Genomic DNA, 115,343 nt, shown 5'->3' on the forward strand with positions numbered 1-115,343 from the left:
AACAGACCAACCTGCTGGCGCTCAACGCGGCGATCGAGGCGGCCCGTGCCGGGGAACAGGGTCGCGGCTTTGCCGTGGTGGCCGACGAGGTCCGCAACCTCGCCCAGAAGACCCAGCAGGCGACCGAAGAAATCCAGTCGATGATCCAGCAGTTGCAGCAAGGCACCCGCGAAGTGGTCAAGGTCATGGAGGACAGCCAGAACAAGACCGATGAAAGCGTGCAACACGCGGCCAAGGCCGCCCAGGCCCTGGAAACCATTACCCAGGCGGTGTCGGTGATCAACGACATGAACACCCAGATCGCCAGCGCTGCCGAGGAACAGAGCGCGGTGGCCGACGATATCAACCGCAACGTGATCAATATCGGCCAGGTGGCCAATGAAGTGGCGGGCGGTGCCGATGAGTCCAGCGCAGCCAGTGCGCAACTGACCAAGCTGGCGGAACAGCAGCGACGCCTGATCAATCAGTTCAAGGTGTAGTTGCAGGGGCTGGATGCGTTACCCGCACTCAGCCTGGCGTCAGGCACTCCGGCGCATTGAGCTTCGGATCATTCACCAGGTTGGCCAGCAGCCGTTCGCGCAACGGCGCCTGGGGGCTGGCCAGCAAGGCCTGCAGATCGTGCAACGGCGTGTCCGGCGCCAGCCACGCTGCCTGCCCCTCGGCATCGAGAATCAGCGGTCGCCGCTGGCTCGCCGCCGGCTGTGTCACCACCGCGGTGCTCAGCCAGACCTGCTCCTGCACCGGGTAGGCCTCCCAGATCGCCGCAAAGAACAGGCTCGAACCTTCCGCCGGCGTCAGCCAGTAGGGGCGCTTGCGCTGTGTTCCACGCCACTCATAGAAGCCATTGGCCGGCAACAGGCAACGGCGCTCGCGAAACGCCTGGCGAAACATCGGTTGTTCGGCCACGGTTTCGGCCCGGGCGTGGGCCGGCGTGCGCGACAGGTCGGTCAGCCACGGCGGTGTCAGGCCCCAGCGCGCGCGCGCCAGTTCACGCTGGCCGGTCGGCGCCCGCAGGATCAGCACCGAATCGTTGGGCGAAATGTTCCACTGCGCCTGCTGGTCGGCGGGGAAGCCGGGCAAGGCCGCGAAGGCGGGGTTCCAGCGAAACAGGGCAAAACGTCCACACATGGGGCAAAACGACTCTTCATGGAAAGACGCGACTAGCAAAGCAGCACGTCGGGAAAACTCTCCGGTTCATCGCCGGGCAGCGGCAGAGCGGCATTGTACGCGGCGATCAGCTCGCGTGCGTATTGTGCCTGATCATTCTCCACCGCCAGGGCCAGCAAGCCGAATACCGGCAACTCCCCGGCTCCGCCCAGCAGGTCGCGCCCCACCAGATGCGCCTGTACCCCTTCGCTGGCGAGCATGCCTTGCAGCAGCTCGCCCTCCATCAGGTTTTCCGGCTCGTAGATTCGTTGCATCCGGGCGCCCTCATCACTCGTTCTCACTGTGAACGTCGAGCATCCATTCCTGACCGTCGGTCTGCAGGTTGAAAACGATCGGCCGGCAGCACACCGGGCAATCCTCGATGTAGGTCTGGTCCCCGCCGGACAAATCCAGCACGGCCTCGGCCTCTTCACCACAGTAGGGGCATGAGTAGTACTCAGTTTCCAGCATCGCGGCCTCCGAAGTGACTTGTGCGTATAATCGCCGGTCTATTTGCAGGGCTAATTTTTTGTCTGGGCTTTATTTTTCAGATCGGGCTTTGTTATTTATCACTCAAACCTCTACTTACCCTAGCCGTTTCTAACAAGAGAGCATGATGGGCGAATTCGATGCCATCCGACCTTACGACGACTCCGAGGTGCCAGCCGTGCTGGCCCGGTTGCTCGGCGACAAGGCGTTTCTAGATATTCTCACGCACTTCCGCTTCCCACGCCTGGCCGAGGCCTTCGGCTGGCTGCTCAGGCCCCTGATCGCCTATCGGCTGCGTCGTGAGTTCGCCGACGTGAAATGCGTGGCGACCCTGCAGGACAAGATCGAGGTCTACGTCGACAACACCATCGAACGGGCCACCGACGGGGTGACCTATACCGGGGTCGAGCAGTTCAAGTCCGGCAGCGCCTACCTGTTCCTGGCCAATCACCGCGACATCGTGATGGATCCGGCCTTCGTCAACTATGCCGTGTACCACGCCGGCCTGCCGACACCGCGTATCGCCATCGGTGACAACCTGCTGCAGAAGCCGTTCGTCAGCGACCTGATGCGTCTGAACAAGAGTTTTATCGTGCACCGCTCGATCACCGGGCGACGCGAGAAGATGGCGGCCTATCAACTGCTGTCGGCCTATATCAATCATTCGATCCGCAACGACTGCCAGTCGATCTGGATCGCCCAGGCCGAAGGTCGCGCCAAGGATGGTGACGACCGCACCGAGTCGGCGATCCTGAAAATGTTCCATATGAGTCGCAAGGACGAGCCCTTCGCCGAAGTCATCCGCTCGCTGAACCTGACACCGGTCTCGATCAGCTACGAATACGACCCTTGCGACCAGGCCAAGGCCCGCGAGCTGTATATCCGCGCCACTACCGGCACCTACAGCAAGGCACCGGGCGAGGATGACGTGAGCATTGCCAAGGGCATCACCGGCTACAAGGGCCGGGTGCATGTGAACTTCGCCGCACCGCTGACCGGGACGTTCGAGGACACCAAGGTGCTGGCCCAGGAAATGGACCGGCAGATCCTCGGTGGCTATCGGTTGTTCCCGGTGCATTACCTGGCGTATGCCCAATGGAACGATGCCGACCCGCAATTGCAGGTACCCGCGGCCGCTGCGCTGTTTCCCGCCGAGGAGTTGGCCAAGGCCCAGGCGGAGTGGCAAAGCCGCCTGGATGCCTGTCCGGCGGAACATCGTCCGTACCTGGTGCAACAGTACGCGACGCCGGTGCGCAATCAGTACCGGGTAAAGGCCGGACTGGCACTCTGACCGGCAGCCAGGCCCTCAGAGCCGGGTGCTGAGCCAGGACAGCAGCAGCGCCACGCCCAGGCAGGCAAAGCCGAACCGATAGAAAAACCGGTTCGCCCGCAGCACCCGGGCATCGAGCAGCAGCATCGGCTGCTCGATCGACCGCCCCTCGCTCTGCATCTCCAGGTTTTCCAGGGCCCGTTGCTCACGGCGGCGGGTAATCTGCAACAACCACGCCCCCGGACAGGCCAGCAACAAGGCAAACAGATTGAGCCACTTGCCCGGATGACCTGCAAAACCGCTCAAGATCAAATGCAGCGACATCATGAACCCTCGGATAACCAGCGCCTTTCGGACCACGAAGCAAGCGGCGGATGGCCGTTCGCGACACGCCCGGGTATCGAATCACCCACGCATGACAATTTATTGTGTCCGGTACCGTACAATTTACGGGTTAATCGCCACTGTCACCTGAACGTCACCTTAACAAGCCAGTCTGTCGCACCTCGATACCGCCACGGAGCTTGTCATGCTGCACGCAGAGAACCAGGATCGCCTTTACCTGATCGCCCCCAGCGATGAGCAGGAAGCCCTGGTGGACGCCATGTCGTTCAACGTCCAGGACCGTCACTGGCTGGTGTATTGCGCCCTCGGCGGCCACCAGCACGCCGACCTGCCCGAAACCGACCTGACGACCGGCGTGAGCCTGCTGGACTTCTACGTCGAAGCCGCGTGACTTCAGGCGGGCATAAAAAAACCCGGCCATGCAGGCCGGGTTTTTCGTTTGTCGGATTCGGACCGGGAATTACTGGCCCAGCAAGCGACCGATGCTCGGGTCCTTGAAGACCCGGGTCAGTGCATCGCTGAGCACGTCGCTGATCAGCTTGGTGTTGGTTTCTTCATTGGGCGCCATGCCGAAACGCTGGTTCAGCGACGCACCGTACTGGCCGCTGTAGCGCTGGTTGGCGTTGGTCACGTCGGAGCGGAAGTTGGCACCGATGGTCGCCTCGGTCACATAGGTGGAGTCCTTGGGCGACTGATAAGTCAGGTCCGACAGGGTCACGGTCAGGCTCGGGGCGTTTACCGCGTTGGGCGTCGGGGTATAGCCCAGCAGGCGCACGGCGGCTTCGGCCTGGGCCTGGAGCTTGGGCACGATATCGGCGCCCTGGACGGTGATGGCGCTGGTTTCAGGGTACAGGCCACCGCGGGTTCCCAGTACCGGCGAACGACGGCCATCGACGACCCTCACCACCACCTGCTGACCATGGCCCACCGGCGCCAGCTGGGTGGTGAGCTTGGGTTGCGGGCTGAGCTGCTGGGGGCTGTTGGCACAGCCGACCAAGGTCAGACTGGTCACAGTGATCAAACCGAACAACAGGCGTTGCAACATGCTCATCTCTCCAAGGACTAGGCACAATCAGGTCAGCAGTATAGCCGTGCGCCCGGCCCAGCCACCAGACACCCCACCGACTTGCCCTTCGTTCAGGAAGCGTTCATGTCACAAGGTATTCATATGAACTACATTTGCACGTAATGCTTGCGTATCAAGCTTGTGACAATTCTCCATCAAAGGCTCTCCGCCATGGAATTTCTCTGGTATCTGTTCTTCCCGCGCAAGCCCCATCGCAGTTTCGCCCTGCTGGGAGCCGACGGTCGCTGCCAGGCCTTCAAGCAGTGCGAGCTGCCGCCGATGGGCGACGGCTGGGTGGAAATCGAGGAAATCCGCCTGGTCTGGCTGCACCAGCCATTGCCCGCCAGTGCCCGTGTCAGCCCGCGCGTACGACACTCGCGCCGCCCCCAGCCGTTGACCATCTGACCGGACGGCTAATAAAAGTCATTTAACAGGATCATTTCTGCGCGATTCTTAGTTACAATCTCCCCCCGATTATAAGGACGTCTCCTGATCGGGCCTCGCAGCATCGTTAATGCCCCGGCATTAGCTCCCCCGCACCGCCCACAGAGAGCCGCCCACACAGATCGAGTGAAGTCGGCGGGCTTGCTGTCACACCTGCAAACCACCGTTTTTACCGAATCTGCCAGAGCTGCCCTTGCGCTCGTTCACTGAGCTGTTTGCCCGTACGCCAGCCTCGTTTCCCGGCCGGCATTTGCTTCGCGGGTCCGGTGACAGGCTGCGGCAGCCCTTTTTTGAGGTTCACGTCTTCAAAAGAGCGTGAAAAAACGGGTATTCACTACTTCACGAGAGTGTGGCGAGCAAATGAAAAGTTTTGCGTCTGGAAATGCACCATCAGCGTCCTCAACGACTCAATCACACAGGACCCGATATTCCCGGACAGGTGCCTGAAGCCTGTCCGCTCACGGATTTGGTTGCACGATCGGATGCTCTCGACCATAAGTCGAATTGCCGGAGGTCGCCTGAAATGCGTTCATACGCACCTCAAGCCCACCGACAGCGTCCGCTGAAGTTGCAAAAAATTGCGAAGAATCGGACATGGCGAACCTGGCCATGAGTGACCTCGGGCTGCTTGAGCCCGGTCAATTCCTGGCGGCCATGCCGTCAATGTGGTGCTGCAGATTTTGGAGACGCGTTAATGGCGCATAACGAAGCAGTCGATGTGGTCCTGGTTGGGGCCGGCATCATGAGTGCCACCCTTGCGGTGCTGCTCAAAGAGCTCGACCCCGGTATCAAGCTGGAAGTCGTTGAGCTGATGGATTCGGGTGCCGCGGAGAGTTCCAACCCGTGGAACAACGCCGGGACCGGCCACGCCGGGCTGTGCGAGTTGAACTACACGCCACAGGCCGCCGACGGTTCCGTCGACATCAAGAAAGCCGTGCACATCAACACCCAGTTCGAGGTGTCGAAGCAGTTCTGGGCCTACCTGGCGCAGAAAGGCACCTTCGGTTCGTGCAAGTCGTTCATCAGCCCGGTGCCGCACCTGAGCTTCGTCCAGGGCGACAAGGGCATTGCCTTCCTGAAGAAGCGCTTCGAAGTGCTGCACCAGCACCATGCCTTCGCCGAGATGGAGTACACCGAAGACCGCGCGAAGATGGCCGAGTGGATGCCGCTGATGATGCCGGGCCGCCCGGCCGACGAGCCGATCGCCGCGACCCGCGTGATGAAAGGCACCGACGTCAACTTCGGTGCCCTGACCAACCAGTTGCTCAAGCACCTGACCAGCGCTCCGGATGCCCAGGTCAAGTACTGCAAGCGCGTGACCGGTCTCAAGCGCAACGGCGCCGGCTGGACCGTGAGCATCAAGGACGTGAACAGCGGCAACAGCCGTGAAGTCGACGCGAAGTTCGTCTTCCTCGGCGCCGGCGGTGCCGCCCTGCCCCTGCTGCAGGCTTCGGGCATCGAGGAAAGCAAGGGCTTCGGCGGTTTCCCGGTCAGCGGCCAGTGGCTGCGTTGCGACAACCCGGAAGTGGTCAAGCACCACCAGGCCAAGGTCTACAGCCAGGCCGCCGTGGGTTCGCCGCCGATGTCCGTGCCGCACCTGGACACCCGGGTGGTGGATGGCAAGAAATCCCTGCTGTTCGGCCCCTATGCCGGTTTCACCACCAAGTTCCTCAAGCACGGCTCGCTGATGGACCTGCCGTTGTCGGTACGCGCCGGCAACATCGGCCCGATGCTGGCCGTGGCCCGCGACAACATGGACCTGACCAAGTACCTGATCAGCGAAGTGATGCAGTCGATGGAGCAGCGCCTGGAATCCCTGCGTCGCTTCTACCCGGAAGCCAAAGCCGAGGACTGGCGTCTGGAAGTGGCCGGCCAACGGGTGCAGATCATCAAGAAAGACCCGAAGAAAGGCGGCGTGCTGCAGTTCGGCACCGAACTGGTCGCGGCCAAGGACGGCTCGCTGGCTGCCCTGCTCGGCGCCTCGCCGGGTGCTTCGGTCACCGTGTCGATCATGCTGGAACTGATCGAGCGCTGCTTCCCGGAAAAAGCCAGGGGTGAATGGGCTGCCAAGCTCCAGGAAATCTTCCCGGCCCGGGAAAAGGTCCTCGAAACCGACGCGGCGCTGTATCGCCAGATCAACAGCCGGAACAACATCAGCCTCGAGCTGGTGGAGCCAAGCAGCGAGACCGAAAGCTACGCCTGAGGTCATCGCCCATGAAAAACGCCCCGCTCTTCGATTGAAGAGCGGGGCGTTTTTTTGGCTGGACACTATTCTGCGAACGCGCCTGTAAGAGCCTGGCTTGCCAGCGAAGGGGACCGCAAGATCGCCAGAAGCTTCGCTGGCAAGCCAGGCTCCCACAGATTGCGTGGCGCCTGGAGAACAGCTATCAGCCGCGGGCGTTGTTGATCAGCTCGATGTAGTCAGGGGCGTTGCGCTGGTCCTGGATCAGGGCGACGAAGTCCTGGCCATGCTCATCCTTGCCGTCGAGGTCATAACCGGCCTCCTTGAAGAACACCAGGAAACGCTCGAAATCGTCGATCCGCAGGCCACGATAGGCCTTGATCAGCTTGTGCAGGGACGGCGAAGTCGCATCGACCGGCTCGAAGTCGAGGAACAACTTGATCTGCGCGTCGCCGATCTCGTCACCAATCACCTGTTTCTTATCTTTGCGCATTACCGGCTCCAGCCACAGACATTACACGGGGCGGGCAGTTTACCCCCGCATCTGCTCCGCTCTCAACGAGTACGAACTGATCCGGTATGCAGGTCGGCCCAGATATGCCCGTTGGCGTAGGTGAGGAACTGGCAATACACCGTGTCGTTGCGCAGCAGGTCCATGACCACCCGGTACTGGGTCAGCGGGTAATACAGGTTGAGGGTCTTGCTCTGCTCGTCGAACATCGGTTTTTTCAGGCTTTTGCTTTCGCCGTCGAAGCTGATCAGCACCTGGCTGATGGTGGCCCCCTTGCTCAGGGGCTTGCCCTTGAGGCGCAACAGCAATGGCGAGGTGACCGGAATCGGCTGCTGGTTGGACTGGCGCTGGTTGCCGACCACCACCGAATACTCGGTGACTTGCAGCAGTTGCTGTTGCTCGGGCTCCTCGCCACGCAGCGACAGGTCGTCCGGCGGCAGATACTGCCCGTGCATGGGCGCGCCCGGCGCGGCTTCGGCCGCCAGGGGCAGGCCGGCGAGCATCAACAAGGTCACGGCGCTACGCATCGAAAGGGTCATGACAGGCTCCAGAACGCATGGCCGGGCACTCTAGCACAGAGACCCGCGACGCTTCTTCGACAACAAAAACTGTGCTCCCGATCCGCTGCCCGGCGTCTAGCAGCATGTAGTCCTGCGACCCCGCGGGAAGTGACTGCGAGCCCGAGCATGCAAGCGCTGTTGAACGAGATCCTCGATGAAGTCCGGCCCCTGATCGGCCAGGGCAAGGTGGCCAATTACATCCCGGCGCTGGCCGATGTGCCGGGCAATCAACTGGGTGTTGCCGTGTACAGCAACGACGGCGAGGTGTTCTACGCCGGCGACGCGCAGACGCCCTTTTCGATCCAGAGTATTTCCAAGGTGTTCAGCCTGGTCCAGGCGATCAACCATTCCGGCGAGGCCATCTGGGAACGCCTGGGCCACGAGCCCTCGGGGCAGCCGTTCAACTCGCTGGTGCAGCTGGAATTCGAACGCGGACGGCCACGCAATCCGTTCATCAACGCCGGCGCGCTGGTGATCTGCGACATCAACCAGTCGCGTTTCGCCGCCCCGGCGCTGTCGATGCGCGACTTCGTCCGGCGGCTGTCCGGCAATATGCAGGTGATGGTCGACGGCAAGGTGGCCGAGTCGGAATACCAGCACCGCGCGCGCAACGCGGCCATGGCCTACCTGATGCAGTCGTTCGGCAACTTTCACAACGATGTGGAAGCGGTGCTGCGCAGCTATTTCAGCCACTGCGCGCTGCGCATGAACTGCATCGACCTGGCCCGGGCCTTCTGCTTCCTGGCCAACGATGGCTTCTGCAAGCACAGCGGCGAGCAGATCCTGACACCACGCCAGACCCAGCAGGTCAATTCGATCATGGCCACCAGCGGACTGTACGACGAGGCCGGCAACTTCGCCTACCGGGTCGGTTTGCCGGGCAAGAGCGGAGTGGGTGGCGGGATTGTCGCGGTAGTGCCGGGGCGCTTTACCGTGTGCGTCTGGGCGCCGGAACTGAACGCCGCCGGTAATTCGCTGGTGGGCATGGCGGCGCTGGAACTGCTGAGCCAGCGCATTGGTTGGTCGGTGTTCTGAAACGCGCAAGCCCTGGTTGTTTTACACACCCCCTGTAGGAGCCGGCTTGCTGGCGATTGCGATCGGGCAGTCGACATTGTTGTCGCCTGATACACCGCTATCGCCAGCAAGCCGGCTCCCACAGGATGATCGTTCCCACGCGGAGCGTGGGAACGATCAATCGAAGACTCAGGTAATCGGCGCGGGGTTGAACAACGTAATGTCGTTATGCAGCTTGTGCCGCTCGGCCCAGGTCTGCTGCTTGCCGCTGGCGACATCCAGGTAGTAATGGAACAACTCCCAGCCCAGTTCCTCGATGGTCGCCCGTCCGGTGGCGATACGCCCGGCATCGATATCGATCAGGTCCGGCCAGCGTTGTGCCAGCTCGGTCCGGGTCGAGACCTTGACCACCGGCGCCATCGCCAGCCCATACGGCGTACCGCGCCCGGTCGTGAACACATGCAGGTTCATCCCGGCCGCCAGCTGCAAGGTGCCACAGACAAAGTCGCTGGCCGGTGTCGCGCAGAAGATCAGGCCCTTGCGGGTAAAGCGCTCGCCCGGGCCCAGCACGCCATTGATCGCGCTGCTGCCGGACTTGACGATCGACCCCAGGGACTTCTCGACGATATTCGACAGGCCACCCTTCTTGTTGCCCGGCGTGGTGTTGGCGCTGCGATCGGCCTCGCCCTTGGCCAGGTAACGGTCGTACCAGTCCATCTCGCGCACCAGCGCCTCGGCCACCGGCAGGCTCTCTGCTCGTGAGGTCAGCAGGTAGATGGCATCACGGACTTCGGTGACTTCGGAAAACATCACCGTCGCCCCGGCCCGCAGCAGCAGGTCGGACGCATAGCCCAATGCCGGGTTGGCGGTGATCCCGGAAAACGCATCGCTGCCGCCGCACTGCATGCCCAGGATCAGCTCCGACGCCGGCACGGTTTCCCGGCGACGCTGGTCGAGCTTCTTCAGGCGGGTTTCGGCCAGTTCCATGATCTGCTCGATCATCTCGGTGAACCCATGGCTCGAATCCTGGAGGCGATAGAGCCAGGGCTCGCTCAGGTCCACCGAACTGTCGCCTTCATGCATCACCTGCCCGGCCTGCAGCTTCTCGCAGCCCAGGCTGATCACCAGGGCTTCACCGCCCAGGTTCGGATTGCGCGCCAGGTTACGCACGGTACGGATCGGGATATAGGCATCGGTCGCCGTGATCGCCACGCCGCAGCCGTAGCTGTGGGTCAGCGCCACCACATCATCGACATGGGGGTACTTGGGCAGCAGTTCATCCTTGATGCGCTTGACCGCATGGTCCAGTACACCGGTCACGCACTGCACGGTCGTGGTGATGCCGAGGATATTGCGCGTGCCGACCGTACCGTCCGCGTTGCGATAACCCTCGAAGGTAAAGCCCTCCAGGGGGGCCTGGGCCGGCGGCACGTCGGTGGACAAGGGCAGGCTGTCCAGTGGCGGCGCGGTCGGCATGCGCAACTGGTCTTCCTTGACCCAACTGCCGCGCGGGATCGCTTGCAGGGCATAGCCGATGGTCTGGCCGTAGCGAATCACTTCGCCGCCTTCGGCGATATCCACCAGGGTCACCTTGTGACTCTGGGGAATGTGCTCGACGGTCACCAGGCCGTCCGCAAAAGCGGTGCCGGCCGGTACGCCCTGGTCGTTGACCACGATCACCACGTTATCCCGCGGGTGCAGGCGGATAGAGCGCGGCGAGTCGGAATGTTCAATCAACTGCATGAAGCCGCTCCTCAGGAATGCGCTTGGGACAGGTGCTGGGGTTGCGCATCATGCTTCGGGCCGGCGGGCGGCTCGCGCAATTCGACACGCTTGATTTCACCGACGATCACCAGGTAGCTGATCACCGCCACCAGCGCATTGGCGCCGACGAACACCAGTGCCCATTTGAAGGAACCGGTGGAGCTGATGATGTAGCCGATCACGATCGGCGTGGTGATGGAGGCAATGTTACCGAACATATTGAACAGGCCACCGCTGAGACCGGCGATCTGTTTCGGTGAAGTATCGGACACCACCGCCCAGCCCAGCGCGCCGACCCCCTTGCCAAAGAACGCCAGGGCCATGAAGCCCACGACCATCCATTCGATGTCGACATAGTTGCAGGCGACGATCGTGGTCGACAGCAGCAACCCGCCGATGATCGGGGCCTTGCGGGCGAAGGTCAGGGAGTGGCCCTTGCGCAACAGGTAGTCGGAGATGATCCCGCCGAGCACGCCGCCGATAAAGCCGCAGATCGCCGGCAACGAGGCGATGAAGCCGGCCTTGAGGATGGTCATGCCACGCTCCTGTACCAGGTACACCGGGAACCAGGTCAGGAAGAAGTAGGTGATGCCGTTGATGCAGTACTGGCCCAGGTAGACACCGAGCATCATGCGGTTGGTCAGCAACTGGCGGACGTAGTCCCATTTCGGACCATTGCCGGCGCCCTTGCCCTTGTCCTGGTCCATGTCGACCATGCCGCCGTTTTCAGCGATGTGGTCGAACTCGGCCTGGTTGATCAGCGGGTGCTGGCGCGGGCTGTGGATAACTTTCAGCCAGATCAGCGAGAACACGATACCGACACCGCCCATCACCACGAACACGTGCTGCCAGCCGAAGGTGTAGACGATCCAGCCCATCAGCGGTGCGAACAACACCGTGGCGAAGTATTGCGCCGAGTTGAAGATGGCCGAGGCCGTGCCGCGTTCGGCGGTCGGGAACCAGGCGGCGACGATGCGCGCGTTGCCGGGAAAGGACGGCGCCTCGGCCAGGCCCACCAGGAAACGCAGCATGAACAGCGCAACCACGGCGGTGGAGACGCCGAATTCGCCGACATAACCTTGCAGCACGGTGAACAGTGACCAGGTGAAGATGCTCAGGGCATAGACCTTCTTCGAGCCGAAGCGGTCGAGCAGCCAGCCGCCGGGGATCTGCCCGAGCACGTAGGCCCAGCCGAAGGCGGAGAAGATATAACCTAGGGTGACGGCGTCGATGCCGAGGCTTTTCTGCAGGCTGGAGCCGGCAATGGCGATGGTGGCCCGGTCGGCGTAGTTGATCGTGGTCACCAGAAACAGCATGAGCAGGATCAAATAGCGGACGTGAGTCTGCTTGGTCGCTTGCATGTAGATGTACTCCCACTCTTTATTTTTTTACGCGGGTAAAACATTCAGGGATGTACCGCACGGAGCCTCAGGCAAGAGCTCCGTGCGGGTAAAGCGCGTTACGAACCGATGTAGCTGGTCTTCACGACCGTGTAGAACTCCTGCGCGTAGCGGCCCTGCTCGCGAGAACCATAGGACGATCCCTTGCGGCCGCCGAACGGCACGTGATAATCCACGCCCGCCGTCGGCAGGTTGACCATCACCATCCCGGCCTGGGAGTGGCGCTTGAAGTGGTTGGCATACTTCAACGAGGTGGTGGCGATACCGGCGGACAGCCCGAACTCGGTATCGTTGGCCATCGCCAGCGCCGCTTCGTAATCCGCCACGCGGACGATATTGGCCACCGGGCCGAAGATCTCTTCGCGGCTGATGCGCATCGAGGCTTCGCTGTCGGCGAACAGGGTCGGCGCCAGGAAGTAGCCTTCGGTATCGCAGGTCACCAGTTCACCACCAGCTACCAGCCGCGCCCCTTCGGACTGGCCGATACCGATGTAGCTCAGATCCTGCTCCAGTTGTGCCTGGGACACCACCGGACCAATGTCGGTACCGCTCTTGAGGGCGTGACCGACCTTGATCGAACGCATGCGCTCGGCCATGGCTTCGACGAATCTGTCGTGGATCCCGGCAGTGACGATCAGGCGGCTGGACGCCGTGCAGCGCTGGCCGGTGGAGTAGAACGCGCTCTGCACCGCCAGCTCGACGGCCTGCTTGAGGTCGGCGTCATCCAGGATGATCTGCGGGTTCTTGCCGCCCATCTCCAGCTGCACCTTGGCCTGGCGCGACACACAGTTGACGGCGATCTGACGGCCAACGCCGACGGAGCCGGTGAAGCTGATGCCATCGACCTTCGGGCTGTTGACCATGGCATCGCCGACCAGGCGGCCGCTGCCCATCACCAGGTTGAAGACACCGGCCGGGAAGCCGGCGCGGGAAATGATTTCCGCCAGGGCCCAGGCACAACCCGGCACCAGTTCGGCGGGCTTGAGCACCACGCAGTTGCCGTAGGCCAGGGCCGGGGCGATCTTCCACGCCGGAATCGCGATCGGAAAGTTCCACGGTGTGATCAGGCCGACCACGCCCAGGGCTTCGCGGGTCACTTCGACATTCACGCCGGGGCGTACCGACGGCAGGTAATCGCCCGACAGGCGCAGGCATTCGCCGGCGAAGAACTTGAAGATATTACCGGCACGGGACACTTCGCCGATGGCTTCCGGCAGGGTCTTGCCCTCCTCCCGGGCCAGCAGGTTGCCGAGCTCTTCGCGACGGGCGAGGATCTCCGAACCGACCTTGTCCAGGGCATCGCTGCGCGCCTGGATACCCGAGGTGGACCAGGCGGGAAACGCCGCGCGCGCGGCATCGATCGCCGCCTGGACCTGGGCCAGGTCGGCCTTGGCGTACTCGCCGATGACATCGGACAGATCGGACGGGTTGATATTGGCCGAATACTCGGCACCGGCGACCCATTCACCGCCGATGTAATTATCGAAACGCTTTGCTTGTGCCACGGAAAACCTCCAGAACCGAAAAAGCCGCTGATCGCTCAGCGGCCTGGTGCATGTGTCGTTATTGCGCGCCTTGCTTGTCGATCAGCGCGGCCAGGGCTTCGTACTCGTCCGGCAGCAGGTCGGTCAGCGGGGTGCGCACAGGGCCGGCGTCGTAGCCGACGATCTTCGCCCCGGCCTTGACGATGCTCACGGCGTAGCCGGCGCGACGGTTGCGGATATCCAGGTACGGCAGGAAGAAGTCATCGATGATCTTGCCGACGGTGGCGTGGTCTTCACGGGCGATGGCGTTGTAGAAGTCCATCGCGGTTTTCGGGATGAAGTTGAACACCGCCGAGGAGTAGACCGGCACACCCAGGGCCTTGTAGGCCGCGGCATAGACTTCGGCGGTCGGCAGGCCGCCCAGGTAGCTGAAACGATCGCCGAGGCGGCGACGAATCGACACCATCAGCTCGATATCGCCCAGGCCGTCCTTGTAGCCGATCAGGTTCGGGCAACGCTCGGCCAGACGCTCCAGCAACGGAGCGGTCAGGCGGCAGACATTGCGGTTGTAGACGACGACGCCGATCTTCACCGACTTACACACGGCTTCAACGTGGGCCGCAACCCCTTCCTGGCTCGCTTCGGTCAGGTAGTGCGGCAGCAGCAGCAGGCCCTTGGCCCCCAGGCGTTCGGCTTCCTGGGCGTATTCGATGGCCTGGCGGGTGGCGCCGCCGACACCGGCGAGGATCGGCACGCTACCGGCACAGGTATCGACGGCGGTCTTGACCACTTCGGAATATTCACTGGCGGCCAGGGAGAAGAACTCACCGGTGCCACCGGCGGCGAACAGCGCCGTGGCGCCGTATGGGGCCAGCCACTCCAGGCGTTTGACATAACCAGCGCGGTGGAAATCGCCCTGGGAATTGAAATCGGTCACCGGAAAGGACAGCAGGCCGGAAGAGAGGATGGACTTCAGTTCTTGTGGATTCATTATTCGAACACCCTGGAAAGCACGTTGTGATGAAAGAGACGGGTCAGCCTTGCTGATGTCGTACGTCATCGTACAACTTAAATAACAAAGGTCAACAGGTATCGCTCAAGAGAGCCCTCAGACATTTCCATCCTTGACGTAGGAAAGTTTTCATCTATGCTCGAATTAACTGTATATGCATACAGTTATATTGATGAAATATCCGACATATCAAGGAGCTAGAAATGTCAGGAATTGAACGTACGCCGCAGGAAATCCTGCTGCACGACGGCAAGCTCATTGCCGGGCTGGACAGTCTTTTTACCGAACAGGGCATCGCGATTCCGGGCGATGGCACGGCCATCGTGCTGCTCGCCGAGGGACATCACACCCTCAAGTACCATCGCCCTGAGCATCTGCCGACGGCCCCGGGAGCCGCAGCCAAAGGATCGCCGCAGGCGCGCTTCGAAGGCGGCGAACACACTGCCATCGGCGACAGCACCCTGCTGCGTTTTGCCAGGGACGCACCGGCCATTCCGGCCTGGCAGGTCGAACTGCACCTGAGCAACGGCCTGGCCCTGACCTACGGCCAGGTCATCGCCCTGGGCGGCGATTTCTACGGCATCGCCGATCGCCCGATCGCCGATGGCGGCACCCCGGCGGAACGCCAGGCACGCTTTACCGCGGCCTTCAACTCATTGGCGGTACTGCCCGCCTCGCGAGAAGAGGCACAGAAGATCCTGCAGGTCATGAAGAGCGAAATCACCGCGGCCAACCAGGCGATCCGGGATGGCCGGCAGCCGCACGAAGCCTACGACGAACTGGGCGATACCCTCTCGGGCGAATGGAACAAGATCACCGGCGGCGGCAGTTTTGCCTCCCCCCTGTTTCCCCTGGGGCGCTACCTGAAACTGGCCGCCGGCAACTGGGACCATTTTGGCGAATGGGCCCTGCTGGCCTACCAGGCCGGTCATGCCGTGGCCCTGCAACAGGCTGTTGTCGCCCGTCAGAGCGGCAGCGACCAGGACCTGGAACTGGCCTATGCGATGAATGCCTTCGCCGACCACTTCCTCACCGACCTGTTTTCCGCCGGTCATTTGCGTGTACCGCGCAAGCAACTGGCCGACAGCGTCACCCCCAGCGACGTGGGCTCGTTGATTTCCCGCTTCATGCACGACGAGGACAGCAAGTACGGCCTGAAAGTCAGCAACGCCAAGGGCGAGCGCTGGAACTGCTATGGCGACAAACGTTATTTCGACACCCTCGACAACAGCAACCGACTACAGGTCAAACAGGCGGTGCAGCAATCGGTGGACGAAGTGTTCGCGACGTTTCTCAGCGGTGTCGTCGTACCACCGCAAGCCTACGCCGCCCTGCGTTCGGTCCCGGACCTGGCGAAGGTGGAGAACAGCCAGGACAGCCTGAACTTCGCCCCGCTGTTCGCCCTCAAGGGCAAGGCGGTGATGCGCCGCAACGACGTCAACAACCTCAACGACCGCAGCCAGAGCGATAGCTGGTGGGGCTGGAGCACCTACCTGCTGCTCCAGGACTACAAGCCGAACAAACCCGCCGGCTACCTCAACCCTCCGGGCGGGGCACCGACGATCAAGGCCGACGGCTGGCAGAGCCGCACACCCAGCGAACCCAACTGGCTGCCGGGTCATGCCGTGCGTTATGCCTTCAGCTACACCAATGGACTGGACGAATCCTATATCGGCCCGTGGACGGCCTATGCCGAACTGACCGACCGCTTCCAGCCGACCCTGACGGTGCCGCTGGATGCGTCGGCGGGAGCCGGGGGACGCAATGTGTTCCGGCAGTTCCGTGGCGGCTCGCCGGAATTGATCGGTACGCTGGACAGCCAGGCCACGACCTTTATCGACAACCACCAGTGACAGGGAAAGCAACCATGACCTTTACCGTAAAACTCGAACTGGCGTCCGGTCAGTCACTCAAGGATATGCCGCTGGAACTGCTCGCCGACGGTGTGGCGATTGCCCGCGCGACGGCGGATGCCGAGGGGAAAGTGATCTTCGATGTGCAGGCACAAGCCGCGAAATGGGCGGTGCGTGTGGATCGCACGATCCTGCAAGATGCATAGAACACCTGTGGCGAGCAGGCTGGCCCGCTCGCCACAGAAGATCGTGCAAACTCATCTCAACCGCGCTGCGCCTCGGCTTCCTCATGGGCCTGGCGCAAGCGCTCGCGGCTGTTGGTCAGGTGCAGGCGCATCGCCGCCCGCGCCGCATCGGAATCCTGGCGGGCGATCGCCTCATAGATCTCTTCGTGCTCGCGTCCCAGCCGGTTCATGTAGTGCTGCTGGTCATCATGGGCCAGGCGCGCCGAATTCAGCCGCGTACGCGGAATGATGCTGGTGCCCAGGTGGGTCATGATATCGGTGAAATAGCGGTTGCCGGTGGACAAGGCAATCTGCAGGTGGAACTGGAAATCGGAAGCCACCGCATCACTGGCATGGGCCGCGCTTTCATTCAGGGCATCCAGCGCCGCCCGCATCGCCGCCAATTGTTCGGCCGTACGCCGCTGCGCCGCCAACCCGGCCGACTCGACTTCCAGGCTGATGCGCAACTCGAGGATCGCCAGCACATCGCGCAAGGTCACCACGGTGGCCGGGTCGATACGGAAACCGCTCGGGCTCGGCGTATCCAGCACAAAGGTGCCGATCCCGTGGCGGGTTTCCACCTGCCCCGCCGCCTGCAGGCGGGAAATCGCCTCACGGACCACCGTGCGGCTGACCCCGTGGGCATCCATGATCGCCGACTCGGTAGGCAGCTTGTCGCCGCGCTTGAGTTGACCGTCACGGATCTGCTCGGTCAGGACCGTGACCAATTCCTGGGCAAGACTGCGGCGCTTGCGAGGTGCGCGGAGCGCGGCGCTCTGGTTTTCCATACGAACATCTATCTCGGCTGAACGGCTGAGCCTGCATCATAGCTCAACCGGGTTGTACGATCACAGTTGACTATGCGCTGACCGGTTCCTGGGGCACCAGGTGTCCGCGTTCTATGCGCAGATGCCGGGTATGGAATTTGTTCAGGCTGCTGCGATGGCCGACGCTGACGATCCCGATGCCCGGGACCTGCCTGATCAGGGCCTCGTAGAGGTCCGCTTCGTCTTCCTCGTCCATGGCCGAGGTCGCTTCATCCATGAACAACCATTGCGGCGCATACAACAGGGCACGGGCGAAAGCCAGGCGCTGCTGCTCCCCCGGAGACAACATGCGCTGCCAGTGATTGCTCTCGTCCAGCCGCGGGATCAGGTGTTGCAGGCGGCAGGTCTCCAGCACATGGGCATAGCGCTCTTGCGCATAGGTATCGCCCGCCTGTGGATAACTCAGCGCCTCACGCAGGCTGCCGATGGGCAGGTAGGGTTTCTGCGGCAAGAACAGGTAGCGCCGCGCGGGTAAGCGAATGCTCCCGTGGCCGTCGAGCCAGAGATTGCCCATGGCGCGGAACAGGGTACTTTTACCGCTGCCGGAGCGACCGGCCAGCATCACGCGCTCGCCCGCCGCGACGGTCATCTCGGCACCGCTCAGGAGATGGCGGTCATTGTTCAGGTCCAGGTTGAGGTTCTGTACCTTCAGTTCCTCGCCCACGCTTTGAACATCGATGGTGCGGACATGATCCTCGTTGTCGCTCATGGCCTGGCGGAAGCTCAACAGACGATCGCAAGTCGCGCGCCACGCCGCCAGATCCGAATAGGCGGTGATGAACCAGCTGAAGTTCTCCTGCACATTGCCAAAGGCAGAGTTGATCTGCATCAGCTCGCCCAACTGGATCTTGCCGGCGAAGTAGCGTGGGGCGGCCACGATAAAGGGAAAGATAATGGCGATCTGGCCATAGCCCGCGGTGAAAAACGTCAGCCGCTTGGAAACCCGCATGATGTCCCAGAAGTTGTGCCAGACCTTGCCGAAACGGGCGCTCAAGCGTTGATTCTCGTTCGGCTCGCCATTGAACAAGGCAATGCTTTCGGCGTTCTCGCGAACCCGGATCATGGAGAAACGCAGATCGGCTTCGAAACGTTGTTGCTGGTTGTTCAGGCCGATCAGGCGATGCCCGATCAGATGGGTCAACCAGCTGCCCACCGCGGCATAGAGCAAGGCACACCAGAACATGTAGCCGGGAATGGTGATGCCAAAGACTTCGATACTGCCTGAGACGCCCCACAGGATGATCGAGAACGAAACCAGGCTGACCACGGTACGGATCAGGCCCAGTCCCAGGCTCAAGGTGTTGGAGGTGAAGGTATTGAGGTCTTCGGAAATCCGCTGGTCAGGGTTGTCGGTGTAGCCGCCCTGCTCCAGCTGGTAGTAGTTCTTGTGGCCGAGCCAGCGCTTGAAATGTTGTTCGGTCAGCCAGTTACGCCAACGGATCGTCAGCATCTGGGTCAGGTACAGCCGGTAGACCGCGCCGAGAATCGCCACGGCGGCAATGCCACCGAAGTACAGGATCAGCCGCCAGAAGGCCGTCTCGTCCTTCTGCTGCAAGGCGTCGTAGAAGTCCTTGTACCAACTGTTGATCCAGACCGAAATCGCCACGCTGAACAGCGAAAGGCCGATCACCGCCAGCAGCAAAAGCCAGGCCTTGCCCTTCTCTTCACTGCGCCAGTAGGGCGTCGTCATTTGCCAGACCCGGCGGAAAAACTGTCCCTGCACGGCATCGTTGACCGCGGAATACTCGGCGTTCTTCTCAGTCATTCTTCAGGCTCGGTTAGCGTAAGAAAATTCACCAACCGATCATAGATGATTCGCACGCGCGAAAGCGCAGCCTGAGAAGGATTCGTTCAGCGCCGGTTCAGCGCCGCACCGGCCGCTTCTGCAATTTGCGCTGCAAGGTGCGTCGATGCATGCCCAGGGCGCGGGCCGTGGCGGAGATATTGCCCTCGTGCTCGGTCAGCACCCGCTGGATATGCTCCCACTGCAGGCGATCCACCGACATCGGGTTCTCCGGCACCAGGGTATCGAGGTCGGCGTGCTCGGAGAGCAAGGCGGCCAGCACATCGTCGGCGTCCGCCGGCTTGCACAGATAGTTGCAGGCGCCACGCTTGATCGCCTCCACCGCCGTGGCGATGCTGGAGTAGCCCGTGAGGATCAGCACGCGCATCTCCGGATCGAGCTCCAGCAGCTTGGGCAGCAGCACCAGGCCGGAATCGCCGTCCATCTTCAGGTCCAGCGCGGCGTAGTCCGGCAGGTCCTGCTGGGCCAGGATCAGGCCCTCTTCGGCGGAACCGGCGGTGCTGACGCGAAAACCGCGCCGGCTCATGGCCCGCGCCATCACGCGGGTAAAGGTGGCGTCGTCGTCCACCAGCAACAGATGCGGCAGTTCTTCGCCTTCGACCTGGATCTCGTCATTCATGCTTCGTCTCCTCGGGCGACACGGGGCAGGCGCAGCTCGGTGAGCGTGCCACCTTCCTCATGACTGTAGAGTTTCACCGAGCCGCCGGCGCGTGTCACGCTGGCCTTGCTCAAGAACAGGCCCAGGCCGAAACCTTTGCCCTTGGTGGTAAAAAAGGGTTTGCCGATCTGCTCGGCGATGGCCAGCGGTACACCGGCACCGTGGTCGCGGATACTGATGGTGAGGTTTTCCTCATCCCAATCGAGCCTTACTTCCAGGCCCTCCGGGCAGGCATCGGCAGCGTTGTTGAGCAGGTTGAGCAGGGCCTGGGTCAGGTCCGGCGGCGGCGCCAGGCGCGGTACTTCGCCCTGCCCCAGGCGCTGGAAGCGATAACTGGCCTCGGGACGCATCAGGTGCCAGCGGTTCAGCGCTTCGTCGAGCCAGAGGGTGACATCCTGCATCTCCACCGCCAGCCGGCGATTGGCCTCGGCCGCCCGCACCAGTTGCTGCAGGGTTTCCTTGCACAGCTTGACCTGGTCCTGGAGCACGCTCAGGTCGTCCTGGAGCAAGGGGTCCGGATGGTCCTGGCGCATTTCCTTGAGCAGCACGCTCATGGTCGCCAGGGGCGTGCCCAGTTCGTGGGCGGCACCGGCGGCCTGGGTCGCCACGGCCAGCAGCTGCTGGTCGCGCAGGCCTTCTTCACGCCGCAGCGCGCGCAACTCTTCCTGGCGGCGCAGCTCCTCGGCCATCTTCGCGGCGAAGAAGGTGATGACTGCGGCGGCCAGGGCAAAGCTCAGCCACATGCCATAGATCTGCAGCTTTTCCCGGGAGATCGGAAAGGTTTCCAGCGGGTAGAACTGCACCAGCAGCAAGGTGTACAGGACCAGCGCCACACCGGAGAGGACCACCGAAAAACGCCAGGGCAAGGTCACCGCGGCAATGGTCAGCGGCACCAGGTAGTAGGAAACGAACGGGTTGGTCGAGCCACCGGAGAAATACAGCAGGGCGCTGTGGATAAACAGATCGCAGGCCAGCTGTACCGCGTATTCGAGCTCGGTGACCGGCCAGGTGGTCCGTAGCCGCACCACCGTGAAGGCGCAGAGCACCATGGAGCAACCCAGCGTGACCCACAGTTGCAGCCAGGGCAGCGGCAGCAGTTCGAACCAGTAGGCGATACCGACCGAACCGGCTTGGGCGGCCAGCACCAGGATACGGATAAAGGTCAGGCGCCACAGGTTCTGGCGAGTCGCGGACAACAATTGAAAGGGGGCGAGCATGAGCTCTCCTGATGAGCGCTCCAGGCGGATCGCCACGAGTATAACCAAGCTGGACGCCCGACAGGCAGAACTGCGGCAAACAGCCACAGCTCGTGACAGATGTATAGAAGTTGTAACTGGGTGAACTGCCCGATAACAGCTAGAGTCTGATGGTTTCACGCGGTATCGCCCGACGATAAGCGCGTCCCGTATCCCAAGGAGTTTTTATGCAACGGTTCACTCGCAGCGCCACCCTGCTCGCCCTCAGCATCGCCACCCTGGCCAGCCTGCCGGCAATGGCTGCCGACGAGCTTCATTACAACCAGATTTCCCTGCGCGCCGAAGTCAGCCAGGAAGTGGCGCGGGATCTGATGATCGTCACCCTCTATACCGAGGCGCAGAACAGCGATCCGGCCAAGCTGGCCGCCGAGATCACCACCACCATGAACAAGGCCCTCGGCGAGGCCCGTGAAGTGAAGGCCGTGACCCTGCGCCAGGGCAGCCGCAACAGCTATCCGATCTACGACAACAAGACCCAGAAGATCACCGGCTGGCGTGAGCGCGCCGAGCTGCGCCTGGAAAGCGGCGACTTTGCCGCCCTCTCCAAGCTGACCGGCGACCTGATGCAGACGCTGAAAATGGAAGGCATGGACTTCTCCATCTCCACGGCGACCCGCAAGGCCAGCGAAGATGCCTTGCTCAAGGAGGCGGTGAACGCCTTCAAGGCCCGCGCCCAGCTGGCCACCGACGCCCTCGGCGGCAAAGGCTACAAGATCATCAACCTGAACCTCAACGGCAACGGTTATCCACAGCCCTACGCCCGTGGCGCGATGATGATGAAGGCCGCGGCCATGGACTCCGCCCCGACACCGGAAGTGGAAGCCGGCACCAGCCAGGTCAGCATGAACGCCGACGGTGTGATCGAAGTCCTGCAATAAAGGCCCGGACCAGAGCTTTCTAAGCAGGCCGGAACGGCGGTAACCTCGGTGACCGCCGTTTTTTTTGCTGCCGAAAAAGCACTCTCAGGGGATTCCATGGAAAGAACCGTGTTCAAACCGCTGCTCCTTGCCGCCAGCCTGCTGGCCTGTGCACCGCTGGCCCAGGCCGCGAGTACCCTGGTCTACTGCTCCGAAGCCAGCCCCGCAGGCTTCGACCCGAGCCAGTACACCAGCGGCACCGATTTCGACGCGTCGGCCGAAACCGTGTTCAACCGCCTGACCCAGTTCAAGCGCGGCGGCACCGAGGTCGAACCCGGCCTGGCGACGAGTTGGGAAGTCTCCGCCGATGGCCTCGTCTACACCTTCCACCTGCGTCCCGGCGTGAAATTCCACACCACCGACTATTTCACCCCGAGCCGCGACTTCAACGCCGACGATGTGCTGTTCACCTTCAACCGGCTGCTCGACCCGAACCAGCCGTTCCGCAAGGCTTACCCCTCGGAATCGCCGTACTTCACCGACATGGGCCTCAATACCACCATCAGGAACGTCGAGAAGCTCGACGAGCACACGGTGCGTTTCAACCTGAACACGGTGGATGCGGCCTTTATCCAGAACCTGGCCATGAGCTTCGCTTCCATCCAGTCCGCCGAGTACGCCGACAAGCTGCTCAAGGAAGGCAAGGCCGAGGAACTCAACCAGAAGCCGGTGGGAACCGGGCCCTTCGTGTTCAAGCGCTACCAGAAGGACTCGCAGATCCGCTACGCGGCCAACAAGGCGTACTGGAAACCCGAGGACGTGAAGCTCGACAACCTGGTCTTCGCCATCACCCCGGATGCCGCCGCGCGCCTGCAGAAGCTCAAGGCCGGCGAATGCCAGGTCAGTGGCTACCCGCGTCCGGCGGACATCGAGATCATGAAGCAGGACCCGAACCTGCGGGTGCTCCAGCAGGCCGGCTTCAACCTCGGCTTCCTGGCCTACAACGTGACCCACAAGCCGCTGGACCAACTCAAGGTACGCCAGGCGCTGGACATGGCCATCGACAAGCCGGCGATCATCAAGGCGGTCTACCAGGGCGCCGGACAGCTTGCGCAAAACGCCCTGCCGCCGGCGCAATGGTCGTTCGACCCGAACATCAAGGACGCGCCCTACGATCCGACCAAAGCCAAGGCGCTACTGAAGGAGGCAGGCGTCGCTCCCGGTACCAGCATCGACCTGTGGGCCATGACCGTGCAGCGCGCCTCGAACCCCAATGCGCGGATGTCGGCGCAGATGATCCAGCAGGACTGGGCCAAGGTCGGGATCAAGGCCAATATCGTCAGCTACGAATGGGGCGAGTACATCAAGCGCGCCAAGAATGGCGAACATGACGCCATGATCTATGGCTGGACCGGAGACAATGGCGATCCGGACAACTGGCTGGGCGTGCTGTACAGCTGCGGCGCGGTAAAAGGCAGCAACTACGCCAAGTGGTGCGATCCGGATTATGACCGGCTGGTGCAGAAGGCCAAGCTCGCGAGCAACCGCGACGAGCGGGTGAAACTCTATCAACAGGCGCAGAAAATCCTCAAGGAACAGGTACCCATCACCCCTATCGCGAACTCCACGGTATTCCAGCCGCTGCGCAAGGAAGTCCGTGACTTCAAGATCAGTCCTTTCGGCCTGACGCCCTTCTACGGCGTGAGTCTCGATAAGTAACACGCACGCCCCAACCGGGTGCGCCAGACGCCCCGGTTGCCTGCTTGCAGTGCGCTGTATGCACCGGAAAAACCGGGCGCAAACGGTTAAATGCGTCAGAATTTACACAATTGCGACATTCGTGTACGTTCGTGCCACAGTTTAAGGCTTGCGGCGCCTCTGCATCTTGCATTGGGTATGGGGCCTGCATAAGTATCCGCAGGTCGACTCACGAGGTCGTCCTCACAACCAAAAATGACAACAAATCATGAGGCCACCATGCTTAAAAAAGCAGTCATTCCGTTTTTAGTTGGCGCAGGCCTCCTGGCATCTGCACCGTTCGCCCTCGCAGCGACAAACCTGGTGTATTGCTCCGAAGGGAGCCCGGCCGGTTTCGACCCAGGCCAATACACCGCCGGAACCGACTTCGACGCCTCCGCGGAAACCGTCTTCAACCGTCTCAGCCAGTTTGAACGCGGCGGCACCGCCGTGATTCCTGGCCTGGCGACCAGCTGGGATATTTCGCCGGACGGCCTGACCTACACCTTCCATCTGCGCGATGGGGTGAAGTTCCACACCACCGACTACTTCAAGCCGACCCGCAACTTCAACGCCGACGACGTGCTGTTCACCTTCAACCGCATGCTCGACAAGGACATGCCGTTCCGCAAGGCGTACCCGACCGAATTCCCGTACTTCACCGACATGGGCATGGACAGCAACATCACCAAGGTGGAGAAGGTCGACGAGCATACCGTCAAGTTCACCCTGAAGACCGTTGACGCCGCGTTCATCCAGAACCTGGCAATGAGCTTCGCCTCGATCCAATCCGCCGAGTACGCCGACAAGCTGCTCAAGGAAGGCAAGGCCAGCGACATCAACCAGAAGCCGATCGGCACCGGCCCGTTCGTGTTCAAGAGCTACCAGAAAGACTCCAACATCCGCTACACCGGGAACAAGGACTACTGGAAGCCTGAAGACGTCAAGATCGACAACCTGATCTTCGCCATCACCACCGACGCCTCGGTGCGGATGCAGAAGCTGAAGAAAAACGAATGCCAGGTCAGCGTCTACCCGCGTCCGGCCGACCTTGCACCGCTCAAGGCCGACCCGAAACTGCAGATGCCGAGCCAGGCCGGTTTCAACCTGGGCTATATCGCCTATAACGTCATGCCGGTGCTCAAGGGCGAAACCGCCGCCAACCCGCTGGCCGACCTGCGTGTTCGCCAGGCGCTGGACATGGCCGTGAACAAGCCGCAGATCATCGAATCGGTGTACCAGGGCGCCGGCCAGCTGGCCGTCAACGCCATGCCGCCGACCCAGTGGTCCTATGACACCACCATCAAGGATGCCAAGTACGACCCTGAGAAAGCCAAACAGCTGCTCAAGGAAGCCGGCATCAAGGAAGGTACGGAAATCAAGCTGTGGGCCATGCCTGTCCAGCGTCCGTACAACCCCAACGCCAAGCTGATGGCCGAAATGCTCCAGTCCGACTGGAAGAACATCGGCCTGAACGTGAAGATCGTCAGCTACGAGTGGGGTGAATACCTCAAGCGTGCCAAGGGTGGCGAGCAACAAGCCATGATCATTGGCTGGAGCGGTGACAACGGTGACCCGGACAACTGGCTGAACGTACTGTTCGGTTGTGATGCCCTCAACGGCAACAACTTCTCGAAGTACTGCACACCGAAGTACGACGCCCTGATGAAAGAAGCCAAGTCGACTGCCGACCAGGCCAAGCGCACCGAGCTGTACAAGCAGGCCCAGCACATCCTCAAGGATGACGTCCCCTATACACCTATCGCGCACTCGACGGTGTACCAACCCATGAGCGCCACCGTGAAGGACTTCAAGATCAGCCCGTTCGGCTTGAACTCCTTCTACGGCGTCAGCGTCAGCAAGTAAGGTTTCGCAAGGGCGGCGTCGCAGGACGTCGCCTTTGCGCTGCCCCGCCAGAATTGCAGGAATTGCCCATTACCTGACCGCTCCCGGTTCCAGCAGAACGAGTCAGAAGCGCAGTTTTTTCCTACAACTCTCTAAGGCTCTACGCATTTACGGCAAGGACTTGGCGTCATAACGTCGAGACATCGCTGATAGGCGTTTGAGCGGCATTGCTGTACCTACTGACTCAGTCGGTGATGTTTCCATGTTTCAACACATGGCAATTGCTCATCGATGACAATAAAAATGGATTGGGATCGTCATGCGCCATACCTTCGTTTTATCCGCTTTTATCAGCACGGCCCTGCTGGCCGGTGCCTCTTTTGCCCAGGCTGCCGGTAGCCTGGTGTTCTGCTCCGAGGGCAGCCCGGCCGGGTTCGACACTGCGCAGTACACCGCCGCCACCGACAACGACGCCGCCGAGCCGATCTACAACCGGCTGGTGGAATTCGTCCGGGGCGAGACCACCGTCGCACCGGCGCTGGCCAAGAGCTGGGATATCTCGCCGGATGGCCTGGTGTATACCTTCCACCTGCGTGAAGGGGTGAAGTTCCACACCACCAAGTACTTCACGCCGAGTCGCGATTTCAACGCCGACGATGTGCTGTTCACCTTCAATCGCATGCTCGATCCCGAGCAGCCGTTTCGCAAGGCGTATCCCACGGAGTTCCCCTACTTCAACGGGATGAGCCTGAACAAGAATATCGCCAAGGTCGAAAAGACCGGGCCGCTGACCGTGGTCATGACCCTCAACAGCGTCGACGCCGCGTTCATCCAGAATATCGCCATGAGCTTCGCCGCCATCCTGTCCGCCGAGTATGCCGACCAGTTGCTCAAGGAAGGCAAGCCCAGCGACATCAACCAGAAACCGATCGGCACCGGCCCCTACGTGCTCCAGCGTTACCAGAAAGATACGCAGATCCGTTACGCCGCCAACAAGCACTACTGGGACCCGGCCAAGGTCAAGCTCGACCAGTTGATCTTCGCGATCAACACCGATGCCTCGGTACGGGTGCAGAAGCTCAAGCGCAATGAATGCCAGGTCACCCTGCACCCACGCCCCGCCGATGTCGATGCGCTCAAGAGCGACCCGAAGCTGCAGGTGATCGAAAAGCCCGGTTTCAACCTCGGCTACATCGCCTACAACGTGCGCCACAAGCCTTTCGACCAACTGCAGGTGCGCCAGGCCCTGGACATGGCGGTGAACAAGTCGAGCATCCTCAATGCGGTCTACCAGGGCGCCGGCCAACTGGCGGTCAACGCCATGCCACCGACCCAGTGGTCCTACGACGAAACCATCAGGGACACCGCCTACAATCCGGAAAAAGCCAGGGAATTGCTCAAGGCCGCTGGAGTCAGGGAAGGCACCGAGATCACCCTCTGGGCCATGCCCGTCCAGCGCCCTTACAACCCCAACGCCAAGCTGATGGCCGAAATGCTCCAGGCCGACTGGGCGAAGATCGGCCTCAAGGTGAAGATCGTCAGCTACGAATGGGGCGAGTACCTCAAGCGCACCAAGAACGGCGAGCATGACGTCAGCCTGATTGGCTGGACCGGCGACAACGGCGATCCGGACAACTGGCTCGGCACCCTCTACAGTTGCGACGCCATCGGCGGCAACAACTACTCCATGTGGTGCGACCCACAGTACGACAAGCTGATCAAGCAGGCCAAGGTCGTCACCGATCGCGACGAGCGGACGGTGCTCTACAAACAGGCCCAGCAGTTGCTCAAGCAACAGGTGCCCATTACCCCTATCGCCCATTCGACGGTCAACCAGCCGTTGAGCGCCAAAGTCCAGGACTTCAAAGTCAGCCCGTTTGGCCGCAATTCGTTCTCGGGCGTCAGTATCGAACAATAAAACCGTGACCCGCGCGTTGGGGACGAATTTCGTCCTCACGCAATCTTGCAGCCGAAATTCGGCGAACCACTGCCAAGCAAACGTTTGCGAAACAAAAAAACAGAGTTCACCACAATAGCCGGATCACCCAAAAAGACCGGCATTTCAAAAAGAAAGAAAAAGGAGCGGTACGTTGAAACTCTCTCAAAAAGCGTTGTTAGCCTTAGCAATCAGTAGCACCACCCTGATGGCCCATGCGGAATCCCAGAGCCAGGATTTCATTCCGACCGGCATCAATACCGGCAATGCCCAGAGTGAAGCCAAGGGCTTTATCGATGGCCAGAGCCTGAGCGGCACCACCCGCAACTGGTACGCCAACGAACTGAAGCGCCGTGATGACCGCTTCTCCTACAAAAAAGGCGGCACCACCCCGACGCCGACTCCGCGCCGCATCAACTGGGCCCAGGGCACCATCCTCAACTACAGCTCGGGTTTCACCCAGGGCACCGTGGGTTTCAAGACCGAAGTGGCGGCCTACAACGCCATCGCCCTGGACCGTGACCGCAAGGACATGGCTGGCGGCTCCAACCGTACCCTGACCCACAGCGACGGCGATGCCGTCGGCCAGTGGAGCAAGCTGGGCCTGGCCAACGTCCAGGCCCGCGTCTCCAACACCACCCTGACCGCCGGTCGCCAGAACTTCAGCACGCCGATCGTCGATAACATCGGCAACCGTGCCCTGCCTTCCAGCTTCGAAGGTGTGAGCATCCACAGTGAAGAACTGAGCAACATGGCCTTCGACCTGGGCACCTTCGACCGTGTCTCGCCACGGACCGAGCAGAGCCTGTCGAAATTCCGCAGCGAATACGGCAACGGCCAGGAAACCGACCACGTCAACACCGCCGGCATGACCTACCAGCCGTTCAAGAGCCTGAAGACCAGCCTCTACGCCGCCAAGGTCGAAGACTTCTGGAACCAGTACTACGCGGGCTTCACCCATGACCTGGGCGACACTTCGGTACTGGGCCTGACCACCGGCTTCAACTACTACAAAACCGTCGACACCGGCAAAAAGAAGATGGGTGAAATCGACAACGACACCTACTCGCTGTCCCTCGGCCTGACTCACCAGGCCCACAGCCTGACCTTCTCCTACCAGCAGGTGAACGGTAACGAGTACTTCGACTACCTGCACGAAACCAACGGCATCTACCTGGCCAACTCCCTGCTCTCGGACTTCAACGGACCGAACGAGAAGTCCTTCCAGATCGCCTATGGCATCAACATGGCCGAATACGGCGTGCCGGGCCTCAAGTTCAACGTCTACAGCTCCCGCGGCTGGGGCATCGACGGCACCCACTACACCGGCACCGCCTATGGCGAAGCGGGCGTCAAACGCAGCGACCTGCGCCTGATGGACGGCGAGAAGCACCAGGAATACGGCATCGGCGCGTCCTACGCGGTGCAAAGCGGTCCGCTGAAGGCCACCGCCATCCGTGCGACCTACACCACTCACCGCGCCAGCGCACAACAGGCTGACGGCAACCTCAACGAGTTCCGCCTGGTCACCACCATTCCATTCAAGATTCTTTAAGACGTAACGATGCCAGGGTCGATTCGACGAATCGGCCCTGGCGACTAATCTGGCTCATTTGATTACGGAGGGTTTATATGAAGATGCTTCCCTTGCGAGCGGCTATCGCAGCCACCTTGCTGACTGCTGCCATCGGCGTTTCGGCAAAACCCTTGGTGGTCTGCACCGAAGCCAGTCCGGAAGGTTTCGATCCGGTTCTGTACACCACCGCCGTCACTTCCGACGCCGCGGCTGAAACCCTGTTCAACCGCCTGGTGGACTTCAAGCCGGGCACGGCCGAGATCCAGCCGGCCCTGGCCGAAAGCTGGGAGATCAGTCCCGACGGCCTGCAGTACACGTTCCACCTGCGCAAAGGCGTCAAGTTCCACAGCACCGATTACTTCAAACCGACCCGTGAGCTGAATGCCGACGACGTGCTCTGGAGCTTCCAGCGCCAGCTGGACCCGAATCACCCCTGGCACAAGCAATCCACCGTCGGCTTCCCATATTTTGAAAGCATGGACTTCCAGAACCTGCTCAAGAGCGTCGAAAAAGTCGACGACCTGACCGTGCGGTTCACCCTGTCCCGGCCCGAAGCACCGTTCCTGCTCGACCTGGGCATGGCGTTCACCTCGATCCACTCCGCCGAATACGCCAACCAGTTGCTCAAGGCCGGCAAGATGGATGACCTCAACGCCAAGCCGATCGGCACCGGCCCGTTCATCTTCCAGCGCTATGCCAAGGATGCGCAGGTCCGCTACAAGGCCAACCCGGACTACTTCCGTGGCAAGCCACCGGCCGAAGCGCTGATATTCGCCATCACCCCGGACAACAACACCCGCCTGCAGAAGCTCAAGGCCAACGAGTGCCAGGTGGCGCTGTACCCGAAACCGGATGACGTCCCGAGCATCCAGGCCGACCCGAACCTGCAGGTCGTCAGCATGGCGGCCATGTCCACCGGCTACACCGCCATCAATACCGAGCACAAATACCTGAGCGATGTGCGGGTGCGCCAGGCCATCGAACTGGCCCTGGACAAGCAGACCTACGTCGACACCCTGTACGGCAAGGGCAACGCCATCGCGGCGGTCAACCCCTACCCGCCGACCCTGCTGGGCTACAACGACAAGCTGAAGAACCCGGCGCAGAACCTGGACAAGGCCCGCGCCCTGCTCAAGGAAGCCGGCGTGCCTGAAGGCACGGTCTTCACCCTGTACACTCGCAACGGCGGTGGCCCGACCAACCCGAACCCGCAACTCGGCGCACAGTTGATCCAGTCGGACCTGGCCAAGGTCGGCATCAAGATCGATATCCGCGTCATGGAGTGGGCCGAGATGCTCAAGCGGGCGAAAAAAGGCGAACATGACCTGGTTTCGGCCGGCTGGAGTGGCGACAACGGCGACCCGGATAACTTCCTGACCCCGCTAATGAGTTGCGAAGCCGCCAAAAACGGCGAAAACTACAGCCGCTGGTGCAACCAGCAGTTCCAGACGCTGATCGAGCAGGCCCGTGCCAAGACTGATCCTGCCGAGCGCGCCGCACTCTATGAGAAAGCCCTGGAAATCCTGCACGACCAAGTGGTGTGGGTCGAACAGGCTCATCCCAAGATGTTTACCGCCATGCGCAAGAACGTAGAGGGTTATCACATTAACCCGCTGTCCACCAATAACTTCGCCACGACCCAGGTGAAGTAGAAAAATACGCCGGTCGCCGCCCGCACCCCGGGCAGCGACCGGCACGCCTAACCGGCTGATGAGGTACACAACAAGATGTTTAGTTTTATTGCCCGCCGACTGGGGTTGCTGATCCCCACGTTTTTCGGCATCACACTGTTGACCTTCGCGTTGATTCGCATGATCCCTGGCGACCCCGTGGAAGTCATGATGGGCGAGCGCCGGGTCGACCCGGAAATGCATGCCCAGGCGATGGAACGCCTCGGTCTGAACAAGCCGCTTTACGCGCAATACATCGACTACGTGGGCAAACTCGCCCATGGCGACCTCGGTGAATCCCTGCGCACACGCACCAGCGTGTGGACCGAATTCTCCGCCCTCTTCCCGGCGACCCTGGAACTGTCCATGGCCGCCCTGCTGTTCGCCGGCGTCTTCGGCCTGCTGGCCGGCGTGATCGCGGCCCTCAAACGGGGATCGCTGTTCGACCATGGGGTCATGGGTGTCTCCCTGGCGGGGTACTCGATGCCGATCTTCTGGTGGGGCCTGATCCTGATCATGTTCTTCTCCGTCAGCCTGGGCTGGACCCCGGTTTCCGGACGCATCGACCTGCTCTACGACATTGAGCCGAAAACCGGCTTCATGCTGATCGACACCCTGCTCAGCGACCAGCCGGACGCGTTCTGGGATGCGTTGCACCACATGATCCTGCCGTCCATCGTGCTGGGCACCATCCCGCTGGCGGTGATCGCCCGGATGACCCGCTCCTCGATGCTCGAAGTCCTGCGCGAAGACTATATCCGTACCGCCCGCGCCAAGGGCCTGTCACCGACCCGCGTGGTCTTCGTGCACGGCCTGCGCAACGCACTGATCCCGGTGCTGACGGTCATGGGCCTGCAGGTCGGCACACTGCTGGCCGGCGCGGTCCTCACCGAGACCATTTTCTCCTGGCCCGGCATCGGCAAATGGCTGATCGAAGCCATCGGCGCCCGGGACTATCCGGTGGTGCAGAACGGCATCCTGTTGATTGCCTGCATCGTGATCCTGGTCAACTTCGTGGTGGATATCCTCTACGGCTTTGCCAACCCACGTATCCGTCACCAGCGCTGAGATCCTATACATGAGCACTCCAACTTCCTCTGTAGCAGTCGATCAAAGCCTGCTGTATCCATCGCCGTACAAAGAATTCTGGCAGGCCTTCGCCAAGAACAAGGGCGCCGTCGCCGGCCTGCTGTTCATGCTGCTGGTGATCTTCTGCGCGATTTTCGCCCCGTGGGTTTCGCCGCACGATCCGAGCGAACAGTTCCGTGACTTCCTGCTCACCCCGCCGTCCTGGCTTGAAGGCGGCCAGACCCAGTTCCTGCTGGGCACCGATGAGCTGGGCCGCGACCTGCTGTCGCGACTGATCCAGGGCTCGCGCCTGTCGCTGCTGATCGGCCTGTCCTCGGTGGTGATGTCGCTGATTCCCGGAATCCTGATGGGCCTGCTGGCCGGCTTCTTCCCGCGGATCCTCGGGCCGACCATCATGCGCCTGATGGACATCATGCTCGCCCTGCCTTCGCTGCTGCTGGCCGTGGCGATCGTCGCCATCCTCGGCCCTGGCCTGATCAACACCGTGATCGCCATTGCCATCGTCTCGCTGCCGTCCTATGTGCGCCTGACCCGCGCCGCGGTCATGGGCGAACTGAACCGCGACTACGTGACTGCCGCCCGCCTCGCCGGTGCCGGCCTGCCACGCCTGATGTTCATCACCGTGTTGCCCAACTGCATGGCACCGCTGATCGTCCAGGCCACCCTGAGCTTCTCCTCGGCGATCCTCGATGCCGCCGCCCTGGGCTTCCTCGGCCTCGGCGTCCAGCCGCCAACCCCCGAGTGGGGCACCATGCTGGCCTCGGCCCGTGACTACATCGAACGCGCCTGGTGGGTCGTCAGCCTGCCCGGCCTGACCATTTTGCTCAGCGTGCTGGCAATCAACCTGATGGGCGACGGCCTGCGCGATGCGCTGGACCCGAAACTCAAGAATGCCGCCTGAGGAGATTCCCATGTCACTGCTAGAAATCAAGAATCTCAATGTCCGCTTCGGCGACAAGACCGCCGTCCCGGTGGTCGACGGCCTCGACCTGGCCGTGGACAAGGGCGAAGTCCTGGCCATCGTTGGCGAGTCGGGTTCGGGTAAATCCGTGACCATGATGGCGCTGATGGGCCTGATCGAGCATCCCGGCATCGTCACCGCCGATGCCCTGCGCTTCGACGGCAAGGACATGCTCAAGCTCAACGCCCGCCAGCGCCGGCAGATCGTCGGCAAGGACCTGGCGATGGTGTTCCAGGACCCGATGACCGCGCTGAACCCCAGCTACACCGTGGGTTTCCAGATCGAGGAAGTCCTGCGCCTGCACCTGAAGATGTCCGGCAAACAAGCCCGCAAGCGTGCCATCGAGCTGCTGGAAAAGGTCGAGATCCCGGGCGCGGCCAGTCGGATGGATGCCTATCCGCACCAGCTGTCCGGCGGCATGAGCCAGCGCGTGGCAATTGCCATGGCGATTGCCGGCGAGCCGAAACTGCTGATCGCCGATGAGCCGACCACCGCCCTGGACGTGACCATCCAGGCGCAGATCATGGAGTTGCTGCTCAACCTGCAACAAGAGCAGAACATGGGCCTGGTGCTGATCACCCACGACCTCGCGGTCGTCGCCGAAACCGCCCAGCGGGTCTGCGTGATGTACGCCGGCCAGGCCGTGGAAGTCGGCCAGGTCCCGGGCCTGTTCGAGGTCCCGGCGCACCCCTACAGCGAAGCGCTGCTCAAGGCGATTCCGGAACACAGCCTGGGCGCCGCGCGCCTGTCGACCCTGCCGGGCATCGTTCCCGGCCGCTATGACCGCCCGCAGGGTTGCCTGCTGTCGCCGCGCTGCCCGTACGTGCAAGAGAGCTGCCGCCAGCAGCGTCCGGGCCTGGACCCGAAAACCAATAGTCTCGCCCGTTGCTTCTACCCGCTGAACCAGGAGGTGGCGTAATGGCCGTCGTTCTCACCGCCCGCGACCTCACCCGTCACTACGAAGTCTCCCGCGGCCTGTTCAAGGGCCATGCGCTGGTGCGCGCCCTCAACGGCGTGTCGTTCGAACTGGAAGCCGGCAAGACCCTGGCCGTGGTGGGCGAATCCGGGTGTGGCAAGTCCACCCTGGCCCGTGCCCTGACCCTGATCGAGGAGCCGTCTTCCGGCTCGCTGAAGATTGCCGGCCAGGAAGTCAACGGCGCCAACAAGGCCGAGCGCAAGCAACTGCGCAAAGACGTGCAGATGGTGTTCCAGAGCCCCTACGCGTCGCTCAATCCACGGCAGAAGATCGGTGACCAGCTCGGCGAGCCGCTGCTGATCAACACCAACCTGTCGGCTGCCGAGCGCCGCGAGAAAGTGCAGGCCATGATGCGCCAGGTCGGCTTGCGCCCTGAGCATTACCAGCGTTACCCGCACATGTTCTCCGGCGGCCAGCGCCAGCGGATCGCCCTGGCCCGGGCGATGATGCTGCAGCCCAAGGTATTGGTGGCGGACGAGCCGACCTCGGCCCTCGACGTCTCGATCCAGGCCCAGGTACTGAACCTGTTCATGGACCTGCAGCAGGAGTTCAACACCGCCTACGTGTTCATCTCCCACAACCTGGCGGTCGTGCGCCATGTGGCGGACCAGGTGCTGGTGATGTACCTCGGCCGGCCCGCGGAAATGGGCCCGAAGGAGGACATCTACACCCGTCCCCTGCACCCGTACACCCAGGCACTGCTGTCGGCGACCCCGACCATTCACCCGGACCCGCTGAAGCCGAAGATCAAGATCGTCGGCGAGCTGCCCAACCCGCTGAACCCGCCAAGCGGCTGCGCGTTCCACAAGCGCTGCCCGTACGCGACCGAGCGTTGCAGCACGGAACTGCCGGAGTTGCGCCAGGTGGATACCCGCCAGGTTGCCTGCCACTACGCCGAACAGTTCCTCTGACCGGCAACAAAAAAGCGCCCTCCTGAAGAAGCGAGGGCGCTGGAAACCCAGCCCTTTCTGTCAGGTTGCGCATCGACCCGACAGAAGGGGCTTTTTCATTTCTGGTCCTGATCGATCAAGTATCGTTGTCACCATCTTCATCGTCGTCGCTATCAGGTTCCTTGGTGGTGGAGTCATCGTCGCCCTTGCTGCCACCCTGATCTTCGTCACCGGGTTCGGCATCAGACTTGGCGACCATCAAACCACTGCCCTGGACACTGTTCGCTCCCCACAAGCCATGGGCCTGGGGCGGGCTCGTGCTGGCCCAGGCTGCCGTCGTGCCGAGTGACAGCATCACCAGCACCTTGAGCAGCAACACAATGCGTTGAAAGATTTTCATCGTCGATCCAGTCCTTCTGTAGGTAAGTCGCGAGTGCCTGAGCGCCGGCTCGCAGAACCTGCGCCAGCTTTGTCTGAACCTAGCCCCGTCGACGATTTTTTTCCATGCTGGCTACATGAAACTTTCCGGCGCCTCTTAGAACGATTCCGACTATTGAGCAGAACTGAAAAACCTATGGCACGTTTCAACCGCCCATAAAAAACCCCGCTGCCGAGCAGCGGGGTTTTCGGTGGAGCCCGTTGTTCGTCCGTGACGAATCAGTGGTGCTCACGGGTGGCGCGGAATTTCACATCCGGCCAGCGCTCTTCCATCAGCGCCAGGTTGACCCGGGTCGGCGCCAGGTAGGTCAGGTGACCGCCGCCGTCCAGCGCCAGGTTTTCCACGGCCTTGACGCGGAATTCCTCCAGCTTCTTCTTGTCGCCGCACTCGATCCAGCGCGCGGACCAGACGGTGATCGGCTCGTAGGAACATTCGACCTTGTATTCCTCTTTCAGGCGGCTGGCGACCACATCGAACTGCAGCACACCGACGGCGCCGAGGATGATGTCGTTGCTGCGCTCCGGGAAGAACACCTGGGTCGCGCCCTCTTCCGCCAACTGCTGCAGGCCCTGGCGCAGTTGCTTGGACTTGAGCGGATCGCGCAGGCGTACGCGGCGGAACAGTTCCGGGGCGAAGTGCGGGATACCGGTGAAACCCAGGGCCTCGCCCTCGGTGAAGGTGTCACCGATCTGGATGGTGCCGTGGTTGTGCAGGCCGATGATGTCGCCGGCGTAGGCCTCTTCCAACTGCTCACGCTCGGAGGAGAAGAAGGTCAGCGCATCGCCGATCCGCACGTCCTTGCCAGTACGTACATGGCGCATTTTCATGCCCTTGTCGTACTTGCCGGAGCAGATGCGCATGAAGGCGATACGGTCGCGGTGCTTGGGATCCATGTTCGCCTGGATCTTGAACACGAAGCCGGAGAACTTCTCTTCCACCGGCTCGACCGTACGCTCGTTGGCCACCCGGGCCAACGGCTTGGGCGCCCAGTCGACCACGGCGTCGAGCACATGGTCGACACCGAAGTTGCCCAGTGCGGTACCGAAGAACACCGGGGTCAGCTGGCCGTCGAGGAACTCCTGCTGGTTGAATTCGTGGCAGGCGCCCTGCACCAGTTCCAGCTGCTCGATAAACCGCTCGTACTCGTCACCCAGGTGGGCGCGGGCTTCGTCCGAGTCGAGCTTCTCGATGATCTTCACCTCGGTGCGCTCGTGACCATGACCGGCGGTGTAGACAATGATGTAGTCGTCGGCGAGGTGGTAGACGCCCTTGAAGTCGCGGTAGCAGCCGATCGGCCAGGTGATCGGCGCGGCCTTGATCTTCAACACCGCCTCGATTTCGTCGAGCAGTTCGATCGGGTCGCGGATATCGCGGTCGAGCTTGTTGATAAAGCTGACGATCGGCGTGTCACGCAGGCGGCAGACATCCATCAGGGCGATGGTCCGTGGCTCGACGCCCTTGCCGCCGTCGAGCACCATCAACGCCGAGTCCACGGCGGTCAGGGTCCGATAGGTGTCTTCGGAGAAGTCTTCGTGACCCGGGGTATCGAGCAGGTTGACCATGTGGTCCCGGTAGGGGAACTGCATGACCGAGGTGGTAATGGAGATACCACGCTGCTTCTCCATCTCCATCCAGTCGGAGGTGGCATGGCGATCGGACTTGCGAGATTTCACCGTGCCCGCCACCGCAATCGCCTTGCCCATCAGCAACAGCTTTTCGGTGATGGTGGTCTTACCCGCATCCGGGTGGGAAATAATGGCGAAGGTGCGGCGTTTCGCGACTTCGGCGGCCTGGTTGGTCATGGGAAATCGCCTGACAGGTGATTCAAAAAAGGGCGCAGATTATAGACCAAAGCCGACCCCAGCGGCCACCGCTGCCCTGCCGCCCGGCAGGCCACGAGATGGCCAAATGCAATTAATTGGGGAACCTTTTAAAGCGCACAGGCGTCCATTCCCCTGCCATGACCTTTCGTCAGGTGTAGAAAAATCAGCAAGTTAGCCTGACGAAGGCGGCGCTTATGGCTTTCCCATGTTGTGTTTCCGGCATGGCGACAGCTGCTTTTCGCGAACACTTTTCCAGAAGCCGGGCATGGCCTCGCCTCACGGAAAACTGTCTGCCGACTAAAAAAAAGGAGTCCATCTGTGGCTAATCGCTATGGCCAAGGGCTTATCGGAGGAGCGGTCGTCATCGTCCTCCTGGCCCTGCTGATCCACTGGATCGGCATCAGCACTATCGAGCACTACCGAGACGACTTGTGGTTCTACCTGCAAGCTCACCTTTACCTGGTACTGGCGTCGATGTTCGCCGCCCTTGTCGTCGGGATTCCCGCCGGCATCTTCCTCAGCCGACCGACCATGGTGGGCCGCGCCGAACGCTTCATGCAGGTGTTCAATATCGGTAACACCGTTCCCCCCCTGGCAGTACTGGCGATTGCCCTGGGGATCCTCGGCATCGGCGCGGGTCCGGCGATCCTGGCCCTGTTCCTCGCTTCCCTGCTGCCCATCGTGCGCAACACCTACGAAGGCCTGAAAAACGTCGAGGGATCCCTCAAGGAAGCCGCCGTCGGCATCGGCATGACCCCGCACCAGGTGCTCTGGCGGGTCGAGCTGCCCAATGCCGTGCCGATCATCGTCGGTGGTGTGCGGGTGGCCCTGGCGATCAACGTCGGTACCGCGCCGCTGGCCTTCCTGATCGGCGCCAACAGCCTGGGCAGCCTGATTTTCCCCGGCATCGCCCTGAACAATCAGCCGCAATTGATCCTCGGCGCGGCGTGTACCGCCCTGCTGGCGCTGCTGCTCGATGGCCTGGTGACACTGGCCAGCCGCCTCTGGCTGGAACGCGGCCTGCGGCCCGCCTGAGCAAAGGAAAAACCATGAAAAGATTCTGCTTGTTTCTAGGCTGTGCCCTGCTGTTCGCAGGATGGGCCCAGGCCGCCGAAAAGCCCGTGATCCGCATCGGCGCCCGGGTGTTCACCGAACAAACCCTGCTCGCGGAAATCACCTCGCAGTACCTGCGGACCAAGGGCTATGACACCCGGGTCACCGGCGGCCTGGGCAGCAACCTGGCCCGTAGCGCCCACGAAAGCGGGCAACTGGACATGCTCTGGGAATACACCGGGGTGTCGCTGGTGGCCTACAACCATGTGACGGAAAAACTCGACAGCGAACAGTCCTACGCACGGGTCAAGGAACTCGATGCGAAAAAGGGCCTGGTCTGGCTCACGCCGTCGAAGTTCAGCAACACCTACGCCCTGGCCCTGCCGCAGAAGGTCGCGCAACAGTACCCGCAGATCAACACCATCAGCCAGTTGACCACGGTACTCGCCGCCGAGGCGAAAGAGCGGCACCTGGTAGCCCTCGACACCGAGTTCGCCAACCGCTCCGACGGCCTGGAAGGCATGGTGAAACTGTATGGCATGAACCTGACGCGCCAGAACATTCGCCAGATGGATGCCGGCCTGGTCTATACCGCGCTGCGCAATGGCCAGGTGTTCGCGGGGCTGGTCTACACCACCGACGGTCGCCTGAACGCCTTCAAGCTCAAGCTGCTGGAGGATGACCGCCACTACTTCCCGGACTACACCGCCGCCCCCGTGGTGCGTCAGGCCTACCTCGACGCCCATCCGCAACTGGCCGCCGACCTCAAGCCGCTCGCCGAACTGTTCGACGACGACACCATGCGCCAGCTCAATGCCCGGGTCGACGTCGATCACCAAAGCCCGTCCGCCGTGGCCGCCGACTTCCTGCGCCAACACCCCATCCACTGAGGAGAAGACATGGAATTCCTGAACGCCTTTTCCCATCTGGACTGGCCACTGGTCCTGCACCTGACCGGGCAACACATCACTTTAGTCGGCATTGCCGTGACCCTGGCGATTGTCGTCGGCGTGCCCCTGGGCGTACTGATGACCCGTTTCCCGGCGCTGGCCGGTCCCCTGCAAGCCAGTGCCACGGTGCTGCTGACCGTGCCGTCGATTGCCCTGTTCGGCCTGCTGCTGCCGTTCTACTCGAAATTCGGCCAGGGCCTCGGACCGCTGCCGGCGATCACCGCCGTGTTCCTCTACTCGTTGCTGCCGATCATGCGCAACACCTACCTGGCCCTGACCGGCGTCGAGCCGGGCATCCGTGAAGCCGCCCGCGGCATCGGCATGACCTTCGGCCAGCGCCTGCGCATGGTCGAACTGCCGATCGCGGTGCCGGTGATCCTCGCCGGCGTGCGCACCGCCGTGGTGATGAACATCGGCGTCATGACCATCGCCGCCACCATCGGTGCCGGCGGCCTGGGCGTACTCATCCTCGCGGCCATCAGCCGCAGCGACATGTCGATGCTGATCGTCGGTGCCGTGCTGGTCAGTGTCCTGGCCATCGCCGCCGACCTGCTCCTGCAATGGCTGCAACGCTCGCTGACTCCCAAAGGACTCCTGAAATGATCGAACTACAGAATCTGAGCAAGACCTTCCAAAGCAACGGCAAGGCCGTCAAGGCCGTCGACTCGGTGAGCCTGACCGTCAACGAAGGCGAGATCTGCGTCTTTCTCGGCCCTTCGGGGTGCGGCAAGAGCACCACGCTGAAGATGATCAACCGGCTGATCGTGCCGACCTCGGGCCAGGTCCTGATCAACGGCGAAGACACCACCCAGCTCGACGAAGTGACGCTACGCCGCAATATCGGCTACGTCATCCAGCAGATCGGCCTGTTCCCGAACATGACCATCGAGGAAAACATCACCGTGGTGCCGCGCCTGCTCGGCTGGGACAAACAGAAATGCCATGACCGGGCCCGCGAGTTGATGAGCATGATCAAGCTCGAACCCAAGCAGTACCTGCACCGTTATCCACGGGAACTGTCCGGCGGCCAGCAGCAGCGCATCGGCGTGATCCGTGCCCTGGCGGCGGATGCTCCGCTGCTGCTGATGGACGAGCCGTTCGGCGCGGTCGACCCGATCAACCGGGAGATGATCCAGAACGAGTTCTTCGAGATGCAGCGGGCACTGAACAAGACCGTGATCATGGTCAGCCATGACATCGACGAAGCCCTCAAGCTGGGCGACAAGATCGCCATCTTCCGCGGCGGCAAGCTGATCCAGATCGACCATCCGGACACGCTGCTGGCGCATCCGGCGGATGATTTCGTCAGCAACTTCGTCGGCCAGGACAGCACCCTCAAGCGCCTGTTGCTGGTCAAGGCCGAGGACGCGGCAGACAACGCCCCGTCGGTGAGCCCGGAAACGCCGGTGGCCGACGCCCTGGAGCTGATGGACGAGCACGACCGCCGCTATGTGGTGGTGACCGATGCCGCGAACAAGGCGCTGGGTTATGTCCGCCGCCGCGACCTGCATCGCCAGGCGGGCAACTGTGGGCAGTACCTGCGCGAGTTCAATGCGACCGCAGCCTACGACGAGAATCTGCGCATTCTGTTGTCGCGGATGTACGAGTTCAACCGCTCGTGGCTGCCGGTGATGGACGCAGAGCGGGTGTTCCTCGGCGAAGTGACCCAGGAGTCGATTGCCGCCTACCTGAGTTCCGGGCGCTCCCGAGGGGCCAAGACCAGCATCGTGTCACCAGCCGAGATGGCCGCGGTCTGACAGGCCGCCATCGCCGGCAAGCCGGCTCCCACAGGGGATCGTGCCCAGCGCCGATCCCGTATTCGGCATGGAGCCCCCTGTAGGAGCCTGGCTTGCCAGCGATGAGGCCCCTGAAGCCGCCAACAGCTTCGCGGGCAAGCCCGCTCCCACAACAGCCTGCTCCCAGACCCGCCCCTCCGACACAGGCAGCGCCAACGGGGATTGGCATAAAACCCGCAAAAATCCCCTTCCCGAGGGAACATCAGACTGTCATCCGGGTCGGTTAAATAAGTGACTGATCCGGGTTACGCGACGAGCGCGTGCAAAAACGCGACATTTTTAGTTGATCTCAAGCCCCTCAAGTCCTAAAGTTCGCGCCGAACGTCCATGCTGGAAACGATCCATCCGGCTCAAGTACTGACGACGAGACAGCAAGGCCAAGGGAAGCGGTTGATCCCATGGCCTTTTTGCTTTCGGCGACATGCCTTGGGAAGTAGGCGAACCAAAGTGGGGATACGGAGGACGTTCATTTGCACCCATTGATAACTCACGTTTGCCACTAGGAGTCCCCCCGCATGTCGATCCAGGTCGAAGACTATTTCGCGCGCGATACCTTTGAGAAAATGAAGGCGTTCGCCGACAAGCAAGAAACCCCTTTCGTGGTCATCGATACCCAGATGATCTCCCAGGCCTACGATGACCTGCGTGCAGGTTTCGAATTCGCCAAGGTCTACTACGCCGTCAAGGCCAACCCGGCCGTCGAAATCATCGACCTGCTGAACAAGAAAGGCTCGAGCTTCGACATCGCCTCGATCTACGAGCTGGATAAAGTGCTGAACCAGGGCGTCAGCCCGGATCGCATCAGCTACGGCAACACCATCAAGAAATCCAAGGACATCCGCTACTTCTACGAGAAGGGCGTGCGCCTGTACTCCACCGACTCCGAAGCCGACCTGCGCAACATCGCCAAGGCCGCACCGGGCTCGAAAGTCTACGTACGCATCCTCACCGAAGGCTCGACCACCGCCGACTGGCCGTTGTCGCGCAAGTTCGGCTGCCAGACCGACATGGCCATGGACCTGCTGATCCTCGCCCGCGACCTGGGCCTGGTGCCTTACGGCGTGTCCTTCCACGTCGGCTCGCAACAGCGCGATATCAGCGTCTGGGACGCGGCTATCGCCAAGGTCAAGGTGATCTTCGAGCGCCTGAAAGAAGAAGACGACATCCACCTCAAGCTGATCAACATGGGCGGCGGCTTCCCAGCCAACTACATCACCCGCACCAACAGCCTGGAAACCTACGCCGAGGAAATCATCCGCTTCCTCAAGGAAGACTTCGGCGACGACCTGCCGGAAATCATCCTCGAGCCAGGCCGTTCGCTGATCGCCAACGCCGGTATCCTGGTCAGCGAAGTGGTGCTGGTGGCGCGTAAATCGCGAACCGCCGTCGAACGTTGGGTATACACCGACGTGGGCAAGTTCTCCGGCCTGATCGAAACCATGGACGAAGCCATCAAGTTCCCGATCTGGACCGAGAAGAAAGGCGAGATGGAAGAAGTGGTCATCGCCGGGCCCACCTGCGACAGCGCCGACATCATGTACGAAAACTACAAGTACGGCCTGCCCCTGAACCTGGCCATCGGCGACCGCCTCTACTGGCTGTCCACCGGCGCCTACACCACCAGCTACAGCGCGGTTGAATTCAATGGCTTCCCGCCGCTGAAGTCGTTCTACGTGTAAGCCTCCACGCCTGCGCTGCAGCCGAAAGGCCCGTGATTGCTCACGGGCCTTTTTTATTGTCACTTTGCCGGGCTATCCGCTGACACCCATCGATGCCCGGGTCCGCAGAAGGTACTCCAGGGCGCTTGAAGGCTCAGCCCAACAACCTGTGCAGTGCCGCGCGATCCTGCTCGTCGCCCAGGGCGGCCGCCTGCTGGTGGTAGGCCAGCGCCATGGCATGGATTCGCGGATCCCTGGCAGCCAACAGGGTCTGGCGGCTGATCCGCAGGAATTTCAGATTGCCGCCAGCCAGCGCCTTGCGCAGCCACTCCAGCGCCTGGTCGACCCTGCCCAGGTCGGCCAGCACCGTCGCGTAACTGAACTGCCCGCGAAAATCCCCTGCCTCGGCGGACCGGCGATACCACTCGCAGGCGGCAACAAGGTCAGCGGGACAGAAACGCCCATCTTCCAGGTAGCGCCCCAGCAGGTTCATCGATCTGGCATGGCCCATCCCGGCGGCGCGCCGGTAGTGCGCCAGCGCCTGGGCCTGATCCTCCCGCACCCCGCGTCCGGTCGCCAGCAGGTTGGCGTAGTTGTACAACCCCCAGTCCAGCCCGCCCTGCGCCGCCAGGCCGTAGTGCCGCGCCGCCAGCCGCTCATCGGGCACGCAACCCCAGCCGTGCTCATGGCAACGCCCGAGCATGTTGCGCGCCATCAGGTGACCGTCATTCGCGGCGATTTCAAACCAGCGCAGTGCCAGGGCCTGGTCGCGTTCGATGCCCTTCCCGTCCAGCAGGATCTGCCCCAGCAACGCCTGGGCCTCGACGACCCCTTCCGCCGCCGCCAGCAGGATCGCCTGGGCTGCGCGGGCCGGGTTCTCTTCCAGCATGACCTTGAGCGAATCGCCGTCCAGCACCTCTTCGCGCCTGTACAACAGCATGACGCCGACACCTTAAAGAGAAATAATCGCAATAGTATCTGATTCCCATTGATGCGGTAAGATACGCACCGATAAGCGCCTTACATCTGCGTTTCCGACCGCCCTGGCGCCTGTAGCGTTATGTAGCGGTCTGTTTGTAAAAAGCTAACAAATATGAATTCGTCGCATTCGCACACACGGCATAATGCGCGCCGTGAAGCATGACTTTGATTGAGCAAGGCGGTCGCCGTGTTGAAGAAAACACTGTTCCAGTTGCATTGGCTGTTCGGCATCAGTGCCGGGCTGGTGCTGGCGTTCATGGGCATCACCGGGGCCACGGTGTCCTTTCAGGACGAACTGCTGCGTCTGCTCAATCCCTCGGTGCTGCAAGTCGAGGCACCGAACCACGAGGCCCTGCCGCCCGCCGAGCTGGTGCGCAGGCTCGAAGCCAGAGAAGGCCAGACCGTCGCGATGCTGTGGGTCGAGCCCCACGGCGACAGCGCCGGCCGGGTGTTCTTCACCGCGCCGCCAGGTGAACGACGCGGGCAGCTGCGCTATTTCGATCCCTACACCGGTGACTACCAGGGCGATGTCGTCGGCCTGGACTTCTTCAACCTGATGCTGCAACTGCACCGGTACCTGGCCATGGGCGACACCGGTCGCCAGATCACCGGCGCCTGCACCCTGATGCTGGTGTTCTTCTGCCTCTCCGGCCTGTACCTGCGCTGGCCGCGCAAGGCCCTCGACTGGCGTGCCTGGCTGACCCTCGACTGGGCGAAAAAAGGCCGCGCCTTCAACTGGGACCTGCACTCCGTGGCCGGAACCTGGTGCCTGGTGTTCTACCTGCTGTCGGCCCTGACCGGTTTGTCCTGGTCCTATGAGTGGTACAGCAACGGCCTGAACAAGCTGTTCGCCGACTCCGTGGCCCAGCAGCGCAAGGTCGGACGTGGCCCCGCCCCGACCGGCCCGACGCCCACCGCCGACTACGACGCGATCTGGACCAGCATCAAGAGTGCCGCGGGCCCCGAGCTCAGCGCCTATAACATCCGCATGCCACCCGTGGCCGGCCAGCCGGCAACCGTGTATTACCTGCTCGAGGATTCACCCCATGATCGCGCCCTCAACCAGATCATGCTGGATCCGGCCACAGGCGCCATCCGCGAGCACTTCCGCTATGCCGACAAAAGCCTCAAGGGACAGTTGCTGACCAGTATTTATGCGCTGCATGTCGGCAGCTACTTCGGCCTTACCGGGCGCATCCTGCTGACGATTTCCAGCCTGACCATGCCGCTGTTCTTCATTACCGGCTGGCTGCTGTACCTCGATCGCCGCCGCAAGAAACGAGCGGTGAAAAAAGCCCGCGGCGGGCTCGGCCAGAACAGCAGCAACGCTCCCGCCTGGCTGGTGGGTTTCGCCAGCCAGAGCGGTTTCGCCGAGCAACTGGCCTGGCAGACCGCCGGCCAGTTGCAGGCCGCCGGTCTGCCGGTGCGGGTCCAGCCCCTGGCCGAGGTCGGCGAACGGGAGCTGCGCGAATCGCAGCATGCCCTGTTTGTCGTCAGCACCTTTGGTGACGGCGAAGCACCCGACAGCGCCCGTGGCTTCGAGCGCAAGGTGCTGGGTCAGGCATTGGCCCTCGATGGCCTGAACTATTCGGTGCTGGCCCTCGGTGATCGCCAGTACCCGCACTTCTGCGGCTTTGCCCGACGCCTGCATCACTGGCTCGAAGCCCGCGGCGGCAACGTCCTGTTCGCGCCGATCGAAGTCGACAGCGGCGATCCCTATGCCCTGCGCTACTGGCAGCAGCAGCTCAGCCAGATTACCGGGAGTGCGCCCCTGGTGGCATGGCAGGCGCCACGGTTCGACAACTGGACCCTGGCTCGACGCGTGTTGCTCAACCCGGGCAGCAGCGGTTCCGGCGTCTACCTGATCGGCCTGGATGCTCCGACGCCAACCCCATGGCAAGCAGGTGACCTGGTGGAAATCATGCCGCGTCACCACGGCGCGACAGTCGAACATTTCCTCGCCGGGCTCGGCCTGCAAGCCACTACCCCGGTGCAACTCGACGGCCTGCAGGAAACCCTGGCCCAGGCGTTGGCCGGTCGCCAGTTACCGGATAATCGCGGGCACCTGGTGGGCCTGCATGCCCAGGCCCTGGTCGATGCGCTGGTGCCCCTCGCCCTGCGTGAATACTCCATTGCCTCCATCGCCAGCGACGGCCAGCTGGAACTGCTGGTCCGCCAGGAACGGCACGCGGACGGCAGCCTCGGGCTCGGCTCCGGCTGGCTGACCGAACATGCGCCGGTGGGTGCGGCCATCAGCCTGCGCCTGCGGCGCAACAGCGGTTTCCATCTGCCCGGCGAACCGCGTCCGCTGATCCTGTTGGGCAACGGTACCGGGCTGGCCGGATTGCGCAGCCTGCTCAAGGCACGTATCGCCGATGGCCAGACACGCAACTGGCTGCTGTTCGGCGAACGCAACATCGCCCACGACTTCTACTGTCGGGAAGAGTTGCAGGGCTGGTTGGCGACGGGCGATCTCGCCCGGCTGGACCTGGCATTCTCCAGGGACCAGCAGGACAAGATCTACGTGCAGGACCGCTTGCGGGAGACGGCGGATGAGCTGCACCGCTGGCTCGCCGAAGGTGCCGCGATCTATATCTGCGGCAGCCTGCAGGGCATGGCATCGGGTGTCGACCAGGTCCTGGTGGAACTGCTCGGGGCCGAGTCCGTGGAGCGCCTGATCGAGCAAGGGCGCTATCGGCGGGACGTCTACTGACCTGCCCTCACCGCTCACTCACCGATCGTTCCCACGCTCCGCGTGGGAATGCAGCCCGTGACGCTCCGCGTCACAAAGCGGACGCAGAGCGTCCAGAGAGGCATTCCCACGCGGAGCGTGGGAACGATCATTGCGCCTGGGCCGGCTCCACGGTCAACTCGACTGCTTCCGGTCGCTTGAGCACGGCATAGGTCACCGCCGTCAGCAAGCTGCCGGCGATGATCGCCAGCAGATACGGCAGCGTGTGGTTGATCGCATTCGGAATCAGCATCACGAACAGCCCGCCATGGGGCGCCATCAGCTTGCAGCCGAAGTACATCGACAGGGCACCGGTCAGCGCGCCACCGGCGATGCTCGCCGGAATCACCCGCAACGGGTCCTTGGCGGCAAAGGGAATCGCCCCTTCCGAGATAAAGCACAGGCCCAGCACGAAGGCAGCCTTGCCCGCCTCCCGCTCGCTCCGGGCAAATTTGCGTCGGGCAATCAGGGTGGCGATGCCCAGGCCGATTGGCGGCACCATGCCGGCGGCCATGGTCGCGGCCATCGGCGCATAGCTCTGCGACGCCAGCAGCCCGACCGAGAAGGCATACGCCGCCTTGTTGATGGGCCCGCCAAGGTCGACGCACATCATCCCGCCGAGCAGCACACCCAGCAGGATCGCGTTGGTGGTGCCCATGCTGTCGAGGAAATGCGTCAGCCCCTCCAGCATCCCCGCCACCGGTTTGCCGACCACATAGATCATCACCAGGCCGGTGAACAGGCTCGCCAGCAACGGAATGATCAGGATTGGCTTCAGGGCTTCCAGACTGGCTGGCAACCGCGCATGACGATTGATCGCCCTGGCACTGTAGCCGGCGAGAAAACCGGCAACGATCCCGCCGATAAACCCGGCGCCAAGGGTGCTCGCCAGCAGGCCACCGATCATCCCCGGGGCCAGCCCGGGACGGTCGGCAATCGAGTAGGCGATATAGCCGGCCAACAGCGGCACCATCAGCTTGAAGGCGCTTTCCCCGCCGATCTGCATCAGCGCCGCGGCCAGCGTGCCCGGCTCCTTGAACGCGGTGATACCGAAGACGAAGGACAGCGCGATCAACAGGCCGCCCGCCACCACCATCGGCAACATGAATGAAACCCCCGTCAGCAGGTGCTTGTAGACACCGGCCTTTTCCTCCCTGGCCGGCGCCGCGCCAGCGCCTGTCGCGGCACTCTCCGGCGTGCCTTCGGCCAGGGCCTTGCGCAAGGTCGCGTCCGGTTGTTTCAGGGCCACGCCGGTGCCACACCGGTAGATGTTCTTGCCGGCGAAACGCTCGGTGGCGACTTCGATATCGGCCGCCAGCAAGACCACGTCGGCTTCGGCAATCGCCGCCGCGCTCAACGGGTTGCGCGCACCGACCGAGCCCTGGGTTTCCACCTGCAGCTCGTAGCCCAGGCGCCTGGCCGACTGTTGCAAGGCTTCGGCGGCCATGAAGGTATGAGCGACGCCGGTCGGACAGGCCGTCACCGCCACCAGGCGCGGTGCGCGCTGGGCCACCACCGGCGCCGCAACCGCGGCCTCGGGGGCGATGTAGACACTCGCTTCTTCGGCACCGCGTCGCAGTACCGCTTCGACGTCCTGCAACGCCTGGGCCGGGGTGGTCTGGAACACCCGCTTGCCGACAAAGCGCAACATATCCACAGGCGCGCTGCTGACCACCAGCACCCATTCCGCCGCCGAGAGGGTCGCCGCCGACAACTGGCGCTCCGGGTGCCGGCTGTCGTGTACTTCGACACTGGTGCTCCAGCCCTGGCGCTGGGCCGCCGCTTCCAGCAGGCGAGCGCACAACACGCTGGTGACCATGCCGTTCGGGCAGGCGGTAACAATGGCTAACTTCATCACAATCCCTCTTATTGTTCTGTCAGGGCGTGCACGCTGACGCCGCGTTCAAGCTGCGCCAGTCGTTCCCTGTCACCGATGCCGAAACCGATCTGGGTCACGGCCAGGGCGGCAATCGCCGTGGCCGTGCGCAGGGTCTGCTCCGCGCCGTGCCCGCTGAGCAGGCCATGAAGCATGCCGGCCAGCAACGCGTCGCCGGCACCGACGGTGCTCGCCACGCTGACGGTCGGCGGCAGCCCGTGCAATGCCGGTGCGGCGCAGAACCAGTTGACCCCTTCGGCACCGTGGGAAACCACCACGTGCTCGATGCCCTGGGCACGCAACCGGGTCGCTGCCGCGGATTGCGCGAGCAATGAGGTCACGGGGCTGTCCAGCGCTTCGGCCAATTCATCGGTATTGGGCTTGATCAACCAGGGCCCCGCCGCCAGTCCGGCCTGCAAGGCTGCGCCACTGGTGTCCAGGGCGACTTTCAGGCCCAGCTGTTTCAACCGCCGCAACAGCGCTTGCAGCCATTGTGGACTGACACCCCGGGGCAGACTGCCCGCGACCACCACGGCATCATGACCGGGGGCGATCTGTTCCAGCCGGTCCAGCAAGGCTTGCTGGGCCTCGGCACTGACCAGCGGACCGGGACCGTTGAGGTCGGTGATGCGGCCGTCGTGCTCGGCCAGCTTGATATTGCTGCGGGTCTCCCCCGGCACGCGGACAAAGGCATCGACAAATCCACGGCGGGCAAACAGGGTCTCGAAGGCTTGTTGATTGTCCTCGCCGAGAAAACCACTCACGGTCAGTTGATGCCCGAGGTCCGCCAGCACCTGGGCGACGTTCACGCCCTTGCCGGCCGCGTGGGTCTGCATGGCCTCGCTGCGATTGACCTGGCCCGGCTCCAGCCGTGCCAGTTGCACGGTCAGGTCCAGCGCCGGGTTCAGGGTCAGCGTCAGAATCCGCGCCATTACACCGCCTCCACGAGGGCGCGCACTTCATCGGCGCTGCCCACGGCCAGGGCCGCACGGGCCAGGGCCTGTGCGGCCGGCAGGGTCAGTTCGCGCACCCGCGCCTTGACCTCGGGAATGCTGCGGGCCGCAACGCTCAATTCGTCCACCCCCAGCCCGACGAGCACCGGTACCGCCAACGGATCGCCCGCCAGTTCGCCGCAGACACCGACCCACTTGCCATGGGCATGAGCCGCGCGCACAGTGATGTCGATCAGTTGCAGCACGGCCGGGTGCAGGCCATCGGCCTGGGCCGAAAGTGTCGGGTGACCACGGTCGATGGCAAGGGTGTATTGCGTCAGGTCGTTGGTGCCAACACTGAAGAAGTCCACTTCTCGGGCCAGCACCGGCGCCAGCAGGGCCGCCGACGGCACTTCGATCATGATTCCCAGTTGCAGGTCGGCCACCGGAATTTCCAGGCGCAGGCGCTCGGTCATTTCCCGGGCCTGGCGCCACTCCGACACGCTACCGACCATCGGGAACATGATCCGCAGGGGACGGTTGTCGGCGGCCCGCAACAGGGCGCGCAACTGGCTTTCCATGATCTGCGGCCGTTGCAGGGTCAGGCGGATACCGCGCACGCCGAGGAACGGGTTTTCTTCCTTGGCGATCGGCCAGTAAGGCAGCGGCTTGTCGCCGCCGACATCCAGGGTCCGGACCACCAGCGGTCGCCCGCCCAGGCCGTCGAGCACCCGCCGGTATTCGGCTTCCTGGGTGGCTTCGTCCGGCGCCTGTGGATGCGCCATGAAGATCAGTTCGGTGCGCAACAGGCCGATGCCTTCGGCGCCCTGTTCCACCGCGCCGGCGACTCCGGCGCTTTCACCGATATTGGCAAAGACTTCCACCGCATGCCCGTCACGGGTCAGCGCCGCCTGGTGACGTTGTTCGGCAGCCTGGCGCAGGCGCTGTTCGCGGCTGTCGCGCTCCTCGGTGGCACGCTGCAAGGCGACGGCATCCGGCGAGACATGCAGCCGGCCACGCTGGCCATCGAGCAGCAAGGTCGTGCCCGGCGCCAGCAACAGCACCGCCGCGCCCGCCCCGACCAGTGCCGGGATGCCCAGGGCACGGGCGACGATCGCACTGTGCGCCGTGGCTCCGCCGCGGGCGGTGAGAATCCCCGCCACCCGCGCCGGATCCAGGCGCGCCACATCGGACGGGCCGACTTCGTCCATCACCAGTACATAGGGCTGCTCGGGCTCGGCCAGGGTTTCGACACCACACAACTGCGCCAGCACGCGCCGGCCGATATCCCGCAGGTCCGCCGCCCGCTCGGCCAGCAATGCATCCTGCAGGGACTCCTGCTGCCGGGCGGCCGCCTCGATCACTGCCATCCAGCCGGCTTCGGCGCTTTCACCCTGCTTGAGCCGGGTGTCGACCTCGTCGCTCAGTTCCGGGTCGTCGAGCATTTCCTGGTGGGTGATGAAAATCTCGCGAATGGCCTTGGCTTTGCTGCGCTGGATCAGACCATCGATATCCTTGCGCACCTCACTCAAGGCGCTGTGCAGGCGCTGGCGCTCGAGCGCGGCCGACTGGCCACGCAACGGGTAGTCGAATGTCTGCGGGACCTGGATATGCGCGGGGCCGATGGCGATCCCCGGCGCGGCGGCAATCGCCTGGACCTGGCTGCCGGCAACCGGGGCCGTCAAGGCTACGACCACCTCGTCCACGACCACGCTGGCGGCGCTCACCGCCGGCAAGGGTTCGACTTCCTCGCCGAGGCCTTCTGCCACCGCCGCCAGCAAGGCCGGCAAGGCATCGGCGGCGATCCCCGGTTCGGCAATGAACTCCAGCACCTGGGCCCGGCGCGCGCCGAGGCTGAGCAGCTTGCTCAGGCTTTTCACCGACACTGCGCTGCCCAGGGCGTCGACTATGCGCACACGAATATCGCCGTCGAAACGCTTCGCCAGTTGCGCGAGAACCTTCGCCGGCCGGGCATGCAGGCCATGGGCATTGGCCAGGGCGATGCGCGCGCTCGGCCAGTCGGCCGGCAATTCGCCGCCCAGTACCTCCAGTACCGCCCGGCTGCTGGTGGCGCGCCCCAGTTCATGGCCACGGCCTTCGATCAGCAGCGCACACAGGCGTTCGAGCAGGGCCTGATGAGCTTCGCCGAGACTGGCGAGACAGAACAGCCCACTCAAGGGTTGGCCGAGGTAGCGCAGCGGCTTTTCCGGTGTGACAAACGCCAACCCCGGCCGCTTGACCGTCTGCTCACTGTGCAGCCACCACAGGCCATCGCCCAGCGGCAACGCTTCGACCTGCTGCAGGACCGCGGCAAAACCGTTACTCACACAGTCGGCCTGGCGCAGCAGGCGGGCGCCACGCCAGACCAGTTCTTCGAAATCGTCGGCCGCCACGCCGAGGCCGATCATCTGGGCATCCAGCGCCAGTTCCTGCGGCGCGCCTTGCAGCAGTTTCAGCAAGGCTTCGGCGGAGCTTGCACGGCGCAGGGCCTGGCCCAGGTCCGTCTCGCCGAGGGCACGGGTGAGCAGTTGCAGCAGGCGCAGGTGCTCGTCGGATTTCGCCGCGATACCGATGGCCAGGTAAACGATCTGGCCATCGCCCCAATCCACGCCTTCGGGAAACTGCAGCAGGCGCACACCCGTGGCGAATACCTGGTCGCGGGTCTGCGGGGTGCCATGGGGAATCGCGATGCCCTGGCCGAGAAAGGTCGAGCCTTGCGCCTCACGGTCCTGCAAGCCGGCCAGGTAGCCCTCGGCCACCAGGCCGTCGGTCACCAGCTTGTCCGCAAGCAGTTGCAGGGCAGCAGACTTGTCCACGGCCGACTGGCCCATGGAAATCTGCTCTACGGTGAGCTCGAGCATGCCTTTCTCCTATTCAGCGCCCACAACGGGACGCTAGGTATTGTTTTGAATGAATCAGCCTGGGCTTGCGTGCCAGAACATAGCGAAATGGTCTTTCGGCAGGACCGTGACACCGGACGCAATCCCCGGAAAATACGCTTGCTGAAACGTTTAATCTAGCGTGTAGGACACGTTACTCGATTATTGTTCCGGGTTGAAGCCCTGCTGGTCGACAACTGGCTGTCGGCGAATCTGCTGGAAGAGCCGCGCATTTTTCAGTGATCTGGCGGGCCTGTTCGCGGGCAAGGCCGCTCCCACACGAGCCCGCTTCCCCACAAGTGGGCTCCCCTACCCGTCCGGTGCCCACACCCGCCCGCTTCCACAGTCGACTGCCGGAATAGGATACGATCAGAGAAAATGCAGCCGTGAGCTACAGCAAACAAGGAATCATCCGCTTGAAACTCAGTGATATTGCCCAACTGGCCGGTGTGTCCGTCACCACTGCCAGCTATGTCATCAACGGCAAGGCCGAGCAACAGCGTATCAGCAGCAGCACCGTGGAGCGGGTCCGGGCCGTGGTCGAGCAGCATGGCTTCACCCCCAATCCCCAGGCCGCCGGCCTGCGCAGCCGCAAGACGCGCACCCTCGGGTTTATCCTGCCGGACCTGGAAAACCCCAGTTACGCACGTATCGCCAAGCTGCTGGAGCAAGGCGCCCGCGCCCGCGGTTATCAGTTGCTGATCGCCAGTTCCGACGATGACCCGGACAGCGAACGCCAGTTGCTGCAACTGTTCCGCGCCCGTCGCTGCGACGCCCTGTTTGTCGCCAGTTGCCTGCCGGCCGACGATGACAGCTATCGCCAGTTGCAGGACCTGGGAATGCCGGTCATCGCCATCGACCGGGAAATGGAGCCGACGCATTTCTGCTCGGTGGTCAGTGACGACCATCAGGCCAGCCTGCAACTGACCCGCAGCCTGCTGCAACCGATGCCACGCCATATCGCCCTGATCGGCGCCCGCGCCGAGCTGAGCATCAGCCGGCAGCGGGCCGCCGGTTTCCAGGACGCGCTGGACGGTTTCAAGGGCGAGGTGCTGATCGAACACGGCGAAGCGTTCAGCCGTGATTGCGGCCGGCAACTGATGGATGCGCTGGTCAAGCGCCTCGGCCATCTGCCCGACGCGCTGGTCACCACCTCCTATGTACTCCTGCAGGGCGTATTCGATGCCTTGCACGACCATCCGCTCAAGCCACAGCCGCTGCGCCTGGGCACCTTCGGTGATACCCAACTGCTGGACTTCCTGCCCCTGCCCGTCAACGCCATGGCCCAGCAGCACCCGTTGATCGCCGACAAGGCCCTGCAACTGGCCCTGGCCGCCATCGAGGACAAGGACTACCGACCCGGCGTCCAGGCGATAGCGCGGACCTTCAAGCAGCGTATCCGCGAGTCCTGAGCATGGAGTTGATCGATACCCATACCCACCTCGACTTTCCGGATTTCGACGCAGATCGCGACGCGCTGCTCGGTCGCAGTCGCGCCCTGGGGGTTGGCCGGATGGTGGTGCTGGGGGTCTATCGACAGAACTGGCAGCGGGTCTGGGACCTGGTGCTGGGCGATCCGCAACTGCATGCGGCGTTCGGCCTGCACCCGGTGTACCTGGAAGATCATCGCCCGGCCGACCTGGACGAACTGGGCGCCTGGCTCAGTCGCCTGGCCCACCATCCACAACTGTGCGCGGTGGGTGAATTCGGCCTGGACTACTTTCTGCCGCAGCTCGATCGCGAGCGCCAGCAGGTGCTGTTCGAGGCCCAGTTGCAACTCGCCGCGGACTTCGACCTGCCGGCACTGCTGCATGTGCGTCGCAGCCATGCGGCGACCATCGCGACACTCAAGCGCTTTCGCCTGGGCCGTGGCGGAATCATCCACGCCTTTGCCGGCAGTCGCGAAGAGGCCCGGGAATACCTCAAGCTCGGTTTCAAGCTCGGCCTGGGCGGCGCCGGCACCTGGCCCCAGGCCTTGCGCCTGAGCAAGGTCATTGCCGGCCTGCCCCTGGACGCCGTGGTGCTGGAAACCGATTCGCCGGACATGGCACCGGTCATGTATCCCGGCATGCGCAACAGTCCGGAGCACCTGCCGGCCATCTGCGCCGCCCTCGCCGGACTCATGGCCGTCAGCCCGCAGGCATTGGCCGCCGCCAGCAGCGCCAACGCGTGCGCGCTGTTCAACTGGCCAGCGAATCCGGCCTGACCGCGACCTGCAGGACCAACGTCATCTGCTGCCGGTGGCGGGCGTAACGCAAGGTGGCGAAGTACAGCAGCAGCGCCAGCAGGGAAAAGTTGAGCTGCTCGACCACGCTGATCAGGCCGACCCATTCGCAGACCAGCGCAACCAGCAACGAGGAGCCGATCAACAACATCATGCTGGCCTTGAGCGGCGACCATGCGTCCAGCGACCTGAAGCGCTTCAGTTGCCTCGGGCAATTGAGCTGCAGCGCCTTGTCGCAGCAGCGACAGGCGAAGCTTTCGTTGATGGCAATCGCGTTCAAATGCCAGGCGCTGAGGGGAAATGTGCCGCGGCAGTGCGCGCACATCCCCTTGACGCCCATGAGCGTATCCTTCAAACCTGTTCCTCCCGAGCGATAACGGCTCACCGATGAGTCCGGTATAGATGGGTTTTCACCCATCGTAAGCCGAAAGATCGGCCCGCAAAGAAAACAGGATCTGGCCTACACGCCAAGATTTTAAGTACTACAGACTATTCCAAGGCCCAAGACCCGCGTCACACCCGGAACGCGCCGATCAACTGCTTGAGTTCAACCACCTGCGCCGACAGTTGCCGGCTGGCACTCTCGGTCTGGTGCGCACCATCGGCCGTGCGCTCTCCGGCCCGGTTGATCTCGACGATATTCTGGTCGATATCATGGGCGACCGCGGTCTGCTGTTCGACGGCCGCCGCGATCTGCTGGTTCTGGTCGACGATCATGCCGACCGCGCCAAGGATGTTTTCCAGGGCCTGCTGGACCTTTTCCGACTGGCTCACGGTACCGTCGGCCATCTGATGACTGACGCCCATGGCCTTGACCGCCGCCCCGACACCGCCGTGCAACTTGCCGATCATCTGCTCGATCTCTTCGGTCGATTGCTGGGTGCGCTTGGCCAGGGTGCGGACCTCATCGGCCACCACCGCGAAGCCGCGCCCCTGCTCCCCGGCACGCGCCGCTTCGATGGCGGCGTTCAACGCCAGCAGGTTGGTCTGTTCGGCGATGCTCTTGATCACATCCAGGACCCGGCTGATGGACTGGCTGTCGATGGCCAACTGGTTGATCACCTGTACCGACTGGTCGATCTCTCCGGCCAACTGGGCAATGCTGCCCTGCTGCGACTCGACCAGGGCCCGGCCGCTGAGGGTTTCATCATTGACGCTATGGGCACTGCTGACCGCCGCCGCCGCGCTGCGCGCCACTTCCTGGGCGGTGGCCGACATCTGGTTCATCGCCGTCGCCACCTGTTCGATCTGACTGCGCTGGCCGGCCACCGCCTGGTTGCTCCGGGCCGATACCGACTCCACCTGCCCGGCCTGACGCTCGACTTCGCCGACGGTCTGCCCGACCCGCTCGATCAGGTCATGGATCTTGGCCACCGTGCCATTGAACACCGCGCCCAGCTCACCCAGTTCATCGCGGCTGTGGGCAATGAAACTGACAGTCATGTCCCCGGCGGCGACCTTGTTCATCATTTCGCCCAGGCGACGCAAGGTGGTGCGGGTCGACGCGTAGAAACCGCCATACAGGTAGACGATGGAGAGAAACACCACCGCCAGCGCCACCACCAGCAACAGCATATGCAGGCGATTCTGCGCCAGGCGCTGTTGCAGTTCCTGATCGATATATCCCAGGGTCGCGTCATTGAGCTTGTAGGTCTGGGCCATTAAGCCACTGACCTGATCGTAGAAGGCCGGCCAGGGCGCTTCTAGGGTCTCGGCCATCACCACCTGCTCCTCGAACACCTCGCTGGCCTTTTTCAGCGAGGCCTGGCTGGTCGCGGTCAACGAATCCAGCGCCTGATGGGCGTTGCGACTGCTGCCCAGGGCGTCCTGCAACTTGAGGGCATATTCGGCCTGCAGCTTCTCGATCTGCTGCAACAACTCGTCAAAGCGGGTGCTGGACGATGAATTGAGAAACCCCTGACCAAGGGAATAAGCGCCCATGGAGCGGCCTTCGCCGAGGGTCTGGGTGACTTGCGGTGTGACGCTGGTGATCAGCTCGCTCAACTGGCGCAGGTCGCTCTGGCCGTCGCGACTGAGCCCGGACTGGCTGGCGATGATCTTGCTGAAAATCTGTGCCTTGCCCAGCAGCTTCTCGATCAGCGCGCTTTTGCTCTGCAGGGAGCTTTCGACTTGCTGGGCCTTGAATGCACTGACCATTTCGTCGCGCTTGGCGGTGAATACCGCCATCTGCTCAGGGTCGCCGGTCACCGCGGTCAGGCCCTGGAGCCGGTCCAGGACGCTCTGCTCCAACTGGCTGATCCGGCTTTCCAGGTCACCGGCCTTGCCGGATTGTCCCAGCACCGCGTTGATCTGCACCTGATTGTTCAGGGTCTCCAGGTCACGTCGCAGGGTCAGGCTGCTGCCGAGCAGATCCAGGCTCTGCAGCTCGACCTGGGTCGCGGAGAACTCACGGTAGGAGTCACGCACCAGGTAGAAGTTGGTCACCAGCATCGGCACGAAGAACAGCACGCTGATCAGACTGAACTTCATCCCGAAGCTCAGGCGATTCATCAGGGCGACGGCGGGATATAGCAAGCTCTTCACTAGAACGCTCCCTTTCCTATTATTTTTATTGTGGCAGGCACGACGAGGCATAAAGCCAGCATCCGCAGCTACTGCTTGTATAACGTAATTCGGAAAGGAGTTTTGTAACTTAAGGTTAACCGATAGCTGGAAAACCTGTTGGAGCCGGCGCCTACAATGATTGCGTCGGCAATCGAGCGCCGGCCGTGCCCCTGCTAGTGTCCCTCAAGGCATCAGATCAGCACGGTCCACAGGGCAAAACCGGCATACCAGAGCACCGCCGCCCGCAGCAGCAGTTCCCAGAGGCTGTCCAGGCTGGTGACGCCATCGGCACCGACGACGGCGGCCGGCACTTCTCCCGCCACCCGCCCGACTTTCTCCACCAGTTGCTCGGCGGTAATGTCCCAGTTGAGCAACTCGTGCAGCATCACCCGGCTGACCGCGACGAAATTGCCGACCAGCGCCAGGCTCGCCGCCAGCAGGCGTACCGGCAGCCAGTCGAAGGCATGGCGCAGCAAGGTGGCGCGCTCGGCCAGGGCCGGATTGCGGCTGTGCTCCGCGGCCAGGGCCAGCAGGCGATAGCTCAAGGCGGCCACCGGCCCCAGCAGGAAATACCAGAAGATCACCGCGAAGAAACTCTGGTAGGCCTGCCACAGCAGGTAGCCCTGGACCTTTTCCAGCAGTTCCTCACCGTTCTCGGCGCACTTCACGTTCATGTCGCGCCGGGCAACATGCACCCCGGCCTGCACGTCACCACGCCGCCAGGCATCGCGGAAAGGTCCCAGGGCCGCCAACAGATCGCCGCGTCCCAGGCTGTAGATCACCACCAACAGATGCACCGGCAGCGCCAGCAGACCATAGGCCACCGGCTGCAGCACCATCAGCAGCAGGCCGAGCAAGGCAACCGGCAGTAACACCAGCAGCACCAGTACCAGCCACGGCTGCTTCGCCCAACGAGGGCTGGACTCGAGCCTGGCCAGTTCGCCCAACCAGGCGCCATCACGCTGGACACGCTGGCGCAGGGCCGAGAACTTCTCGATCCATACCGCTAGCAGCAGCACCAGAAAACTCATTGTGACTCTCCTTTTTCCTGCAGGGCGACGCGAAAGCGCTCCCAGTCAAAGCCCGCTCCCGGATCGGTCTTGCGCCCGGGGGCAATGTCGCTGTGGCCGCAAATCCGTTGCTGGGTGATTGCCGGATAGGCGTCCAGCAGTTGCCGGGTCAGGGCGATCAACGACGCATACTGCGCTTCAGTGAAAGGCAGATCATCGGTGCCTTCGAGCTCGATGCCCAGGGAGAAATCGTTACAGGTCTCGCGCCCCTCGAAACTCGACACACCGGCATGCCATGCCCGTTCCAGACAGGAGACAAACTGCGTGACCTTGCCGTCACGTTCAATCAGAAAGTGCGCAGACACCCGTAGGTGGGCAATGCCGTCAAAGTAGGGATGTTCCGTGACATCCAGGCGATTCTGGAAAAATTCCTGGACTTTCCCGGTGGCGAATTGCCCGGGTGGCAGACTGATGTTGTGGATCACCAGCAGGGAAACTTCCCCTTCGGGGCGCTCGTTGAAGTTGGGCGACGGGCATTGATCCACGTCCTGGCACCAACCCGTGGCGGGATCCAGCTGCATACAGGTTCCTTCGAGGATAAAAGCGACAGGCCCAGTATGCCGCGATAGAGGCCGACATGGGCAGCACTCTCTGCGCAAAAAACTCAGCGCGCCTTCAACCGCCGCAGATTGCCGATGACCGACTCCAGGGCACGGTCGAACAGCAGCGCGTCGTCCAGCAGCCGCACCGCCCCGCGACGAAACTCGACGGCCAGGCCCTGGACCGTGCGTTCCAGCACTTTCATGCCGGTCCGGTTAACGAAGATGTACTTGCCGGTCGACTCGATGATCGCCGTCAGTTTGCAACGCAGGCTGTTTTCATCGTCCTCGCGGATCTCGACCCAACTGCCGATCCGCAACTGCCGGACCCACAGCAGCCCGGCGTCATTTTCGGGCAGTTCCACCAGACGCTCCTCGGCGGGCGCGTCGTCCGGTGAACCGAGGACGATTTCCTCCAGCACCGCGACCATCGCCGGTTGCGCCTCATCGACGGTAGCCGGCTCGGCCTGTTGTTTCGCCAGGCGCTGGAAAACCTGGACATGCAGGCTTTCCAACTGGCTGAAGAATTCGCTGGTGGCAAACGGGTCGAAGGCGGCGCTGGTGAGGCCGTCGCGCAACGCTTTGAGCAGGCCGGGCACCAGTTCCAGCAGGCGCAGGCGGGCATCGGCCTGGCCGCTGGGCTCCACGCTCCAGATCAGGTCGTCCATGGTTTGCAGGCCAGCCTGCCATTCGGCGGACGCCTCGCCGTGCTTGAGACAGGTGAGCAGCAGCACCTTGCTCCAGGCCTCCTGCAGCAAGCGCACCACGACTTCGGGCAAGGTCTTGCCCAGCAGCCGCTCGTTCAATACTTCCTGGACCCGCTGGCGCGCCTGCTCGGCCTTGGCCCGGCCTTCTTCGGCGTCACGGGTACGCTGCTCGAGCAACTCGCTGCGGCGACGTTCGTCACTGGTGAAGGCGAGGAAATCCACCAGCAACTCGGAGAAGATCGCCGGGTCGTCGACGAAGTCATTCAGCAGGCGCTGCACGATCTGTTCGATGCGCACGTACAAGGCATCGCGCTGATAGTCGTCGCGCGCGCCCCAGCCCATGGCCGCGGAGGCGATTTCGTTGAGCAGGCGCCGGGCCGGATGACTGCCCCGGCTGAAAAAGCTCTTGTCCAGCACCGCCACTTTCAACATCGGAATCTGCAGGCGTCCGATCAATGCCTTCAGGGAGTCCGGCAGGTTGCGGTCGTCGAGAATGAATTCGAAGAGCATGGCGATCAGGTTGATCACGTCTTCGTCCATGACCCCGACCACGCGCGACTTGCCGCTCTTGACGCTGACCCGGGTCAGCAGCTGTTCCAGCTGATTGCGCAGGTCGAAATCGTCCGGAGCGGTCTGCGTCGGGACGTATTGCTGCAAATGCGAGAGCAGCCGCAACAGATCGCGGGTGGAAATCGGCTGGATCTCGGAGCCCGCATCCAGCCTGGGCGCCACGCTGCCACGCACATGCAGCAACAGTTCCTGCAAGGCCGAGAACACTTCCTGGACGCTGGCATCGAGGGATGAAGAGCCCGCCTTGGCCGCTCCCGCCTCATCCTGGCTGGCCCGCGCGGCGGCGGCCGGACGATCGGAGGCACGACGGGACGGGACGGCCTTGAGTTCTGGCAATACGCCAGTGGCGATCAGCAACTGGTTGGCTTCGGCGTACAACTGGTCCGCGTCGCTGAGGACATATTTCTCGAACAGCTTGAGGATGATCAGCTTGACCTTGATCTCCACCCCCAGGTCGCGCCCGGCCTCGAGGAAATACTCGCAGAGCATCGCCGGGCCCATGGGATTGTCCTGGTCCTCGAGGCGCCGGGTGATCAAGGCATTCAGGCGGGTGGTCAATTGGCCGAGGGCAAAACCGTCACGGCTCAGGACCTTGGCGACCATCGCATCCAGGGCGACGGTCTTTTCCAGTTCGTCATTCGGAACCAGCGCCAGCTTGTCGTAGGACATCGGCGCGGGCAGCGTCACCTCGTTGATATCGTACTGACAGAGGCCGACAAAGGCCTCGAAAAACCGTTCGAGAAAGCCGCGCTCGATGCTTTTGCGCTTGAGACGCAGGTCGCGCATGGCTTCGAAGAAAGTGTTCTGGTCGACATTGTTCAAGGCCTTGTCGGCCATTTCGAACAGGGTGTCATCGGCATTGTCGAACAGTACTTGCAGGCCCTGCTTGAGCTGCTGCGCGGCCTTGTCGCGAACCTGCAGCAGAACCACGGGCAAACGGGCGAGCGGCGACGGCGTCGCTCGTTCATCGGTGGCCTTGTGCAAAGGCACTACCTTCCCGTCATTGTGCATCCAAGCCTCCTGCTGCTGCGGTTCTTCGGTTCTGTGTGAACAATCGGTCTGCGCGGGTCATGGGCACGTCGCTCACAACCCCTTCACGGCGAGCGCCCGGGCACCCGTCGGGGGTATCGATAATCTGGGAATCACAGAGACGTCAAAGCTATGACGTCAATTACAAGGCATATTATCTTGCAAAAGATGTCACTTTTGCTAGCGAACTCTGCAATTCCTTTTCGCCCTTGCCGTCAGATAGACCGTCAAAGACGCAAAAACGCTCAGCCGAGGCGACCAAATGCAGGTTCGCGGGGCAACGCGCGGGCAGCCGCGCCTTGGGTTAGCCGGCGCCAAGGCCCTATAATCGAGGGACTTTGTTTGTGGAGCCCGTTATGCCGAATCTACGTCTCGCCGACCTGACCGCCGAAATCGAAGCCAACGTGCGCCGCGCGTTGCTCGAAGACATCGGCAGCGGCGACATCACCGCGCAACTGATCCCCGCCGAACGGCTGGCCAAGGCAACCATCATCACCCGTGACGAGGCGACGATTGCCGGAACGGCCTGGGTCGACGCCGTATTTCGCCAGCTCGATCCACGGGTTGCGGTGCATTGGCAGGTGCGCGACGGTGAACGGGTGCGGCCAAACCAGGCGCTGTTCCACCTTGAGGGGCCGGCGCGCTCGTTGCTCAGCGGCGAACGTTGCGCGCTGAACTTCCTGCAGATGCTCTCCGGCGTTGCCACCCACGCACGCTATTACGCCGACCAGGTGGCCGACACCGCGGTGAAGCTGCTCGATACCCGCAAGACCCTGCCGGGCCTGCGCCTGGCGCAGAAGTACGCGGTGACCTGCGGCGGCTGCCATAACCACCGCATCGGCCTGTACGACGCCTTCCTGATCAAGGAAAACCATATCGCCGCCTGCGGCGGAATCGCCCAGGCCATCAGCGCCGCGCACAAGATCGCACCGGGCAAGCCGGTGGAAATCGAAGTGGAAAGCCTGGAAGAACTGAAGGAAGCACTGGCGGCGGGCGCCGATATCATCATGCTCGACGAGCTGAGTCTGGACGATATGCGTGAAGCCGTGCGCCTGAACGCCGGCAAGGCCAAGCTCGAAGCCAGTGGCGGCATCAATGAAAGCACCCTGCGGCCGATTGCCGGGACCGGCGTCGACTACATCTCGATTGGCGCGATGACCAAGGATGTGAAGGCCGTGGACCTGTCGATGCGCCTGAGTCTCTGAGCCGCGTCCTGATAGACCAGGCTTGCGTTCATTTCCGGCTCCGGCGTATCAATTCGGACTCCACCGCCCCGCGCCACAGGTACATCACCGCGTAGGCGCGCCAGGGCCGCCATGCCTCGGCCAGCCCTTCAAGGGCCCTGGTGGTCAAGGGCGGACCGTCCTCGACGACTTCCCGACGCAGGATCAGGTCCGCGGCGGGGAACGCATCCGGATGATTGAGCACGCGCATGGCGATGTAATGGGCCGTCCATTCGCCGATACCCGGCAGCACGGTCCAGCTTCTGACGAAGTCGCCCAGGCGCTGCTCCGCGCGAAAGTCCACCCGTCCGTCGAGCAAGGCCCGGGCAATCCCCTGGACAGTGGCTGCGCGGGTGCGGATCACACCGATCGAGACCAGGTCGGCGTCGAGCAATTGTTCGGGTGTGGGAAACAGCCGGTCCAGGCCAGGTGCCGGCGGTATTTCGAGCACGCAGCCAAAGCGGGTCAACAGACGCGCGGCAAGGGTGCGTGCCGCGGCGACGCTGACCTGTTGGCCCAATACCGCCCGTACCGATATCTCGAAACCGTCCCAACCGCCCGGCAAGCGCTGGCCGGGATAACGCTCGATCCAGGGTGCCAGCACCGGGCTGGCGCCCAGCGTGGCGGCGATGGCCTGTGGGTCGGCATCCAGGTCGAACATCCGGCGAATCCGCGTCACCACCGGCAACATCTGCGCGGGGGCGACGTTGAAGAGCTCCAGCTTCAGCGCGTGAGCATCGGCGGACCACGGACTGATCCGCAGCCAGCTGGGCGAACCGGCATCGCCGAAGACCCGCCGATAGCTGTCCGCCTCGACCACCTCGATCCCCGGCAAGGCACGGCTGGCGAGAAACGCCAGCAGCGCCTTGAAATCGTAGGGTGGCCGATAACCAAGGCGCAGGACGAGCGCGCTGCCGGCGTCGGCCCCGGGCTTGCGGCGCAGTTCCCGAGGCGCGACATGGTTGGCTTCGGCAAAGGCCGCATTGAACCGGCGCAGGCTCTGGAATCCCGAGGCCAACGCCACCTCGGTGATCGGTAGCGCGGTTTCGCTCAGCAGTTGCCTGGCGAACAGCAGGCGCTGGGTCGAATGCACCGCGATGGGCGGCGCGCCGAGGTGCTGGACAAACAGGCGCCGCAATTGCCGCCCACCGACATCCAGCCGTGCCGCCAGTTCGTCGAGAGAATGCTCGGCGAGAAACCCTTCATGAATCAGCTTGAGGGCCCGCGCCACCAGATGCTCGCCGTGCAGCCAGACGCTATTGCCCGGCGCGAGCTCCGGCCGACAGCGCAGGCAGGGCCGGAAACCCAGCGCTTCGGCGGCGGCGGCGCTGGGGTAGTACTGCACATTCTCGACCTTGGGTGGCCGCGCCGGACAGACCGGCCGACAGTAGATCCGAGTACTGAGTACGGCGGTGAAAAACACCCCGTCGAACCGCGCATCACGGCTCAGGCGAGCCTTTTCGCAGATATCGGCAGCGGGAAACGGCACAGCGGTTGTGATGTTCATGGGCGCAGGTTAGCACCGGCAATGTGATCGATCTCGCCATTTTCGGACGTCGATAAAGCAAAAAACCGGATCTTGATTATACCTGTTTTCCGGCCCCTCGATACATCGCCCGACGTCGAATGGAGGGGCGATGCACCCGCGAATCAGCAAACGCCACCAGCAGGGAAGCAACAATGAGTGAATCAAAGCTGGACAGGACAATCCTGGTCCCGAAAGACCAGGTTGATCGATTCTTTTTTGGCGAGATCCCCACCAACCTGTGGCGGGCACTGCGCTCGGACAGTCCCCTGCCCCTGCTCGCGCCGGTCGAGAAGGGCTACATGATGGACAACAGGCAGTACCGCCGGCCCGACATCACGGTTGAAACCGTGGAGAACAAGGAGTGGGTCATCATTCATCCCACCAAGCCGGAGGGAACCAGCACCTTCGACAGGAGCCAGACCTTCAAGGGCAAGCGCTGGGACTACTACCGCCTGCCGGAAGGGACGAAAATCCCGGACGGGCTGGTCATCGTCAAGGATGGCTACAATGAGTCCTTCGAAGCGACCCACTACACCATCGCTCCCGTGCGGAGCATGTTGCTCTCCACCTATAAACGCCTGCTGGCCGACCTGGCGCAAAGCGCGATCAAAGAAGGAAATCTCTGATGGAAATCCCGGACCTGCATGCACCGATCCTGGTAATGACCCTGCGTGACGCCATCTCGAACCAGAAGCGCCTGATCGATGCGAACCTCGATGGCGACGTGGAAGATTACGAAGAGTACCTGCTGCAACTGACCCAACTGTTCGACCATGTGAAGGACGAGTACAGAAAGATTGCCGATGACGTCGGCGTACCACTGGAGGTGTTGCTGGATGAGCACTAGGGATCAACAGTCCTCCCGAGCGGTCGGGGGGACTGTTATCGGTCAGGTGGTGCCGGAGATAGGAATCGAACCTACGACCTTCGCGTTACGAGTGCGCTGCTCTACCGACTGAGCTACACCGGCGTGGCGCTAACGCTAGCATCGGGCGACGAACGGGGCAAGCTACCGCGGCTTGATCGCGATCACGCCCTGGGTCCAGAAACGCGGCTGGAAGTGGCCGCCGTATTGTTCCTGATAGAGCCTGTTGCGCTCGTCCAGATGGGGCACGTCGCGGATCACGACATACACCAGGAACAGCACGGCGGCGGTACTGATGCCCATCCAGGACCAGTGGATGAAAGCGTTGGGTTTCGCCGGCTCGCCTTTCCAGGCATGAATGCCCATCAGCCAGCCGACCACCAGGGACAAGCAGAGCTGCGAGTACGGCATGACGATCACGCCGTCGACCATGGATTGGGTCAGGGCACCGATCAGGCTGGCGAACAGACAGACACGCAACAGATCGACCGGATCGCTGGAGTCGGCGCGTTCGCGGATCAGCCGGAAAGTTGCCCAGAGCCCGCGCCCGACCAGCCACATCATCAGCAAGGTGGAAGGCACGCCCCATTCGCTGGCCCATTGCAGGATGGCCTGGTGCGGATGGGCGGCGATAGGGTTGTGGATATCGGCGAAGTGCATGGGGCCGAAGCCGAGCCAGGGGCGTTCGCGGATCATGTCCCAGGCTTGCTGCCAGAGTGGGCCACGGCCGGAGAGGGAGGTGGTGAGGCGGTCGCTGGCGAAGTTACTGACTTCTATACCGAGGTAACTGGTGAGAACGTCGAACAGGAGCCAGTAGAGCGTTATGCCAACTGCGGCTGCAGAGAGCTGCCAGGTAATCCAGCGCTTGCCGGAGTGGCCGACGATAAACAATACGCCGGCTGCTACCCCCATTCCAAGCCAGGTGCCGCGTGTGCCACCGGTTATTGCGATAAGCCACCAGAGGCTCAAGAGGGAGAGCGTGCAGATTTGGCTGGAGCGTTTGGTGGTGACCAGCAGTAATGGGAGGGTTAACAGCGGCAGAGTGAAGGTCTGGAATTGACCGTAGAAGCGCTTGTTGGAAAAACCACTCAGGAATACGTCTGCGTCCAGCACAACCCTGCCGCCGGAGAACGAGCGAAACACCACTGTCAGAAAGTCGAAGCTCTTGAAGGCGCAGATAAAAATGACAAACAGAATCAGGACCCGATCAAGAGAGACTCCATTTGTTCGTCGCGCGTGTGCAAAGGCTTCGGCGCAGATACAGGAGGCAGCGATCAGTGCAACTTCCACGAATGCCCACAGCGGCTGATGAGCACAAAAGGAGGAGGCGATACCCATCAGCAAAATCAGTCCACAGGCCAGAACGGTAGGCTGATCAACAAAGCTGCGCGCAAATGGTTTCCGACAGCCAAGGAGAAAAACAAGGGCCGTACTGGCAACGACGATCTGGCCGAGACGCTGAAAGGTATGTCCACCTAGGCCGTGCCCAACGATCATCACGGCAGCGGCTAGCAGTGTGAGCACAAACCAGGCCCTTGCCCGTCCACCCCAGGCAATGTCCATCACGACCTCGAATTATCCATTTCAGGCAGTCTATAGCAGGGTCATGCTTTTGGAGCCAGCATCAGTGGGGCTTTGGGGTAAGCGCGAGCACAAGCCAATGGACTACCTTTCTCACAACCCATTTCAAGGTAGCGCTGCGACTCTTCCACCTGCCCCAGGCTTTTCAAAGCGTCAGCCATGCCGACATAAGGCCTTGCATAACTGGGCCTGAGGCTTATGGCGTGCTCAAACTCCTTCTTGGCATCCCCTTCCTTGCCAAGAAGAAGAAAAATTTTACCGCGCTGGTAATATGCATATTCATATTTAGGCTTCAACGCTATCGATTTTTCAATATTCGCCAATGCCAAATCAACAAACCCCGCATCCAGATAAGTGACCCCCAAATTGTAGTAAACTCGGTAACCACCAAAAAGCCCTGGGCGCTTTCCCTGGGCCTCGTAGAATTGGACAGCTTCATTCCAGACAAACACCGGCTTTGACAATGTCATCAACCGATCATAGGAAAGGCCAAACAGGTACAGTGCAAAAACAGGCACCAACGTAACCAGATAAATACTTTTTAGTCGCCGCAACCCCAACGCTACTAAAATGAACAACCCTGGCATCCAGAGATAACTGCGATATAAAACAAATGGTTCCTGTAATCGGACTGTCACCAGCTCGGTAGCGAACATTACCCACGGAAACAGTAACGCAAAGCCCAGAAGGCCTTTATTTTCCCCACGAAACAGCAATGAAAAAGCTGCCACCCCGTAGGCAACAAACGCCAGCAGACCAGTCCAAGCCCACCAGACACCATAACTCAAGGGAAAAGGAACCCGAAGATCGAGGCCCATTGTGCTGCCCTGAGGCAAGAGCAGGATTGAGAGATACTTGAAGAACAACCCCATCTGATTTAGAAAACTCAACACATAAAGCGAGCCGTCCGGTTGGAAGGCCTCATCGCTGAGTACTTCTTCACTCTTGATCTCATAGGCATTACCGATTACGCCCTTGGACCAGAGCACTACCGAGATGGCGATAACCGCCTGGATGGCTAAGACCCCAAAAACCTGCCGGCTACTGTACGATTTAGGTAGTTGACTACGGTGATGCAACACCCAGAGCAGGAAACACAATGCAGGCAACATCACCGCATGCTCTTTGGCATACAGGGACAGCAGAATACACAGGCAGGACGCCCAAAGAGCCCAGCGCTTTCCGCCAAGGCCCTGCCAAAAGGCCCAGAGTCCAAGGAGAGCAAAAAGAGTGGCGCAGACAATAGTTCGTTGAACGAGGTAGCCCTGGGTCATGATGGCCACAGGATGTACCGCAAATAGAAAAGCGACGATAAAGGCAGCAGTATCTGCCTTCAAAAAAGAAATGGTACGACGATCCAAGTTATCCAGAAGCTGACGAACAAAGCCAAACAGCACCAACGATGTAGCTACATGCACAAACAAATTAGCAAATCGCAGCCAGACAATCTTATCACTGAGATAAATAAAGCTGGCAGCCATGGAGTCATACACCCACAGACGCGGCGCCAGCTTTAAACCCATGGCAAGAATTCTCGCGGGCCCTCCCTCTACGAAAAATGGCTCGTCATCAAAAATCAGAGGGTTATTTAAAAAAGGTAAACAGAGCACTAACAACAGCCCGACTGACAACGCGGCGAGCAGCAGGAAAACCAATCGACGCGAAATCATAAATCTCTCTATATCAATGAAGCAGGATTTTTCTGCCTGGCAAGATCGACAATCTTAAAAAAGAATGTCGACCTTACCTCACAGCAAAGGGCATCACACCCTTACATAATATTACTTACAGAAACCAGCGGCCAGACAGGTACCGGTCTGAGACCAAGTAACTGCACCGCCACTACCACCGGGCGTAAGAATGGTTGTCAATCCACCGGCAGCCGCAGTACCAACCAGAGTAATTGTACCGCCACTCACACTGGACCCAGTAGGGTTGAAGTTAGCGGTTGCTGTAGTAGGAAGTGCAGGAATACCGTTCGATCCTGCCGAGCAGTTGGTGGTACTGGCAAGGTCATTAATGCAGACCGCTACCGCCGTCTTGTATGCATCAGCCAAGGTGTTTACTTCAGAGAACCGGGCTTTCTGCGTATAAGTGTTATAGGCCGGCAGCGCAATCGCCGCCAGGATACCGATGATCGCCACGACGATCATCAGTTCGATCAAGGTGAAACCCTTTTGAGCATTCATATTTCGTCTCCAGACATGAGCAAAGGCCTTATGGCTCATTCCCCTCAAAGCACAGCCCGTGCCACCCACCGATTCAGTACCGGATACCCGCTATAGAGCCGTTTCAGACTGGAAGGGCTGCTCCAGAACAACAGAACCTGACATTTTTTGTCACCTCCCCATCCCTGATTTGGCACCATCGCCCGACTACGCTATAAGTCTCCGACTGTTTGTGTTTGGTGCCCAAATGAACGATATCGCCCTTTCCGGTCTGGCCAAGCAATTGGTGGCAGCCGAGCTGATTACCGACAAGAACGCTCAGCAGGCGTATCAGCAAGCCCAACGCAATCGCATTTCCCTGGTCAGTTACCTGGTCCAGAACAAACTGGTGAAAAGCCGGCAGGTCGCGGAAATCGCCTCGGAGCATTTCGGCGTCGCCCTGCTCGACCTGAGCTGCCTCGACAAGGAGAGCCAGCCCAAGGGGCTGGTCAGTGAAAAGCTGATCCGCCAGCACCATGTCCTGCCTTTGTGGCGACGCGGCAACAAGCTCTTTGTCGGCATTTCTGACCCTAGCAATCACCAGGCAATCACCGATATCCAGTTCAGCACAGGTCTCACCACCGAGGCGATCCTGGTAGAAGATGACAAGCTTTCCGATGCCATCGACAAATTCTTCGACAGCAGCACCAGCGGTCTCGAGGACATGGCGGACGTCGATCTCGAAGGCCTGGATATCGAGTCGGTCGACGACAAGAAACACGAGCAGATCGCCGGCCAGGATGCCGACGATGCCCCCGTGGTGCGCTTTGTCAACAAGATGCTGCTGGATGCCATCAAGGGTGGCTCTTCGGACCTGCACTTCGAGCCTTATGAAAAGGTCTACCGCGTACGCTTGCGCACCGATGGCATCCTGCGAGAAGTCGCCAGACCACCGATCCACCTTGCCGGCCGTATCGCCGCCCGCCTGAAGGTCATGGCCAGCCTGGATATCTCCGAACGCCGCAAGCCCCAGGACGGCCGGATCAAGATGCGCATTTCGAAGACCAAGGCCATCGACTTCCGGGTCAACACCCTGCCGACGCTGTGGGGCGAGAAGATCGTGATGCGGATCCTCGACCCTTCCAGCGCCCAGATGGGCATCGATGCGCTGGGCTACGAACCGGATCAGAAAGACCTCTATATGGCCGCGCTGAAGCAGCCACAGGGGATGATCCTGGTCACCGGCCCTACCGGTTCCGGTAAAACCGTTTCGCTGTACACCGGCCTGAATATCCTCAACACCGTGGACATCAATATCTCCACCGCCGAAGACCCGGTGGAGATCAATATGGAAGGCATCAACCAGGTCAACGTCAATCCGAAACAGGGACTGGACTTCGCCCAGGCATTGCGCTCGTTCCTGCGCCAGGACCCGGACGTGATCATGGTCGGCGAGATCCGCGACCTGGAAACCGCCGAGATCGCGATCAAGGCGGCCCAGACCGGCCACATGGTATTGTCGACCCTGCACACCAACAGCGCCGCGGAAACCCTGACCCGCCTGCATAACATGGGCATCCCCGGTTTCAACATCGCCACCTCGGTCAACCTGATCATCGCCCAGCGCCTGGCACGCAAACTGTGCACGCATTGCAAAAGGGAAATCGAGATACCTGAAGAAGCCTTGCTCAAGGAAGGCTTCCCGGCAGACCAGATTGGCAAGTTCAAGATCTATGAGCCCGTCGGCTGCGACCAGTGCAACGCCGGCTACAAAGGCCGCGTCGGGATCTATGAAGTGGTCAAGAATACCCCCGATCTGCAGCGACTGATCATGGCCGAAGGCAACTCGATCGAGATCGCCACCCAGATGCGCAAGGACGGTTTCAACGACCTTCGAACCTCCGGGCTGCGCAAAGCCATGCAGGGCCTGACCAGCCTGGAAGAAGTCAACCGGGTCACCAAGGACTAAACCATGGCGACAAAAGCGGTAAAAATCAGCGTCTATGCCTGGGAAGGTACCGACAAGAAAGGTACCAGGATGACCGGCGAGCTCACGGGGCACAACCCCGCACTGGTCAAGGCACAACTGCGCAAACAGGGCATCAATCCAGGCAGGGTACGCAAAAAAGGCGTGTCGATCTTCAGCAAGGGCAAACGCATCAAGCCCATGGATATCGCGTTGTTTACTCGCCAGATGGCCACCATGATGAAGGCCGGCGTGCCGCTGCTGCAGTCGTTCGACATTATCGCTGAGGGCTTCGACAACCCGAACATGCGCAAGCTGGTGGACGATATCAAGCAAGAGGTCGCCGCCGGTAACAGCTTCGCGACCTCCCTGCGCAAGAAACCCGAGTATTTCGACGAGCTGTATTGCAACCTGGTGGATGCCGGCGAACAGGCGGGGGCCCTGGAAAGCCTGCTGGATCGGGTAGCCACCTACAAGGAAAAAACCGAAGCGCTCAAGGCCAAGATCAAGAAGGCCATGAACTATCCGATCGCCGTGGTGCTCGTGGCGATCATCGTGTCCGGGATCCTGCTGATCAAGGTAGTGCCGCAGTTCCAGGCAATTTTTGCTGGCTTTGGCGCCGAACTTCCGGCTTTCACCCTGATGGTGATCGGGCTTTCGCAGATACTGCAAGACTGGTGGTGGGTAGTGATCCTGGGCCTTGTCGGCGGCATTTACGCCCTCAGGCGCGCGCATAAGACCTCGGAGCGTTTTCGCAACTGGATGGACCGGATGCTGTTGAAGATGCCCATCATTGGTCCATTACTCTACAAATCCGCTGTCGCACGATTTGCACGCACATTGTCGACAACCTTCGCCGCCGGTGTGCCGTTGGTGGAAGCCCTGGATTCCGTTTCGGGCGCGACCGGCAATATCGTCTTCAAGAATGCCGTCAACCGTGTCAAACAGGATGTCTCCACAGGGATGCAACTGAACTTCTCCATGCGCGCTACCGGAGTGTTCCCCAGCATGGCGCTCCAGATGACGGCCATCGGCGAAGAGTCCGGCGCCCTGGACGACATGCTCGACAAGGTTGCGACCTATTACGAAGCTGAAGTCGACAATATGGTCGACAGTCTGACCAGCCTGATGGAGCCCATCATCATGGCTGTTCTGGGGGTGATCGTCGGCGGCCTGGTCATCGCCATGTACCTGCCCATCTTCAAGCTTGGCCAAGTGATTTAATCGATGCCCCTACCCGACTTCCTGGCCAGCCACCCGCTGGCCTTTGTTTTATTCACGCTCATCCTCGGCCTGATCGTCGGCAGCTTCCTCAACGTCATCGTCTGGCGCCTGCCGAAGATGCTCGAGCGCGATTGGCGTACCCAGGCCCACGAAGTCCTGGGCCTGCCACAATCCGAGCCCGCTGCGACCTACAACCTGCTCCTGCCCCACTCCCATTGCCCGCACTGCAACCACCCGATCCGTGCCTGGGAAAACCTGCCACTGATCAGCTATGCCCTGCTGCGCGGTAAATGCTCCTGTTGCAAGGCGCCCATCAGCAAGCGCTATCCGCTGACCGAACTGGCCTGCGGTCTGCTCTCGGCTTTTGTCGCCTGGCATTTCGGTTTCGGCTGGCCCGCCGGCCTGATGCTGGTGCTGACCTGGGGCCTGCTGGCGATGAGCCTGATCGACGCCGACCACCAACTGCTGCCTGACGCCCTGGTCCTGCCGCTGCTGTGGCTGGGCCTGATCGCCAACCACTTCGCGGTCTTCACCTCCCTGGACGACGCCCTCTGGGGCGCTGTCGCCGGCTATCTGAGCCTGTGGTCGGTGTACTGGGTGTTCAAGCTGCTGACCGGCAAGGAAGGCATGGGCCACGGCGACTTCAAGCTGCTGGCGATGCTCGGCGCCTGGGGCGGCTGGCAAATCCTGCCGCTGACCATCCTGCTGTCATCCCTGGTGGGTGCGATCCTGGGGCTGATTCTGCTGCGCCTGCGCAATGCCCAAACCTCGACGCCAATCCCCTTTGGTCCCTATCTGGCGATTGCCGGGTGGATTGCATTGCTCTGGGGTGGTCAAATAACCACTTCTTATCTGCAATTTGCCGGTTTCAAATGACCAAAGCTGCTTCAAAACCCTGGATTCTCGGTCTTACCGGCGGTATCGGTAGCGGCAAGAGCGCGGCGGCCCAGCACTTTATCGACCTCGGTATCCATGCCGTGGATGCCGATCACGCAGCGCGCTGGGTGGTGGAGCCCGGTCGCCCGGCGTTGCTGAAGATCGCCGAACACTTCGGCCCTGGCGTGCTGCAAGCCGACGGCCAGCTGGACCGCGGTGCCCTGCGCAAGCTGATTTTCGCAGACGCCGGACAACGGCGCTGGCTGGAAGCCCTGCTGCATCCGCTGATTGCCGAGGAGATCGCCAGCCACCTCGCCCGCGCCCAATCGCCTTATGCGATCCTCGTTTCACCCTTGCTGATCGAATCGGGCCAATATGCAACGACCCAGCGCGTGCTGGTCATCGACGCGCCGCAGGCACTGCAAGTCCAGCGCACACTGCTGCGTGACCAGACCAGCGAAGAACAGGTGCAGGCGATCCTCAAGGCTCAGGCCAGCCGCGAAGAACGTCTGAAACTGGCCGACGATGTGCTGGTCAACGACCGCGACCTCGCCTGGCTGCAGAGCGAAGTCGAACGCCTGCACACCTTTTACCTTACTTTGCGTGGAGGCCAATCATGAGCCAATCCCTGACCGTCGAATGCCCGACCTGCGGCGCCCCAGTGGAATGGAGCGCGACCAATACCAACCGGCCCTTCTGCTCCGATCGCTGCAAGCTGATCGACCTGGGTGCCTGGGCCTCGGAGGAGCACAAGATTCCCGTCAGCCCGGATGCCGAGGACGACCTGTTCTCCGACGATCTGCCACCGCGTGCCCACTGAACTGATCAAGGCCGCATAAAGCTGTAGTCCTGTCCTTCATCGAGGTTCTCGGCGAGAAACTGCAACTCGTCGGCCAGATCCTCGGCACTGCGCACCGCCTTGCTCTGCTGCACCACCGCGCTGAGCAAGGCGCGCAATCCCAGCCCAGGCTCGAAACCCGCCGTGTGCGCAGCCTCCAGGCTGGCCCGTACTTCCTGACGCGCCCATTCGTACACACTCATGCCGACCACCTCCGGTTGTTTTCACGAAGCATGGCGGTGAGCCGGATACCGGTATTTGATGCAGGTCAACGCTGCCGGTCAACGAGAGTCACCGGGCGGTTCGTTGTCCTTCCAGGGCGCCGATAGATAACGTGTGCGGTTGAAGGTTTCCAGCCATTCAGGACAGAACACCACCAACGCACTGATCACCATGCCGTTGATAAACGCTTCGGGAAAAATGATCAGCCAGAGGTAGCCAATAAAATCCTCCAGCCACTCCGGCATCGCAAAACGCCCGTCGAACCACAACAGCGCCAGACTCGCCAGCAGACACAGGAGTGCCGCCAGGGCGGCGGCGAAAAACCCGGAGCAGAAGATATACACAAAGGGATTTTTCGGTTGTGCGCGCTCCACGACCATCGCGCACACCTCGGTCACCAGCACCGGCAGCAGGATCAGCAGCGCGCCATTGACTCCCAACGCGGCGAGGTCCTGGCGTCCGAGCAGCACCAGGCCGAGCTGCGCTACCAACCCACCGACGATCGCCAGCGGCCAGTCCAGCAACAGGGTGACCGCGGTCAGGCCGATAAAGTGGTAGGACACCCCCGTATCGAAATCCCGTCGCACCAGCCAGAGCAGGAACAACGCGAATACCGTGCCGAACAACAGGTGCTGGCGCCGACTGTCGGTAAACAGTTCGACCCAGGGCGAACGCCAGATCGCCCACAGCAGCACCGGCAGATAAACCAGCCAGCCGATGATCAGGCTCTCGGGCGACAGCAATTGCGCGCCGATCATAAGGACCTCTCCGTCACACTCGGAACTCCCTGTCCGTATAGGTCCTACAGTCTACACCGAGCCTCGCGACAGCCCGCCCCGACAAAATCCGTACACCACTTCCAGCAGTCATGGTTTCGACGCTAAGCTTGGGCCATGGACGACTCAGACTTCTTACGCTTGCTGACCATCCAGGCCGAGCAAGCCAACACGTTTCTTTCCAATGCCCGCAAATGGGAGCGTGAGCGTTGGGTCTGCCAGCGCCTCCTGCAAGGGCTGAACGTGCCTTACCGTAACGAAGACTTCCACCCCGCCGGCCAGGAACCACCGGACGTGCTGTTTCGCGATGCGTGCTTCGAAGTGTTTTTCGTCCTCGACGAAGGCCGCCGCCTCAACGATGAATGGCGCGAAGAACTGCAGCGCCGACGCAGCGCGTTTTCCCTGAGCCAACTGGTACGCCGCGAGGCCAGGCCCAAGCGCATCCCCGCCTCGGAGCTGCTGCAACGCCTGGCACCGACCCTGCGCAAGAAAGCCCACAACTACAAGGAGCGCGGCCTGGACCTCGGCGAGCTGGACATCATCGCCTTCGCCAGCCTGAAACGCGAAGTGCTGGACCTCAACAGCCACTTCCCACCACCCACCGAATACCTGCGCCAGGGCTGGCGTTCGCTGTCGCTGGTGGGCCCGACTTTCGCCCGGGTTCTGTTCGCCCATCCCGACGCCCCGGACTTCCTGCGCGGCAACCTGGGACGCAGTATTGTCTTCGATGTCGGCATCAGTCTGTGAGCCATGGTGTAAGCTCCTATCCTGTAGCGTTTACCTATCCAGTTACGTCTACCTGACGAGGCCTTTCATGAGCAGCCGCCTGAACCCGGACGACCAGAAGCATGTCGAACAGTACCTGCAGCTTTCCCAGCACCAAGTCGAGCGCCGGCCCTTCCGGCCGTGGATGCTCCTGGTGGTGGTGCTGGTCGTGGTGATCGGCCTGGGTCTGTTGAGCCGCCTCCTGAGTTATCTGGCGCTATGAGCTGCCTCGCGCTCGCCCGGATAACGCAAGCACAGATTTCCTTTAGCCTTGCGAGATATCCCCATGAACCATCGTATCGTGATCGTTGGCGGCGGCGCCGGCGGCCTGGAGTTGGCGACCCGCCTGGGCAAGACCCTGGGTAAGCGCGGCACGGCCAGCATCGTGCTGGTCGACGCGAACCTGACGCACATCTGGAAACCGTTGCTGCATGAAGTAGCCGCCGGTTCCCTGAACTCTTCGGAAGACGAACTCAATTATGTCGCCCAGGCGAAGTGGAACCACTTCGAGTTCCAGCTCGGGCGCATGAGTGGGCTCGATCGCGCCGGAAAAAAAATTCAGCTGGCCGCGACCTATGATGAAAACGGCGTGGAACTGCTACCGGCCCGCGAACTGGCCTATGACTCGCTGGTGATCTCCGTCGGCAGCACCACCAACGACTTCGGCACCCAAGGCGCCGCCCAGCACTGCCTGTTCCTCGACACCCGCAAGCAGGCCGAGCGCTTCCACCAGCAACTGCTCAATCACTACCTGCGCGCCCATGCCGGGAACATCGACGCGCCCGAGCAAATGATCAGCGTGGCCATCGTCGGCGCCGGCGCCACTGGCGTGGAACTCGCCGCCGAACTGCACAACGCGGCCCATGAGCTGGCGGCCTATGGCCTGGACCGGATCAAGCCGGAAAACATGCATATCACCCTGATCGAAGCTGGACCACGGGTGTTGCCCGCCCTGCCCGAGCGGATCGGCGGACCGGTGCACAAAACCCTGGAGAAACTCGGCGTCCGGGTCATGACCAACGCCTCGGTCAGCGAAGTGACCGCCGAAAGCCTGGTCACCGCGGATGGTCAGATCATTCCGGCGAGCCTCAAGGTCTGGGCGGCCGGGATCCGCGCGCCAGGTTTCCTCAAGGATATCGACGGCCTGGAAACCAACCGCATCAACCAGCTCCAGGTGCTGCCGACCCTGCAGACTACCCGCGACGAAAACATCTTCGCCTTTGGCGACTGCGCGGCCTGCCCGCAGCCCGGTAGCGACCGCAATGTGCCGCCGCGGGCACAGGCCGCGCACCAACAGGCGTCGTTGCTGGCCAAATCGCTGAAGCTGCGAATCGAAGGCAAGACCTTGCCGGAGTATCGTTATACCGACTACGGCTCGCTGATTTCGCTGTCGAAATTCTCCGCCGTCGGCAACCTGATGGGTAACCTGACGGGAAGCGTGATGCTGGAGGGTTGGCTGGCGCGGATGTTCTACGTGTCGTTGTACCGCATGCACCAGATGGCACTGTACGGCACCTTCCGCACCCTGATGCTGATGCTCGGCAGCCGGATCGGGCGGGGAACCGATCCGCGGTTGAAACTGCACTGACAGACTCTGTGCCCCCACGAACAGAGTGGGGGCACAGAACCTCGATCACAGCCCCTGGGCCATCACTTTCGATGCGCCAGAAAGTCTTTCGCGGCCTTCGCCAAAGCCGCATCCACGCCGAGTGGCGGCGACCACCCAAGCAGTATCCTGGTTTTCTCGATATCGACCGCCAGTGATCCACACAAGCGCTGGGACAGAGCCTTTTTTCCAAGCAGTCGCGCAACACCGCTCAACAGCCACATCGGTATCGGCAGCAGACAAGCCCGGCGGCCCAGTGCCTGTGCCATGCGCCGCAACAGCTGGCTGGTGGACAGATCCTCATTGTCGCTCACCAGGAAAACCTGGCCGGCAGCCGCCGGATGATGGATGCACGTCACAATCAGATCGACCAGGTTGTCTATGGCAACCAGGCTGCGCTTGTTGCTGATCGCGCCCAACGGCAGGGGGATCCCCTTGCTCAACCAGCTCATCATATTGCGGAAGTTCGCCTTCACCCCCGGTCCATAGACCAGTACGGGCCGAATGATCACGACCTCCATTCCGGTACGCGCCGCCAGGGCTTGCAAGCCCTGCTCGGCTTCCCATTTGGAAACACCGTAGGGATCCTGCGGGGCCGGCTGGTCACCTGCCGTATAAGGTCGCTGCGGCAACGTACCTTCACCGTTGACCTTGATGGAACTCAGATAGACGAAGCGTCGGGCCCCTGCCTCTGCCGCCTGCTCTGCGAGACGCAAGGTCCCCTCCACGTTCGCTCTCCGGAAAGCAGCCAGCGGATCAGCCTCAAGCTCATTCATGACATGCACGCGGGCGGCGCAGTGAACAACCACCTCGATGCCTTCCAGGGCCGCTTGCCAATCAGTATCCGGGGCCAGGCCCACAACCTCGCACACTTGAGCACCCGCTACCGGCTGCGCCGGCAACTTCCGGTAGGCAGAGCGCAGCATGAAGGACGGGTCACCCAGCAGACGGGCCTGGACCGCCGCGCCAACAAAACCGCTGGCGCCTGTCAGAAGGATTCGCGTCATAGTGTGTTCAGGCTTTGTTCCAGACGGTGCGATTGATGTAGTCGGTATAACTCAGCACCACCCGGACAACCTGCAGGGAAACCGGGCCACCTTGATAATCCGGCACCAACGGCACCTTGCGTTCGTCGCGGGAATGCTGACTGGTGACCACGCGCACCGCGTCCATCACCGAATCACGCTTCAAGCCGCTCATGATCAGCGTACCTTCATCCATGCCTTCAGGGCGCTCATGGGCATTGCGCAACGTGACAGCCGGCAGGTTCAGCAACGAAGCCTCTTCGGTAATCGTACCGCTGTCGGACAGCACGCAGAATGCCGACATCTGCAGCTTGATGTAATCCAGCAGGCCGAACGGTTTGACAAAGCGGATCAACGGATGATCGAGCGATTCGCCCAAGGCCTCCAGGCGCTTGCGCGTGCGCGGGTGTGTTGAAACGATCAGCGGGAAGCCATAGTGATCGGCCAGGGCCCGCAGGGTGTCCAGCAAGTCCCGAAGATTATCCGGGGTGTCGACGTTCTCCTCGCGGTGAGCGCTGACAATAAAGAACTTGTCCTGCTCCAGGCCGCTGCGGGCCAGGACATCGGACTGCTCGATCTTGGGCATGTAGTAGTCGAGGACTTCCTGCATGTGCGAGCCGGTCTTGATGATGGTTTCAGGACGAATACCCTCGGCGATCAGGTAACGACGCGCATGTTCGGTCAGCACCATGTTGATATCGCTGAGGTGATCCAGCACCTTGCGGTTCAGCTCCTCAGGCACTCGCTGGTCGAAGCAGCGGTTCCCCGCCTCCATATGGAACACCGGGATCTTGCGGCGCTTGGCGGCGATCACCGCCAGGCAGGTATTGGTGTCACCGTACAGCAGCAACGCATCGGGTTTTTCCAGCTCGAAGATTTCATCGGACTTGGCAATGACTTCGGCGATGGTCTTGGCAGCGGTATCGCCGGCCGCACCGAGGAAATGATCCGGCTTGCGGATCTCCAGGTCATCGAAAAAGACCTGGTTGAGTTCGTAGTCGTAATTCTGCCCGGAGTGCACCAGCACGTGATTGACCTGGCGATCCAGCTCGGCGATGACCCGGCTCATCTTGATCAGTTCGGGACGCGTGCCGACCAGCGTCATGACCTTAAGCATCGAGTTGCTCCTTGATGTAGTCGAGCTTGAGCAACAGTTCCTTGATTCCCGGTACGTCCAGGCGAACGGTATTGTGCGAGGTGTAGTCGTCCAGCTCGGAAATACGCTGCTCACCCTCGACAAAGTATTTCTTGTAGTTCAGGTCACGGTTATCCGCCGGAATCCGATAGTAGCGCCCCATGTCCTCGGCCTTGGCCATTTCCTCACGGGAAACCAGCGACTCATAGAGTTTCTCACCGTGGCGAGTACCAATCACCTTGACCTCATTACGCTTGCCGAACAGTTGCTTGAGTGCTTCGGCCAGGTCGCCGACAGTGGAGGCTGGGGCTTTCTGGACAAACAGATCCCCCTGCTGGCCGTGTTCGAAAGCGTGGAGAACCAGATCGACCGAGTCTTCGAGAGACATGAGGAAACGAGTCATTTCCGGATCGGTGACCGTCAGCACTTGACCTGAGCGAAGTTGATCGACGAACAATGGAATCACCGACCCCCGCGAGGCCATGACGTTGCCATAACGAGTAGCGCAGATAACAGGCCCCTTGGCCGGGATCATGCGCGACTTTGCAACCATCAGCTTCTCGGCCATCGCCTTGGAAATACCCATGGCATTGATCGGGTAGACCGCCTTGTCGGTGCTCAGCACCACTACTCGCTGCACCCCGCTGGCGATGGCGGCATTCAGCACATTCTCGGTGCCCAGTACGTTGGTACGGACCGCTTCCATCGGGTAGAACTCGCAGGAGGGGACCTGCTTCAGGGCGGCGGCGTGGAAGATGTAATCCACACCGACCATCGCCTGGGACAGGCTGTCGTAATCGCGTACATCGCCGATGTAGAACTTGATCTTGTCATTGGCCAGCGCGATACGCATGTCTTCCTGCTTCTTCTCATCGCGACTGAAGATGCGAATCTCGCGCACAGCGGTATTGAGAAAACGCTTGAGGACCGTATGGCCGAAAGAACCGGTGCCGCCGGTGATCATCAATACCTTGTCGTCGAACATGTAAACCTTCCGTATTCGTTAGCGAGTGGCGTGCATCAGCTCGATGAGCCGCGGCCAAGTTGGAGCGATGTATCCAGTGGCCTGGGTGAAGCGTTCGCTGTTGAGCGATCGATCGATCACCAATGCCGCATCTGGATGGATCTCGATGGACTTGCCATATTGGCTGGCAATCAGGGTCAACAGATCCAGTTTGGCAATCGGCTCGGCCGCCACATGATACAGGCCATTGAGCTCCGGGTGCGGCAGGACGAAGTCTTTCATGACCCGAGCCAGCTCGGCGGTGGGCAAGCCGGAGAAAATGGCCTGGGAAAAACCTCGGACGCTGCGCTCCTGTGCCAGGAACCAGTCCACCAGCGAATAAGTCGAACCCAACTCGTGCCCGATGATCGAGGTTCGCAGGGTAATCACATTGGGCAGGTCATGTACTTCGCCGATGTACTTGGACTTCCCGTAGAGATCTTCAGCGTCGGACAGATCGCTTTCCCGGTAACCCCCTTTACGACCCGAGAACACGCAATCGGTACTGACGTGAATCAGACGCGCGCCACCCAGGGCACAAAGCCGAGCCAGGCGATGCGGCAACATGGCGTTGATCGGCAACGCCGTCAGCGGATCTTCGGCATCGGCCAGTTGTTTGATCAGTCCGATACAGTTGATCACCACGTCCGGACGAACCTTGGCCAGGGCCGCGGCAAGTGCATCCTGATCCAGTACATCCACCCCGATCAGAATGCGCTCATGAGCAGACGCAGGAAAATGCCTGAGTGCTGCCGAAGTGCGCAGCGTCCCCCACACATCGTGCTGAGAATCCTGGCTGAATGCTTTGAATACCGCATTACCGAGCATCCCGGTAATACCCAACACTAATATCTTCATGGTGCCACTCAGATCCAAACCTTGAATTAATCCAGCTCACTGCGTAGTGGGGTCATCGTCCTGATTTGACCAGGCCGCTCTACACACATCGGCACAAAACTGATATTTCCAGAAAAAAAACGTCTAGGGCGGCCATATTGTCCAGCAACAGACGAAAAATAGCACTTGCCGAAAGAGCACCGACAAACGAAACAGGCTACAGGCTCATTGAAACTGCAAGCGTGGAAACAGAGGCGATAGTCACCGACGAAGAAGACTCCTGGCAGACTGAACCGCGAGAGTCAGCCCTTCAGCAACTCCACCAAACGAGCGGTCTGTCGGCCCATTTCAAAATGCCGATCGAAATAATCACGCCCGGAACGCCCCATTGCATCTCTTTCAGCGTCATCAAGATCGTGCATCTTACGGATAGTGGCAACCAGTGGCAGTACCTGCTCTGCAGGAGAGGACAGACCGGCGCCAGCTTCCTCGACAATCCGCGCCCCCTCGCCGTTCAAGCAAGCAATGATAGGCCTTCCAGCAGCCAGGTAAGACTGGATCTTGCTTGGAATGGTCTGTGCAAAAATGCGCTCATCGTTGAGAGAAACCAACAACGCGGACGACCGTGCGAAGATGCCAGGCATCGCCTCGACAGGAAAACGGCCAGGTAAGACAAGGTTGTCCAGTCCGTGAGCCTGTTTCTGCTCCCTGAGCCAATCCAGCCTGCTACCACTGCCCACCAACACCAAACAGATATCTTTGTCATCACGTAGTTGCATTGCAGCCTGCAAGAGCGTACCCAGCGCCTGGGCAGTGCCGAGATTGCCAGCAAACACGACGCAAAAACGACTCTCCAGCACCGCAGATAACTCACAGGGAACGGGTACCGTGACCTTCGGCGTGTGAACATCCACAGAGTTGGGGTAATAGACGATCTTGTTCCTGGACGCGTAGCCAGCGACAGGTTCGATAAAGGCATGAGACTGGACCAGCAACTGGTCGCAAGCGGCATAAATCCCCCTGACCATCCAACCGACCCCCCTTAGCAGATGGCGGTTTTTTACGAACCCGGTTGCCGCCAGACTCTCAGGCCAAAGATCCTGCACCCACAGGGCAAGATGCGCCTTTTTCAACCATTTGAGCGCTATCGCGGGAATAGCCTGGGTGATAGGTGACGGGGCAAAAACCAGAATCGCATCGAACTCTCGCTTTCGTAGCAGCCAAGGAAAAAAAAGCAGCCCGGTAATAACAAATGAAAGATAGTTCAGAAGCATATTCATCGCGCCTCCCTCACCTCGCGGCCAGAGGGGTACTCTCAAGACATCGACAGTCTCCAGAAAGCGATCATGCTGACACCCCCATGCCCGAAACCCAGGGAATATCTTGCCATCCGGATAGTTTGGTTTTCCGGTAGCAACAACCACCTCGTGTCCCTGGGCAACAAGGGTGCGCACTATATCATTGATAATGAAGCTTTCAGGACTGAAATATTGAGAGAAAATTAATAGCTTCAAAAAATTCACATTTTATCTATTAAGTTGAAATGAGCCGTTGGACTTAAGGCTCATCTAGAACAAGCTCGCATTTTGGCAGTGACCACGCTCCCCCGGCAAGGCGTCACGTCTCAGCACGCATGGAGAAAGGCAAGAGCGCCGCAAGCCTGAACTGCGACTGAAATCGCCTCCCTCCCATGCACCAGAACCTCCGGAAAAACCACTACCGGAGACATTTCGCCCCATACTGCAACCGTAGACTCCCGCAAGGTATACAAAGGCCTCGACAGCGTAACATTGCCCCCCAGAACACGCAGCACATCTCGAAACCTGGCAGGCTTATGGGACACCTATCGCAAACCACCCTTGACGACGGAATCGATGAGGTCCGCATATTGAAGAGCTTGAGCCTGACGCGACAACCCTTGGGAAAATTCCGAAAAATTGTCTTCTTGACGAGTATAAAACTCCGCGCGATTTAGAGCTTGTAGGAAAAAATCCTCACTATCTCCAACAATATTCCCACCACCTGCACGATGTAGCAGGGAGCCCGCCAAGGTTTCCGGAGAAATATCCGCAAGTACAGGACGCCCGGAACCTATATACTCGAAAAGTTTAGTGGTCAATATACCTTGCGCACTCAAAGAAGCTTTAGACGAAGTCTCGGCAAATAGAAGGTAATCCGACTCGACAGTCAGTTGCAGCGAATCAATGTAAGGAACCGCCGAATTGAATTTGAAAGCAGGAATAATAGATGGATAATTTTTATCCAAAGCCTCCCGCACAAGATCCGAACCACCATAGTACTCAACACTGATGCTTTCAAATCGAGAAACATTCTCTTCTTTCAAACGAACAAGTGCCTTCATGAAATTATGCGGAATTCGACCAGGATAGACGAACCCCATATAGCGGATCCTCGTCTTCTCTGCCGGCCGAGAAACAATCCTCGTACGAGCAAGCTCAAGAACCTGATGATCATATCCATTCATGATTACCGAAACTTCAGGAGCCATTTCTTTATAGTAAGAGGCCATCGGCTCGGAAATAGTAACTACATGATCAGCATTACGAACCAACCATCGATCAATGCGACGCTCTAACCACTTGGCTATTTTCCCTCCCGGCATGCCATGGCATTCGCTAAACTGATCTCTATAATCCAGAATACAAGGAATATTAAATCGCTTCTTACAAAGAACGGCAGCCAGAAGCACCGACCATGGCGGCGAAGACCCTATGACCACATCCGCAGCAGCCAAAGCCCGGCATGCATGCTTGTCCAGCAGAGGGCTTATAAATGAAATGGCGAAAAACAATCTCGGGTCAGGAATTTGTCCAAAATAGCGCTGCACAAGGCTTTTGATCCGTGAGCGCCACGAATATTTTTCCACGGGCATGGGCACAGAGGAGATATCAGCCGAACTCGACAGCGAACGCCGGCCAAAACTATCGAGTTCAATAACATCGACACCACTCGGAAGAGCCTCTGTGAACTTACCATCAGCAGAAGTTTTCCTCGTAGTAACGACTGTAACCGCGTGACCTGCCGCTGCCAAATACTTTGAGATAGCCTCAACTCGTTTCGCACCTGCACTATTAACAGGTGGAAAATAATGTACAACAAAAACTATTTTCATCTACGGCAGCCATTCCTCAATAGGAAGCAGATTCTTTGATACCATCACTCTAATGACCCCTCTGAAGCCTTGTCAACGGATCATTTGACCACAGTATTTTCCAGCAGGCCCTGGACAATCTTGAGCGCAGAATGCCCATCACCATAGATGGCAATATTGAATTCCGAACCATTGCTCGCGCGTATGGCCTTATCGATCAGATCAGGATTTGCACCAGTAAGAGTATTGAACCCACCTTCAACCAGTTCAACCCACTCGGTTTCATCCCTCAATGTAACACAAGGCTTACCGTGGAAATAAGCCTCTTTTTGCACACCTCCGGAATCGGTAGCAATCAACCTGCAGTTCGCCTCCAGCCAGTTCATCTCGAGATAACCTACCGGTTCCACTACGTGAATATTTTCTGGAAGTTTTATATTCAACCGCTCGAGTTTATTACGAGTACGTGGATGCAAGGGCAAAATGATAGGACTGCCAGACCTCTCCAACCCGTCAATAATGCCCTGCATACGCTCGACAGAGTCTGTATTTTCAGCTCGATGAACAGTACAAAGCACAAAACTCTCGGCGAGGGAGAGTTCATCAAACCAATCCGGCTTACGTGAAAACCCATTATAATAATGAGTAGCATCACACATGACATCGCCTACAACGTGAATTTTACTGAGAGAAATTCCTTCTTCCTGCAAATTCTTTAGCGCGGTGGCCGTTGGCACAAACAAAATACTAGAAACATGATCTGTCAATACACGGTTGATTTCTTCCGGCATCCGTCGATTGAACGAACGGAGTCCAGCTTCAACGTGAGCCACCGGAATATGCAGCTTGGCAGCCGCCAATGCCCCCGCAAGCGTGCTATCGGTATCACCATATACCAAAACCCAATCCGGCCGGATCTTCAACATCAAGCCTTCGAGCTTTTCAAGCATCCGCCCCGTATTCTCGCCATGACTACCGCCACCAACACCAAGATTGTAATCCGGCCGGGGAATATTCAGCTCCTCAAAGAAAATCTCAGACATATTGGCATCGTAGTGCTGACCTGTATGCACGAGAACTTCTGTTATTTCCGCAGGAAACTCTGAAAAAGCACGAGAAACAACTGCAGCCTTAATAAATTGTGGACGCGCACCAACAATCGACAACACCTTCATGACAATCCGCCCTTAAAAAACATAAAACACGAAGAAACCCGTATAAAAATCATCTGAAGATCCAGCGTGTTACGACAAATCTGCAACACGCCCCCAGCTTCTTTACCTAAAATTCAAAAGCTGACATTTTACTCCAGACACCACAAAAAGTCACTTCACCTGAAAAAGTCTGACCTTTTCATCTGATGGAGTACTGCCAAAGTATTTGCATAGCGTCCACCCGGGATAATAGACAGGCGCTATAAAAACCGATGCATGCTGACATCACATAAATTCAAACCCTAAAAAAGCACACAAAAAAAAATCCAACAACATACTTATCGACATGACAATACCCCGATAAAGCCATACGGCGTTTAAACAGCGCGTTTAAAATTCAAGACGAAAGATCAAAGGGAGTCCCTTTTTTCGTTTTTTAGACCAATGAAGGCAGAAAGCAGAACCCCCCAAAGGAAGAAGGTCATGATCCCAGGGTAAGGCTGCCGCATCCCTACCTTCAGCATATTATCCGCAAGCAGCAGGAAAAGAACCACTCCCGTCAACCCGAACAACTGAGGAGAGGCACAGATCTTAAACATATTTCGTATCGAAAAATACACAGTAAACACGATCAAACAGAGCAGAGGCAAGATCGCCAGAAAGCCAAAATTATAAACGAAATCCATGTAATAGTTATGAGCACTGGGAAACTCCTTCCTATCCGGCGCCTCCACATGCCCTAACCAGAACGAACTAAAACTATCAAATATTCCAGACAGATAATATTGCCAGTATATCATTCGTTCTGTCCGATTATTAAGCCCATCCACAGGCGCTCTACCATCAAACAAATCATACCCCAGCTTCCCGGCAAGAAACTGAGGATTCACAAACAAAGCAACCCCCAGATAAACACTCAAGGCAACAATCAGAAATACGATAAATCCATGCCAACGATATTTTCGAAAAAACAGATTCCGAAGAAAATAAGCCAGCGCTCCTATTACCATCAAGCCACAAGCAAGCATTGAAACCGAAAATGAAACGTACCCTCCCATAATAGCCGACAATACGACCAAACCGCGCCGATAGACGCGCGCCTCCTCAGACAGAGAGAACAGTGCGATTATGAAGCCCCCCGCAAAAATCACTGGCACATACTGCAAGTGTTGGTAGATACCAAAAACGTAGACCGATGGTGAAAGGAATAAAAGCCCCTGGGTAATCGTAGACATAATCTCCAAAGGAACAACAATCAGCAATATCAAAAATAGTACCTTGGACATACGCAGAACAGCTTTCTTTCTTAGTCCGTATTGCTGCCCAAGCGCCAGCGCGAATACTGGAAGAATATATTGCACAAGCAAAACCAGCTTTGCCTGAACTACAGCACCATGGATTTTTGCCAAAAGCAGACTTGCAAACAACATTCCCAGAAAAAGAAAAAAAACTGTAATCAGCGCCAAACGTGCCCGCGAATACTCGCCAAATATGACAATACCCGCATAGCATGCCAAAACAGATACCGGAATAGGTAGCAACGTTAACTGTCCACCACTGGAGAAATATTCGCCCCCCTGATATATCCCTCCGGAAAGCTGAAAAAATAATGGAAAAAACAATAAGAACGCGACGCCCTGTAGCACCCACCGCTCAGTCAAACCTGAACTCTTGAAGTAAAAAAATCCCCCCCTCTCACTAAAGTAAAAAACCAACGACAGCATGGCACTCAGCAAATAAAGTATAGCCAACGAAGAGACACCGACACCATAATAAAGGAACGGTATACAACCGACCAACAGAATATTAGCCAAAAGATCGGAGCCAAAAACATCGCCCTTCGTCCTTCCCTGCAAAAGCCGTAGGCGAGTCTCCTGAGCTTTTACCATGACACCTCCCCCCATAAGCGAGAAGCCTACCGCATACCAAAACAGAAGATCCTTTCCCGCCCATAACAACATCCCCGGCCAGAGCAATGCAAACCCTACGACCAAAAGACCAACAACCAGTGAAAAACAAACTAATAAATTTACCAATCGCGATAATATTCGACTGGTATTTCTGGAGTGCTCCTGGCTATATGCCAGGGTCGGACCCAATGCTTGAGAAAACACCGCCCCAAGTATACCCCCAATAGCAAAGGCCGAAAAAAGATCCCCCGCAACCTGCCGACCTGCCAGCAGGACAATAAAAAGTCTGAAGACATAAACCGAAACGCCAATTACAGCAGTCGAACCAAAGTGCGGCAGTAAGAATTTCAAGCTTCGCTCTTTATAGAGAGGGCTCTTGAATGCCGCCGTAAACATGCTCGGACGAATGCACCAACAGAGTGGCGATACAGCCCATATGGCCAGGACCCAGTAGCCAATAGTCATTTCGAAAGAAAGACTTACCAGAACCAAAAGCCCGCAGAGCCCTTGAGTAACGAAGGAACGAAACGCCTGCTGGAAACGATTCTCGTACTCCTGCTCACAGAGAAATACCTCCGCCAGCCACTCACATGCACGACGTGCAACCAACAGCAGGACCATCAACCAGCCGGATGCCACCAAGCCAATGCTGAGCATAAAAGCCAGCGCACAGAGCGGGAGCAGGAGAAAACAGCGCAATCGTAATATATATGCGCTCTCTACCTGTTTATTTCCGCTCAGAATCAGACTACGGGCGTTTCCGGAAAATGAATAGAAAAGTGCCACTGTTGCGCCATGAACCACACCGAAATCCGCAGCCAGTTCAGGCTTGCCAAACAGACTCAGCCCGATCATCACTAACATTACGGCAAATGTGTTGACCATGAATGCGGCCGGAAAGATAAATAAATTCTTCATTGTGTTCTCACTCAAAATACCCATCCATGAGATATCGGCACCGGACATTTCGAAAGCATCAATCGAAATTCGGATCAATATTCTATTTTAAATAGACGCCACACACTGAAAAACTGTTTGTTATCAATATGTTAGCCAGAAACACGAGACAAAATTCATTTTTTGTCCCTCTTTAGCAAAGCCTCGATCACAAAATCTTAAAGCCCCTCCTAAAATAGCCTTATAACATCACATGATGATGTTCTTTTGACATTACAAAAAAAACGCTCAATCATGCCCCTCCCGAATTGTATATCGGACCGAAGCATGTGAGCGTTTTTTATCGAGCCGTCCTTTTACTCTGAAACAGATTTAAGTCCCTTCACTCCACCATCACGAAAGAAAGTGGCTGTGCCAGCGGCAAAAATTGACCCACCGCCACACCTGCCAGGAGAAAGGTTTCTTGCCAGTGATGATCAGTTCGAACTCACGCAACACTTCGGCCTGATCAAAAAATGGTAGTTTCAGATCAGCTCGCAACCAGTTCCGAATCGTATCAGCCATAGATGTCAACCAAACCTGCTCAGGAGTGGAGAAACCAATCTTGTCACGGCGATCCAAAATATCGTCCGGCACGATACCCCGCATCGCGGCACGAAACACCGATTTTGTCTCACCCTTGGGAGAGATCAGGTAAGACTCCGGCAACGAGAGCAGAAGATCCACCATATCCAAAGTAAGGAAAGGCACCCTGCTTTCAACAGAGAAACGCATGGAGTTGCGATCCCCCTGGCGTAGCAACGCAGGCAAGCCACGTCGCGTCAGCGAAAGCGCCAACTCGGCCATCACACGCCTGCCGGACGCCGTCACATCGGAGCGCTGTAGTGGATAACGCTGGATGATATTCCGCTCGGCAAGCGGCTCCCGCTTGATCCAGGCAGGTAGCGCACTCATGCCATTCAACGAGCGCAATGCCTGATTCAGTGCCCCCTGGGTCATTTCAGCCACACATCGTTTGGCGCCTCCCATCCGGCTACGCCCAGGCCACTTGGACCATTCATCAAGGAAACTCCAGGCCTCGGACAAACGCCCCTTTTCAATCAGACTTCGTAGACGCTGCCCGGGATACCCGCTGTAACCGGCCAGCATCTCATCGGCCCCCTGACCATCCAGAGTAACCGTAACCCCCTGTTCCTTGGCCAACTGAAACACCCGGTACTGAGCATAAATGCTCGTACTACCGAAAGGCTCTCCTTGTGCCAGGATCATGGAGTCCAGATCCCGAGCCAGTTCATCAGCGCTAACGACCATTTTATGGGCAGTGGCACCGACATGGTCATTGACTCGATCAACCCACATCTCTTCACTTACATCACTGCCCCGAGCGATATAGCTGAACGTATTGATCGGCAAGTCAGGCTCAACCTGACGCATGGCGCATACGACAGCAGATGAATCAATCCCCCCTGACAGCGCAGCTCCAAGCGGCACGTCACTACGCAGGTGCAAACGAATATTCTGCAGAAAGCGTTCCCTGACGAGCTCCGTGGCCTCGGGAAAACTCAGATCCAGACGCTCCGTAATGGAGGGTACCCACCAACGCTGCGGGATGCTGATCGAGCCTGTCCCAAGATCGACGGACATCAGATGTCCAGGTAGGAGATTCGAAACCCCCTCGAAAAAAGTCCCCGGACCGCTGTCATAATCGCCGTGGATCAGGTAGTCATAGGAACGCTGCCAATCCAGTGTCACTGCTTCCCGCTTCAGCGCCTTGATCGCCGCAACCTCCGAAGCGAACAAGAATGCCCCCTGCTCCTGGGTGTAGAAGAAGGGCTTGATGCCAAAGGCATCACGCACAGCGGTCAAGGTCGCAGTACTCCGGTCGAGCACCACAAATGCGAACATGCCAGTCAACCGTGGCAGGCAGGCCCTGCCCCACTGTCGCCATGCGATCAGCAATACTTCGGTGTCAGATTCGGAAACAAAGTCGTGTCCGAGTGATCGGAGTTCCTCACGCAGTTCCCGATAGTTGTATATCTCGCCGTTGAAAACAATCGACAGCGCCCCATCAGCCGTATGCATCGGCTGGTGTCCTGCCGATGACAGATCGATGATCGACAAGCGTGTATGTCCCAGGCCGGCGACGGCGCCCGCGATATCAAACAGTTCGTACCCCTGGTCATTCGGGCCCCGTAGACGCATCGCGCCAAGTGCCCCTGCCAGACTGGCATCCACCAAGGATGACCTAGCTGGCCACCATCCCCCTGCAATACCGCACATGACTATCCAATCTCCAGAAACAAGGCCAGGCCCGCCGAATCACACATTAGACTACCGACCAATACGCCGCCGAATCTGAGTCAGCAGCGCACGAATATCCGCAAGTGGCAGTAGACCACCCGCTACTACAACGATTGACAGAGCTACCAACAGCAGTGCTTTCAACACCAGGGTCAAAGGCAAGTAAAGATCCAGTCGATCCAGCTGCGCGTTCACCAACGCACAGACAATGAAGGCTGCGACGCCTAGCAAACAGGCACGCCAGTTATAAGGAATCCGATAGAGGCGCTGGCTGATCAATAACCAGGCCAGGAAAAAGACCATCGCCGCCAGGAGTGTTGCCAGTGCGGCACCAAACACGCCCCACGATGGAACCAACAACCAGTTACCGACAGCACTAACCGTCGCAGATAGCAACGTGACCCAAAGTTGCCAGATAGTTTTCTTACGGATGGCAATACCTGGTGCGAAGATATACATCTGCGACAAAAGCAGAGCAGGTGCCAGAAAGACAACCAATGACGCGCCCGCGAAGTATCCCGCTGTCGCGAAAACAGCCAGGAGCTCACGAGCAAACACGGCAAGAAACAAGCAACCAGCCAGCGCCACGGCCGCAAACCAACCAAATAGACGGGCAATCTGGGCTGGAGTTTCCGGCTCTCGATAATGCTGGTAGACCAGCGGCGTCAGTGCCGCCTGAATACCGAGAATCAACAACGCTGAAAGACCTGCGATACGACTCCCTATGCCGAACAAGCCCACATCTTCCAGCGAGCCAAAATGGACCAGTGCCACACGATTTATGTATAGGCTGACAAACACGGCCAGTCCTGCCGGGACCAATGGTACCGAGAACTTCAGCATCGCCAGCAACTTGTGGACATCAAAGGAAAAGCCGAAGGTCGTGCGCAAAAGCCAGAGGCTGATCAGTGCCGAACACAAAGCGGCTAACAACTGACCAAGCATCACCCCTTCCAGTCCCTTACCAAGCAATAGGCAGAAGACCATGGCAAAGCCGAGCGTCATCAATGCGTAGCAGAAACTGACCACTGCATAGGCCTTGCTGCGCAGTTCCCAGCGAAACTGGTTGAGTAACAGGTAATAAATGCCATTGATAGCGATGAAACCCAAACCTAGACGAAAAACACCGAGGTAGGCCTCATTACCGAGAAGCAACAGATTCAATTGTGATGACGCCAGCATGCTAGCCAGGAAAAATGCGCCATACATGCTCAAGGTGAACCAGAAGGTGGTGCTGGCAAGTTCACGTCGCTCTGCCTGTTTTTCAGTATCACCCCAATAACGCGCCAGTCCCTGCGACACCTCCAGTGCAACGGAGAGGTTCACAAGGGCACCAAAGGTGACAAGCAAGTCGAAAGCACCGTAATCGCCAGTCGAGAGCACTCGGGTATAAAGCGGCAATAAAAAAATAGCCAGCCCCTTGGACAAAACCGAGGCCAAGCCATAAATCAGACTGTCCCGCAAAATAGCCTTAAGCATTAAGGGCCGGTTCCTCGCCAGAGGCCAGGTCGAGTAACGCCCGCTCCAGAGCCGGCTTGTCCTCAACCCCCAAGGCTTCAGTACCACAGTGTTCAACCAAGCCTTTTACGAGAAAACGTATATGGGAGATATGGGCACCACAACCACCGATATAATCGATCCTCGCAGGATCAAACCACCATTCGACGCGTGGAGTCCCATCAAGAAGGTCAAGATAACGCCTGGCAACTGCTGCACATGACCAGTGTTCCTGTACGAAACTCTGTGCTTGTTGTCCCAACGCTACCCGCAACTCCACATCGCAAACCAACCTCTCAATTGCAGATTCCAGGTCCCCCGGGAGCACATATACACTTATCGGCATATCTTCGGTACGGATATAACGGGAAACACTGTGTGCCATATAGCCAGAGACGACACAAGGCTTTCCGAAACGAGCCGCCTCAGAGCCAAAAACCGCGAGCGGAATATCTGAATAGAGCTGATCAACAACAAAGTCACAATTCACCAGTTGCTTTAACACCTCCTGATTGCTGACACCATGAAGCTTGATGAACTCAATAGGATAGCCTCGGGCAATCAGTCCATCAATAACCTCACATATCCTCTGACTTCCCTTGGCCACAGGGCTTGATGGGCTGTGCACAATCCTTACCTTTGGTGCCCCCCCCTCCCCGCCCTCAACTACATTGGGGACGTCAAAAGCAGCAGGAACCCCCATGGAAAACCAATTAATAAAAGGTCGCCCATGGAAATGGGCGCTACTCGGCGAACTAACAATGTAATCAGCGTAACGCTCAAACATTGCGATACGTTTTTTCTGCCTCTTTACAAGTCCCGCCATTTTATAAAAACCTGGCCTATCTAGTACTTTTGACGAGACAAAACCATCCATATACGGAGGACGAAAATCACTACCAACATTAATAAAAACAATCTTCCGCCCAAAAGCTCTGAGTAAAAATAACTCAAAATTCGAGTCAGTAAGCGTACGGCCATAGAGAAAAAAATAAGCGTCGTAAAGAAAAATGGACCGAAAAAAAATCAGCCAACTCCATGCCTTATGCAGAAATACGTAGAATATCTTTCTTAGTAACTGCTTTCTCGTTGTAGAGGCACGGCGCGCACCAATCATTTGCCAAATGCGTGTTAACCATGAATCACGCGCCCCTCCATAGGAGAACATGTGCCGACTCTCCAATACAATATCTGCCGTCACACCGTTTTCCGCAAACCCCTTGGCCAATCCCTTGGCAATACCGGCAATCTCTACCGGCCCTATCAAAATTCTCACACCCCACCCGAGATGAGACTTGAGCAAGAGAACATCGAAATCACCTTTTGCGAATTAGTTTAGCCGGCACACCGGCAACGATAGAGTACTCTGGAAAGCTTTTGGTCAGGACGGCACCCGCTCCCACCTTACTTCCCTTACTCACTGTCACGCCATTCATGATGATGGCGCCAATACCGACATTCACATCTTCTTCAATGATAATTTTTGCAAAACTCAAGCTCTGAAACATAATAGGCACATCACGCCCGATATCTTCATGATAGGCCGCATGGATTTTTACACCGGGCCCAATGCCGACGCAATCACCGATTTCTATGCCACCAGCACCATGAATAAAACAACCCTGCCCAATCCAAACATTATTCCCTATAATGATTCTATCCTTGTAATACCCCTTCAGAATCGTATCATGACCGATATATACATTATCTCCGAGCTCAATATTTTCCGGATGAAAAACGCGAACACCATCCTCAATAATTACATTATTCCCAACACGCGCAAACTTGCTCAGATCAGGAGTGCCGGGTCCTTCGGATCGATATGCTTTCATTGATCACCTTGCATACTTTCGATTAATCGACGCAGTCCGAGATCTAGAGAGACCGAACTCCGCCCGTTACAATACATGCTGGATTTAGCCCCTTCCGTCTCACGAAAGACTGGATCAACACCTAGAATCCGCCCAATCAGCAGCGCAACATCCCGGATACTAACAATCTCACTTCCACCAAGCAGATGGACACCCTCTACACTTCCGAGCGTCAAAGCCAATAGTTCATCACAAAGATCATCGATGTGGAGTGGATTAATAAGTGGGCACGAGGAATGGATGGAGATATCAATGGGCTCGCGGTTCAGCACACGACCGACTAATCGTGGCATCAGGCGTTCTTGTGCCTGACCTTCACCATAGGGGTAATATAAACGAGCAACTGCGGATGCCCCTCGATAATGCAAACGAACGACCTCATCCGCGAGGAACTTGCTCAAGGCATAATCACCAACCGGAGCCGCCGGGCTATCGAACAATGCCGGGGAGTCCATATAACCATATACGGCCCCACTGGACAAATGCAACAAATAGGGAGGTTTCGCTCGCTCATTTAACTCAGTACAAAGGTTGATAACACCCTGCACGTTTACGGAAAATAGCTTTTCTTTATCCGTACCAACATAAGCGGCGCAATTAACTATTGCATCATGATCTTCGAGACATGCAAGCGATTCTAGTTTAACAAGGTCAATATCACTGCGCCCGTAGGCACGGACCCGGAACCCCTCGGTAGTAAGTCTCGAGGCCAAGTTTCTACCGACAAACCCATTGGCCCCTACGATTCCAACATTCACATTAAGTACCTGAAAAAATGGATAGTCGTAATCTTCCTCTAAGCCATTCAAGCTACTCGACAACACCAACCATATCAATCAGCGCTCTCAAGCCCAGAAACTAGCGCACCACTCTAAAACCAGCCCTGGCTTGAAAAGCGCTTCAAAGACGAAGGAGATCAAATCATAATTTTGCAGTACTGATCACTCCCCCTTAGGGATTCGCTGCTTGTACCAAGCAAGAGTATCCGCCAACCCTTTATCAAAGGGAGTAAGAGAATACTGGATCAGTGCCTTGACCTTTTCATTGCTGGCGTTATGGCAGAGTACATCTGAATGGCGGGCCGGCTTTCGCAGGATTTCACCACTATAATCGAACGATTCGCAGATACGCTCAATCAATTCTGAGATCGAAATCTGATTATCCGTAGAGATATTAACCGTCTCGCCCGATGGCTGAACTGAATAGAGCTTCACAACCGCATCTACAGTATCTTGCACATAAATAAAGTCACGACTCTGGCTACCTTCACCATGAATCTCTGGTGTACCACCGGTCAATAGGCGCATCGCGGTGATCGGTATCACGCCTGCGAGCATGCCCTTATAATTCTGCCGAGGCCCGTAGTTATTGAATGGCCGAACGATAAAGGCATCCAGTCCGAACATACGCACATAACTTTCCACTGCCAGATCCGCAGCAGCTTTGCCAGCAGCATAAGTAGTTGTCGGGTTACGCGGATGAGCCTCATCCATTGGCTCATATACGGCAGAGCCATAGACTTCCGAAGTTGAGAAATGACAGAGCGTCTTGAACAAGCCACGGCGCTGTAGCTCTAAAAGATTGAGCGTGACACGCACATTGGTATCGAAAGCGTTGGCTGGATTCAGGAAGGAGTAGTTCAACGCTTTGGTCGCGCAGTTGAATACGATATCGATCGAATGATCGGAAAAAATGTACTCAAGGCTGGTGTTGAGCTCCGCATCGTCGCGATAGAAAGTGACTTTGCCGGTCACTATCGCCTCCTTCAGGTTATCCTCGGAACCAACGAACAGATTGTCGATCACAACAACATGAGCAGCTCCTTCAAGCAATAGTTTGTCCACCAGATGACTGCCAATAAAACCAGCACCACCAGTGACAAGAATCGTCTTGCCCTGCAAATTATCACGCATCGTCATACCTGCACCGCCGCTTGAATCACCGCACAAATCTTCATAGCCTCAACCCCGGCATCGACCCCCGGCACATTCACCAAAGACGCTTGCCGGCAACTGGCCACGAAAGCCTGCAATTCAGACAGCAGAGCCTCCTGAGGAGGAACCGCAACCGCCTCTTGAATCGCCGAGATAGTGTAGGGCAATACATCGCCCTGCTTGGTCTCCGACTGGCGATTGATGATGATCTCCTTACGCAACAGATCGCAATCAACGAACATATCCGTACAGGTGGCTTCAATCTGTCGCTTTTTCTTGTCGGTCACGCGGCTTGCTTGGATTCTCGAAAACTGACCATTTTCATGAGTAATCAATGCAGAAGCAAAATCGATCATACTGCCGTGGGCGAATCCGTGGGCTACCACCGATTTTGCCGGGCCGTTAAGGAAAAGCGCCAAATCAATGTCGTGGATCATCAGGTCCGTGACGACATCAACATCGGTAATACGCGAGCTCACCTTGTTGGTGCGGGTGAAATCGACACTGATGACCTGCTCACTCTTCTCCAGCACCACCTTCAGCGCTTGTACTGCCGGATTGAAACGCTCGATGAAACCGACCTGGATATTCAGTCCCTTCTCCTTGGCGAAAGTCGCAATATCACGACACTCATCCAAGGTAGCGGCAAGCGGCTTTTCAACGAAAATGTTCTTCACTTGACTGGCCGCCAGGCGAATGTAATCCGCATGGGTCACGGTCGGTGTGCAAATCACTACCGCATCGACATTCGCAAGCAGTGGAGTCGGATCGATTACTCCGGGCACACTGTGCACTGCACCTGCACGAGCGGCTACAGCCGCATCGGCATCAGAGACGAAAGCCAGCTCCACACCCTTGAGCATAGACAGCACTCGCAAGTGATTACGGCCCATATTCCCAAGACCGATCAGGCCTACCTTGAGCACTTCTTCACGCATATCTCAAACTTCTCCGGAAACGCGATTGCCTTCTTTGTCGATCTTGGCGACCGCGCGAGCGGGATTACCCATGACCAAGGTGTAGGGTGGAATATCCTTGGTAACAACACTACCAGCTGCGACCATGGCGTACTCACCGATGGTGACACCGCAGACAATAGTCGCGTTGGCGCCGATGCTGGCACCATTTTGTACAAAGGTAGGAGTGATGGACCAGTCGGTATTGAAAGCGCGTGGCACTTTGTCGTTGGTGAAACAAGCGTTGGGACCAACGAAAACATCATCACCGATCTCAACACCACAATAGACCGAAACGCTGTTTTGGATCTTGCAACGATTTCCTATCTTTACGGCGTGATCGACATAAACGTCCTTGGACAGAATGCAGCTCTCGCCTATCACTACTTCCTCACGGATCTGGACATTGATCCAGACCTTGGTGCCTTTACCAATGCTGGCCTTGTCCGAGACGTTCGCCGTCGGATGGATGTAGACATCATTTGCCACGGGAACCTCCGGACAGCGCTGTACCAACCACAGACACTACGCTCTGCAACTCTTCGCCAGTCATGTAAGGGAACAGTGGCAGATTGAGTACAGAAGCGCACAGTTGCTCACCGACTTTGCCACCGAAGTGCCCCTTGATATAAGCAGCAGCTCCCGGCTGACCAGACATGACACCTGGGTAGATATTCGCAAAGCCGATCTGCGCAGTCTTGAGGGCGGACTCCAATGCGTTCTTGGTATCCACATCACGCACCAGGCAGACGTTGCAGTAACCATTCTCTTTGTAAGACGCAGGAGCGGACATCAACTCGATGCCTGTCGAAGACAGCGCGTCTTTGTAGAACGCAACCGATTCGCGACGCGATGCAATACGTTGCTCGATATGATCGAGGGAAAGGTTGAGGAAAGCCGCCTGCAACGAGTCCAGGCGCGAGTTCCAGCCCACGTCGCCATAACCATAATGAGCGGTACGCCCATGATTGCCGAGACGCCGAACCTTGTCGGCCAGGGCCGCGTCATCAGTAAACACCGCGCCGCCGTCACCAGCCCCCCCCAACACCTTGGCAGGATAGAATGATGTAGTGGAAATGAGCGCGCCCTTGCAGATCGGCTCGCCACGGAACTCGGCGCCATACGACTGGGCGCCATCCTCGATCAGGGCCACGGAGTGTTTCTTGCACAGATCACGCAAATCCTGCAGGCGAGCACTGCCCCAACCATACAGGTGAGCGATGATAGCGGCCTTGGGTGACGCCTCGCGAATAGCCTGCTCGAATGCCGCAAAGCTGACCCCGCCATCGGTGATGTCGGCATCAATCGTGATGGGCCTGGCACCTACGTTGACGACCGCTTCGAAGGTTGCCCAAAAGGTCACGTTCGGAACCAGCACCACATCCCCTTCGCCGACACCTACTGCGCGCAGGGCCAGCTGAAGGGCGTCGGTGCCATTTGCACAGCTCACGGCATGGGCCACCTGCAGTTCCGCTTGTAACCGTGACTCAAGGGCAACAACTTCGGCACCGCCAATGAACTGTGCGTTGATCGTCATTGCATGGAACTTTTCCATCAATGCCGCGTGGAAACCAGGCTCCAAGCGCTTGAGATCAATGAAGGGAACGTTAATTTTCAATCTCCTTGACTGAGATAACCTTAAAAAATGACCGCCACTTTATCAGTAACCCGAGTCAATCTCATAACTAGTGTTCGACCCCTCCAGGATCACCTGACAGCACTATCAACCTACCCAATAGAAGCGAGCCGCAACCAAATGCCAGCGCCTTGCGACTCATGCGCTCTGACTTTCGCTCAAGGCATGAACAATGGACAGCAGCGATGAATCATCAATATACGGATGCATCGGCAAGCTCATCACTCTGGAGGCGGCAGCATCACCTATGGGCAGCTCGGCTATTTCGTCCCTGACTGCCGGCTGACGATTGAGAGGAATCGGATAATGCACGGCGGTAGGCACACCGAGCGCCTTGAGGTGCTCCTGAACCCGATCGCGCGCGCTCACCTGCACTGTAAACTGGGCCCAGGCACTGATATTGCCAGCCTCAATGTAGGGCGCGGCAATGCCGGCCTCATCGAGCAGGATGCTGTAGCGCTCGGCGATCCGCTGACGCAGCATCAACTCTTCGTCAAAGATTTCCAGCTTGGGCAACAGAATGGCGGCCTGAAGCGTATCCAGGCGGCTGTTCACCCCTACACGCACGTGGTGATAACGGCGATCCTGGCCATGCCGGGCGATCTGCCGCATGACAACAGCCAGTTGCTCATCATTGGTAAATATCGCCCCACCATCACCGTAGCAACCCAGCGGCTTGCTCGGGAAAAAACTGGTACAGGCAATCGTTGTCAGATTGCAGGAACGACGCCCCTTGTAGGTTGCACCAAAGCTCTGCGCCGCATCCTCGATCACTGGAATGCCATATTTGGCAGCGATAGCATTGATCGCATCAAAATCCGCACATTGCCCATACAGGGAAACCGGAATGATGGCTTTGGTACGCGGCGTTATCGCCGCTTCCAGCAAAAGCGGGTCAAGGTTGTAGGTGCGCGGATCGACATCAACATATATTGGCTTGGCCCCCAGCAGGGCAACAGTTTCCGCGGTAGCGATATAGGTGAAACCCGGTGTGATCACTTCATCACCCGGCCCTATGCCCAGAGCCATTTGGGCGATCTGCAAGGCATCGGTACCATTGGCGCAGGTGATGCAGTACTTGGCTCCGACAAAAGCGGCGAGCCGCTCCTCCAGTTCCGCCACTTCCGGCCCGAGGATGTATTGCCCATGGGCCAGGACACGCTGGATGCCAGCATCGATCCTGTCCTTGATTCTGGCCTGCTGTATCTTGAGGTCAATAAACTCGATCACTGCCCGGACTCCTTGACAAGCGTTTTCCCGCTCAACACATAACGCGCACCACTGTGCTCGCAGACAGCGATCCCATTGCCTTCCAGGGGTAAGTCCAACTGTTCGCCAAACTCACTCATCCAGCCGATCTGCCGAGCCGGCACCCCCACCATCAAGGCGTAGGCCGGCACGGACTTGTTGATCACGGCCCCGGCGCCGACAAAAGCATATTCACCAATAGTGACACCACACACGATGGTGCAGTTGGCCCCCAGGGTGACCCCCTTCCTGACCAGGGTATCGCGGTACTCGCTCTTGCGTTCGATCAACGAGCGCGGGTTATAGACATTGGTAAACACCATGCTCGGCCCACAGAACACACCTTCTTCCAGGGTCACGTTGTCGTAGACCGAAACGTTGTTCTGGATCTTGCAGTTATCTCCGATGACCACCTTGTTGCCCACGAAGACGTTCTGCCCAAGGGACACCCCCCTGCCGATACGCGCGCCACCGCAGACATGCACGAAGTGCCAAACCCGCGAACCATCGCCAATCTGCGCACCCTCATCGACAATGGCTGAAGGATGAACCTGATAATTCATGCCCGCCTCAGCGATTCAAGATTGCAAGGAAAGGGTGGCCCTCTCCGTTCTGCGGCGCAACGATGGCAGACGAGCGAATGGTGTTCACCGTCTCCACGCAGTGACGCGCGTCTTCAATACCATAACCACGACCGGCAAGAATTTCCCGGTAGCTGGTGGTATGCAGGTCGGTAAAGCCCTCGGAGAACTCCATCTCCTCACCATCGACCGTGATGGATCGATACGTTGATTTCTGCCCCTTGACCGAGTCCGGCAAATCCTGGGCATCGATCGACAGGAACCAGCGCACACGCGCTTTTTCGTACTCCAGGTAGCCCGCAGCCTTGTAGTCATTGGCGAAGTGCACAACGTTACGCTGCAGTTTGCCGAAGATGAAATGCAGCATGTCGTAGAAGTGCACACCGATGTTGGTTGCGACCCCATAGGACTTGCGCGGATCGCCCTTCCAGCTCTCCATGTACCACTTGCCGCGCGAGGTGATGTAGGTAAGTTCCACATCGTATTTGCCGTCGCGGGCCTCTCCCGCCACCTTCTCCTTGAGATCGAGAATGGCCTGGTGATGACGCAGTTGCAGGATGTTGTACACACGCTTGCCTGTCTCGCGCTCGACCAGGGCAAGCTCATCCAGTATTTCAGGAGTGGGTACCAGCGGCTTCTCGCAAATCACATCGCAGCCAAGGCGCAAGCCGGCTGCAATATGCGCATGGTGCAGATAGTTTGGCGAACAGATCGACACGTAGTCCAAGGCAGTACCCGGATTACGCTTGAGCTGCCAGGCGTGCTCGATGAAACGCTCGAACTCGGTAAAGAACTCGCTCTGTGGCGACAGGCTGTCAATGATCCCCACGGAATCATTGATGTCATAGGCCGACACCAACTCGTTGGCCGTGTCTTTGATTGCGCGCATGTGCCTTGGAGCGATGTAACCGGCGGCGCCGATAAGGGCGAAACGTTTCAAGAGGAACACTCCAGCAATCAGGCTTTGATGATATGAGCTTCAGGGACACGGTACTTGCCGCGACTATCGATCACCAGGCGTGCATGCTGGCGAATCAGCTCATAGTCGAATTTATCGTGATCAGTGGCCAGGACAACGGCATCGAAACTGGCAAGGTTTTCAACTGTCAGCGCTTCACTGGACAGGTCGAAGTGGTGCTCACGCATCTTGGGGAAAACCGGGACATGTGGATCGCTATAAGCCACCACACACCCCTTGGCCTCAAGCAGTTCCATGATTTCAACGGAAGGCGACTCGCGCATATCGTCCACGTTTTTCTTGTAGGCAATACCGAGTACCAGCACCTTGCTGCCCTTAAGGGCCTTGCTGCTGTTGTTGAGACCATCCATCAGTTTACCGACCACATACTCGGGCATGGCCTGGTTGACCTCGCCGGAGAGCTCGATGAAGCGCGTGTGCAAGCCGTACTCACGAGCCTTCCAGGTCAGGTAAAACGGATCAATCGGGATGCAATGCCCACCCAGGCCCGGGCCAGGGTAATACGGAGTGAAGCCGAAAGGCTTGGTAGCAGCCGCGTCGACCACCTCAAAGATATCGATCCCCATTCGATCGGCGACCACTTTCATCTCGTTGACCAGGCCGATATTCACCGCACGGTGGATATTTTCAAGCAGCTTGGTCATCTCCGCGGCCTTGGTGGAACTGACGGAGACCACGCGATCAATCGCCTGCTCGTACAAGGCAACCCCCACCTCCAGGCAGGCTGGGGTATGTCCACCGATCACCTTGGGAATGGTGCGAGTCTCAAAGTCCGGATTGCCTGGATCTTCACGCTCGGGCGAATAGACCAGGAAAATGTTCTCACCGACTTTCAACCCGCCTTCCTCGACGCGCGGAAGCAGCTCTTCTTCCGTAGTCCCCGGATAAGTGGTGCTTTCCAGAGAGACGACCTGCCCCTCGCGCAAATAGGGTTTTATGGCTTCGGTGGTGTTGATCACGAAGCTCATGTCCGGTTCACGGTACTTGTTCAGAGGGGTTGGCACACACAGAATCAATGCATCACATTCGCTGGCCCGCTGAAAATCAGTGGTGGCCTCGAAACCGCTTTGACGAGCAGCGTGTATTTTTTCCGCGGGAATATGCTCGATATAGCTTTGCCCAGCATTCAGGCGAGAGACCTTGGCTTCATCGATATCGATGCCCAGCACACGAAACCCGATAGCGTTGTAACGCAACATCAGCGGCAGACCGACATAACCTAGCCCGACGATACCAATTAGAGCTTCTCTGCTTTTGAACTTGCCAACACTCGCGTGCTTGATGCCCGACATCAGGTAAAACTCCCATTCAACTCTTGAACGATTCAAACTTCAACTAACCGGGGTTCATCACCTGTTGCTGATGTTTTCCTTCGCATATCCGTCCTGCATTTTCCTGGCCACGCTCACGCCGTGCCTGCCACACATCGCATCAACCCCCCGGAGGCCATTTCTGCATACAAACGACAAACCAACAAGCTCATCCTGGCAGCCCCGATACGAATAGCCGTCTGCACTGAAAACGCCAGCCTGCGGGCCATGGCACCATGGCGGCCCAGGATGACACCCCTTAAGGCCCATAATCAAAAAACTAAATTATGCCATTTATCTGCCCGCATGGCTTTAAGGTAATTGCCGGCCCAACCACTCGATGAGAACCGCAGACTGAAGCGCAGCCCTCCGCCCTTCAACACCCGAGGCTCTACAAGGACCAGAACAAAAGGCAGCATGAGCGCGGCGAGAATCCCCCTCCCCCCGGCCCATTCCTTGAATTCGACCGCAAAAAAAAAGCACCCTTGCGGGTGCTTTTTTTCTGAATATGGTCGGGGTAAGGGGATTCGAACTCCTGACATCCTGCTCCCAAAGCAGGCGCGCTACCGGACTGCGCTATACCCCGGTAAAAAAAAGGCACCTTTTAGTTTTGAAATTAAAAGGCGCCTTCTTCGATCAGCGCTTTTGGCCTCTGATCTTAAGATTCGATTCCAGCGCTAACTGGTTTCAAAAATGGTGGGTCGTGTGGGATTCGAACCTACGACCAATTGGTTAAAAGCCAACTGCTCTACCAACTGAGCTAACGACCCAAAAATGGTCGGGGTAAGGGGATTCGAACTCCTGACATCCTGCTCCCAAAGCAGGCGCGCTACCGGACTGCGCTATACCCCGGTTTGAAATTGGCTCCGTGACCAGGACTCGAACCTGGGACCCAATGATTAACAGTCATTTGCTCTACCGACTGAGCTATCACGGAACTACATATTTCAAGTTACAACTCTTACATCCAACGCTCACTCCCATCGCTGGAAGCTTACTCTTCGACTCGTTCGCATCGCTGCGTTCGCGTGTCTGAGGCGCGCTATTCTACAACCTTAAACCACCCTGTCAACCCCCTAAATTGCTTTCAAGACAATGATTTGCAATCTTTTTTCAGGAATTCCCCTGGGGAGGGAAATCCGGGGTGACCGTACTGCGGGGCGCACTTTACAAGCCTTTTTCTTTGAGTTCAACGCCCTACCGAAAAAAAGCTTTCCGAAATCCTGTGGGAGCCCGCTTGCCGGCGATAGGGCCTATGAGCCCTGCATCGTCCTTGCGCACGCCATCGCCGGCAAGCCAGTTCCTACAAGTGATCGCGGACCTCAGGCAAAGACGATCTCATCGTTTTCCACCGTGCCCGTAACGCTCGCCCCGGGGACAAAGCGCCCCGACAGGATCAACTGTGCCAACGGGTTCTCGATCCAGCGCTGGATGGCCCGCTTGAGCGGCCGCGCACCATAGACCGGGTCGTAACCGACGGCGATCAGCTTGTCCATGGCCTCGGCGCTCAACTCCAGCTTCAGCTCGCGCTCGGCCAGGCGTCCACGCAGGCGGCCCAACTGGATCTCGGTGATACCGGCGATCTGATCCCGCGCCAACGGCTCGAAGATCACCACTTCGTCGACCCGGTTGATGAACTCCGGCCGGAAATGACTACCCAGCGCATCCATCACCGCTGCCCGCTGCGCCTCACGATCGCCCACCAGCTCCTGGATCTGTACCGAGCCCAGGTTGGAAGTCATCACGATGACCGTGTTGCGGAAATCCACGGTACGACCATGGCTGTCCGTCAGGCGACCGTCTTCCAGCACCTGCAGCAAAATGTTGAACACATCGGGATGGGCCTTCTCGACCTCGTCCAGCAGGATGACGGAGTAAGGCTTGCGGCGTACCGCCTCGGTCAGGTAACCGCCCTCTTCATAGCCCACATAGCCCGGTGGCGCACCGATCAGGCGAGCCACGGAGTGTTTCTCCATGAACTCGGACATATCGATCCGCACCATCGCCTCTTCGGTGTCGAACAGGAATTCGGCCAGGGCTTTGCACAGCTCGGTCTTGCCCACGCCGGTCGGGCCGAGGAACATGAACGAGCCGCTCGGCCGGTTCGGGTCGGACAACCCGGCACGGGAACGCCGTACCGCATTGGCGACAGCCACTACCGCTTCCTCCTGACCGATAACGCGCTGGTGCAGCAGGCTTTCCATCTTCAGCAGCTTGTCGCGCTCGCCTTCGAGCATCTTCGACACCGGAATACCGGTCCACTTGGAAACGACCTCGGCAATTTCTTCCTCGGTCACCTTGCTGCGCAGCAACTGGTTTTCGCTCTGGCCATGCTGGTCGACCATCTGCAGGCTGCGCTCGAGGTCCGGGATCACCCCGTACTGAAGTTCGGCCATGCGATTGAGGTCACCCTTGCGGCGGGCGGCTTCCAACTCCTGGCGCGACTGCTCGATTTTCTGCTGGATCTGCGCAGAACCCTGCACTTCGGCTTTTTCCGAAGTCCAGATTTCTTCCAGGTCGGCGTACTCGCGCTCCAGACGGACAATTTCTTCCTGGAGTTTTTCCAGGCGCTTGATCGCCGCCTCATCGTCTTCCTTCTTCAGCGCCTGGGATTCGACCTTGAGCTGAATCAGGCGACGCTCCAGGCGGTCCAGCACTTCCGGCTTGGAATCGATTTCCATGCGGATGCGGCTGGCGGCCTCATCGATCAGGTCGATGGCCTTGTCCGGCAACTGGCGATCGGTGATGTAGCGATGACTGAGCTTGGCCGCGGCAATGATTGCGCCATCGGTGATCGCCACCTTGTGGTGAACCTCATAGCGTTCCTTCAGGCCGCGCAGGATGGCAATGGTGTCTTCCTCGCTCGGCTCGTCCACCAGGACCTTCTGGAAGCGCCGCTCGAGGGCCGCGTCCTTCTCTATATACTGGCGATACTCGTTGAGCGTGGTCGCCCCGACGCAGTGCAGCTCGCCGCGGGCCAGCGCCGGCTTGAGCATGTTGCCTGCATCCATCGAGCCTTCGCCCTTGCCGGCGCCGACCATGGTGTGCAATTCGTCGATGAACAGAATGATCTGCCCTTCCTGCTTCGACAGCTCATTGAGCAGCGACTTCAGGCGCTCTTCGAACTCGCCCCGGTACTTCGCCCCGGCAATCAGCGCCCCCATGTCCAGCGACAGCAGGCGCTTGCCCTTCAGGCCGTCGGGCACTTCGCCATTGATGATGCGCTGGGCCAGGCCTTCGGCGATCGCGGTCTTGCCCACGCCGGGCTCGCCGATCAACACCGGGTTGTTCTTGGTCCGCCGTTGCAGCACCTGGATCGTGCGACGGATTTCGTCGTCACGACCGATCACCGGATCGAGCTTGCCCTCTTCGGCACGCTTGGTCAGGTCGACGGTGTACTTGTCCAGGGCCTGGCGCGACTCCTCGACGTTGGCGTCATTGACTGCCGCGCCACCGCGCAGGTTGGTGATCGCGTTCTCCAGGGCCTTCTTGCTGACGCCCTGACCCAGCAGTAACTTGCCAAGCTTGCTGTTCTCGTCCATGGCGGCGAGCAGCACCAGTTCGCTGGAGATGAATTGATCGCCCTTCTGCTGGGCCAGCCGGTCAGCCTGGTTCAACAGCCGCGCGAGATCCTGCGACATGTTCACGTCGCCGGTGGGATTCTGGATTTTCGGCAACTGGTCGAGCTCCTTGCTCAACTCCTTGCGCAGGCTGTTGACCTCGAAGCCTACCTGCATCAGCAGGGGTTTGATCGAACCACCCTGCTGCTCCAGCAACGCCTGCATCAAGTGAGCGGGCTCGATGGCCGGATGATCGAGGCCTACGGCCAGGGACTGGGCATCGGACAATGCCAACTGCAATTTGCTGGTCAATCGGTCTATACGCATTTTTCACCTTCCTTTTGAGCAGGCCGGAGCGATGGACACACCTGAATGAAGAAACCTGCCAGATGTCCCTATAGATGCGGTCGATTCTGGGAGTTTCAAGCGTCGGACAATTGACGCAGATCAGGAGAGTCTAGCCTTCGAGCCAGATCAGGGAAGCAAAACGACCGGTGCGCGGGCTGCGCCGATAGGAATAGAAGCGCGGATCGGAAACCGTGCAGAAGCCACCGCCATGGACTGCCGTGATCCCCCGTGCCGCCAGACGCAGGCGGGCCAGGGCATAGATGTCCGCCATGAAGCGCCCGGCGTTGCGGCTGGGAACAAAGGCATCGCTGGCTTGGGGATGGCCCGAGACAAAGGCTTCGCGGACCTCGGCCCCCACTTCGAAGGCCTCTGGGCCGATGGCCGGGCCAAGCCAGACCAGAATCTCCGAGGCGGGCACGTCGAGGCTATCGGCGGTCGCTTCCAGCACTCCCGCCGCCAGGCCGCGCCAACCGGCATGGGCCGCCGCCACACGGGTACCGGCACGATCACAGAACAGGGCCGGCAGACAATCAGCGGTCATCGCCGTGCAGGCAACCCCTGGTGTCGCAGTCCAGCTGCCATCGGCCTCGGCGGTCACCGCCGGATCGGCCTCGACCACCACCACCCCATGCACCTGGCGCAACCAGGCCGGACGGATATCGAAGGCGCTATTGAGACGTCGACGGTTTTCCGCGACCGCCAGCGGATCATCGTCGACATGATCGCCGAGATTCAGGCTATCGAACGGTGCCAGGCTGACACCGCCCGCCCGGGTAGTGACACAGGACCTGACCCTTGCCGGCGCAGGCCAGTCGGGAATCAGGAAGTCACTCACCCGATGAACGCCTCGCGATCCTGCTTGAGCAGCGACAGCAACCAGACGAAGTCATCCGGCAGTGGCGATTCCCAGCTCATGCGCTGACCGGTCGTCGGATGGTCCAGTTCCAGGAAGCGTGCGTGCAAGGCCTGGCGCGGGAAGTTCTTCAACGACTCGACCATGGTCATGCTTGCGGCCGGCGGGATGCGGAAACGTCCGCCGTAGGCCGGATCACCGACCAACGGGAAGTTGATGTGAGCCATATGCACACGGATCTGGTGCGTACGCCCGGTTTCCAGCTTCACCCGGACATGGGTATGGGAGCGGAAACGCTCGAGCACGCGATAGTGACTCACCGCCTGCTTGCCGCCTTCCATCACCGCCATGCGCTGACGCTGCTGGCCGTGCCGACCGATCGGTGCGTTGATCTTGCCACCCGCCGTCACCACACCGATCACGATGCACTCATAGATGCGGCTGACGCTGCGACTCTGCAATTGCGTGACGAGCTGCGTCTGCGCCTGAATGGTCTTGGCCACGACCATCAGGCCGGTGGTGTCCTTGTCCAGGCGATGCACGATGCCCGCGCGCGGCACATTGATGATATCCGGCACGTGGTGCAGCAAGGCATTGAGCAGGGTGCCATCGGCATGCCCGGCAGCCGGGTGCACCACCAGGCCCGCGGGCTTGTTGATGACCAGGATATCGTCGTCTTCATAGACGATATCGAGCTCGATGTCCTGGGCGATCCATTCGCCCTGGGCCTCCTGCTCGGCGGTCAGCTCGAGGATGGCGCCGCCATGGACGATGTCTCGCGGGCGGATGACCGCTCCATCCACAGTCAGGCGGCCGTCTTTGATCCAGGCGGAAAGGCGCGAGCGCGAGTGCTCGGCGAATAGTTGTGCGGCGACTTGATCGAGGCGTTGGCCGCCCAGTTCGGACGGCACCTCTGCGCGAAGTTCAATTTTATCGGACATGCTCGGACTAGGCGTCGGCACAGCCTTTGGTTTCGGCTGCGCGCTTGTGGTTAAATACGGCGTCTTTTGCCCCGAGGCTTTCAACGGGGCACTCATCATAACAGGACGGCCCCGCCCAAGACAGCGGCCGTCATAGGGACGCAAGCCGCCATGCAAGTGAAACACCTGCTGCTGATCGCCATCCTCGCACTGACCGCTGCTTGCTCATCGAAGGAAGTCGTTGACGAAAACCTGAGCGAAGTCGAGCTGTACCAGCAGGCGCAGGCCGACCTGGACAACCACAGCTATACCAGCGCCACCGCCAAGCTCAAGGCCCTGGAGTCGCGCTATCCGTTCGGCCGCTACGCCGACCAGGCCCAGCTCGAACTGATCTACGCCAACTACAAGAACGCCGAGCCGGAAGCGGCCAAGTCTGCGGCAGAGCGTTTTATCCGCCTGCACCCGCAGCACCCGAACGTGGATTATGCCTACTACCTCAAGGGCCTGACCTCTTTCGACCAGGACGTGGGCCTGCTGGCGCGCTTCCTGCCGCTGGACATGACCAAGCGTGACCCGGGTGCCGCCCGCGACTCCTACAACGAGTTCGCCCAGCTCACCAGCCGCTACCCGAACAGCCGCTACGCGCCGGACGCCAAGCAGCGCATGATCTACCTGCGCAACCTGCTGGCGTCCTACGAGATCCACGTGGCCGACTACTACCTGACCCGCCAGGCCTACGTCGCCGCGGCCAACCGCGGTCGCTACGTGGTGGAGAACTTCCAGGAAACCCCTTCGGTCGGTGACGGCCTGGCGGTGATGGTCGAGTCCTACCAGCGCCTGCACCTGGATGAACTGGCTGCCAGCAGCCTGGAAGTCCTGAAGGCCAACTACCCGAATCACCCGAGCCTGGTCGACGGCCAGTTCGTGCCACGCGTCGCCGAGGCGGACAACCGCTCCTGGCTGAGCAAGGCCACCCTGGGCCTGATCGAATCCCGTCCGCCGCTGCCACCGGGAGAAACCCGCGCCAACCAGGACGTGCTGAAACAGTTCCAGGATGCCAAGGATGCGATCCCGTCAGACCTGAAGCCGACTGAAGGCGATGCCGTTGAAGAAGAACAGCATGAAGCCGAGGGCAGCAACAGCAACCGTTCGTGGTTCAGCTACATGACCTTCGGTGTGTTCGACTGAGTCGTGGGAGCCGGCTTGCTGGCGATAGCGGTGTGACATTCACCGCTATCCTCGCGCAAACATCGACATCTGTTCAAAAGAGAGCCCTTATGGGCTCTTTTTTTTATCTTTGGCCCGGCCCGCGGTAATTGCTCTGTGCGCCCGTCATGAGCTTGGCTAAACTGCCGGATCACTCGCCGAATAGCTGGTCGCCATGGTTCGTTTACTGTTCTGGATTGCTCTGATCGCTGCCGCCATATGGTTCTGGCGCAAATTCAAACGGGCCGAAACCGCCGCCCGCCCCTCCGACGAGCTGAATGCCCCGCCCATGGTGCGTTGCGCGCACTGCGGCGTGCACCTGCCCCGCGACCGCGCCCTGAGCCAGCAACAGCAGTGGTATTGCAGCCAGGCCCATCTCGAGCAAGGCCCGGGCGCTCGTGACCGCTGAGACCCTCAGTCTCGAAGGCTCCCAGGCACAACGCCTGCTGCGGCTCTATCACCTGTATCGCCTGAGCATCGGCGTGGCCCTGGTCCTGCTGATTTCCAGCAAGATGGACGACAAGTTGCTGGAGCTGGCCGACGGCGAGCTGTTTCGCACAGGCAGCTGGATCTACCTGATCCTGAATATCCTGGTAGTGGTGCTGCTGGAAAACCCCAAGCGCCAGGCCCAGGTCTTCAGCCTGGCGCTGGCCGACGCCATCATGCTCTCCGGCCTGTTCTATGCCGCCGGCGGCACACCCAGCGGGATCGGCAACCTGCTGATCGCCTCGGTGGCGATCAGCAACGTGCTGCTGCGTGGCCGTATCGGCCTGTTGATTGCCGCCGTATCGGCCATCGGCATTATCTACCTGACCTTCTACCTGAGCTTCAGCCGCCCGGCAGCCGCCAACTACTACGTACAGGCCGGGCTGCTCGGTGCCCTGTGCTTTGCCGCGGCGCTGCTCGTCCAGGGCCTGACCCGCCTGCTGATCGTGAGCGATACCCTGGCCGAACAGCGCGCCAGTGACGTGACCAACCTCGAAGCGCTCAATGCACTGATACTGCAACGCATGCGCACCGGCATCCTGGTACTCGATGCCGAGTACCGCGCCCAACTGGCCAACCCCAGCGTCCTCGCACTGCTGGGCCAGACCGATGTCATCGGGCAATCGATCGAAAGCTGCTCGCCAGAGCTGATCGCCCGCCTGCGCCTGTGGCAAAGCAATCCCACGTTGCGCCCGCAAAGCCTGAAAATCGCCGGTGGCAGCGCCGTGCTGCAGCCCGCGTTCATCGCACTGCAGCGTGGTGAGCAACAGCAAACGCTGGTTTTCCTCGAGGACCTGTCGCAGATCGCCCAACAGGCCCAGCAACTCAAGCTCGCAGCCCTGGGCCGCCTGACCGCCGGTATCGCCCACGAAATCCGCAACCCCCTGGGTGCCGTCAGCCACGCCGCCCAGCTGCTGCAGGAGTCGGAGGAACTGCAAGGTCCTGACCGGCGTCTCACGCAAATAATCCAGGATCAGTCCAAGCGCATGAATCTGGTGATCGAGAATGTACTCCAGCTGTCCCGTCGGCGACCCGCCGAACCGCAGTTGCTCGACCTGGGCACCTGGCTGGAGACCTTTGTCAGCGAATGGCGCGAACGGGCCCGACCGAACCAGCAACTCCACCTGGAGATCGGCAGTGCCTGGCTGCAAACCCGCGCCGACCCGCTACAGTTGACACAGGTATTGAACAACCTGCTGGAAAACGGCCTGCGCTACAGTGCCCAGTTGCATGATCAGGCCGAGGTCTGGCTGAAGCTGTCGCTGGAACAGAAGAATGAACTGCCGACCCTGGAAGTACTGGATAATGGCCCCGGCGTCGCCCCCGAACAGCTGCAGCACCTGTTCGAGCCGTTCTTCACCACCGAAAGCCAGGGCACGGGCCTGGGCCTGTACCTGTCCCGCGAGTTATGCGAAAGCAACCAGGCCCGCCTGGACTACTCCAGGCGCCAAGGCGGCAGTTGCTTTCGCATCACCTTCGCTCACGCACGCAAACAGAGTTGAACATGAGCCCACGGCAAAAGATCCTGATCGTCGATGATGAGCCGGATATCCGCGAACTCCTGGAAATCACTCTGGGCCGGATGAAACTCGATACCCAGAGCGCCCGCAACGTCGGCGAAGCCCGGGAAAAACTGGCCCGGGACAGCTTCGACCTGTGCCTGACCGACATGCGCCTGCCGGACGGTACGGGGCTGGAACTGGTCCAGCACATCCAGCAGCGCCACCCCCAGGTGCCCGTGGCGATGATCACCGCCTACGGCAGCCTGGACACCGCAATCAACGCCCTCAAGTCCGGCGCCTTCGACTTCCTGACCAAGCCGGTGGACCTCGCCCGCCTGCGGGAGTTGGTCGCCAGTGCCTTGCGCCTGCCGCTGGCCGGTGAAAAACCGCCGCCCATCGATAACCGTCTGCTGGGCGATTCGTTGCCGATGCGCGCCCTGCGCAAGCAGATCGACAAGCTGGCCCGCAGTCAGGCGCCGGTGTATATCAGTGGCGAATCAGGCAGCGGCAAGGAACTGGTGGCACACCTGATCCACGAGCAAGGGCCCCGCGCCGAGCGCCCGTTCGTGCCGGTCAACTGCGGGGCGATTCCTTCGGAGCTGATGGAAAGCGAGTTTTTCGGCCATCGCAAAGGCAGCTTCAGCGGTGCCGTCGAAGACAAGCCCGGATTGTTCCAGGCCGCCAACGGCGGCACCCTGTTTCTCGATGAGGTCGCCGACCTGCCCCTGGCCATGCAGGTCAAGCTGCTGCGGGCGATCCAGGAGAAGGCCGTGCGCAGTGTCGGCGGTCAGCAGGAGGAAGTGGTGGATGTGCGGATCCTGTGCGCCACCCACAAGGACCTGAACGGCGAAGTCAGCGCCGGACGCTTTCGCCAGGACCTGTATTACCGGCTGAACGTCATCGAGCTGCGGGTGCCCTCGCTGCGCGAACGCCGCGACGATATCGAGCCACTGGCGACCAATGTGCTCAAGCGCCTGGCCTCGGGCAGCGGGCAACCTGCCGCCAGGTTGCATCCCCATGCCCTGGATACCCTCAAGGGTTATCGCTTTCCCGGTAACGTGCGCGAACTGGAGAATATGCTCGAACGAGCCTACACCCTGTGCGAAAACGAGCAGATCGAAGCCAGCGACCTGCGACTGGCGCAAGCCGAGGGCAATAACGCCGAGCCCGGGGAGCCGAGCCTAGCGCAGATCGATAACCTGGAAGACTACCTGGAAAGCATCGAGCGCAAGCTGATCCTCCAGGCCCTGGAGGAAACCCGCTGGAACCGCACCGCGGCGGCCCAGCGACTGAACCTGTCATTCCGCTCGATGCGATATCGCCTCAAGAAACTGGGGCTGGATTAAACGCTCATTGATTGACACAGCCCCTGCGGGAGCCGGCTTGCCGGCGATGGCGGCCGCAAGATCAATGCAGTTCCCACCGGCCTCATCGCTGGCAAGCCAGGCTCCTACATTGTTTGTGCTCGGACACGGACTCCACGCCCAGCCCGAATCCCGTGGGAGCCGGCTTGCCGGCGATGGCGGCCGCAAGATCGATGCAGCTCCCACTGGCTTTATCGCTGGCAAGCCAGGCTCCTACAGGGTTGGGTTTCCAGGATCACCGGGGAAGCTTCAGAGCCGGCCCTCGGGCGCATAAGGTGCCGGGTCGATGATCGGTTCGTGTCCCAGCAACAGATCGGCAAACAGCTGGCAGGACGCTGGCGCCAGCACCAGGCCGTTGCGGTAGTGCCCGCAGTTGAGCCAGAGCCCGTCAAAACCGGGGACCCGACCAATGAACGGGATGCCCGCCGGCGAGCCGGGGCGCAATCCCGCCCAGTGGGCAACGGGCTCGACGCCCGCCAGCGCCGGGATCAGCTCCACCGCCGATGCCTTGAGGCTTTCCAGGGCAGACAGGGTCGGCGTCTTGTCGAACCCCTCGTGCTCCAGGGTGCTGCCGATCAGGATATGGCCGTCGCGTCGCGGGATAGCATAACGCCCTTTGGCGAGGATCATGCTGGGCAGAAAATCCGCCGCGCACTTGTACAGAATCATCTGGCCCTTGACCGGCTCGACCGGCAGCTCCAGGCCCAGCTTCTTCAACAGTTCACCACTCCAGGCACCGGCAGCCAGCACCACCTGGTCGGCCCGAATGCCACCTGTGGCAGTCTGCACGCCGACCACCTTCCCGCCCTCGCGGATAAAGTCGCTGACTTCGCACTGTTCGTGAAGGGTGACATTGGGCAATGCCTGCAAGGCCGCCTTGAGTGATTTCACCAGACGCGGATTGCGCACATTGGCGACATTGGCCATGTAGATCGCCCGGGAGTAGCCCCCGCCCATGACGGGCACGGCGTCATGGACCGCCGAGATATCCACAGGACTCAACGGGCGCTGCTCGCGTTCGGCCCAGGCCAGGGCCTCGGCCTCGTCATCCAAGTCGAGCCAGTAGAGCCCGGTGGTGTGCACCTCGGGATCCACACCGGTGCTGGCGAAAAGTCGCTCACCCAGTTGTGGATAAAAATCCTGGGACCAGTGGGCCAGGGCCGTGACGGCCGAACTGTAGCGCCATGGGTACAACGGCGAGACGATCCCGCCGCCGGCCCAGGAGGACTCCTGGCCCAGGCCGGAACGATCAAGCAGGGTTACCCGGGCGACCTGCCCGGCCAGGTTGAATGCGGTCAAAAGGCCAATCACACCGCCGCCGACAATGACTACGTGTTGCTGGGTACTCATTTATTGATCCAGACAGAAAAGAAACCGACACAACATCCCTGACAGATTCAGCGACCCCAGCAATCCTTGAGGCTCATGCCCGCTCCGGAGTTGGTTCGAGCGTTGGTGTTGCTCAATGTATAGGTACCACAGGCATCATTGGCCATCATCGAACCCGGTATCGGGGTTGCCGTCAAGGTGAACCCCGTCGCGGCAAGGTTCGAGGCAATCGTGTAGTACGTGTTACCGCCACTCACCGTCGCCCCGGCGTAGGTAGCCACCGGGTTGGCCGCGGTGGCGCTGCGCGAGTAGAAACGCTCCAGCGCCTGCGCCTGCTCGTAGAGCAATTCGGCAATTTCGTAGCGATGAGTGCGCTGCACGTAGGCGGTGTAGTTTGGATAGGCGATAGCGGCAAGAATCCCGACAACCGCCACGGCAATCATCAACTCGATCAGGGTGAAACCTTTACTGGCTCTACGCATTGATTCCCTCACTCACTGTAATTGTCGCCACATGATGCGTCGGTTGTTCACGCCACCCAGTTCGATCGGCGAGCCTTGCGGCCCTGTAATGATCTGGGACCCATCAGGATTGCTGACCAGGCCACCGATGTTCGGCACGCCACCACTGTAGTTGATACCACTGAATATCTGGTCGCTGGCATTGACTCGCCGATCGTTGTTGGAGTCCAGCACCGGGTACGTCAGCATGGCCCCGGTCACCGCATCGACATCCATCAGTCGGCCCGATCCCGAGCTCGAACACGGGTCGCTGGTGTCAACGATGGCCGTCGTGAAGATCAATCGACCAAAGGTCAGGAGCGCCGGGTAAATGACCCGCTCCCCGGTCAGGGTGTTGTTGAGAACCAGGGAGAAGTAGAACCCTTTCTTGGTCGTGTAATCGACCGAATTCTGACTGGAGGTGAAAAACGACGTTCCCGTCGCGGGAGCATTGATCGTCTGGGCCACCAGATTGCTCTCGGTATAGCTGGCGCTGGTCCCGTCATTATCCAGGACGGCGTAGAACGCCTGGCGTGCCGTGGTGGTCTTGTCCGCCGTTTCACTGAGTTTGCCGGTACCGAAATAGACCAGCTTGCCTTGCCCGGGCAGGTTGCCGACGACCGGTTGCGCGGTAATCGGCTGGGCCGAACCACCCGAAGCGGTGAACAGCGGTGCGCCACCAAATGCCACCCCCCAGTTCGAAGGTGTGGAGTCGGTCAGGTTGAACTTCCACATCTGCCCTTTCAGATCGCCGCCGTACGCATACTGCACGACACTTTGAGCATTGACTCGCAGCTTCACCGAGCTGAGGCCGTTGTTCCCGGTGTTGTCGGCGGTGATCTTGGTGATCAGCGAACCGTCGCGCATGTCCACCACATACAACGCCGCCACACCGGAGGTACTGCCGTAGCCGTTGCCGATGAACGCCGCCCAGCGACCATCGGCCAGGCGTGCGACTTCCGGCTTGGCATAGGCATAACCCAGGTCATTGAAGACGTTGAGCGTATTGGCGACATCCGGCGCCTTGATTTCCCACAGGGCGCTGATGGTGTTGGAGGTCGACGCCCCGTAGAGCCGGATCGCAAAGAACGCCTTGCCACCGGCACCGACACCGCCTACCGCGACAGTGTTCCAAGTGCTGTTGAGCTTGGCATCGGCCACGGTGATCTGGCCATCGTTGAGGAACTTGTGGCTGGTACCATTGATGTAGTTCGGATCGGCGACATAGTGCAGGTTGTTGATCACACTCGACGGCATGTAGGCATAAAGGCGGTTGCCAACCACCGGGTCGATGACGTTGAAGAATCCATCGTTGGCGTTGACCACCAGGCGAGCCGTCATCCCGGTACTCTTGCCGTCCAGGTAGGTGGTGTAAGTGGTGTCGCCAAGACTGTCCGATGCCGTGCGATCGGTCGGCGACGCATAAACCAGTCGCGAGTTGACGACGTCCCCCAGGTACACGCTGCGGGTTTTCAGACCGGTCCTGTTGGTGCCCTTGCTCCACTCCACCAGATCGTTGCCGGTAACGCCCAGGGGCAGGCTCAATCCCAGGGCGACCTGCTGAAGCGGGGCGAAGTTGCCATAGGCGAGAGTGATAGCCGCGC

General features: G+C 59.9%; 100 protein-coding genes, 5 tRNA genes and 1 pseudogene (2 of these 106 running past the window's edge). 41 read left to right on the top strand and 65 right to left on the bottom strand.

The annotated features are described in order from the left end of the window. Positions 1 to 479, top strand: the 3' portion of a protein-coding gene (locus tag ACL9RJ_RS11735) for a methyl-accepting chemotaxis protein (protein ID WP_370590970.1). It extends 265 nt beyond the left edge of the window; 479 of the gene's 744 nt are visible here — the last part of the coding sequence; its start codon lies beyond the left edge, outside the window; the stop codon is at positions 477 to 479. Between the two features lie 28 nt (positions 480 to 507). Here the strand turns inward: ACL9RJ_RS11735 and ACL9RJ_RS11740 are convergent, their stop codons facing one another. From ACL9RJ_RS11740 to ACL9RJ_RS11750, 3 genes are read right to left on the bottom strand one after another with little or no spacing between them, the layout of a single operon-like run. After that, positions 508 to 1,128, bottom strand: coding sequence for an SOS response-associated peptidase (locus ACL9RJ_RS11740; RefSeq protein ID WP_017123564.1), 621 nt, complete (start codon positions 1,126 to 1,128; stop codon positions 508 to 510). A 32-nt stretch (positions 1,129 to 1,160) separates the two neighbouring features. Further along, positions 1,161 to 1,421 (bottom strand): putative signal transducing protein, encoded by a 261-nt coding sequence (locus tag ACL9RJ_RS11745; RefSeq protein ID WP_017123563.1) that lies wholly within the window; start codon positions 1,419 to 1,421, stop codon positions 1,161 to 1,163. 13 nt (positions 1,422 to 1,434) lie between these two features. Then, positions 1,435 to 1,617, bottom strand: coding sequence for a CPXCG motif-containing cysteine-rich protein (locus tag ACL9RJ_RS11750; RefSeq protein ID WP_017123562.1), 183 nt, complete (start codon positions 1,615 to 1,617; stop codon positions 1,435 to 1,437). Positions 1,618 to 1,759: 142 nt separating this feature from the next. Here ACL9RJ_RS11750 and ACL9RJ_RS11755 point away from each other — a divergent pair, with 142 nt between their 5' ends. Beyond that, a complete protein-coding gene (locus ACL9RJ_RS11755; protein WP_422765267.1) occupies positions 1,760 to 2,926 on the top strand; it encodes a 1-acyl-sn-glycerol-3-phosphate acyltransferase in 1,167 nt (388 codons plus the stop codon). Between the two features lie 15 nt (positions 2,927 to 2,941). On the opposite strand, the gene ACL9RJ_RS11760 is transcribed toward ACL9RJ_RS11755, so the two are convergent. Continuing rightward, positions 2,942 to 3,229: a hypothetical protein gene (locus ACL9RJ_RS11760; RefSeq protein WP_177084568.1), complete on the bottom strand. Its 288-nt coding sequence runs from the start codon at positions 3,227 to 3,229 to the stop codon at positions 2,942 to 2,944. A gap of 205 nt (positions 3,230 to 3,434) precedes the next feature. Here ACL9RJ_RS11760 and ACL9RJ_RS11765 point away from each other — a divergent pair, with 205 nt between their 5' ends. After that, entirely contained in the window at positions 3,435 to 3,641 is a 207-nt protein-coding gene (locus tag ACL9RJ_RS11765) for a hypothetical protein (RefSeq protein ID WP_017123559.1), read from the top strand. A gap of 69 nt (positions 3,642 to 3,710) precedes the next feature. Here ACL9RJ_RS11765 and ACL9RJ_RS11770 read toward each other — a convergent pair whose 3' ends face one another. Continuing rightward, complete coding sequence (locus ACL9RJ_RS11770) at positions 3,711 to 4,295, bottom strand: YajG family lipoprotein (RefSeq protein ID WP_017123558.1); 585 nt, start codon at positions 4,293 to 4,295, stop codon at positions 3,711 to 3,713. Positions 4,296 to 4,487: 192 nt separating this feature from the next. On the opposite strand from ACL9RJ_RS11770, the gene ACL9RJ_RS11775 reads away from it, so the two are divergent. Continuing rightward, entirely contained in the window at positions 4,488 to 4,721 is a 234-nt protein-coding gene (locus ACL9RJ_RS11775) for a hypothetical protein (RefSeq protein ID WP_017123557.1), read from the top strand. 733 nt (positions 4,722 to 5,454) lie between these two features. Continuing rightward, positions 5,455 to 6,963 (top strand): malate dehydrogenase (quinone), encoded by a 1,509-nt coding sequence (mqo, locus tag ACL9RJ_RS11780; RefSeq protein WP_103032576.1) that lies wholly within the window; start codon positions 5,455 to 5,457, stop codon positions 6,961 to 6,963. Between the two features lie 184 nt (positions 6,964 to 7,147). Here mqo and ACL9RJ_RS11785 read toward each other — a convergent pair whose 3' ends face one another. Together ACL9RJ_RS11785 and ACL9RJ_RS11790 are read right to left on the bottom strand one after the other, a co-directional pair. Then, on the bottom strand, positions 7,148 to 7,435 hold the full coding sequence (locus ACL9RJ_RS11785; protein ID WP_017123555.1) for a PA4642 family protein: 288 nt from the start codon (positions 7,433 to 7,435) through the stop codon (positions 7,148 to 7,150). A gap of 62 nt (positions 7,436 to 7,497) precedes the next feature. Next, entirely contained in the window at positions 7,498 to 7,992 is a 495-nt protein-coding gene (locus tag ACL9RJ_RS11790; RefSeq protein WP_017123554.1) for a hypothetical protein, read from the bottom strand. A gap of 147 nt (positions 7,993 to 8,139) precedes the next feature. On the opposite strand from ACL9RJ_RS11790, the gene glsB reads away from it, so the two are divergent. Then, positions 8,140 to 9,048: a glutaminase B gene (glsB, locus tag ACL9RJ_RS11795; protein WP_017123553.1), complete on the top strand. Its 909-nt coding sequence runs from the start codon at positions 8,140 to 8,142 to the stop codon at positions 9,046 to 9,048. 168 nt (positions 9,049 to 9,216) lie between these two features. On the opposite strand, the gene garD is transcribed toward glsB, so the two are convergent. The 4 genes from garD to kdgD all read right to left on the bottom strand — a co-directional run bounded on the left by garD (position 9,217) and on the right by kdgD (position 14,666). Then, positions 9,217 to 10,770 (bottom strand): galactarate dehydratase, encoded by a 1,554-nt coding sequence (gene garD, locus ACL9RJ_RS11800; protein ID WP_017123552.1) that lies wholly within the window; start codon positions 10,768 to 10,770, stop codon positions 9,217 to 9,219. A gap of 11 nt (positions 10,771 to 10,781) precedes the next feature. Beyond that, positions 10,782 to 12,152 carry an MFS transporter gene (locus tag ACL9RJ_RS11805; protein ID WP_017123551.1) on the bottom strand — a complete coding sequence of 457 codons (1,371 nt, stop codon included), beginning with the start codon at positions 12,150 to 12,152 and terminating at the stop codon, positions 10,782 to 10,784. A 98-nt stretch (positions 12,153 to 12,250) separates the two neighbouring features. Beyond that, a complete protein-coding gene (locus ACL9RJ_RS11810; RefSeq protein ID WP_017123550.1) occupies positions 12,251 to 13,696 on the bottom strand; it encodes an aldehyde dehydrogenase family protein in 1,446 nt (481 codons plus the stop codon). A gap of 58 nt (positions 13,697 to 13,754) precedes the next feature. Further along, complete coding sequence (kdgD, locus tag ACL9RJ_RS11815; RefSeq protein ID WP_177117768.1) at positions 13,755 to 14,666, bottom strand: 5-dehydro-4-deoxyglucarate dehydratase; 912 nt, start codon at positions 14,664 to 14,666, stop codon at positions 13,755 to 13,757. Between the two features lie 224 nt (positions 14,667 to 14,890). On the opposite strand from kdgD, the gene ACL9RJ_RS11820 reads away from it, so the two are divergent. Together ACL9RJ_RS11820 and ACL9RJ_RS11825 are read left to right on the top strand one after the other, a co-directional pair. Beyond that, entirely contained in the window at positions 14,891 to 16,540 is a 1,650-nt protein-coding gene (locus ACL9RJ_RS11820; RefSeq protein WP_422765271.1) for a phospholipase, read from the top strand. A 14-nt stretch (positions 16,541 to 16,554) separates the two neighbouring features. Continuing rightward, positions 16,555 to 16,746 carry a hypothetical protein gene (locus ACL9RJ_RS11825; protein ID WP_212810114.1) on the top strand — a complete coding sequence of 64 codons (192 nt, stop codon included), beginning with the start codon at positions 16,555 to 16,557 and terminating at the stop codon, positions 16,744 to 16,746. Between the two features lie 56 nt (positions 16,747 to 16,802). On the opposite strand, the gene ACL9RJ_RS11830 is transcribed toward ACL9RJ_RS11825, so the two are convergent. The 4 genes from ACL9RJ_RS11830 to ACL9RJ_RS11845 form a co-directional block, all read right to left on the bottom strand. Next, complete coding sequence (locus ACL9RJ_RS11830) at positions 16,803 to 17,552, bottom strand: FadR/GntR family transcriptional regulator (RefSeq protein WP_017123546.1); 750 nt, start codon at positions 17,550 to 17,552, stop codon at positions 16,803 to 16,805. A 70-nt stretch (positions 17,553 to 17,622) separates the two neighbouring features. Further along, positions 17,623 to 19,356 carry an ABC transporter ATP-binding protein/permease gene (locus ACL9RJ_RS11835; protein ID WP_017123545.1) on the bottom strand — a complete coding sequence of 578 codons (1,734 nt, stop codon included), beginning with the start codon at positions 19,354 to 19,356 and terminating at the stop codon, positions 17,623 to 17,625. 97 nt (positions 19,357 to 19,453) lie between these two features. Then, on the bottom strand, positions 19,454 to 20,014 hold the full coding sequence (locus ACL9RJ_RS11840; protein ID WP_017123544.1) for a response regulator transcription factor: 561 nt from the start codon (positions 20,012 to 20,014) through the stop codon (positions 19,454 to 19,456). Beyond that, positions 20,011 to 21,270 (bottom strand): ATP-binding protein, encoded by a 1,260-nt coding sequence (locus ACL9RJ_RS11845; RefSeq protein ID WP_017123543.1) that lies wholly within the window; start codon positions 21,268 to 21,270, stop codon positions 20,011 to 20,013. The genes ACL9RJ_RS11840 and ACL9RJ_RS11845 overlap by 4 nt, the downstream gene beginning before the upstream one ends. 206 nt (positions 21,271 to 21,476) lie before the next feature. On the opposite strand from ACL9RJ_RS11845, the gene ACL9RJ_RS11850 reads away from it, so the two are divergent. The 10 genes from ACL9RJ_RS11850 (at position 21,477) to ACL9RJ_RS11895 (ending at position 34,867) form a co-directional block, all read left to right on the top strand. Further along, on the top strand, positions 21,477 to 22,187 hold the full coding sequence (locus tag ACL9RJ_RS11850) for an SIMPL domain-containing protein (RefSeq protein WP_178990945.1): 711 nt from the start codon (positions 21,477 to 21,479) through the stop codon (positions 22,185 to 22,187). Positions 22,188 to 22,283: 96 nt separating this feature from the next. Beyond that, positions 22,284 to 23,885 (top strand): ABC transporter substrate-binding protein, encoded by a 1,602-nt coding sequence (locus ACL9RJ_RS11855; RefSeq protein WP_103032578.1) that lies wholly within the window; start codon positions 22,284 to 22,286, stop codon positions 23,883 to 23,885. Positions 23,886 to 24,143: 258 nt separating this feature from the next. Continuing rightward, positions 24,144 to 25,769 (top strand): ABC transporter substrate-binding protein, encoded by a 1,626-nt coding sequence (locus tag ACL9RJ_RS11860; RefSeq protein ID WP_042934263.1) that lies wholly within the window; start codon positions 24,144 to 24,146, stop codon positions 25,767 to 25,769. A 298-nt stretch (positions 25,770 to 26,067) separates the two neighbouring features. Next, the gene (locus ACL9RJ_RS11865) at positions 26,068 to 27,666 is read left to right on the top strand and encodes an ABC transporter substrate-binding protein (RefSeq protein WP_017123539.1); all 1,599 of its coding nucleotides are present in this window, start codon (positions 26,068 to 26,070) and stop codon (positions 27,664 to 27,666) included. 172 nt (positions 27,667 to 27,838) lie between these two features. Beyond that, positions 27,839 to 29,239 (top strand): OprD family porin, encoded by a 1,401-nt coding sequence (locus ACL9RJ_RS11870; protein WP_042934261.1) that lies wholly within the window; start codon positions 27,839 to 27,841, stop codon positions 29,237 to 29,239. A gap of 77 nt (positions 29,240 to 29,316) precedes the next feature. Further along, complete coding sequence (locus ACL9RJ_RS11875; protein WP_017123537.1) at positions 29,317 to 30,912, top strand: ABC transporter substrate-binding protein; 1,596 nt, start codon at positions 29,317 to 29,319, stop codon at positions 30,910 to 30,912. Positions 30,913 to 30,987: 75 nt separating this feature from the next. Continuing rightward, positions 30,988 to 31,998 carry an ABC transporter permease subunit gene (locus ACL9RJ_RS11880; RefSeq protein ID WP_178990951.1) on the top strand — a complete coding sequence of 337 codons (1,011 nt, stop codon included), beginning with the start codon at positions 30,988 to 30,990 and terminating at the stop codon, positions 31,996 to 31,998. Between the two features lie 10 nt (positions 31,999 to 32,008). Further along, positions 32,009 to 32,920, top strand: a complete 912-nt coding sequence (locus ACL9RJ_RS11885; RefSeq protein ID WP_177084116.1) for an ABC transporter permease subunit — start codon at positions 32,009 to 32,011, stop codon at positions 32,918 to 32,920. 10 nt (positions 32,921 to 32,930) lie between these two features. Next, positions 32,931 to 33,899: an ABC transporter ATP-binding protein gene (locus tag ACL9RJ_RS11890; protein WP_017123534.1), complete on the top strand. Its 969-nt coding sequence runs from the start codon at positions 32,931 to 32,933 to the stop codon at positions 33,897 to 33,899. Next, the gene (locus ACL9RJ_RS11895; RefSeq protein WP_177084114.1) at positions 33,899 to 34,867 is read left to right on the top strand and encodes a peptide ABC transporter ATP-binding protein; all 969 of its coding nucleotides are present in this window, start codon (positions 33,899 to 33,901) and stop codon (positions 34,865 to 34,867) included. Before ACL9RJ_RS11890 ends, ACL9RJ_RS11895 begins: the two co-directional genes overlap by 1 nt. A 115-nt stretch (positions 34,868 to 34,982) precedes the next feature. Here ACL9RJ_RS11895 and ACL9RJ_RS11900 read toward each other — a convergent pair whose 3' ends face one another. After that, positions 34,983 to 35,246: a hypothetical protein gene (locus tag ACL9RJ_RS11900; RefSeq protein ID WP_177127833.1), complete on the bottom strand. Its 264-nt coding sequence runs from the start codon at positions 35,244 to 35,246 to the stop codon at positions 34,983 to 34,985. Positions 35,247 to 35,503: 257 nt separating this feature from the next. Continuing rightward, positions 35,504 to 37,087, bottom strand: coding sequence for a peptide chain release factor 3 (locus ACL9RJ_RS11905; protein ID WP_177084110.1), 1,584 nt, complete (start codon positions 37,085 to 37,087; stop codon positions 35,504 to 35,506). Positions 37,088 to 37,426: 339 nt separating this feature from the next. Here ACL9RJ_RS11905 and ACL9RJ_RS11910 point away from each other — a divergent pair, with 339 nt between their 5' ends. The 5 genes from ACL9RJ_RS11910 to ACL9RJ_RS11930 all read left to right on the top strand — a co-directional run bounded on the left by ACL9RJ_RS11910 (position 37,427) and on the right by ACL9RJ_RS11930 (position 42,586). After that, positions 37,427 to 38,143: an ABC transporter permease gene (locus tag ACL9RJ_RS11910; protein WP_178990955.1), complete on the top strand. Its 717-nt coding sequence runs from the start codon at positions 37,427 to 37,429 to the stop codon at positions 38,141 to 38,143. 14 nt (positions 38,144 to 38,157) lie between these two features. Beyond that, a complete protein-coding gene (locus tag ACL9RJ_RS11915; protein WP_017123529.1) occupies positions 38,158 to 39,051 on the top strand; it encodes a glycine betaine ABC transporter substrate-binding protein in 894 nt (297 codons plus the stop codon). 9 nt (positions 39,052 to 39,060) lie between these two features. Further along, entirely contained in the window at positions 39,061 to 39,714 is a 654-nt protein-coding gene (locus ACL9RJ_RS11920) for an ABC transporter permease (RefSeq protein WP_017123528.1), read from the top strand. After that, the gene (locus ACL9RJ_RS11925) at positions 39,711 to 40,868 is read left to right on the top strand and encodes a betaine/proline/choline family ABC transporter ATP-binding protein (protein WP_177084106.1); all 1,158 of its coding nucleotides are present in this window, start codon (positions 39,711 to 39,713) and stop codon (positions 40,866 to 40,868) included. The genes ACL9RJ_RS11920 and ACL9RJ_RS11925 overlap by 4 nt, the downstream gene beginning before the upstream one ends. Before the next feature lie 554 nt (positions 40,869 to 41,422). Beyond that, entirely contained in the window at positions 41,423 to 42,586 is a 1,164-nt protein-coding gene (locus ACL9RJ_RS11930; protein ID WP_103032579.1) for a type III PLP-dependent enzyme, read from the top strand. A 133-nt stretch (positions 42,587 to 42,719) separates the two neighbouring features. On the opposite strand, the gene ACL9RJ_RS11935 is transcribed toward ACL9RJ_RS11930, so the two are convergent. Further along, on the bottom strand, positions 42,720 to 43,505 hold the full coding sequence (locus ACL9RJ_RS11935; protein WP_178990957.1) for a tetratricopeptide repeat protein: 786 nt from the start codon (positions 43,503 to 43,505) through the stop codon (positions 42,720 to 42,722). A 228-nt stretch (positions 43,506 to 43,733) separates the two neighbouring features. Here ACL9RJ_RS11935 and ACL9RJ_RS11940 point away from each other — a divergent pair, with 228 nt between their 5' ends. Then, positions 43,734 to 46,259 carry a PepSY domain-containing protein gene (locus ACL9RJ_RS11940; RefSeq protein WP_212810119.1) on the top strand — a complete coding sequence of 842 codons (2,526 nt, stop codon included), beginning with the start codon at positions 43,734 to 43,736 and terminating at the stop codon, positions 46,257 to 46,259. Between the two features lie 127 nt (positions 46,260 to 46,386). Here ACL9RJ_RS11940 and ACL9RJ_RS11945 read toward each other — a convergent pair whose 3' ends face one another. From ACL9RJ_RS11945 to ptsP, 3 genes are read right to left on the bottom strand one after another with little or no spacing between them, the layout of a single operon-like run. Next, positions 46,387 to 48,132, bottom strand: coding sequence for a PTS fructose-like transporter subunit IIB (locus ACL9RJ_RS11945; protein ID WP_212810120.1), 1,746 nt, complete (start codon positions 48,130 to 48,132; stop codon positions 46,387 to 46,389). An 11-nt stretch (positions 48,133 to 48,143) separates the two neighbouring features. After that, positions 48,144 to 49,085, bottom strand: coding sequence for a 1-phosphofructokinase (gene pfkB, locus ACL9RJ_RS11950; RefSeq protein ID WP_212810121.1), 942 nt, complete (start codon positions 49,083 to 49,085; stop codon positions 48,144 to 48,146). After that, positions 49,085 to 51,946, bottom strand: coding sequence for a phosphoenolpyruvate--protein phosphotransferase (ptsP, locus tag ACL9RJ_RS11955; protein ID WP_212810122.1), 2,862 nt, complete (start codon positions 51,944 to 51,946; stop codon positions 49,085 to 49,087). The genes pfkB and ptsP overlap by 1 nt, the downstream gene beginning before the upstream one ends. Positions 51,947 to 52,380: 434 nt before the next feature. Between ptsP and cra the strand changes: the two genes are divergently transcribed. Both cra and ACL9RJ_RS11965 read left to right on the top strand, forming a co-directional pair. Further along, positions 52,381 to 53,376, top strand: a complete 996-nt coding sequence (cra, locus tag ACL9RJ_RS11960) for a catabolite repressor/activator (protein WP_177084094.1) — start codon at positions 52,381 to 52,383, stop codon at positions 53,374 to 53,376. Between the two features lie 2 nt (positions 53,377 to 53,378). Continuing rightward, complete coding sequence (locus ACL9RJ_RS11965) at positions 53,379 to 54,170, top strand: TatD family hydrolase (RefSeq protein WP_017123522.1); 792 nt, start codon at positions 53,379 to 53,381, stop codon at positions 54,168 to 54,170. Here ACL9RJ_RS11965 and ACL9RJ_RS11970 read toward each other — a convergent pair. The 6 genes and pseudogenes from ACL9RJ_RS11970 to ACL9RJ_RS11995 all read right to left on the bottom strand — a co-directional run bounded on the left by ACL9RJ_RS11970 (position 54,145) and on the right by ACL9RJ_RS11995 (position 60,650). Further along, a complete protein-coding gene (locus ACL9RJ_RS11970; RefSeq protein ID WP_377650887.1) occupies positions 54,145 to 54,543 on the bottom strand; it encodes a hypothetical protein in 399 nt (132 codons plus the stop codon). The two genes, ACL9RJ_RS11965 and ACL9RJ_RS11970, sit on opposite strands and share 26 nt — an antisense overlap. A 158-nt stretch (positions 54,544 to 54,701) precedes the next feature. Then, a complete protein-coding gene (locus tag ACL9RJ_RS11975) occupies positions 54,702 to 55,631 on the bottom strand; it encodes a methyl-accepting chemotaxis protein (RefSeq protein ID WP_420902383.1) in 930 nt (309 codons plus the stop codon). Then, positions 55,608 to 56,783 (bottom strand): annotated as a pseudogene (locus ACL9RJ_RS11980) (methyl-accepting chemotaxis protein); the annotation flags it as partial. The gene ACL9RJ_RS11975 and the pseudogene ACL9RJ_RS11980, both read right to left, overlap by 24 nt. 161 nt (positions 56,784 to 56,944) lie before the next feature. Further along, the gene (ampE, locus tag ACL9RJ_RS11985; RefSeq protein WP_017123519.1) at positions 56,945 to 57,784 is read right to left on the bottom strand and encodes a regulatory signaling modulator protein AmpE; all 840 of its coding nucleotides are present in this window, start codon (positions 57,782 to 57,784) and stop codon (positions 56,945 to 56,947) included. Beyond that, the gene (ampD, locus tag ACL9RJ_RS11990) at positions 57,781 to 58,344 is read right to left on the bottom strand and encodes a 1,6-anhydro-N-acetylmuramyl-L-alanine amidase AmpD (RefSeq protein WP_212810123.1); all 564 of its coding nucleotides are present in this window, start codon (positions 58,342 to 58,344) and stop codon (positions 57,781 to 57,783) included. The genes ampE and ampD overlap by 4 nt, the downstream gene beginning before the upstream one ends. An 83-nt stretch (positions 58,345 to 58,427) precedes the next feature. Then, complete coding sequence (locus ACL9RJ_RS11995) at positions 58,428 to 60,650, bottom strand: DUF1631 domain-containing protein (RefSeq protein WP_177118187.1); 2,223 nt, start codon at positions 60,648 to 60,650, stop codon at positions 58,428 to 58,430. A 374-nt stretch (positions 60,651 to 61,024) separates the two neighbouring features. Here ACL9RJ_RS11995 and nadC point away from each other — a divergent pair, with 374 nt between their 5' ends. Then, complete coding sequence (nadC, locus tag ACL9RJ_RS12000) at positions 61,025 to 61,873, top strand: carboxylating nicotinate-nucleotide diphosphorylase (RefSeq protein WP_017123516.1); 849 nt, start codon at positions 61,025 to 61,027, stop codon at positions 61,871 to 61,873. A 28-nt stretch (positions 61,874 to 61,901) separates the two neighbouring features. Here nadC and ACL9RJ_RS12005 read toward each other — a convergent pair whose 3' ends face one another. Then, positions 61,902 to 63,398, bottom strand: a complete 1,497-nt coding sequence (locus tag ACL9RJ_RS12005) for a DNA-3-methyladenine glycosylase 2 family protein (protein ID WP_422765272.1) — start codon at positions 63,396 to 63,398, stop codon at positions 61,902 to 61,904. A 173-nt stretch (positions 63,399 to 63,571) separates the two neighbouring features. On the opposite strand from ACL9RJ_RS12005, the gene ACL9RJ_RS12010 reads away from it, so the two are divergent. Both ACL9RJ_RS12010 and ACL9RJ_RS12015 read left to right on the top strand, forming a co-directional pair. After that, positions 63,572 to 64,045: a hypothetical protein gene (locus ACL9RJ_RS12010; RefSeq protein WP_422765273.1), complete on the top strand. Its 474-nt coding sequence runs from the start codon at positions 63,572 to 63,574 to the stop codon at positions 64,043 to 64,045. Continuing rightward, positions 64,045 to 64,266 (top strand): hypothetical protein, encoded by a 222-nt coding sequence (locus tag ACL9RJ_RS12015; protein ID WP_017123513.1) that lies wholly within the window; start codon positions 64,045 to 64,047, stop codon positions 64,264 to 64,266. Before ACL9RJ_RS12010 ends, ACL9RJ_RS12015 begins: the two co-directional genes overlap by 1 nt. Positions 64,267 to 64,313: 47 nt before the next feature. On the opposite strand, the gene ACL9RJ_RS12020 is transcribed toward ACL9RJ_RS12015, so the two are convergent. From ACL9RJ_RS12020 to ACL9RJ_RS12035, 4 genes are all read right to left on the bottom strand, one after another. Further along, positions 64,314 to 64,389: transfer RNA gene (locus ACL9RJ_RS12020), tRNA-Thr, on the bottom strand. A gap of 39 nt (positions 64,390 to 64,428) precedes the next feature. After that, positions 64,429 to 65,847 carry an O-antigen ligase family protein gene (locus tag ACL9RJ_RS12025; protein ID WP_422765274.1) on the bottom strand — a complete coding sequence of 473 codons (1,419 nt, stop codon included), beginning with the start codon at positions 65,845 to 65,847 and terminating at the stop codon, positions 64,429 to 64,431. Positions 65,848 to 65,888: 41 nt separating this feature from the next. Further along, on the bottom strand, positions 65,889 to 67,535 hold the full coding sequence (locus ACL9RJ_RS12030) for a hypothetical protein (RefSeq protein WP_422765275.1): 1,647 nt from the start codon (positions 67,533 to 67,535) through the stop codon (positions 65,889 to 65,891). Positions 67,536 to 67,646: 111 nt separating this feature from the next. Beyond that, positions 67,647 to 68,054 (bottom strand): pilin, encoded by a 408-nt coding sequence (locus tag ACL9RJ_RS12035; RefSeq protein WP_422765276.1) that lies wholly within the window; start codon positions 68,052 to 68,054, stop codon positions 67,647 to 67,649. 226 nt (positions 68,055 to 68,280) lie between these two features. On the opposite strand from ACL9RJ_RS12035, the gene pilB reads away from it, so the two are divergent. From pilB to yacG, 5 genes are read left to right on the top strand one after another with little or no spacing between them, the layout of a single operon-like run. Beyond that, positions 68,281 to 69,981 (top strand): type IV-A pilus assembly ATPase PilB, encoded by a 1,701-nt coding sequence (pilB, locus tag ACL9RJ_RS12040; protein ID WP_422765277.1) that lies wholly within the window; start codon positions 68,281 to 68,283, stop codon positions 69,979 to 69,981. A 3-nt stretch (positions 69,982 to 69,984) separates the two neighbouring features. Next, positions 69,985 to 71,202 carry a type II secretion system F family protein gene (locus ACL9RJ_RS12045; protein ID WP_422765278.1) on the top strand — a complete coding sequence of 406 codons (1,218 nt, stop codon included), beginning with the start codon at positions 69,985 to 69,987 and terminating at the stop codon, positions 71,200 to 71,202. Between the two features lie 3 nt (positions 71,203 to 71,205). Further along, a complete protein-coding gene (locus tag ACL9RJ_RS12050) occupies positions 71,206 to 72,078 on the top strand; it encodes a prepilin peptidase (RefSeq protein WP_422765279.1) in 873 nt (290 codons plus the stop codon). After that, a complete protein-coding gene (coaE, locus tag ACL9RJ_RS12055; protein WP_422765280.1) occupies positions 72,075 to 72,698 on the top strand; it encodes a dephospho-CoA kinase in 624 nt (207 codons plus the stop codon). Before ACL9RJ_RS12050 ends, coaE begins: the two co-directional genes overlap by 4 nt. Further along, positions 72,695 to 72,898 carry a DNA gyrase inhibitor YacG gene (gene yacG / locus ACL9RJ_RS12060; RefSeq protein ID WP_017123507.1) on the top strand — a complete coding sequence of 68 codons (204 nt, stop codon included), beginning with the start codon at positions 72,695 to 72,697 and terminating at the stop codon, positions 72,896 to 72,898. Before coaE ends, yacG begins: the two co-directional genes overlap by 4 nt. 5 nt (positions 72,899 to 72,903) lie before the next feature. Here yacG and ACL9RJ_RS12065 read toward each other — a convergent pair whose 3' ends face one another. Beyond that, a complete protein-coding gene (locus tag ACL9RJ_RS12065) occupies positions 72,904 to 73,119 on the bottom strand; it encodes a hypothetical protein (RefSeq protein WP_177084072.1) in 216 nt (71 codons plus the stop codon). Positions 73,120 to 73,197: 78 nt separating this feature from the next. Next, a complete protein-coding gene (locus ACL9RJ_RS12070) occupies positions 73,198 to 73,896 on the bottom strand; it encodes an energy-coupling factor ABC transporter permease (protein WP_422765281.1) in 699 nt (232 codons plus the stop codon). A 135-nt stretch (positions 73,897 to 74,031) separates the two neighbouring features. On the opposite strand from ACL9RJ_RS12070, the gene ACL9RJ_RS12075 reads away from it, so the two are divergent. The 3 genes from ACL9RJ_RS12075 to ACL9RJ_RS12085 all read left to right on the top strand — a co-directional run bounded on the left by ACL9RJ_RS12075 (position 74,032) and on the right by ACL9RJ_RS12085 (position 76,267). Then, positions 74,032 to 74,661 (top strand): DUF1780 domain-containing protein, encoded by a 630-nt coding sequence (locus ACL9RJ_RS12075; protein ID WP_042934238.1) that lies wholly within the window; start codon positions 74,032 to 74,034, stop codon positions 74,659 to 74,661. A gap of 67 nt (positions 74,662 to 74,728) precedes the next feature. Continuing rightward, complete coding sequence (locus ACL9RJ_RS12080; protein WP_017123503.1) at positions 74,729 to 74,902, top strand: DUF3094 family protein; 174 nt, start codon at positions 74,729 to 74,731, stop codon at positions 74,900 to 74,902. 63 nt (positions 74,903 to 74,965) lie between these two features. Next, the gene (locus ACL9RJ_RS12085) at positions 74,966 to 76,267 is read left to right on the top strand and encodes an NAD(P)/FAD-dependent oxidoreductase (RefSeq protein WP_017123502.1); all 1,302 of its coding nucleotides are present in this window, start codon (positions 74,966 to 74,968) and stop codon (positions 76,265 to 76,267) included. Between the two features lie 62 nt (positions 76,268 to 76,329). On the opposite strand, the gene ACL9RJ_RS12090 is transcribed toward ACL9RJ_RS12085, so the two are convergent. From ACL9RJ_RS12090 to rluD, 28 genes are all read right to left on the bottom strand, one after another. Further along, on the bottom strand, positions 76,330 to 77,292 hold the full coding sequence (locus ACL9RJ_RS12090) for a UDP-glucose 4-epimerase family protein (protein ID WP_017123501.1): 963 nt from the start codon (positions 77,290 to 77,292) through the stop codon (positions 76,330 to 76,332). A gap of 7 nt (positions 77,293 to 77,299) precedes the next feature. Then, positions 77,300 to 78,427, bottom strand: coding sequence for a non-hydrolyzing UDP-N-acetylglucosamine 2-epimerase (gene wecB, locus ACL9RJ_RS12095; RefSeq protein WP_017123500.1), 1,128 nt, complete (start codon positions 78,425 to 78,427; stop codon positions 77,300 to 77,302). Next, entirely contained in the window at positions 78,420 to 79,430 is a 1,011-nt protein-coding gene (locus ACL9RJ_RS12100) for a polysaccharide biosynthesis protein (protein WP_017123499.1), read from the bottom strand. The genes wecB (ACL9RJ_RS12095) and ACL9RJ_RS12100 overlap by 8 nt, the downstream gene beginning before the upstream one ends. An 18-nt stretch (positions 79,431 to 79,448) precedes the next feature. Beyond that, positions 79,449 to 80,306 carry a dTDP-4-dehydrorhamnose reductase family protein gene (locus ACL9RJ_RS12105; RefSeq protein WP_042934394.1) on the bottom strand — a complete coding sequence of 286 codons (858 nt, stop codon included), beginning with the start codon at positions 80,304 to 80,306 and terminating at the stop codon, positions 79,449 to 79,451. Positions 80,307 to 80,587: 281 nt separating this feature from the next. Continuing rightward, positions 80,588 to 81,799, bottom strand: coding sequence for a glycosyltransferase family 4 protein (locus tag ACL9RJ_RS12110; RefSeq protein ID WP_422765317.1), 1,212 nt, complete (start codon positions 81,797 to 81,799; stop codon positions 80,588 to 80,590). Positions 81,800 to 82,128: 329 nt separating this feature from the next. Next, the gene (locus ACL9RJ_RS12115; protein ID WP_083875235.1) at positions 82,129 to 83,418 is read right to left on the bottom strand and encodes a glycosyltransferase; all 1,290 of its coding nucleotides are present in this window, start codon (positions 83,416 to 83,418) and stop codon (positions 82,129 to 82,131) included. Positions 83,419 to 83,498: 80 nt separating this feature from the next. Then, entirely contained in the window at positions 83,499 to 84,572 is a 1,074-nt protein-coding gene (gene wecB, locus ACL9RJ_RS12120; protein WP_422765283.1) for a non-hydrolyzing UDP-N-acetylglucosamine 2-epimerase, read from the bottom strand. A 389-nt stretch (positions 84,573 to 84,961) separates the two neighbouring features. Next, positions 84,962 to 87,427, bottom strand: a complete 2,466-nt coding sequence (locus ACL9RJ_RS12125; RefSeq protein WP_103032581.1) for a hypothetical protein — start codon at positions 87,425 to 87,427, stop codon at positions 84,962 to 84,964. Between the two features lie 324 nt (positions 87,428 to 87,751). Then, positions 87,752 to 89,638 (bottom strand): asparagine synthase (glutamine-hydrolyzing), encoded by a 1,887-nt coding sequence (gene asnB, locus ACL9RJ_RS12130; RefSeq protein WP_103032582.1) that lies wholly within the window; start codon positions 89,636 to 89,638, stop codon positions 87,752 to 87,754. 51 nt (positions 89,639 to 89,689) lie between these two features. After that, complete coding sequence (locus ACL9RJ_RS12135) at positions 89,690 to 91,138, bottom strand: oligosaccharide flippase family protein (RefSeq protein ID WP_017123493.1); 1,449 nt, start codon at positions 91,136 to 91,138, stop codon at positions 89,690 to 89,692. After that, complete coding sequence (locus ACL9RJ_RS12140; RefSeq protein ID WP_146049125.1) at positions 91,131 to 92,459, bottom strand: glycosyltransferase; 1,329 nt, start codon at positions 92,457 to 92,459, stop codon at positions 91,131 to 91,133. Before ACL9RJ_RS12140 ends, ACL9RJ_RS12135 begins: the two co-directional genes overlap by 8 nt. 13 nt (positions 92,460 to 92,472) lie before the next feature. Beyond that, positions 92,473 to 92,988 carry an acyltransferase gene (locus ACL9RJ_RS12145; protein ID WP_422765284.1) on the bottom strand — a complete coding sequence of 172 codons (516 nt, stop codon included), beginning with the start codon at positions 92,986 to 92,988 and terminating at the stop codon, positions 92,473 to 92,475. Next, complete coding sequence (locus ACL9RJ_RS12150) at positions 92,985 to 93,836, bottom strand: NAD-dependent epimerase/dehydratase family protein (RefSeq protein WP_422765285.1); 852 nt, start codon at positions 93,834 to 93,836, stop codon at positions 92,985 to 92,987. The genes ACL9RJ_RS12145 and ACL9RJ_RS12150 overlap by 4 nt, the downstream gene beginning before the upstream one ends. Before the next feature lie 132 nt (positions 93,837 to 93,968). Then, positions 93,969 to 94,940, bottom strand: a complete 972-nt coding sequence (locus ACL9RJ_RS12155) for a dTDP-glucose 4,6-dehydratase (protein ID WP_422765286.1) — start codon at positions 94,938 to 94,940, stop codon at positions 93,969 to 93,971. 2 nt (positions 94,941 to 94,942) lie between these two features. Next, complete coding sequence (locus ACL9RJ_RS12160) at positions 94,943 to 95,899, bottom strand: Gfo/Idh/MocA family protein (RefSeq protein ID WP_017123488.1); 957 nt, start codon at positions 95,897 to 95,899, stop codon at positions 94,943 to 94,945. Positions 95,900 to 95,902: 3 nt separating this feature from the next. Next, positions 95,903 to 96,406, bottom strand: coding sequence for an acyltransferase (locus tag ACL9RJ_RS12165; protein ID WP_017123487.1), 504 nt, complete (start codon positions 96,404 to 96,406; stop codon positions 95,903 to 95,905). After that, positions 96,396 to 97,535 (bottom strand): DegT/DnrJ/EryC1/StrS family aminotransferase, encoded by a 1,140-nt coding sequence (locus ACL9RJ_RS12170; protein ID WP_422765287.1) that lies wholly within the window; start codon positions 97,533 to 97,535, stop codon positions 96,396 to 96,398. Before ACL9RJ_RS12170 ends, ACL9RJ_RS12165 begins: the two co-directional genes overlap by 11 nt. 156 nt (positions 97,536 to 97,691) lie before the next feature. Beyond that, positions 97,692 to 98,783, bottom strand: a complete 1,092-nt coding sequence (locus tag ACL9RJ_RS12175; protein ID WP_017123485.1) for a DegT/DnrJ/EryC1/StrS family aminotransferase — start codon at positions 98,781 to 98,783, stop codon at positions 97,692 to 97,694. Beyond that, entirely contained in the window at positions 98,780 to 99,364 is a 585-nt protein-coding gene (gene wbpD / locus ACL9RJ_RS12180) for a UDP-2-acetamido-3-amino-2,3-dideoxy-D-glucuronate N-acetyltransferase (protein ID WP_017123484.1), read from the bottom strand. Before wbpD ends, ACL9RJ_RS12175 begins: the two co-directional genes overlap by 4 nt. 7 nt (positions 99,365 to 99,371) lie before the next feature. Next, positions 99,372 to 100,322 carry a UDP-N-acetyl-2-amino-2-deoxy-D-glucuronate oxidase gene (gene wbpB, locus ACL9RJ_RS12185; protein ID WP_017123483.1) on the bottom strand — a complete coding sequence of 317 codons (951 nt, stop codon included), beginning with the start codon at positions 100,320 to 100,322 and terminating at the stop codon, positions 99,372 to 99,374. A 17-nt stretch (positions 100,323 to 100,339) separates the two neighbouring features. Then, the gene (gene wbpA / locus ACL9RJ_RS12190) at positions 100,340 to 101,653 is read right to left on the bottom strand and encodes a UDP-N-acetyl-D-glucosamine 6-dehydrogenase (protein ID WP_017123482.1); all 1,314 of its coding nucleotides are present in this window, start codon (positions 101,651 to 101,653) and stop codon (positions 100,340 to 100,342) included. Positions 101,654 to 102,180: 527 nt separating this feature from the next. Then, positions 102,181 to 102,257, bottom strand: a tRNA-Pro gene (locus tag ACL9RJ_RS12195). Positions 102,258 to 102,365: 108 nt separating this feature from the next. After that, positions 102,366 to 102,441, bottom strand: a tRNA-Lys gene (locus ACL9RJ_RS12200). A 5-nt stretch (positions 102,442 to 102,446) separates the two neighbouring features. Beyond that, positions 102,447 to 102,523, bottom strand: a tRNA-Pro gene (locus ACL9RJ_RS12205). Positions 102,524 to 102,532: 9 nt separating this feature from the next. Next, positions 102,533 to 102,608, bottom strand: a tRNA-Asn gene (locus tag ACL9RJ_RS12210). A 385-nt stretch (positions 102,609 to 102,993) separates the two neighbouring features. Next, complete coding sequence (gene clpB, locus ACL9RJ_RS12215) at positions 102,994 to 105,558, bottom strand: ATP-dependent chaperone ClpB (protein ID WP_042934230.1); 2,565 nt, start codon at positions 105,556 to 105,558, stop codon at positions 102,994 to 102,996. 130 nt (positions 105,559 to 105,688) lie between these two features. Next, positions 105,689 to 106,414: a peptidoglycan editing factor PgeF gene (gene pgeF, locus ACL9RJ_RS12220; protein WP_177116425.1), complete on the bottom strand. Its 726-nt coding sequence runs from the start codon at positions 106,412 to 106,414 to the stop codon at positions 105,689 to 105,691. Continuing rightward, entirely contained in the window at positions 106,411 to 107,373 is a 963-nt protein-coding gene (rluD, locus tag ACL9RJ_RS12225; protein ID WP_042934227.1) for a 23S rRNA pseudouridine(1911/1915/1917) synthase RluD, read from the bottom strand. Before rluD ends, pgeF begins: the two co-directional genes overlap by 4 nt. 150 nt (positions 107,374 to 107,523) lie before the next feature. Here rluD and ACL9RJ_RS12230 point away from each other — a divergent pair, with 150 nt between their 5' ends. From ACL9RJ_RS12230 to ACL9RJ_RS12245, 4 genes are all read left to right on the top strand, one after another. After that, positions 107,524 to 108,540 (top strand): outer membrane protein assembly factor BamD, encoded by a 1,017-nt coding sequence (locus ACL9RJ_RS12230; RefSeq protein WP_017123477.1) that lies wholly within the window; start codon positions 107,524 to 107,526, stop codon positions 108,538 to 108,540. Positions 108,541 to 108,733: 193 nt separating this feature from the next. After that, complete coding sequence (locus ACL9RJ_RS12235; protein WP_017123476.1) at positions 108,734 to 108,967, top strand: PP0621 family protein; 234 nt, start codon at positions 108,734 to 108,736, stop codon at positions 108,965 to 108,967. Then, a complete protein-coding gene (locus tag ACL9RJ_RS12240; protein WP_017123475.1) occupies positions 108,957 to 110,546 on the top strand; it encodes a sensor histidine kinase in 1,590 nt (529 codons plus the stop codon). The genes ACL9RJ_RS12235 and ACL9RJ_RS12240 overlap by 11 nt, the downstream gene beginning before the upstream one ends. A 2-nt stretch (positions 110,547 to 110,548) precedes the next feature. Continuing rightward, positions 110,549 to 111,892, top strand: a complete 1,344-nt coding sequence (locus ACL9RJ_RS12245) for a sigma-54-dependent transcriptional regulator (protein ID WP_017123474.1) — start codon at positions 110,549 to 110,551, stop codon at positions 111,890 to 111,892. A gap of 267 nt (positions 111,893 to 112,159) precedes the next feature. Here the strand turns inward: ACL9RJ_RS12245 and thiO are convergent, their stop codons facing one another. The 3 genes in view from thiO to ACL9RJ_RS12260 are tightly spaced (at most 47 nt apart) and all read right to left on the bottom strand, a layout consistent with a single transcriptional unit that may run on beyond the window. After that, positions 112,160 to 113,260, bottom strand: coding sequence for a glycine oxidase ThiO (thiO, locus tag ACL9RJ_RS12250; RefSeq protein WP_017123473.1), 1,101 nt, complete (start codon positions 113,258 to 113,260; stop codon positions 112,160 to 112,162). Positions 113,261 to 113,307: 47 nt separating this feature from the next. Beyond that, positions 113,308 to 113,721 (bottom strand): type IV pilin protein, encoded by a 414-nt coding sequence (locus ACL9RJ_RS12255; protein ID WP_017123472.1) that lies wholly within the window; start codon positions 113,719 to 113,721, stop codon positions 113,308 to 113,310. Between the two features lie 12 nt (positions 113,722 to 113,733). Further along, positions 113,734 to 115,343 carry the 3' portion of a pilus assembly protein gene (locus ACL9RJ_RS12260; RefSeq protein WP_042934226.1) on the bottom strand. 1,528 nt of this gene lie beyond the right edge of the window, so 1,610 of the gene's 3,138 nt are visible here — the last part of the coding sequence; its start codon lies off the right edge, out of view; its stop codon occupies positions 113,734 to 113,736.

This window comes from Pseudomonas sp. Mn2068 (assembly GCF_049319725.1).
GTDB classification, from domain to species: Bacteria; Pseudomonadota; Gammaproteobacteria; order Pseudomonadales; family Pseudomonadaceae; genus Aquipseudomonas; species Aquipseudomonas gingeri.

Excerpts from the sequence above, each read along its gene's own strand:
- ACL9RJ_RS12070 (WP_422765281.1), bottom strand. The coding sequence starts at position 73,896 with ATGATCGGCGCGCAATTGCTGTCGCCCGAGAGCCTGATCATCGGCTGG.
- ACL9RJ_RS12155 (WP_422765286.1), bottom strand. The coding sequence starts at position 94,940 with ATGCGTGATAATTTGCAGGGCAAGACGATTCTTGTCACTGGTGGTGCT.
- ACL9RJ_RS12235 (WP_017123476.1), top strand. The coding sequence starts at position 108,734 with ATGGTTCGTTTACTGTTCTGGATTGCTCTGATCGCTGCCGCCATATGG.
- pilB (WP_422765277.1), top strand. The coding sequence starts at position 68,281 with ATGAACGATATCGCCCTTTCCGGTCTGGCCAAGCAATTGGTGGCAGCC.
- ACL9RJ_RS11845 (WP_017123543.1), bottom strand. The coding sequence starts at position 21,270 with ATGCTCGCCCCCTTTCAATTGTTGTCCGCGACTCGCCAGAACCTGTGG.
- ACL9RJ_RS11850 (WP_178990945.1), top strand. The coding sequence starts at position 21,477 with ATGCAACGGTTCACTCGCAGCGCCACCCTGCTCGCCCTCAGCATCGCC.
- ACL9RJ_RS12015 (WP_017123513.1), top strand. The coding sequence starts at position 64,045 with ATGGAAATCCCGGACCTGCATGCACCGATCCTGGTAATGACCCTGCGT.
- ACL9RJ_RS12100 (WP_017123499.1), bottom strand. The coding sequence starts at position 79,430 with ATGTTCGACGACAAGGTATTGATGATCACCGGCGGCACCGGTTCTTTC.
- ACL9RJ_RS11920 (WP_017123528.1), top strand. The coding sequence starts at position 39,061 with ATGGAATTCCTGAACGCCTTTTCCCATCTGGACTGGCCACTGGTCCTG.
- ACL9RJ_RS11900 (WP_177127833.1), bottom strand. The coding sequence starts at position 35,246 with ATGAAAATCTTTCAACGCATTGTGTTGCTGCTCAAGGTGCTGGTGATG.
- ACL9RJ_RS11775 (WP_017123557.1), top strand. The coding sequence starts at position 4,488 with ATGGAATTTCTCTGGTATCTGTTCTTCCCGCGCAAGCCCCATCGCAGT.
- ampE (WP_017123519.1), bottom strand. The coding sequence starts at position 57,784 with ATGAGTTTTCTGGTGCTGCTGCTAGCGGTATGGATCGAGAAGTTCTCG.
- ACL9RJ_RS12035 (WP_422765276.1), bottom strand. The coding sequence starts at position 68,054 with ATGAATGCTCAAAAGGGTTTCACCTTGATCGAACTGATGATCGTCGTG.
- coaE (WP_422765280.1), top strand. The coding sequence starts at position 72,075 with ATGACCAAAGCTGCTTCAAAACCCTGGATTCTCGGTCTTACCGGCGGT.
- ACL9RJ_RS12080 (WP_017123503.1), top strand. The coding sequence starts at position 74,729 with ATGAGCAGCCGCCTGAACCCGGACGACCAGAAGCATGTCGAACAGTAC.
- ACL9RJ_RS11755 (WP_422765267.1), top strand. The coding sequence starts at position 1,760 with ATGATGGGCGAATTCGATGCCATCCGACCTTACGACGACTCCGAGGTG.
- ampD (WP_212810123.1), bottom strand. The coding sequence starts at position 58,344 with ATGCAGCTGGATCCCGCCACGGGTTGGTGCCAGGACGTGGATCAATGC.
- ACL9RJ_RS12045 (WP_422765278.1), top strand. The coding sequence starts at position 69,985 with ATGGCGACAAAAGCGGTAAAAATCAGCGTCTATGCCTGGGAAGGTACC.
- ACL9RJ_RS12050 (WP_422765279.1), top strand. The coding sequence starts at position 71,206 with ATGCCCCTACCCGACTTCCTGGCCAGCCACCCGCTGGCCTTTGTTTTA.
- ACL9RJ_RS11760 (WP_177084568.1), bottom strand. The coding sequence starts at position 3,229 with ATGTCGCTGCATTTGATCTTGAGCGGTTTTGCAGGTCATCCGGGCAAG.
- ACL9RJ_RS11975 (WP_420902383.1), bottom strand. The coding sequence starts at position 55,631 with ATGACTGTCAGTTTCATTGCCCACAGCCGCGATGAACTGGGTGAGCTG.
- ACL9RJ_RS12255 (WP_017123472.1), bottom strand. The coding sequence starts at position 113,721 with ATGCGTAGAGCCAGTAAAGGTTTCACCCTGATCGAGTTGATGATTGCC.
- ACL9RJ_RS11745 (WP_017123563.1), bottom strand. The coding sequence starts at position 1,421 with ATGCAACGAATCTACGAGCCGGAAAACCTGATGGAGGGCGAGCTGCTG.
- garD (WP_017123552.1), bottom strand. The coding sequence starts at position 10,770 with ATGCAGTTGATTGAACATTCCGACTCGCCGCGCTCTATCCGCCTGCAC.
- ptsP (WP_212810122.1), bottom strand. The coding sequence starts at position 51,946 with ATGCTCGAGCTCACCGTAGAGCAGATTTCCATGGGCCAGTCGGCCGTG.
- ACL9RJ_RS12115 (WP_083875235.1), bottom strand. The coding sequence starts at position 83,418 with ATGAAAATAGTTTTTGTTGTACATTATTTTCCACCTGTTAATAGTGCA.
- ACL9RJ_RS11930 (WP_103032579.1), top strand. The coding sequence starts at position 41,423 with ATGTCGATCCAGGTCGAAGACTATTTCGCGCGCGATACCTTTGAGAAA.
- ACL9RJ_RS12030 (WP_422765275.1), bottom strand. The coding sequence starts at position 67,535 with ATGATTTCGCGTCGATTGGTTTTCCTGCTGCTCGCCGCGTTGTCAGTC.
- ACL9RJ_RS11820 (WP_422765271.1), top strand. The coding sequence starts at position 14,891 with ATGTCAGGAATTGAACGTACGCCGCAGGAAATCCTGCTGCACGACGGC.
- ACL9RJ_RS11875 (WP_017123537.1), top strand. The coding sequence starts at position 29,317 with ATGAAGATGCTTCCCTTGCGAGCGGCTATCGCAGCCACCTTGCTGACT.
- wecB (WP_017123500.1), bottom strand. The coding sequence starts at position 78,427 with ATGCTTAAGGTCATGACGCTGGTCGGCACGCGTCCCGAACTGATCAAG.
- ACL9RJ_RS11790 (WP_017123554.1), bottom strand. The coding sequence starts at position 7,992 with ATGACCCTTTCGATGCGTAGCGCCGTGACCTTGTTGATGCTCGCCGGC.
- ACL9RJ_RS11740 (WP_017123564.1), bottom strand. The coding sequence starts at position 1,128 with ATGTGTGGACGTTTTGCCCTGTTTCGCTGGAACCCCGCCTTCGCGGCC.
- ACL9RJ_RS11965 (WP_017123522.1), top strand. The coding sequence starts at position 53,379 with ATGGAGTTGATCGATACCCATACCCACCTCGACTTTCCGGATTTCGAC.
- ACL9RJ_RS11860 (WP_042934263.1), top strand. The coding sequence starts at position 24,144 with ATGCTTAAAAAAGCAGTCATTCCGTTTTTAGTTGGCGCAGGCCTCCTG.
- ACL9RJ_RS11890 (WP_017123534.1), top strand. The coding sequence starts at position 32,931 with ATGTCACTGCTAGAAATCAAGAATCTCAATGTCCGCTTCGGCGACAAG.
- ACL9RJ_RS12230 (WP_017123477.1), top strand. The coding sequence starts at position 107,524 with ATGCAAGTGAAACACCTGCTGCTGATCGCCATCCTCGCACTGACCGCT.
- thiO (WP_017123473.1), bottom strand. The coding sequence starts at position 113,260 with ATGAGTACCCAGCAACACGTAGTCATTGTCGGCGGCGGTGTGATTGGC.
- wbpD (WP_017123484.1), bottom strand. The coding sequence starts at position 99,364 with ATGAATTATCAGGTTCATCCTTCAGCCATTGTCGATGAGGGTGCGCAG.
- ACL9RJ_RS11905 (WP_177084110.1), bottom strand. The coding sequence starts at position 37,087 with ATGACCAACCAGGCCGCCGAAGTCGCGAAACGCCGCACCTTCGCCATT.
- kdgD (WP_177117768.1), bottom strand. The coding sequence starts at position 14,666 with ATGAATCCACAAGAACTGAAGTCCATCCTCTCTTCCGGCCTGCTGTCC.
- wecB (WP_422765283.1), bottom strand. The coding sequence starts at position 84,572 with ATGAAGGTGTTGTCGATTGTTGGTGCGCGTCCACAATTTATTAAGGCT.
- ACL9RJ_RS11935 (WP_178990957.1), bottom strand. The coding sequence starts at position 43,505 with ATGCTGTTGTACAGGCGCGAAGAGGTGCTGGACGGCGATTCGCTCAAG.
- ACL9RJ_RS11885 (WP_177084116.1), top strand. The coding sequence starts at position 32,009 with ATGAGCACTCCAACTTCCTCTGTAGCAGTCGATCAAAGCCTGCTGTAT.
- asnB (WP_103032582.1), bottom strand. The coding sequence starts at position 89,638 with ATGTGCGGTATTGCAGGGGGATGGTGGCCAGCTAGGTCATCCTTGGTG.
- ACL9RJ_RS12160 (WP_017123488.1), bottom strand. The coding sequence starts at position 95,899 with ATGCGTGAAGAAGTGCTCAAGGTAGGCCTGATCGGTCTTGGGAATATG.
- ACL9RJ_RS11915 (WP_017123529.1), top strand. The coding sequence starts at position 38,158 with ATGAAAAGATTCTGCTTGTTTCTAGGCTGTGCCCTGCTGTTCGCAGGA.
- ACL9RJ_RS12085 (WP_017123502.1), top strand. The coding sequence starts at position 74,966 with ATGAACCATCGTATCGTGATCGTTGGCGGCGGCGCCGGCGGCCTGGAG.
- ACL9RJ_RS11835 (WP_017123545.1), bottom strand. The coding sequence starts at position 19,356 with ATGACTGAGAAGAACGCCGAGTATTCCGCGGTCAACGATGCCGTGCAG.
- ACL9RJ_RS11770 (WP_017123558.1), bottom strand. The coding sequence starts at position 4,295 with ATGTTGCAACGCCTGTTGTTCGGTTTGATCACTGTGACCAGTCTGACC.
- ACL9RJ_RS11945 (WP_212810120.1), bottom strand. The coding sequence starts at position 48,132 with ATGAAGTTAGCCATTGTTACCGCCTGCCCGAACGGCATGGTCACCAGC.
- ACL9RJ_RS11785 (WP_017123555.1), bottom strand. The coding sequence starts at position 7,435 with ATGCGCAAAGATAAGAAACAGGTGATTGGTGACGAGATCGGCGACGCG.
- ACL9RJ_RS12245 (WP_017123474.1), top strand. The coding sequence starts at position 110,549 with ATGAGCCCACGGCAAAAGATCCTGATCGTCGATGATGAGCCGGATATC.
- glsB (WP_017123553.1), top strand. The coding sequence starts at position 8,140 with ATGCAAGCGCTGTTGAACGAGATCCTCGATGAAGTCCGGCCCCTGATC.
- pfkB (WP_212810121.1), bottom strand. The coding sequence starts at position 49,085 with ATGGCGCGGATTCTGACGCTGACCCTGAACCCGGCGCTGGACCTGACC.
- clpB (WP_042934230.1), bottom strand. The coding sequence starts at position 105,558 with ATGCGTATAGACCGATTGACCAGCAAATTGCAGTTGGCATTGTCCGAT.
- ACL9RJ_RS11765 (WP_017123559.1), top strand. The coding sequence starts at position 3,435 with ATGCTGCACGCAGAGAACCAGGATCGCCTTTACCTGATCGCCCCCAGC.
- mqo (WP_103032576.1), top strand. The coding sequence starts at position 5,455 with ATGGCGCATAACGAAGCAGTCGATGTGGTCCTGGTTGGGGCCGGCATC.
- ACL9RJ_RS11855 (WP_103032578.1), top strand. The coding sequence starts at position 22,284 with ATGGAAAGAACCGTGTTCAAACCGCTGCTCCTTGCCGCCAGCCTGCTG.
- ACL9RJ_RS11825 (WP_212810114.1), top strand. The coding sequence starts at position 16,555 with ATGACCTTTACCGTAAAACTCGAACTGGCGTCCGGTCAGTCACTCAAG.
- ACL9RJ_RS12065 (WP_177084072.1), bottom strand. The coding sequence starts at position 73,119 with ATGAGTGTGTACGAATGGGCGCGTCAGGAAGTACGGGCCAGCCTGGAG.
- wbpA (WP_017123482.1), bottom strand. The coding sequence starts at position 101,653 with ATGTCGGGCATCAAGCACGCGAGTGTTGGCAAGTTCAAAAGCAGAGAA.
- ACL9RJ_RS12135 (WP_017123493.1), bottom strand. The coding sequence starts at position 91,138 with ATGCTTAAGGCTATTTTGCGGGACAGTCTGATTTATGGCTTGGCCTCG.
- ACL9RJ_RS11880 (WP_178990951.1), top strand. The coding sequence starts at position 30,988 with ATGTTTAGTTTTATTGCCCGCCGACTGGGGTTGCTGATCCCCACGTTT.
- yacG (WP_017123507.1), top strand. The coding sequence starts at position 72,695 with ATGAGCCAATCCCTGACCGTCGAATGCCCGACCTGCGGCGCCCCAGTG.
- ACL9RJ_RS11830 (WP_017123546.1), bottom strand. The coding sequence starts at position 17,552 with ATGGAAAACCAGAGCGCCGCGCTCCGCGCACCTCGCAAGCGCCGCAGT.
- ACL9RJ_RS11995 (WP_177118187.1), bottom strand. The coding sequence starts at position 60,650 with ATGCACAATGACGGGAAGGTAGTGCCTTTGCACAAGGCCACCGATGAA.
- ACL9RJ_RS12025 (WP_422765274.1), bottom strand. The coding sequence starts at position 65,847 with ATGGACATTGCCTGGGGTGGACGGGCAAGGGCCTGGTTTGTGCTCACA.
- ACL9RJ_RS12105 (WP_042934394.1), bottom strand. The coding sequence starts at position 80,306 with ATGAAGATATTAGTGTTGGGTATTACCGGGATGCTCGGTAATGCGGTA.
- ACL9RJ_RS11750 (WP_017123562.1), bottom strand. The coding sequence starts at position 1,617 with ATGCTGGAAACTGAGTACTACTCATGCCCCTACTGTGGTGAAGAGGCC.
- ACL9RJ_RS12005 (WP_422765272.1), bottom strand. The coding sequence starts at position 63,398 with ATGAACATCACAACCGCTGTGCCGTTTCCCGCTGCCGATATCTGCGAA.
- ACL9RJ_RS11840 (WP_017123544.1), bottom strand. The coding sequence starts at position 20,014 with ATGAATGACGAGATCCAGGTCGAAGGCGAAGAACTGCCGCATCTGTTG.
- ACL9RJ_RS12090 (WP_017123501.1), bottom strand. The coding sequence starts at position 77,292 with ATGACGCGAATCCTTCTGACAGGCGCCAGCGGTTTTGTTGGCGCGGCG.
- ACL9RJ_RS12010 (WP_422765273.1), top strand. The coding sequence starts at position 63,572 with ATGAGTGAATCAAAGCTGGACAGGACAATCCTGGTCCCGAAAGACCAG.
- ACL9RJ_RS12145 (WP_422765284.1), bottom strand. The coding sequence starts at position 92,988 with ATGAAAGCATATCGATCCGAAGGACCCGGCACTCCTGATCTGAGCAAG.
- ACL9RJ_RS11805 (WP_017123551.1), bottom strand. The coding sequence starts at position 12,152 with ATGCAAGCGACCAAGCAGACTCACGTCCGCTATTTGATCCTGCTCATG.
- ACL9RJ_RS11865 (WP_017123539.1), top strand. The coding sequence starts at position 26,068 with ATGCGCCATACCTTCGTTTTATCCGCTTTTATCAGCACGGCCCTGCTG.
- rluD (WP_042934227.1), bottom strand. The coding sequence starts at position 107,373 with ATGTCCGATAAAATTGAACTTCGCGCAGAGGTGCCGTCCGAACTGGGC.
- ACL9RJ_RS12075 (WP_042934238.1), top strand. The coding sequence starts at position 74,032 with ATGGACGACTCAGACTTCTTACGCTTGCTGACCATCCAGGCCGAGCAA.
- ACL9RJ_RS12125 (WP_103032581.1), bottom strand. The coding sequence starts at position 87,427 with ATGTCCGGTGCCGATATCTCATGGATGGGTATTTTGAGTGAGAACACA.
- ACL9RJ_RS11925 (WP_177084106.1), top strand. The coding sequence starts at position 39,711 with ATGATCGAACTACAGAATCTGAGCAAGACCTTCCAAAGCAACGGCAAG.
- nadC (WP_017123516.1), top strand. The coding sequence starts at position 61,025 with ATGCCGAATCTACGTCTCGCCGACCTGACCGCCGAAATCGAAGCCAAC.
- ACL9RJ_RS11895 (WP_177084114.1), top strand. The coding sequence starts at position 33,899 with ATGGCCGTCGTTCTCACCGCCCGCGACCTCACCCGTCACTACGAAGTC.